Source organism: Aurantivibrio infirmus (assembly GCF_054767315.1).
This window is the reverse complement of sequence record NZ_BAAFSK010000005.1, coordinates 115,344-230,686: the sequence shown is the minus strand read 5'-3', so window position 1 is coordinate 230,686 and position 115,343 is coordinate 115,344. Positions and strand designations below refer to the sequence as shown.

Below are 115,343 nucleotides of genomic sequence, written 5' to 3'. Positions count from 1 at the left end.
TATCGAAGCTGTCAATCATCTTTTTGCGGAGCTAAATATCCCTCTATTCACTGATCTCAACAGAGACACTGCTTACGAAAAAATAATTGTACTGGAGCTTGATGGCGCTAAACGAACGCTCAGCCACATCAATACGGGGTATCGAAAGCTCTAGGCTTAGGGTTCGGTTCAGTACAAACACCAAGATTCAATCGCTATCCTGTTTTTACGTTCTCTATAACTCTCAATTAATAATCTGTCCGAGCAACGGATTCGTTTCTGACACTTATATCAAGTCGATTGTTATCGAGGGCGATTGAATTCCACTCTCCAGCCGTAGCCATGTCAGACTTTCTTGGATAATCCAATTGAGGTTTGTTCAGTCCACTCGATACCAATTTCAATTCAATATCACCATTTTTAATTGAAGGTGTTGCTCCTTTGAACCTTAACAAAGGAACGCTTCGATAATCCGCAAATCTATAATCAATCTCTAAGTCGGACGACATCAAACAATCGTGGATGGGTAACCCACTCCGCGCCAAGCTAAGCGTGCCGTACTCATCTCGTTCGAGACACAAATTGCCAAAATTAACATCAATTTCTACCGTCCCTGAAAAATTCGCTTCATCCAGAATTGCAACGAACTTACCAATCTTGTCGACTTGAGATTGATTCAGAGGGATTTCTTCATAGTCAAATCGTAAGTCGGTATCATTCGCCCAAGTCAGTGCGCTGGACATTGCAATTTCCAACTTGTCCTGCCGCGAACTCAGCGACGTCGACTCTACAGAAGTGGATGAGGCCTGCTGAGATGGTTCTTGCTTCGCAGCTCCCTCTAATGATGCGGAAGTATTTGGCGAATTTGTTTCCGCGGAGGCCGACCCTAAAGGTTTATCTTGATTAAGATTAGTTGTATCCGATACTAAAGCACTCTCTTCAGGCATCGCCATGCCAGCAACCAAGTCTGCTTTTAGCGATTGAAGATTTGCCAAGTACTCCTGATTAGAATTTTTCAACGACGTTTGCAGTTGATAAAATTGAAAACTAACTAGGCCTACGGCTAGCACGAAGACTATCGCTGCGGCAGATATTAATTTTGAGACTTTGTTTTCCAAACTCTTTATCGTTCTATGCGCTTCGTCAATTGCGTAATAGTTTTCTGTTGTTGAAGTAATATTTTCATTCACTTTCTGATTAATTAAGCGCTCAGTCAAAGTCGTCAATTGTAAAATTGTTTCTTCAGTACTTTCACTGAGCCTTCTTCGCATGGTTTCAGAATGAAACTCAAACAATCGGCTCATCTGATTTTTAACTTCCATTCTCTCGGCTTGAAACTCAAACGGAGGCTTCGATGGAAAATCTACTTGTGGAATTTTTTTCGTTTCTGCAACCTCACTCTCAAGGTCTACACCGGCAATCACATCCGCAATAATTGAATCATTGTCTTCGGCAGGGAAAATATCCACCTTCCCCAAAATAATCTCCAACTCTAGTGGATCCATTACTCCTTTGGTTAAAATATCTATCGCACCAAGCGCCCTAGCTTGCCTAATATATTCCGCACCACCTTCAGAGGTATACATAATTACCGGAATAGAACCGGTCTTTGGATTATCTTTAATAATTTTGAGCGCGACGAGTCCATCCATTCCCCGCATGTGGTGATCAAGAAAAATTAGAGATGGACTGTTATAACTTAAGAAGCTAATTGCTTCTTCAGCCGAAAAAGCCGTATCAATTACTAGAGGATATTTTTCTAACAATCTCTTTAATTTTAATTGTGCAGTCTTAGAGTCGTCGACAATAAGTACCTGTGCTGTAGTCATTGGTATAATCCTTTACAGATAAATCAGTTGTTATTTTCACGTTCATAATAAAAAATATTTAACTTCAGATCGTTGAATTTACACGCCCAGACTACAACTAAAGGCACTAGCACCGAGGACGAATGCTAACCTTCGCTTCCAATAGCACTAGAGGTTCAATTTTTTCAACTGGTTTGGTAGTCAATTGTCATTTAGCCATCAATAAAGGCTATGAATCACCACCACATACTGAATTAAGTATCTTCTGGCCTAAGTAGGCCTTAACTCCTATTACTACTGACATTGCGTCAAATGGGACTTAATTGAGGGCGAATTAAAATCTTTTATTTTGCGAGTACCGCTGGCAAAGTTTTGGTCACTCAAAGATTTTTTTTGCGGAGGGGATTATAGAGAAGTTGGCAAAATGGTACTCATGTCAAAATGTTAAATACGTCATGCTGTTTGTATTGAACATGTAAAGTATTGTCGACCTAGAGAAAAATGTACGAATTAAGTAGTAATTCAGTGCTACCTTCTCATTTAAAAAAAAATAAAAACAAAACTGAAATTGAAGAAGATCAAAATCCTGTTTAAGAAACCCTAGTGCCGAAACATAGTATCAGATGTTAATTTATCTAATTATTTTCAACTTGAGCTTATCAACTAAAAGCAAACCCGAACTAAAAAATGCTACGTGGTCGAACCCCAAAGACCCATTTAGCGGCGCAGTAAAAAGACCCCGAAGCTACTACCGCTTCGACTAAGTCCTACCACAGTGAAATCCAGAAGTTTTAGAAGAATAGAAAGAGGCTCAATTCAAAACCCTTACAAGATATCCAAGGGGTCATAGTGACTGCTTTATAGCGCCTCGCTGAACAAAGCATTCTCCTTTAAAATCATAAGGTTAACTAAGATAAAAACAACCTAGTAAATCCCATTTAAGCAAGTTTTCACATTTCCAAAGTATCGCTATAAACTATGGGGTTTGGCGAGCCATTAGACAGTAGGACTAATAGATGGGTATAAATCTTATTGAAGGCTCTCCCGCTTAATCACAACTTAAACACGCCAACTCTGGCCGTATTCGTTTCACCCAACAGGACGAAGTTAGTAATGTCGACATTGAAAGCAAATATTGAACGTATGCCGATGCTTGCGTCGAAAATTTCAGATAGCAGCTGCACAGTCACAGCAAACCAAATACTGGATGCCTTTGCTCGCCGAGCGAAAATCGCAGGAATCCGATCTATTTCGATGAGTGATCTTGCCAAAGAATTGCGCATTAGCACAAAAACACTTTATAAAAATTTCCGCACCAAGGAAGACTTGGTTCATGAAATGGTGGTTCGCTGGGAAAGCCGAATTCATAAACCAATATCTTATTATGGGACAGATCTTCTTGAGATCCTTCGCTACTGGGTGAGAGTGTGGGTGGAGAATGATGCGCAATTTTCTACGGCATTTTGGCTCGATCTAAAAAGTGACTATCCGCAGTTTTACAAGGTTTATGTCGATTCGCTTTACAATCGCATGAAAGCGATGAGAGAAAGAGTAACGCCATTTTTAAAAGAAGAGATTAATCATGATTTTGCCTGGCAAAGTTACTTTATTTTAATGACCGCTTCTTCTCAACAAAAAACCTATGAAAAAATAAATATGACACAGGAACAGTGTGTATTTTCTGCATTTGATTTTTGGATTTCGGCTGCTGTCGATATTGAAAAACTAAAAGCACATCAAGAAAAAGACTCTGCCAAATAAAAACTCTGCACCTGAATCTCAAATTCAAGTGCAGAATCGATTTTGAGTCTTTAAGCCACTAGGCCCGCAACTATCTTTTTGTTCTCTTCCATCGCCCCAGCAAAATTTGCCGTGACCAAGGCAGTAATATGTTCTGGTGCCAATTCTGGACGACCTGAATTGAAAGGTGGCTCAGGCGCATACTCCAAGCCTAGCTGAATGGCTTGAGCCATTTGATCGCCGACCAACTCCGCAATCACCGTCAAGGCCATGTCGATTCCAGCGGTTACCCCGCCACCCGTAAAAGTATTCCCGTCTCTAACAACTCGATTGTTTTCAACAGTGACCTGTGGGAATTCAGCTAGAAGCGATCGCCATGCCCAATGACAGGCAGCACGCTTACCGTTCAACAGCCCAGCAGCGGCAAGTATTATGGATCCTGAACATACCGAGGTGATGTAGGTTGCCGAATCAGCCAGTCGTGTTATTTCGCTCATAAACGAAGGGGTTTGTGCCGCAGCCAAAACACCGAAGCCTCCTGGCACGGATAAAATATCGCATTTCTGCACAGCACTTAGCGACTCCAAGCCAGAAAATACTAGGCCGTCCGCCTCTATATCCTTCCCCTCAACACTAGCAACAATCACTTCGGAATCGGGTACTCGACAAAAAAACTGGTGCGGCCCAGTAAAGTCCAGGTGAGTTACGCCCGGAAACAAAGCAATGACTATGGTGCGTTTTGTAGACATAGATTACTCCTTATAAATGTTGTACTACGATTTGACGGCAACATTGTACGGCGCTAAGCTCTGTCTTAAATGACTATTTTTCCACTTTTTATGCCATCAGCTATTACCGCCTAACCCAGCCACTAAATTCGCACTAAATTCGAAGGTCACCCACAATTATGATGCGTAAAATTGTCATCCTTATTTTTCCTGATTTTCAACTTCTGGACATTACTGGTCCCATCGGTGTTTTTGAGACAGCGGATTATTTTGCTGGGAAAAATTCTGGTTACAGTATTCAAGTCGTATCACTAGATGGTGGTTTGATAAAAAGTTCCATCGGACTCGCTATAGAAACTGAGCCGCTATCAAAAATAAAATCTGCCGATACATTACTGATAGCGGGCGGTTCCGGCGCTAGAAATCCAAATTTAGATAGTGGATATGTGGAATTCATCAAAAGGATTGATAAGCGTTGCGAACGAGTTACCAGTGTTTGTACCGGTTCATTTTTACTCGCGAAAAGTGGCCTGATCGACGGATTAAGCGCAACCACGCATTGGCGTCACACTGCCGAAATGCAACAAGAGTTTCCCGCCGTAAAAGTTCAAGCAGACGCAATTTGGACACGTAATGGCAAGTATTGGACTTCTGCGGGCGTTACCGCAGGAATTGATTTAGCTTTAGCACTGGTGTCAGATAATTTCGGAGAAAAAGTTGCGCAAAAATGTGCGAGGGAGATTGTCGTATATTACCGACGACCCGGCGGGCAATCACAATTTTCAAGTATCAATGACTTAAATATTCACAACGGACGATTTAATGAGTTGCTTGCGTGGATTCGGGAAAATATTGAAAAGCCCATACAGGTGGACGACCTAGCAGCGCACATGGCAATGAGCAATCGTAATTTTTCTCGAAAGTTTCGAACTATTATGGGAGAAACACCCGCAAAAACCATTGAACGCATTCGTATTGAAGTCGCCCATGACTTAGTCGAAAACTCAGATCTCACAATTGAAAAAATCGCTCTAAATACTGGGTTCAATAATTTAGAGCGAATGAGAAGATCATTTATAAGAAGTTTTGGGCAGTCGCCAAGGGCGATAAGACGATCCCATAAAAATTGAACTGCTTATAAAATACATGCACAAAACTTTTAATACTCTATCTTTTTTGGCGCCTAAATTGCCACTCAGCTAACTACGAATGTGTTTCTAGGAAAAATACACACTTTTATGTATAGTTCTCAAACTAAATAAAAATTAAGAAATAATTATAAAACAGCCAGGAGGGTACTTATGCAAACCATTCTTCGTTGGGGATCCGCGATCCTTTGTATTCTCATATCTCAAACAATATTTGCCATTCCAAGTGTGAACGATTTTGTTCGCTATGGTGATGTTGAAAATGTAGTAATTTCACCTTCGGGAAAATACATCGCAGTTTCAAAACGATTAGATGGCAACGAAGGCATTTCGGTTATCAATTTGGAAACAATGGAGGCGACCGCTGGCCGCCATTTTGGACGAAACGAAGACATCTCAAGATTTATGTGGGCTAATGATGAGCGACTTCTAATTGAACCGGCCCATAGGGCCCCGGCTTTTATGGCATATAACGCTCCCACCGGAGAAATCTGGGGGATGGATGCTGATGGTTCGAGTATTGGAGTGCTATTTGGGTTTAGGGCACGCGGAGTTGAAACCGGCACAATCATCAAAAGACGGGAACGAAGTGACGCTTACGCTGAAATCATCGATCTATATCTCAAAGATCCCGACTGGATAGTTGTTGGAGCTTGGCCAGCGTCTATGAGCTATGGCTACAGCGACGCCTATTTATTAAATATCAAAACCGGTCGAAAACGCGCTGCAGCGCAAGGAAAAATCCGCTTTAGTGAATTTGTTACAAATAGTGAAGGAGAAGTTACTCTTAACTACGGGTATGACGAAAATAACGAGCACGTTATTTATCACAGAGAAGGTGCTAACGAAAATTTCGAACTAGTAAAAAAAGAAAAATTCTTTGGCGGGAAAATTGTTCCGATAAATCACGCCAGTGGTGATCAAATTTATAATATATTTGATTCTAGCTCTTCCAAAACGATCGGAATTTCTCGGTGGGATCCAAGTCAACCTGACTCTACTCAAAGTATTTTTGAACACCCAAATGTAGATGCTGATGGGGTTTACACCATTAGAGAAACCAAAGAAGTATACGCGATAAAATATTTTGACCATTTCCCAAAATATTACTATCCCGATCCAAAACATCCCGTCGCTATTATTCATCAGGCTTTATCAAAAAAATTTCCCAACTCGGATGTAGCGTTTACAAGTACGACTGCCGACTTTAATACTACAGTTGTTAAAGTGAGCAGCGACAAAAGTCCGGCAGTTTTTTATCTGTTTAATAAAGAAAAAGGTGAACTTGCCAAGTTATTTGCATCGAGACCTTGGCTGTCAGAAAGTGACATGTCGGATATGCAGCCTATCGAACTTGATGCCAGAGACGGTGTAAAATTGCGAGGTTATGTAACACTTCCCAAAGGAGTCGAGCACAAAAACTTACCTGCAGTAGTCCTGGTACACGGCGGGCCCTACGGCGTGCAGGACAAATGGAGGTTTAATTTTGAAGCTCAGTTGTTGGCGTCAAGAGGTTACGCAGTATTACAAGTGAACTATCGCGGTTCCGGCGGAATGGGGCCTGACTTCCTAAATGCTGGTATTAAACAATGGGGAACAGGAATACAGGATGACATCACCGACGCGACCAAATGGATTATCGGTACTGGTATCGTGGACCCCAAAAGAGTGTGTATTTATGGTGGCAGTTTCGGAGGTTATGCATCACTAAACGGTGTAGTCAGAGAACCTGATTTGTATCAGTGCGCAATTGGCTACGCGGGAATATATGACCTCCCTTTATTGTTTAAATCCGGTTCTATCCAAAATTACAAATCAGGAGAGATTTATCTAAAAGCTGCTTTGGGTGAAAATACCGACGAGTTAGAAAATAGATCTCCTGTTTATAATGCCGAGAAAATCAAAGCCAAGATCATGCTGGCGCATGGTAAAAATGATAATCGCGCACCGGTAGAGCACGCTGAAAAGATGAGAAATGCATTGATAAAAGCCGGAAACGAGCCTGAATACCTTGTCGAAACTTTGGAAGGTCACGGTTTTTTTGGAGTGGAAACTCGAGAGAACTTTTATACCAAAATACTAGAGTTTCTTGATAGAAATATTGGCGGGCAATAATAAATTTTGTTTTTCATAGTCAAATTTAGCATCTGACTAAAATCGAGAAGATAAGCCAGAAATTTCTGGCTTACTTTAAAATTACTGAATCTTTCATTATTCATTATTCATTATTCAAACAAAACGATATTATTAAGAAAATTACTAAGAATTCCCGAACAACCAGGGTGATTGTTCTTTATGGTTTTTCTCAAATGCTTTTATTTCAGTTTCGTTCTGCAAGGTTAAACCAATCTCATCTAAGCCATTTAACAAACAATGTTTTCTAAACTCATCAACCTCGAATGTAAAGGTAGCGCCCTTGGCAGAGGTGACTGTTTGACTTTGCAAATCAATAGTTAATCGATAACCCTCTTCCGCATACATTTCGTTAAACAACAGATCTACTTCATCTTCGCTTAAAACAATGGGCAAAAAACCATTTTTAAAACAGTTGTTATAAAAAATATCGGCATAGCTCGGCGCTATCACACAACGAAAGCCGTAGTCATCTAATGCCCAAGGGGCGTGTTCTCGACTTGAGCCACAACCAAAGTTCTTACGCGCCAATAAAATTTCAGCGCCCTTATATCGCGGAAAATTGAGTGGAAATTCTGGATTCAATGGCCGTTGACTATTGTCTTGGTCAGGCTGGCCCTCATCCAAGTACCTCAATCCGTCAAATAAGTTTGGCCCGAAACCAGAACGCTTGATGGACTTTAAAAATTGTTTCGGAATAATTAAATCAGTATCCACATTTGCCCTATCCATTGGTGCAACAATACCGTTTAACTGAGTAAATTTTTTCATCTTGTTTTCCTTTCGCTTGCCCTGCTTAAACAAGAGCACGTAAGTCAGTAATAAATTTTCAGGAATTTAATTCTCTAATATCAACAAAGCGACCGGTAACGGCAGCAGCAGCGGCCATTGCGGGGCTCACCAAGTGTGTTCTACCACCATAGCCTTGGCGACTTTCAAAATTTCGATTAGATGTCGATGCGCAATGTTCCCCGGGCGCAAGTTTGTCGGCATTCATTGCCAAACACATTGAACAACCGGGTTCTCGCCATTCGATATTAGCGTCTTTAAATATTTTATCTAAACCCTCTGACTCTGCTTGCGCTTTCACAGCGCCCGATCCAGGAACAACCATTGCCCTTTTGATCGAAGATGCTTTTTGTTTTCCTTTAACCACTTTTGCCGCCTCTCGAATATCTTCAATTCGTGAATTGGTACACGAACCGATAAACACAACGTCAATAGGGATGTCCGTTATCAACTGACCCGCCTTTAAATCCATATATTTTAAGGCGCTTTCGACGCTGGCCTTTTTCTCTGGATTCATTTCTTGTTCTGGGTCGGGAATTTTTCCATTGATGGGTAAAACCATTTCTGGTGATGTTCCCCAGCTCACTTGCGGCTCGATTTCTTCACCGCGCATTTCAACGACTGTATCGAAGGTCGCACCGTCATCACTGTGTAAATCTTGCCATTGCGCAACGGCCCGCTCCCAATATTCGTTGTTGGGTGAGAATAATCGCCCCTTCACATAATCAATTGTTTTATCATCAACTGCGACCATACCGGCGCGAGCACCTGCTTCAATCGCCATATTACAAACCGTCATCCGCCCTTCCATAGACAAATCTCGAAAAACTTCACCAGCAAATTCAATTGCATGACCATTGCCACCGGCAGTACCAATTTTTCCGATGATGGCAAGCACAACGTCTTTAGCCGTCACGCCTTCGGCAAGCTTGCCGTCGACTTTTACCAACATATTTTTCATTTTTTTACTGACTAAACATTGCGTTGCTAACACATGTTCAACTTCAGAGGTTCCAATTCCGTGTGCCAAAGCTCCAAGCGCCCCGTTGGTAGCGGTATGAGAATCACCACAAACAATTGTCATACCCGGTAAACATGCGCCAGTTTCCGGGCCAATGACATGAACGATGCCTTGTCTAACATCATTGATTTTAAATTCTTGAATTCCAAATTCATCGCAGTTGTCATCCAAGGTTTGGACTTGTATTTTCGATACCGGGTCAGCGATTCCTGCAACACCGGACTGACGCTCGATGGTGGTCGTTGGAACGTTATGGTCGGGCGTCGCAACAATGGAATCTATTCGCCAAGGTCGCCTATTCGCAAGCCTCAAACCTTCAAATGCTTGAGGTGAAGTAACCTCGTGAATAATATGCCGATCGATATAGATCAACGCTGATCCGTCGTCCCGCTGAGAGACTAAGTGTGCATCCCAAAGTTTGTCGTAAAGAGTTCTGGCAGCCATGGTTTTTCCTTGGTAGAAAGCCTGTAAGCAATCATTTGATCTGAATTGAGGCGAATCTTAAACATTCCTACCAAATAAGACAAATTCATATTTTTTATAATTTGCATTCCTGTTTGGAATACAATATAAAGCCATCTTATGGATACTCAACAGCTCCGAGCTTTTGTGGAAGTCGCTTCCACTGGATCATTTTCAATATCTGCGGAAAATTTACATCTAACCCAGCCGGCAATTAGCAAGCGAATTTCTGGACTGGAAGAGCAGCTAAACCAACGTTTATTTGACCGAATTGGAAGAGCGGTCAATTTGACCGAGGCCGGCCGAGTCTTATTACCAAGAGCGCAAGAAATATTACAGACCGTCAACCTCGCTCAGCAGCAACTGGCCGACCTTTCGGGAAATGTGTCTGGGCGATTTAAATTGGCAACCAGTCATCACATTGGGCTTCACCGTTTACCTCCTATTTTGCAGGCTTTTTCCGAACGCTACCCCGCCGTCGAACTCGATATTGCGTTTTTAGATTCAGAAAAAGCCCACACGCAAGTCGTCAATGGCGAAATTGAACTAGCAGTAATCACCCTCTCGTCGGACGCCGATGCAACAGTAACAACTAAGCAGATTTGGCACGACGAGCTCTATTTCACCGTTGGCGCACATCACCCATTAACACGCAAAAAATCACCGATTTCATTGTCTGAATTGGCCCAGTATCCGGCCATCCTCCCAGAAATTAACACCTATACCACAAAGATCGTTAAGCAATTATTTGATCAACGCGGCATCGCTTTACACACTAAGTTAGCCACAAATTATTTGGAAACGATCAAAATGATGGTGGCAATTAACCTAGGTTGGAGCGTATTGCCCAAAACGATGATCGATGCAGAGACACCGGGCTTAAATATCCCAGGGGTGAGCTTTTCCCGAGAACTTGGCTACATTCATCATCACAACCGAAGTTTAAGCAATGCCGCTAGCGCTTTTATCCAGCTTCTAGAGCGACAATAGGTCACAAAAATGCCATTCAAACCTTAGAAACTAGTCACAATTCAATTTTCTTTGCTATAACTAAGCAAATGGCTTTTGAGGATTATCAACACAAGACTTCGATGTAAGTAAATCTGATCTTCTTGAAATAGATCGGATTATTTAGCCTTCAGTCCATATTGAAGTGGCCTTGAATATCCGCATATGTTTTTATGCTCACCAAAAGAAATCAGCATTACTAAACCAATAACGGACAAGATTTTATTTATCGTCAATCACCAAAGAGAAAACAATATGACTAAATTACTCAAACTCATTTCAATCCTCGCTTTTGCAGTGGCTACGATGCACGCAAGAGCAGATACAGTTTTAGGTATTTATGTCGGCGCGGGCGTTTGGCAGTCTGAATTCAGCGGTGACATTTCAGAAACCGGGCAATTGTCTGTCAATTTAAAAAACGATTTAGGCATCAGTGACGAAGACACCAATTTTGCCTATGTTGCCTTAGAGCATCCGATTCCCGTTCTACCAAATATCCGTCTACAACAAACTGATTTATCCATACAAGATACCGGCACACTTACCCGCACCATAACCTATGACGGCACGACGTTTAACGTCAATACGGATGTCGATTCAACCTTGGATTTTTCACATATCGACGCGACTTTGTATTATGAAGTGTTGGACAACTGGTTGAATTTAGATCTCGGTGTAACCTTCCGAATATTTGATGGCGAAGCAAGCTTAGAAACGGTTTCAACGCCCGTACAAGCTGCCCGTCAAGAACTGGAAGGTGCAATTCCAATGCTATATCTCAAAGGTCAAATTGATTTACCTTTTACTGGTTTTTATATTTCAGCGAGCGCAAACGCAATTGGCTACGATGGCAACAATCTTACCGATTACATTGCTGCCGTTGGATATCAATCAGACGGTTTTGTTTTGGATTTTGGTGTCGAACTCGGCGTAAGAACATTTACTTTTGAATTGGACGATCTCGATGAAATCGATGGAGATATTGAAATGTCAGGAGCTTATGCTGCACTCACTATCCATTTTTAAAATATAAAGTGAAAAATTAAAAAGGCCGCGATTGCGGCCTTTTTTTTGTAGATTTTAAATCACCGTTTAACATCCGCGTTTTGTCCACGATCACGTAAAAAATGATCCATTAAAACAATGGCAAGCATTGCTTCAGCAATGGGTGTTGCGCGAATACCTACGCAAGGATCGTGTCGCCCCTTGGTAACAACTTCAACGGCCTCGCCATTTACATCAATGCTTTTTCCCGGTACCCGTAAACTTGATGTAGGTTTCAGTGCAATACTTGCCACCAAATCTTGACCAGAAGAAATTCCCCCCAAGATTCCACCGGCATTGTTACTTTGAAAACCCTCCGGTGTAATTTCATCACGGTGTTCTGTGCCTTTTTGTGTGACGCAATCAAACCCTGCGCCTATTTCCACTCCTTTCACCGCATTGATACTCATCAATGCGTGTGCAATATCTGCGTCTAAACGATCAAAAATAGGTTCACCTAAACCAACGATCATATTGCTAGCAACGACAGTAATTTTAGCGCCGATTGAATTTCCCTCTTTAGACAAAGCGGCCATATAGTCTTCGAGTTCTTTCACTTTACTTTTGTCGGGACAGAAAAATGCATTATTTTCAATTTCGTTCCAATCAATTGTTTCGGGAATAATTGGACCTAACTGAGAAAGATATCCCTTTACCTCTATTCCACAGCGCTGATACAGATACTTTTTAGCAATGGCTCCAGCTGCGACTCGCATAGCTGTTTCTCTCGCCGATGAGCGGCCGCCGCCGCGATAATCACGAGCACCGTATTTATGATGATAAGTAAAGTCAGCGTGGGCTGGGCGAAATGAATCCTTAATATTGCTGTAGTCTTTCGATCGCTGGTCAGTATTTTCAATCAGCAAACCAATCGGTGTTCCCGTTGTTTTACCTTCAAATACACCGGAGAGAATTTTCACTTTATCATCTTCACGACGCTGTGTTGTATAACGCGATTGTCCCGGCTTACGGCGATTCAAATCGCCTTGAATATCCTCTTCGGAAAGCTCCAAACCCGGCGGGCAACCATCAACAATACAGCCAAGTGCCAAACCATGACTTTCCCCAAATGAAGTGACGGTAAAAAGTTTACCGATAGTATTTCCAGACATAATCTTTCCTAAAACCTGACTGTTTAGTAATGCCTCAACAAATTTAATTTGCTGCTAGCAATATTCAGTTCCGACTTATATCGCAAATAGAGCCGGGTAATTAACGTCACACAACAATTACCGCGCGACCAAAAAAATTAGCGCAAGTATAACATTGTTATGCCCCTTCGCCGTTTTCCGCAGGCTTATTCACTCGAGAAGAAACGCAGCGACATTTTATTGTTCTACTTGAGAAATAATCCTCGATGGGCCGCCAAGTCTTCAGCGCTCAAAACAAACACACCATGACCTCCGCGTTCAAACTCCAACCAAACAAAAGGAACTTGTTGGAATTGCTCATCCAAGGTTTGCCAGGTGTTGCCTAGCTCCACGATCAAGCAGCCGTCCTCCGTTAAATGATCACTCGCTTCGGCTAATAAGCGCTTACAAAAATCTAAGCCATCTGCTCCTGAAGCAAGACCTAACACAGGTTCAGCATGAAACTCCGCCGGCATCGCGGCTAAATCTTCTGCGTTCACATAAGGTGGATTACAAACAATGAGGTCGTAACGGCGACCTTGCATGGCCGAAAACAAATCACTTTCTATTGCATTAACACGACTCTCTAGACCATGCTTTTTAATGTTCTGCTCTGCCACTTTGATCGCGGCCTTGGATAAATCACTGATATCAACTTCAGCATCGGGGAACACATGGGCAGTCGCTATCCCAATGCAGCCGCTCCCTGTACACAAATCTAATATTTTTCTGGGATCTTTCCTTAACCATGGACTATATGCATTTTCAATTAATTCGGAAATGGGGGAACGAGGAACTAAAACGTCCGCATTCACAATAAACTCAAATCCGGAGAAATATGCTAGGCCTGTTAGGTAAGCCACGGGGACTCGCTCATTAATCCGGCGCTTGAATAAGCGAATTAAGTCATCAAGTTCTGTTTGTGTAAGCTGCCTCTCTAAAACTGATGCATCGGTATCAAGTTTAAGGCCTAGTACATGAATAGCGATCTGTACGGCTTCATCCCAAGGATTGTCGGTACCATGACCAAAATATAATTCAGATAATTCGAAATTCTTGCTTGCCTGCTCAAGCACTTGCCCTAGGCTCACAGGAAGCGCTAACCATTGATATTCTGTGTTTATCGAATTCACTTCTGCTACTTTTCCAAACCGGCTTAAAAAAGACATTCACAGATGCATGAGTTAACCTACACCCTACAAAAAACCAAATAAATCGACGTTATGCATTCGGAACGCTAGGGAACCAATGGATAAGCGTATAAAATACCCGGCGAATATTCGAGCGAGAGAATAGCATAATATGAAAGAGCATTTTCACAAGATTATCGAAGCGATTGGTGAAGATCCTTCGCGCCCAGGTTTAAAAGATACACCTAATCGTGCCGCTGAGGCGATGAAATTCCTCACTCGTGGCTACCAGCAAACCGTTGAACAGGTGGTGAATGGCGCCCTCTTTCCTTCTGAATCCAACGAAATGGTACTGGTAAAAGATATTGAATTATATTCTCTATGCGAACACCACCTGCTGCCATTTATTGGCAAAGCGCATGTTGCTTATATCCCAACGGGAAAGGTACTAGGCCTATCGAAAATCGCACGCATCGTAGACATGTATGCAAGACGCTTGCAAATACAAGAACAGTTGACGATGGAAATAGCAAAGACAATATCTGAAATTACGGGAGCGGCAGGCGTTGGTGTAATTATTGAAGCCAAGCATATGTGCATGATGATGCGTGGCGTTGAAAAACAAAATTCATTAATGACTACGTCATCTATGTTAGGCGTTTTTAGAAAGAATTCAGCGACACGCGCCGAATTGCTCTCGCTGTTAAAATAATTGCCGTACGCTTTAGGCTTTAATCTTCAGCTTTAATTATCTCTAGTCTAAATTGGTTCGCGGAATCTTCGTCTACATCTCGTCGGCCAGCTCCTTTTGCCGGAGCCAAACTGCCCACTCCGTGAGCTTCGATCCGATCATCTTTGATCCCCGCAGCGATTAATTTTTCTCGCAACTGTTTAGCAATGTGAAGAGATCGTTGAGTTTGTGCAGATAAATTATTCGCTGAGTAATCATGCCCAACTATTCTTAGTTTCAAGCGCCTATCTTTTCGCAAAGCGGAAACAAGTGACGCAAGATAGTCGTCGTGAATTTCGATACTTGGCTCAAGTGGGCTATTTGCTTCCGAAAGGTTTAGCCCGCTTACTATAAAATAACCTTGGGAATTTATTTGCTCGATAATAACCTCAGCATCAGGAGCAATACCATCATCAAGACTAACTCTTGTTTTAAGCCATTCGATTTGTGTATATATTCTTTTATTCCCTCGGGCAACAGCATACATAACCAAATAATGGAGATGCCCTTCCGTATCGGGAACCTCGAATACCCCATATAGCTGGTCGTTGTCTAATCCATACAACTGCTTGATGCCAAAAATATTATTAGCCCAACTATTACTACTTCCACAATTTCTATTCTCGCAATAAAAAATTGTTTGCGCGTCATGCGCTTCAAAACGTTTTCGATAAAAAGTAAAAGCATCCGATGCAGTGTACCCATCCGGTATCTGTAAAGTGATTCTGGTTAACTCACCGGATAAACGTTTTTCTTTTTCCGGCATCCATACACCTCGATTTTTTTCAACACGACCAAGGGCCAGCTGGTAATTGGAAGGTGATAGTTGTTCAGTAGCGACTAGTTCAGCACGAGGAAAAATACTCAACATATCTTCTATTTCAGATAGGCTAGGGTTAGCCCGCAGAGTCGAAGAAAACACGAACATGCCAACAACAATCAACACTCGCGCTCTTAATCTATTTGTATTGCTAAGCATTTAAATCTACCCAGTTAATTTTTGGTTCAAATAAAAAATTTATTTAACACCTCGGCTACACCAGTCACATTGTCTTCTACATGTAGATGATGACTTCCAGGCAATATCTCAATATCGAAATGTGGATACATAGCAGCAATTTTCTCGTGATGCTGCTTCATTCGTGGCAACCCATCTTTCGCCAAGATAAGCTTAGTCCGAGCGGTCGCCCGGTCGATGAACGAATGCCAATGCTCATCACTTAATTTGAATCCCGATGCACTCTTGAGCTGAGGGTCTGCACACCACGTATAGCCACCTTCTACTTCACGCAATCCTCGCGAATTTAAAATTTTAGCAGCCTCATAGCTCAGAGGTATTTCGCTAAATTGTCGCGCCGCAATAGCCGAATCAAGGTCTTGATAAAAAGAACTGCCTCGTTGCGCGTTTCTTTTGCAGTCAATAATTGACTGCGCCAATTGTTGAGGAGATTTTTCCGCACTGACACCAGGAGGTCTTACACCATCAATTAGGGCAGTATGAGTTATTCTTTCAGGGAAGGTGCCAGCTATCAGAGTACTAATAATTGCACCGCGTGAATGACCCAATAAAGCAAATTGTTGCCAACCCATCTGGTCCGCAATCGCATAAACTTCACCAACGTCTTGCCAAATTAAATAAGCGCTGTCTTTCGCACGGTGACTGCTACGACCATGACCTGCCATGTCGATTGCAACTAAGTGGGTATTCTTCAGTAAGGGCGCCAAGAGATCGAAGCTCGCACTATTATCTAGCCAGCCGTGAAGTGCGATAATCGGAAAATCTCCGGGATCACCCCACTCTTGCGCAGCAATCGTCAGGTCGCCAACTTGAAAACTAATCTCTCGTGACTTTTTTTTGTTAGATGATTCGCTCTCTTTAGATGATTCGCCCTTGCCTGATTCTAACTCTGGCATACCTACCTCTACTAATCTTGTAAACTTTTTTCAATACGTTTTCTTAAATCGATTTTTTATATTTAGACAAATGATTTATTTGAAGCAAATGCATTTAACCTAAGTTGGCACCTTAAGCCAAAGCAAATTACCACAACCAAAGGCAGGAACATCTAAATCAATACAGGCTAAATTTCCGGTTCCCATCGCGTGGTATCCGCTCGGAGAGGAACAAAGCCGATTGACTAACTCGCCCACAAGGGGTTGATGACTGACAAATAAAATTGACTCGGCCGACTCTGATTCAAGTAAAGTCATTACTTTTATTAACGACGATTCTGGAACTAGACCACTCGTAGTATTGATCTCTGGCGCATTGGAATTTCTTGCTTTCAATAAATCAGACACTAAGATTGCTGTTTCTTGTGCCCGCACATAAGGACTTGCATAAATTTTTTCAATAGATGACATTTCATCACTCACCATTGAAAATACTTGCTCAATTTGTTTTTTTCCGTGGTCCGTAAGCCTGCGATCAAAATCGCTCGTAATGGGTGCTTCGGCTTCACCATGTCGCAAAATATAAATTTTCAAAGACCAGCTCCGAACTAAAATTTATTAGTTAAAATGGGAATCTTATTCCTCAAGATTAAATTCTACATCTTTATTTTGTTCGCCCAGCATCAATCCACGCATTACATCACCCAAGGCACGCCCTTCAAATAAAATTCCATAGAGACCAAAAACTAAGGGCATGTAAACAGAAAGCTCTTCAGCTTTCTGTTTAACGATTTTTACTGTATTAACACCTTCAACTGCCTGTCCAATTTTTGCAGTTGCCGCCGCAACCGTTTCACCGCTCCCCACTGCGTAACCTAGGCGGTAGTTTCTACTCAAGTCAGAAGTACAGGTCAATATTAAATCACCAACGCCAGCAAGCCCCAAAAATGTCATGGGATTTGCACCGAGCTTAGTGGCGAATCGACTCATTTCGGCAAGACTGCGGGTTAACAACATCGCCGTACTGTTATAACCTACACCGGCTGCTGCTGCCATACCCGCCATGATGGCGTACATATTTTTCAATGCCCCGCCCAACTCAACCCCAAAGGGATCCGTGTTCGTGTATACCCGAAACGTTTTCGACGATAGGATATCCGGTACGATGTCTAGAATTTTCTGATCGTCGCTAGCGATTACTGTTCCCGTCATTTGTTTTTGAATAATTTCTTTCGCAAAATTGGGTCCGCTCAATACACCAATGGCCGTTTTTGGTAATTCTTGTTCAAGTATCTGACTCATCAACAGAAAAGAATTTAACTCGATACCTTTGGTGGTGCTCACCACCATCGCATCCGCTTTAACTAATGGAGCAATTTGTTTGGCGACGGAACGAAAAGAGTCACTTGGAACACAAATGAAAATTAAATCACTCTCAGGAATAATTTTTCCTAGATCTGCCGTTGCAATTAAAGCATCATCAAATTTATAGCCAGGAAGATAATGTTTATTTTCTCTCTCGCGCTGACAGAGTTCGGCACGTTCAGTATCACGTAACCAGAGATATGCGGAATGTCCATTGCTGGCAATGATGTTCGCAATAGCAGTTCCAAAACTACCGCCACCTAAAACTGATATCGTATATTGCTTTGTCATATGCGTTCCCGGTTTAGGTGCGAATTGCGCCCACTCCTATCAGATATTTATTATTGTTATCGATCTAAGTTAGGGTTCAATGTCTAAGACAATAGATAGTGCCTTTAACGATAATCGACAGCATAAACTGCCAAAGAACCTCTGAACAAGCCTAAAACGGCTTCTAAATGAGAAAGTAGACTTTCTCTAAGGATCAAACACAAAACCCCACCTGCTCTTAGTCTCCTAGTTTCAAAGGGAGACGCGCTACAAGTGGGGTTAAACGAAACGATCAAGTTTGCCGCAGATCTTTAGTTACTCAGCTCTAGAAGTAACTTATTCAAACGCTGAACATAGGACCCTGGGTCTTCCAACTGGCCGCCCTCGGCTAATTGAGCTTGGTCAAACAAAATGTTAGTCAAATCTGCGAATCGATCTTCATCCGGTTCTTGGTCAAGCTTTTTAACTAAAGGGTGTTCAGGGTTCAATTCAAGTGTCGGCTTGCTTGCTGGCATCGCTTGTCCAGCGGCTTCCATAATGCGCTGCATCTGTGCTCCCATATCGAACTCACCAACTACTAAACAAGCTGGAGAATCGGTAAGGCGATGGGTAATGCGAACATCTTGTACTCGCTCTTCCAATATCTTTTTTGTACGCTCCAACAAACCTTCTAGAGCCTTTGAGGACTCCTCTTTTTCTTTCTTTTCATCTTCCGTATCAAGTGCGCCAAGATCTAAATCACCTTTCGCAACATCCTGAAGGCGCTTCCCATCGTATTCTTGAAGACTACTTACCATCCAATCATCAACACGATCGTGCATCAAGATTACCTCAATGCCTTTTTTGCGAAATACTTCTAGATGCGGGCTGTTTTTTGCTGTTTTGTAATTTTCCGCAACTACGTAATATATTTTGTCTTGACCTTCTTTCATTCGTGCAATGTAATCGTCAAGTGATTGATTCTGATCAGCACTATCACTATGGGTTGTCGAGAAACGCAGCAACTTTGCAATTTTTTCTTTATTGGCGAAATCTTCTGCAGGACCTTCTTTTAAGACTTGACCAAACTCTTTCCAGAATTTCCCGTAATTTTCGGCGTCTTTCTTAGCCATTTTTTCTAGCATATCTAAAACGCGCTTAGTTAAGGCCGAGCGCATCGAATCAATATTTGGGTCCTTCTGAAGAATTTCTCTCGAGACGTTCAACGACAGGTCATTTGAATCAATAACCCCTTTAACGAAACGCAAATACATTGGCAAAAATTGTTCTGCATCATCCATGATAAAAGTACGCTGAACGTATAATTTTAGGCCTCGCGCACCATCACGGTTATATAAATCGAAGGGAGCGCGCTCAGGAAGATAAAGCAGGCTGGTGTAATCGAGCTTGCCTTCTACTCGATTGTGACTCCAGGTCAGAGGGTCGCTAAAATCGTGGGAAATGTGTTTATAAAACTCTTTGTATTCATCGTCTTTTACGTCTGATCGCGAACGCGTCCAGAGCGCGGTAGCGGTATTTACCGATTCAAACTCGGGAGCATCTTCAGTTTTTTTGTCGCCATCTTTATCGTCTTCGCTAGGCGTTTTTTCTTTTACCATTTCGATAGGCAAGGAAATATGGTCGGAGTACTTTTTAATTATCGACCGTAATCGAAAACCATCGGCGAATTCAACTTCTGGGTCTTTCAAGTGCAATATTATTGTAGTACCGCGATCGGCTTTTTCGATTGATTCAACCGTGTATTCTGCATCGCCTTGGCTTTCCCAATGAACACCTTGATCTTTATCCAAGCCCGCCCGACGCGTAAGCACTTCGACTTTATCAGCAACAATAAATGCAGAATAAAAACCCACACCAAATTGACCAATCAGATGGGAATCCTTTTTCTGATCACCGGTAAGTTTTTGCAAAAACTCTGAAGTACCGGACTTGGCAATGGTACCAAGATGAGAAATAACGTCTTCTCGGGACATACCAATACCGTTGTCGCTAATGGTGATGGTTTTCGCTTCTTTGTCGAAGCTGACACGAATTTTTAGATCCGGATCATCTTCATAGAGCTCACCATTCGACAGCGCCTCAAAACGTAATTTATCAGCAGCATCGGAAGCATTCGATACTAGCTCTCGCAAGAAAATTTCTTTATTTGAATAAAGCGAGTGAATCATTAAATGTAAGAGTTGCTTGGCTTCGGTTTCAAAACCTCGAGTTTCTTTTAAAGATTCTGCTGACATGAATAGCTCCTAAAATATCTGTTTTTTGCCGAGACTACCCGCTACAGACGTGGGCCTCGGAACGTTAAAAATTTGTGAAATGCCGATTTCCACGCTTTGGCCTCTGCATCGCGTGAGTTATCGCATCGAATTCTTCGTCATAAGAAAAAATCTGACTGTTAAGGTGGGGGCACAAGGGAGGATTTCAAGCAGAATGAGAGATATAAGGCGATTTCTCGGCCAAATCAGCCAAGTACGTAATGAGCGCGAGCGGTGGCAGTTAAGTTATCAGGTGTAGACTGCCAAACCCGAATGGCCACGTTAGCCATTCTCCGCCCTTGCCGCACGACTTCGCAGCTGGCAAAGGTATCTTCAAACCGACAGGCGCGTAGGTAGTCGATCGAAAAATCTACAACTTTCGGTATTCTAGGCTCCGTACCGGCTATCTTCTCTTGATCAAGCTCCATCAATAGATGCACGACAGCGGCAACCTCCATGAAGCCACCAATTGCGCCACCGTGAAGCGCAGGAAGATTAGGGTTGCCGATATTGGATTTCAATGGAGGTAAGTAGAATGAGAGCGCTCCTTCGACGTACTGCGCTTTCATCCCGAGAAATTGGGCGTAGGGCAAGGAATCGATAAGGATTTGTGCATTGTTATTTTCGCGTGCATTTCGATACAGCTTTGGAAAATCAAATTCCTTCATGACTGGGCTTCCATCCCCGCTTGCGAATCCATCACTTTGTGTGCGACTGGAGTGAAATTCACTAAGCAATGAGCAATTGGGCGAGCTCTATCTTCCTGAAACACCTTCCCGCGAGTAAAAATAACGTTGCGTGTGGTCCGATAAACTTCTGCCTCAGCGTGAACGGTTTTACCTGCTTCCGCCACCCCCATGTGATCGATTCTTAAATCTAAGGTGGGCGAAAAGCCAAAATTCTCGGCGCGCGTTGCCGATGCAATTGCACAACAAGTATCGACCAAGGCAGTGATCACGCCGCCAGCTAATATACCCGAAGCAGGATTAGTAACGAAACGCTCGTCGTAAGGCAAATCCAAACCCGCGCGGCCATCTTCTATAAACGTACACACCAGGCCTAAACTTCCAAAATGTCCATGCATGCCCGAATTCATTCGGCTCATAAAAAATTCTCTGAATTTTTCTAGATCCATTTCCATTACGTTTTAACTCTCTACACTTTTTCCGCATTAATCGCAGTATTTGGAATTGCTGAGTGATCTTTCACGCCATCAGGCTCACGCATATTCAAAAACGGTTTTTCAATATAAACATGTACCAAGGCTGCGAAGCCCATCGTGAAAAACACGGTAAGAAAAAATAACGAATAGATCTGCCACTCATGTACGACCTCGATCGATTCACGATCAATGGTCCCAAAAGTTATGATAGCCGCAGGTAACAAAAACGCCATATGGAATAGATAAATTGGGAAAATTAATTGCGCAACGGGATGCCAAATAGGCCAAGACAACACCCACTCGACCCATTTACTTAAACCTACTGGACACAGTGCTAACAAAAGCAGCATTGATAAACCAAAAGTATAGATATATTTATTTAACACCAAATACCATAAGTTGAAAGTTGGATCGAAATTAACATACATCTCTGCATTTTTATTGATTATCGGAAAGTAAAAAGACCCTACAATCATTGCCACGGCGGCTAATACCAACACGGTATTTATCAACAAATGTTTTGTTAAATAAGCTTTGATTTTATCGGCATGATAATAATGTAAATAGGCAGTCAGCATACCCATAAAAAAAGCGCCGATTCGAACGTCTAAATCATAATAAAGTACGTTGGCGAGATGGGAGCCGAATTCGCGGTCAGATACGATTTCATAAAAAGGTCGTTCAAAAATTTCCGGATCACTGGTAACTGCAAAGTACCGCCATACAACACTACCGATACACAAGACCGACAAATAGGTTATTCGCCAAGGAATTGCGTACATAATAAAAATCAGAAAAGGTAGCAAGAAATAAAAATGCATTTGCACATCTAGAGACCAACCGACAGGAATAACATGCCGTTGCCCTGGGATGTAGTTGCTCATGAAAATTATGTTGGACCAAAGGTTTTCAAAATTATCTTTATCAGCCGGGACAAAAACGATCAAAGCCAATATAAATACCGGAAAGATTCTCATCAAGCGTCGAATATAAAACCGCTTAATCTGGATGGTGGAGGTTTTGTCATATTCTCGAAACAATGTGTAGCTCACCAACAAACCACACAACATAAACAATGGATCAGATCCTTGTGACTGCCAAAACCAATCAATATAGCGCGGCATGCTGGCGATAAAAGTATCTACACGATCTATATTTTCATCAAATAGGACGACGATACCAAACATGACATGAAACAGAACCATCAGTAACACGGTGATTGCCCGCGCGCCATCGAGGGTTGCATAGCGTTGATGGCGACGGAAAAATGCATCACGAAGATCGGTTTTAACGTTGATGGCTTCTTTGTAACGAGCCCAGACGGAATCAGACATAATTTACTACGAATTTAGATCAATAAAATTGAGGCGCATATTATCAGACTATGAGGTGCTTGGCTTCGAGAAACCCTGAGCTAGCGCGTGAACTGATCAAAAAGACTATATCGCCACTGCCGCACCGCTAATACAAGGGTGTTTCCAAAGCGCTTATCCAAAGGTAAGGCCATATCGTCCTGGGCCATCTCGTTAAATTCTTGCGCCAAGCGTTTCATCTTCTCGTGTAGCAGGGCATTTTTGGTTTTCGACAAGAGACCATTAAAAACTAACAGCTGCTCTGACTCACGATCGAAATGGGAATGAAAAAAATCGCTGGCTACTTTATCGAGAAAGAACTTTTGAATCGGGCCACTACGCAGCCAGGAAAAGTTTCTCGACACTAGCAGCTTTATGCGGTTATTGGGGAGTAATTCGATGATTTTCAAACGATCAAGCTTTGCCAACTTTTGGATTAAGTCCGTTTCTTTCAACTTATACTGTTCGATAATTTCCGCGAAGGTATAACCGTTGATGACACACACCGCGACTAAGACTTGAACGATATCGGAAGCGATCTCCTGTTCTTGCTCTAGAGTCAATTCAGTCATCTGTTTTTGCTGCAAATCCATCTGCTGAACCAACTCTGCGAAATCCATTCCCAACAATCGGCACAAGGTATCGAGACGCTCTAAGGTGAAATTGTGTTCTGAAAACAGTCTTTTTACTGAGGCCTCTGAGAGATCCAAGGCCACCGCAACGTCCGCATAGGTTTTACCCTGGGCTTTTAGTTGGCGCTTTAGGGTATTCACAAGAGCAATCGTTTGGCTCATAAAGTAGACTCCTGAGATCAAATTCGGGCAATAGTATCAAATAATGCTACTTTGTATCAAAGAGACCGAGACCCCCAACAATATCGTTGCTCATCATCAAACCGCCTCGTATTCTTGCCTTCGATTCAGAAGCAGCAAGCCGGGAACAGCGAATTGAGATTCCTGAAGTACCAGCATCGCAGCCAACTAGGAAGGTTAAACCAACAAAGCGGGATTAATAATGCAAAAGCTACATAAAATTCAGGGCGCGATCCCATTTTTCGTCGCGGTATTCCTTAATGCCTTTGTCGACTTGGGACACAAAATTGTCATCCAGAATACCGTGTTTAAAACCTATGATGGCAGCTCTCAGGTGGTGCTGACCGCCATCATTAACAGTTTGATTTTATTACCTTTTATCTTACTTTTTAGCCCTGTTGGTTTCACTTCTGACAAATACCCCAAAAACCGGGTGATGCGCATGACATCCTGGGCTGCAGTAGGCCTGACTTGTTTGATTACTCTGTGCTACTACATGGGATGGTTCTGGCAAGCATTTGGGATGACTTTTCTGCTCGCCATACAATCGGCGTTTTATTCTCCCGCCAAGCTCGGCTACATCAAATCGCTATTTGGCAAAGATCGCCTCGCAGAGGCCAACGGGGTTGCGCAAGCCACATCCATCATTGCGATCATTCTCGGTGCGTTTTTATTCTCAACCCTGTTCGAACTTTGGTACTCCCCGGATCTCAGCTCTAAAGGCGCCATTGTTAAAGCCATAGCGCCCCTAGGTTGGCTCTTAATCGCCAACGCCCTGATTGAGCTGGTCATGGTGTACCGTCTTCCCAACCTTGAAGTAACGGATGAAAGTGCCAAGTTTAATTTCAACGCTTACTTCACTGGCAAGCTCGCCAGGAACAATATGCGGCCCCTCAAGAATCGGGAAGTGATTCGTTTATCCATTGTTGGCTTAGCAACTTTTTGGTCCGTTGGCCAAGTCATGATGGCCGTATTCCCCGCCTTTGCGAAAGAATCCTTGAGCATCGAAAACACCGTGGTAATCCAAGGCATTATCGCCGCTAGCGGGCTCGGTATCGCCTTCGGCTCTTTTCTCGCTGGCCGCGCTTCTAAAGATCATATTGAAACGGGTTTGATTCCCATCGGCGCTGGCGGCATCGCTTTGGGCCTATGGTTAGTGCCGGGCTTGGAAAGTGTCGTCGCTCATGGACTGAATTATTTTTTCATTGGCGTCATGGGTGGATTATTTATTGTTCCCCTCAACGCGCTCATTCAATTTCATGCCGGTGAGCGGGAATTGGGCACCGTATTAGCCGCAAATAATTTATTTCAAAATATTGCCATGTTGACCTTCTTGGTAATCACCGCGGCGGTCGCCTTGCTCGGCTTCAAGAGTGCTTACATGCTCACCTTGATAGCAGTAGTCGCTGCGATTGGCGGCATCTATACAGTTTTCAAAATTCCTCAGAGTCTGGTTCGAATTGTCTTGAGCTACGCCATGAGCAGCCACTATCGAGTACAGGTTCAAGGCTTAAAAAATATCCCCTCTGAAGGCGGCGTCTTGTTACTGGGTAATCACATCAGTTGGATTGATTGGGCCATCGTACAAATTGCCAGCCCTCGTCCGCTCCGATTTGTCATGCTTGCATCAATCTATAACCGCTGGTACTTGAAATGGCTCTTCGATCTCGCTGGCTGTATTCCGATCGCACAAGGAAAGAGTAGCGCCGATACGCTTGATCAAGTTGCAGAGCTGCTGAACAAAGGGCAAGTTGTCTGTTTGTTTCCTGAAGGTGCTATTAGTCGTACGGGGCATTTAGGAACGTTTAGATCTGGTTATCAGCGCGCTTGCGAAAAAGCCAACGATGACGTTGTCATTCTGCCGTTTTTTCTCCGCGGTTTATGGGGAAGTCAATTTTCTCGCTCCTCAATGTGGCTCAAGAAAACCCGATCTTCCGGGCTACAACGAGATTTAATTGTTGCGTTCGGTAACCCGCTTTCTAAAGACACTAATGCCGACGTACTAAAACGAAGAGTATTTGATTTATCTATTCAGTCTTGGCAAACCTACTTGGATGATTTACCAACCTTAGCGGATGCGTGGATAGATAGCATCAAAGCAAACCGCCAAGAATTTGCTCTTGCTCAAGGTGAAGATGCACCACTTTCCCCTCGACGATTACTAACCGCAACACTGCCCTTCGCAAAAAGAATTCGTAACACCTGTCTTGAAAAAAATATTGGCATCTTGCTACCTACGAGTAGTGCAGCAGTAATCACAAATATGGCGACGCTGCTGAGCGGAAAAACCATCGTCAATCTAAATTACTCCGCGAGCAAAGCGGCGATGAATTCCGCTATTGAACAAGCCGAAATCAAGCATATTTACACTTCAAAATTATTTCTCGAAAAATTAAAAAAACGTGGCATTGATTATTCGGATTGTTTTGGCCAGGTCAAGATTATTTACCTTGAAGATCTGCGCAAAACGATAAGCAAAACCGAACTGGCAATGTATTTTTGCAGCACGTTCATGCCCGGTACAATTTTAAAAAGCGTGTTTTGCCACTCTCGGAATGCAGACAGAACCGCAGCGATTTTATTTTCCAGTGGCAGCGAGGGATTACCTAAAGGCATCATGCTGAGCCATAAAAATATTATGGCAAACCTAAAACAAATTTCCGATGTTCTCAATATGGAACAAGACGACGTAGTAATGGCGTCCCTACCCTTATTCCATGCCTTTGGTTTAACGGTAACGCAGTTTCTGCCATTGATTGAAGGCTTGCCAATGATTTGCCATCCCGACCCGACCGACGCCTTAGGTATATCAAAATCGGTGGCTCGTTACCGCGCAACAATTATGTTCGGAACGTCGACCTTTCTTCGCTTATTTATTCGCAATTCAAAAGTGCATCCGCTGATGTTAAGTAGCTTGCGCTTTGTTGTCGCCGGTGCAGAAAAATTGCGCGACGACGTTCACGAACAATTCAAACTAAAATTTCAAAAAGATATTCTCGAAGGTTATGGCGCAACTGAAACGACACCCGTCGCCAGTGTTAATTTGCCGGATGCGCTCGACATGAATTTTTGGCAAGTACAAAAAGGTGGTAAAGCCGGAACTGTTGGCATGGCACTCCCGGGAACTAGTTTCAAAATTGTCGATCCGGAATCTTGGCAAGAATTGCCAACGGGCGAGGAAGGCATGATTTTAATCGGCGGCGCACAAGTGATGAAAGGTTATCTAAATAATCCCGCTAAAACGGACGAGGTAATACGAGAAGACGACGGCATTCGTTGGTATGTCACAGGAGACAAAGGCAAACTCGATGCAGACGGATATTTAACGATCGTCGATCGCTATTCACGCTTTGCAAAAATCGCTGGAGAAATGGTGAGTCTTTCACTCGTCGAAAATCTCGTGCGAGATAACTACACCGCCGACACCAACGAACTCAGCGAGAATGAAACCCTTGACGTCATTGCGGTGAGTGTTCCCGACAGTAAAAAAGGCGAAAGAATAATTGTCATGTCAGACAGTTTCTTAAACGAACACGAAATTAAGCAGAGTATGCTCGCATCGAATTGTAATCCACTGGCGATACCCGATAGTTATTATCAGGTCGAAGAACTACCCAAATTGGGTTCCGGAAAAACTGACTTTAGCTTGGCAAAAAAATTAGCCTTAGAGCTAGATGCATAATCAGCGGCCGTATCTGGTATAACCCTGAAGTTATCCTAATCCAGGTATTGGCTGAGTTTAGCAATACCTCCGATGACCACTATTAAGTTTCTAGATAGTCGCCATTGCTTTATGTTATTTGCTTCAAATGAGGTTATTTTTTACTATAGCGAACTAACTTTAAGGCCGAATATAGCCTAAGTTACTGATTTAAAAGAAGTTTAGGGTGTGCGCAAACATGGGGCAGTTGGTTTTGCGTGCAGTTATTAACAAGACCTGAGCTCTTTTAAAGCTTTTGGGGGCCTAATCTGCCTAAATCGAACGATTACTTTTTATTCGTTTGTTTCGTTTACAACTTGGAGACCGACGGCGCATACCGATTTACGCAGCGACGCGTGATGACAATAAAACCGAAGGTTGACTGAATACCAGTCCAACACTTTTCCACATTTACGGCTTAATTCGTTTTTCATTATTGTGTAATCAACAATAACAAGAACGTAAGGTCTTTATACCCCGTAAAATATGTCAAGGACTAACAACATGTGTGACTTATTATGACTGTAATAGCGATACCAAAAGAACTACACGATGGCGAAAAGCGTGCCGCAATGTCTCCGACGACGGTTAAGAAATTATCCAGAGCCGGCGCATCGATGGAAATTGAAAGCGGAGCTGGCCTAGCGTGTGGACATAGTGATCAAGACTATGTCGATGCCGGCGGGAAAATTATTAATGACCGTAACGCCTTGTTACAAAACGCGGATATTGTCGTCCGTGTACAAAAACCCAGCATAGAAGAAGTTGGCAAGTTAAAAACAGGATCCGTTCACATTAGCTTTTTAGATCCTTTCAATGAACAAAATTTAATTAACGAATTTAAAGCTAAAAATATTACTGCCTTAAGTATGGAAATGATTCCACGCATTACGCGCTCACAAAAAATGGATGCATTGAGCTCACAGGCAAATTTGGCGGGCTACGTCATGGTTATGATGGCTGCCAACACCTTAAATAGAATCCTTCCGATGATGATGACACCTGCGGGCACGATTAAACCTGCAAAAGTATTTATCATCGGCGCCGGTGTCGCAGGTTTACAAGCGATTGCAACGGCAAAACGCTTAGGCGCAAAAGTTACTGCTTTTGATACCCGTGCTGTTGTTGCTGAACAAGTCGAATCCTTGGGCGGGAAATTTTTAAAAATAGACTTGGGCGAAACAGGGCAAACCAAAGATGGTTATGCCAATGCCTTAACACCCGAACAAATGGAACTACAAAAAGCCGGCCAAAAAGCAGAAATTGCAGAGTCTGACGTTGTAATAACTACTGCGCAACTTTTTGGGCGCAAACCTCCCGTACTTGTTACCAAAGATATGGTTGCTGGCATGAAAGCCGGTAGCGTTATTGTTGATATGGCTTCCGAATCTGGTGGCAACGTCGAAGGCACAGTGGCGGGTCAAACTGTCGACGTAAATGGCGTGAAAATTATTGGTGACGGCAATTGGCCGAGCCAAGTTGCGAAAGACGCCACTGAAATGTATTCAAATAATTTGTTCAATTTGTTAGATGATTTCTGGGATGAAGAAAGCAAAGCCCTTAAATTAAACTTTGAAGATGAAGTTTTAAAAGGTGCTGTGATTACTCGCGATGGTGAAATCGTTAACGACGTCATTAAAAATCACTACAACCAGGGAGAGAAATAATGGAAATTATTTATCAAGCCTTTGTTCTTATTCTCTCAATCTTTTTAGGTTTTGAATTAATTCGCCGCGTTCCTGCAACCCTACATACACCCTTGATGTCAGGGGCCAATGCAATTTCTGGGATTACCTTAGTTGGTGCCTTAGTTGCTGCTGGCTCCTCAGTAGACCCTACTATCGTTAAATATTTAGGTACTGCCGCTGTAGCTCTCGCAACTATCAACGTTGTTGGTGGCTACATGGTAACTGACCGTATGTTAGCAATGTTTAAAAAGAAAGAAGGTGGTAAGTAATGGACATGGTTATCAATCTTTCTTACGTCGTTGCAACTGTATTTTTTATTTTCGGTTTAAAACTATTGGGCCATCCTGGTACAGCGAGAAAAGGAAACCTACTATCTTCTCTCGGTATGTTACTCGCTGTTGTTGCCACGCTTGTTCATAAAGACATAGTTGATTACCAATGGATCATTGGTGGTTTAATTGTCGGTGCATTAATCGGTGCTGTTATTGCTCGCACCGTTGCCATGACGTCGATGCCGGAGATGGTTGCTATCTTTAATGGCTTCGGCGGCTTGGCTAGTTTATTGGTGGGCTGGGCGGCTTTTTCTGTCGACGCAACCGTTTTCGTTTTAATCACCGTTTTTCTTTCAATTTTAATTGGCGGTTTAACTTTTACTGGTTCCTTGCTTGCCTACGGTAAATTGAGCGAGAAAATCACCGGTCGCCCAGTTCAGTTCGCGGGCCAACGTTTTGTCAATGCACTGGTGCTAATCGCGATTGTTGGTTGCGGTGTTATGTTTACTATCGAACCCAGCAACACCAATTGGTTATATATCGCCATTGGCCTTTCCGCGTTATTGGGAATTTTGGCGGTGTTACCCATCGGCGGCGCTGACATGCCAGTGGTTATTTCATTGTTAAATAGTTATTCCGGTATAGCTGCCTGCGCTGCTGGTTTTGCCATTAACAATAATATTCTTATTGTTGCCGGTTCTCTGGTCGGTGCGAGCGGAATCATACTGACTAACATTATGTGTAAGGCAATGAATCGCTCCTTAGCCAACGTATTGTTTTCCGGTTTCGGCAAAGTTGCCAAAGCCGCTGAAAAAATTGAAGGCGAAATCAAACCACTTTCTGCTGATGATGCCTACTATGTACTTGAAGCGGCAACTAACGTACTTGTTGTTCCCGGCTACGGCATGGCAGTTGCGCAAGCTCAACATGCGGTAAAGGAATTACAAGAATTACTCGAAGAAAATGGCGCTGAAGTGAGTTACGGAATTCATCCTGTTGCCGGTCGTATGCCCGGTCACATGAACGTATTACTTGCCGAAGCCGACGTCCCCTATGATCTGTTATTAGAAATGGACGAAGTTAATCCACGCATGGAAAACTACGATGTCGCCATCGTTATTGGTGCAAACGATGTTGTAAACCCAGCGGCTCGTGAAATGGAAGGCAGCCCGATTTATGGCATGCCTGTAATCAATGTAGATAAAGCGCGAACAGTGTTTGTGTTGAAGCGTTCAATGGCATCCGGTTTTGCTGGTATCGACAATCCTCTGTTCTTTAAAGAGAATACGCGAATGATATTCGGAGACGCAAAAGAAACCATGAACAATTTGGTTCGAGCGTTTGGCGAGTAAGCATATCTTGAGCATAAAAAAACCCAGGCTTGCCTGGGTTTTTTTATGCTTATTGCTTTTCGAATTTAGGTTTTTCTCGATGCGCTCAAACTACATCATTTCCTCTTTGCCAATATCGTCAAGATCAAATGGCGTCTGTTGATAAACATAATAATTCAGCCAGTTACAAAACAGTAAGGTGCCATGACTTTTCCACGTGACGATGGGTTGTTGCGTAGGGTCATCATTCGGAAAATAATTTTCCGGAATGTCGACGTTCTGACCCGCAGCGACATCTCGCTCATACTCATCTTTCAAACACAGTGGTTCATATTCAGAATGCCCAATCACAAACAATTGCCGCCCATCCTTCCTTGAAACAATAAAGGGGCCCACTTGTTCCGAGGAAGCCACAATTTCTAATTGTGAATGCTGATTAATTGCCTCTTCATCGATTTCAGCAAACCTTGAATGCGGTGCATCGAATGTATCATCGAAACCTCTGACTATCGGCGACAAAACATTATCAAGGTGATGCCGATAAACGCCGGATACTTTTTTATCTAATACCCGTTTATTAATTCCATACTGATGAAACATGATCGCTTGAACCGCCCAGCATAGAAACAATGTGGACGTGACATGAGTTTTGCTCCAATCCAATACAACTTTGAGTTCGTCCCAAAAAACAACGTCCTCAAATGGAATTTTTCCCAGCGGCGCACCAGTAATAATCATGCCGTCATACTTTTGATTTTTAACGTTCTCAAAATCCTTGTAGAAGGCGTGCATATGTTCAATTGAGGTATTTTTTGAAGGCTTGTCATGAATACGCATTAATTCCAAATCCACTTGTAATGGCGTATTCGACAACATCCGTAGAATATGAATTTCTGTCTCAATTTTTTTCGGCATTAAATTGAGCAACAATATTTTCAGCGGTCGGATATCTTGATGCTCCGCCTGCTGATCAGAAATAACAAATACATTCTCACGCTGTAGAACCCGCGTAGCCGGTAGGTTCCCTGGGATGCGAATAGGCATGACACTTTCCTTCTTCTTGCCCTTAAATAAGATAAGGGCAATTTAAATCGTTTAAATGACAATTGAGGGGCTACGAGGTAAAACGGAGGGGATAAAAAAACCCACTTTGTCGCAGCCAATTAACACATGCCGCTAAAGTAGGTTAGATCGAATACTTTCCTCTCTTTAGCGGTATTTATAACGCGCCCGCAAGCTGATTCAAATCGGCGCAATGGGGAGGATAATAAACAAGCTTCCTTGGCTCGTCAACAACCCAAATAATGTTAACAACAGGGTCCCTTATAAATTTCAGGGATTTTCAGCTGCGGATGTGAAATCTCAGTCAATAGATTCAAGCAACTATTAACGGCCTTTCCGGTCCTTCTTTTTCTTCTCGGCCTTCTTCACATGTTGAACTAGGCGGCGTTTTTTAGTTTTTTGTCGATCCGTCAGTTTATTCTTCTTGCCCGAAAATGGGTTGTCCGCGGTTTTAAATTGAATTTTCAAGGGTGTCCCATGTAGCTTTAATGCCCGTCTGAAAACCTTCTCCAAATAGCGAACATAGTGCGAAGGTACTTCATCGGTCTGATTGCCATGGATAACAATAATAGGAGGATTATGGCCACCGGTGTGAGCGTAACGTAATTTGATACGCCGCCCTCTCACCAAAGGCGGTGGGTGGTCAGAAACAGCATCTTCCAATATTCGCGTCAGTTGATTTGTAGTGAACCTTGTAATCGCCGACTGAAAAGACGATTCAACAGACTTGTATAAGTTACCAACACCCGTGCCATGCAAGGCAGAAATAAAATGCAGATCGGCAAATTCAATAAACTTTAAACGACGATCCAATTCTCGTTTAATATGATTTTTCTTGTCTTCATCTAAGCCATCCCATTTATTCACGGCGACGACTAATGCTCGGCCGGCTTCAACAATATTTCCCATTAAATGTAGATCTTGATCAACAAGACCTTCACTGGCATCAACAACTAAAATAACAACATTAGCATCTTCTATCGCTTGCAGCGTTTTCACGATTGAAAATTTTTCCACCGCAAGTTTAATATTTTTACGTTTGCGAATTCCGGCGGTATCAATCAGGGTATAAGGTTTGCCGTGGCGCTCATAATCGATATACACACTGTCTCGTGTTGTCCCCGGCATATCAAAAACAACAACACGATCTTCCCCCAGCAAACGATTAACTAAGGTCGATTTTCCAACATTGGGTCGGCCAACAATGCCTATTTTAATTCCACGATTTTTGGAACTGTCTGGAATAATTTTTTCAGCGCTCGCTTCGGATGTTACTTCCGATTTTTCGTCAGGCCCTAATTCAGCAATATCAACTGCGACTTCTTGCTCAGGATCTACTTTAGGAATTGTGGCTAGTACAGATTCCATTAAATGTCTTACGCCGCGACCGTGAGTAGCGGTAATAGGAAAAACCTCTCCCAACCCTAACTCAAAAAATGGCGCGACAGCTAAGTCATGGTTTAAACCGTCTATTTTGTTTGCGACGATAAATACTTTTTTATTATCGACTCTCAAGCGTTTGCCGATATCTAAATCATCAGCGTGCAAGCCATCTCGGCTGTCCAAAATAAACAAAACGATATCGGCCTCACGAATAGCCTGCCAAGACTGTTCGACCATAAGCGTTTCTACGCCCTCTTCATCGCCAGAAAGACCGCCAGTGTCAATCAAGATAAATCGTTGGCCATCGATCTCGCCATCGCCATATTTTCGATCACGAGTTAAACCCGCAAAGTTTGCCACCAAGGCATCGCGAGTTTTTGTTAATCGATTAAATAATGTAGATTTGCCAACGTTGGGCCGACCAACTAAAGCAATAACAGGAAGCATGTGTAAACCTAGGGTTTCTCATTCTCGTTAGAATTCACGAAAAAGAAGGGTCAGTAAAAAACAAAAAAGTTGGAGCCTTATATAAACTAGCTCCAACGTAACTTTTCAAAATAACACTAAAAGTTTGGACAACTATTTGTGGCTTATTCGTCGCTAGCAATTGCCTCGATTTTAAGCGCTGTTAGCTTTCCATCGTTACTATAGACATAAAGGACACCGTCCGCGCTAACCATTGGCGAACGTACACCGCTGCCATCAATTTTCTTTCGCGCCATGAACTCGCCGCTTGTTTGACTTAAAACATGTAAATAGCCGCCTTCTTCATCAGCAACGACCACATAATTCCCTATGGTATGTGGCGCGGAAGTTTTTCTTCTCAACAACTGCTCATTTTCCCAAGACAGTTGTCCGCTACCGCTTCTAAATGCTTTAACACCGCCATTACTATCGGTGAGGTAAATATTATCCTGACCACTTGCGAGACTTAAATAGGTTGATGCTGCCTTACTCCACAGTGGTCTACCAGTTGCACGGCTTAAGGCCATTAACTGACCCTGATAACTCGCGATAAAAATAATTTCTCCCACACGCAGAGGAGAACCATCAATATCTACCATTCGCTCTAGTTCGCTACGTCCCTGAGGAATCGCTACTCGCTGTTCCCAAACGAGCAAGCCGTCATTTACGCCAACGGCTAAAACCTTTCCGGTGGCAAATCCAGAATACACATTTGCACCCACAATAAGCGGTGAACTATTTCCACGTAAGGTTAGCGTTGGTGGATCCGTTTCCACCTTCCACAAAGCCTTACCGGTATCATGATCTAAGCCGACCAAACTACCATCAAAAACTTGAGCTACAACCACGCTACCGTTTGTTTGAGGATTACTTAATACTTCACTGGAAACCGTTGCTCGCCATTTTTCGCTGCCGTCGGTGATATTCAAAGCAATAATTTGTGCTTCATAGGTACCGAGAAATAACGTGCCATTTCCATAGCCTAAACCACCAGACACTTCTTCTTTTAATTTAACTCGCCAAATTTGTTTACCGGTATTTTTATCGAGAGCCGAAACTGTTCCTTTATGATCAACGGTATAAATATTTTCCCCAACAATGACTGGCGCCAGCAGCGTATAGCGAATATCTAGACCGGAGCCAACATTGGCAGACCACTGTTTGCTAATCGTCGCCTTCGGTTCAAAATCAACTAATTCCATCGGTTGCAGACCTTTCGATGCGCACCCGCCTAGTAATAAAATAAGTAAACCCGTAATAAAAACTGATAAAATTCGCATCATTAAATCGCCGCCTCGGTTTCATCACTCGGGCTAGCGCTATCGCTTTCATCCGCTTCCGATTCAGTTTCTATTGCTGCAGGCTCAGATCTTGGTGCAGCAACACTGTCAGTGGAAGCAATTTGAATATCATCTAATTTCATTTGGATAATGCCGTTACGGCTGGCTTGAGGCTCAAGAAGTTGTTCCATTGCCAACTCATAAGCCGATATAGCTTCTGGAATTTTTTGTTGCGCGACATAAATATCACCTTCAAGCTCAGCATAAACTGCAGCGAAAGCACCTGGTTCTACTTCTTTCAACACCGATAATGCATCATCATATTTTTCTTGCCCATAAAGTACTTGAGCAAGTCGCTGCCTAGCTAATAGAGTAATCGGCCTATTAATCTCGGTTTCAATAACCCAACGCAACTCCGATTCCGCCAAGGCAAAATCTTTTTGCTCAACTGAAACTTTGGCCAAAACCAATGCCGCTTCAGCAGCGTACAGAGTGTTGCCATATGTTTCTTTTAAGGTGCTTGCAAAACCTTTAATTTTAAAAGCCTGATCTTCTGTTATTTGCTGCCCCGGCGCCACGTTCCCCGCCTCCAAAAGATCGGTATACAGTATGCTGGCCGCTTCACGTGCTTGTTGTTGCTGAGCTTGCCAACCCTGCCAACCAAAATAACCTGCTACAGCTAACACGACGCCAATAACTAGGGACCGACCGTTTTCGTTCCACCAACGCTTAAGCGCTTCAATTTGTTCTTCTTCTGTTATATGTTCTGACACGTTTCGACTCCCAAAAAATAAATCTAATTTTTAATAAATAATTTCTTTAACCATCAATTTGACAATAAAATTCAATTATTAATTTTTAAATCTTTAGCTTTTCGCAATCAGTTGATCCAACTCATGCTGTTTAATGCGCGCTTTTTCTCGCACCGCTGCTTCAAATTGTTCCAACACTTCTGTACTCGCAATTCTTTTTTTCGTTTCTCCATCAACAAAAATCATACTATTTGGACTGCCACCCGTTAAACCGATATCTGCTACCTTTGCTTCGCCGGGTCCATTCACTATGCAACCAATGACGGCGACATCCATGGGCGTTGTAATATCTTCTAATCTGCTCTCCAATTCATTCATTGTTTTGATGACATCAAAATTCTGACGAGAACAACTAGGACAAGCGATAAAGTTAATCCCTTTCGAGCGTAGCTTTAAACTCTTTAGCATATCCCAAGCAACTTTAACCTCTTCTACGGGGTCAGCCGCCAAAGAAACTCTTACAGTGTCACCAATGCCGTCCAATAATAAAGCGCCTAGACCAATCGCAGACTTCACGGTTCCAGAGCGCAAACCTCCAGCTTCCGTTATTCCCAGGTGCAGGGGCTGCTCGATCTGTGTTGCCAACTGCCGGTATGCCGCAACAGCCATAAAAATATCCGAGGCTTTAACACTCACTTTAAAATCTGGAAAATTCAAGCGATCCAAAATATCAACATGACGCATCGCAGATTCTACAAGCGCTTCCGGTGTGGGTTCGCCGTATTTTCGTTGTAAATCTTTTTCAAGCGATCCGGCATTCACGCCAATACGCAAAGGAATATTGTTATCACGGGCCTTATCAATAACTGCACGAATCTTACTTTCATTACCGATGTTACCGGGATTAATTCGCAAACAATCAACACCCAAGTCCGCAACGCGCAGTGCTACTTTGTGATCAAAATGAATATCGGCAACCAGGGGAATATCGACTTGCTTTTTTATTTCACCAAAAGCGATCGCGGCGTCCATAGTTGGTACAGAGACCCGAACGATGTCGGCTCCGGCATTTTGAATCGCTTTAATTTGCGCTACTGTTGCCTGGACATCAGTCGTCTCAGTATTCGTCATGCTCTGCACACTAATGGGTGCACCGCCGCCAACAGCGACATCGCCAATCATTATTTTTCTCGATTGACGACGAACAATAGGACAATGATTATGCATCTAAAATTCCAACCTCAATGACATTGAATGTGTCACTGAATAACTTAACTGTTTGTAGACTCTATTTACCAACAATAAGACGCGCAGTGTCACGACCAGGACGCGTATTTATCAGTACAGATTCACCATTAATACTTAACTCAACGGCTCGTGCGTTTCCCAACATAACCGAAAAGGGGCCTTCCCCATCCAAGCTCACGGTTTGCCCCGCGTTTGCTAGGTTCGAATATATCTTCGAGCCATTTGAATCCGAAACCTCAATCCAGCAGTCTTCTGAGATTCTAAAAAAGAGCTCGTCGAGCATCTCGTCGGAAGCAAATGCGACCGAACTTGAAACACCTTGACCAACATCTGCATCGACACCTGCAGAGGTATTCGTTTGCTGGTTATTTGTCGGCGCTTCTGCAGGTTGATTTTCTGGCTCTTGAATGCCTGAGGCGTTTAACTCCCTCGCTAAAGCAAGCTCAGCAGAGGCGATCGGATCATCGTTTTGATCTCTAATTGAATCTAACTCACTCGCCATCTCATCAAGTACATTACTGTCCAATTCAGAAACTGGTGATTCAGGTAACTGTTCAGCCTCATTTACTTCAGCAACAAAATCCGGTCGCTGTTGTTGAGTAAAACTCATAACGATAACCAGAACTGAAACGCTTGCAGCAAATAAACCCGCCGGAACCAGCCATTTTAAGCTTAGAAATGAGTATTTTTTTCGCTTCTCAACGCCAATATTCACTTGCATGCTGGCGGGATTGATTTCGCGTTGAGTCTTTAAATATTGGTCGTAACTCGCCAACAACGCATCTTCATCTTCTTTAACGATAGCGCTGTATTTCTTGATATAGCCATGAACAAATACGGCCGACGGTAACGCACCATAATCATCTCGTTCTAGCGCTTCAAGCTTACGAACTGACATATATAATTCTGTTGCCACTTCAGACAAACTTAAACCACTTTTTTGCCGCGCTTTTTTAAGCAGACTTCCTGGCAATTCAACGGGTAAGTTCTCACCGCCAGAATCTAGCTGCTCGCTCGATTCATCAACGACTGAATTATCAGGGCATTCCAGATCATCAATTTCGTTTGAAGAATTATTCACATCAATCACGCTATTCTTTATTAAAATTATTGCGGAGATTCTGTAAGCGACTGTTTATAGTCCAAGTATTCTTGCGAATACGGGTGTAAATTCCTTAACGCTAATCCGTAGCTGGCCTCGTTATCTTTATTTCCGAAAATTCGTTCCAAACGAATACCCAGCCAAAGTGTACGAGCTGAATGCTTGGTGATTTTTCCATACTGATCAATATATGACTTGGCTAGAGCATATTCACCTTTATTGAATTTTAATTCGGCCAACTCTTCTAAAGCGGATACTAATTTGGGATCTAAACCAAGCGCGTGGTCGAACAATGCCTCTGCACGTTCGACATTTCCGAGTTTTAAAGCAGTACGCCCTAAATTAACCAGCGCCACGGAACGTCGCTCATAATTTAAATCATTGCCCGCGACTTCAAATTGCTTATACGCTTCTTCATAGCGCTCATGCTGAAACAAGAAGTTCCCATAATTGTTTCGAACCCTTGCAAATGTCCCATCATAACGAATCGCTGCTTTGAAAAAATCTTCTGCGAGCTTTGCTTCACCATTCAATTGATGCAACAGAGCCATTCCTTCATTTGCTTCGACTGATTTTCTATCGATGCCCAAGGCTTTATTAAAATTAATCCTCGCTTGCTCTCGATTTTGAGCCTGTAAATATCCAAAACCCAATTGTATATATGATCCAAGCGCTCTTTCTGGCGTGGCATTTTTGTTGCCCCCACCTTCCACTGTTGTCACGCAAGCGGTTATTCCACTGACAAATAAAATAATGCAAACACATTTTGTGAAAAACTGAAGCATTGATTTCTCCGCTATTTTAAACATCAGAATTATTGCCCCGAAGAGCGCACAAAAATATTTTTATTGGCATTTTGTTCGTCGGCTAACTTTTGTCGTGCACTCGCATAGCGTGCACTTCGTCGAGTTTTGTCATTCACATCACCGGCTAGCTGACCACACGCGGCGGCAATATCATCACCCCGTGTTGTTCTGACCGTTACGATGTAACCACTTTCGACTAAAATATTTTGAAATTCCCTCATCGCACGATTGCTAACCCGACGATAATCAGATTGAGAAAAAGGATTAAAAGGAATTAAATTTATTTTTACCGGTGTATCTTTTAACAAAACTGCCAATTCTCGTGCGTGCTCAGGCCTGTCGTTAACATGGTCAATCAAAGTATATTCAATGGTAATTTTGCGGCGCTTATCCGGCAGTCCATCCATATACGCTTTTGCAGAAGCCAGCAATTTTGCAATTGGGTATTTTTTATTAATTGGGACTAGTTGATTTCTCAAAGCATCATTAGGCGCATGCAAAGAAATTGCTAAACAAGCATCTGTGTACTCGCCCAGAGTATCCAAGGCAGGTACCACTCCAGAAGTACTCAAAGTGACTCGACGCTTGGAAATTCCGTAACAATGGTCTTCCATCATGATGTCCATTGCCGTCATCACATTGTCAAAATTCAATAGGGGTTCGCCCATCCCCATAAAAACAACATTAGTAATTCGCCGAGTTAAGTCCCCTTCGAATTGCCCTAGAGATTTTGCAGCCATCCAAACCTGCGCGATAATTTCGGATGAATTTAAGTCCCGCTGAAAACCCTGCTTACCCGTCGCACAAAAACTGCAATCCAAAGAACAACCAATTTGTGAGGAAACGCATAACGTTCCGCGGCCACCTTCAGGAATAAAAACCGCTTCAATTGCACTGCCACCTTCTACCCGAATTAAAAACTTCTTGGTTCCATCACTTGAGTCCAACTGCTGTTGAATTTCAGGAAAGGTAATTTGTGCGGTTTCCGAAAGCTGTTTACGTAAGTCTTTACTCAAATTGCTCATTTCATCGAAATTAACAACACCGAGTTGATGAATCCATTTGAGAATTTGTGCAGCGCGAAATTTCTTCTCGCCGATATTTTCAAAAAAAGTTTCTAATTGTTTCTTCGACATACCCAGCAAATTTGGCTTAACTAAATCTGAGCCAGCAAGTGCTGAGCCAGTGTCGTCAGTTGAACTGCTAAGCTCACCAATCAAAGGAGAAACAGCAGCGTTGGCTGATGTTTCGGGACTTGCATTAAATTGATCGGTTAAAGACATATCAGTCAACTATTCAAACAAATTTATTTTCGGAATTAACGCGAGCAAAGCTCATTGGCTTCGAAGAAGTAAGCCACTTCTCGTTCCGCAGAAGCTGGGCTATCAGAACCATGCACTGCATTCGCATCAATTGATGAAGCAAAATCTGCACGGATAGTTCCTTCAGCTGCTTCCTGGGGGTTAGTCGCGCCCATCAAATCACGATTCAGAGCGATGGCATTTTCACCTTCTAAAGCCTGAACCACTACTGGACCTGAAGTCATAAAAGCAACTAAATCGTTAAAAAAAGGACGCTCTTTGTGTTCAGCGTAAAAGCCTTCCGCCTGCTCTTTACTAAGTTGCTGCATCTTCGCAGCAACGATTTTTAGACCCGCATCTTCAAATCGGCTGTAAATTTTGCCGATCACATTCTTTGCGACCGCATCGGGTTTGATGATGGAAAGCGTTCGTTCAACCGCCATTGACTATCTCCAATACTTTTCTGTAATTGTGACTAAAGATTTGCCCGGCGCCATAATGACGCTAAGCATTTGATTTTAAACATTTTAATTTGACAACATCACTCAACAAACAAGGCAAAAGCCCCTGGCCATGTTGCTCACATAAAACCCAACAATTTTATAGAGTTGGTCACCTAACAGCAAATTTAGTTGCGTATCTCTGGCACTAAAAACCGATAATTTACAGTAGCTTGGAAGGCAGATTCTGGAAAAGCGAATCGGGGAAAGGTTGTACTGGGCTTACTTTAGATTAAGAAGCAAAGGACTCTGCAGAAGCTAATATTCGTGCCACCATGGCACGCAATCCATTACCCCGGGTTGGGCTTAGGTGGCGTTCAAGATCAAGTTTGCTGAAATATTCGTCAATATCGAAGCTGAGTATTTCACTCGCGGTCTTGTTTTGATAAGCCGCCATCACCAGGGCCAACAAACCTCGAACGATGATTGCATCGCTATCGACAGCGAATTGTAAGCGCCCATCGCGAACCTGCACATCGATCCAAACATTACTCTGACAACCTTTTACCAATCGCTCTGGTGTAAATAGGCTTTCGTCCATTTTAGGAAGGTCTCTCCCTAAATCAATAATGTATTTATAGCGATCTTCCCAATCATCAAAAAAATCTAAATCCTCGATAATTTCATTCGTTGTTGGTAGCGACATAATAATTTACACAATCTTTTTTAAATTTTTTGATGTTCGACTAAAAAAACAAACCCGCTTCAAGTTGCGCTTCTTCACTCATCATTTCTTTAGACCAGGGCGGGTCAAAAACGAGTTCTACGTGAACGCTTTTCACGTTTGGCACTTTTGCAACTCGATACTTTACATCACTGACAAGAACTGGTCCCATTCCGCAGGTTGGCGCCGTCAAGGTCATGTTAACGGTTACCTTACCCAACGCTTGATCAACTTGAACATCGTAGACCAAGCCCAAAGACACGATGCTAATGGGAATTTCGGGATCATAAATTGTATCAAGGGCCTGCCAAACCTGATCAGAATTTATTTCGGCGCTACCATCATTTTCGAAACTTAGTTTTTCGGGTTCGTAACCAATAGCATCTGCATCGGTGCCATCAATTCTCATCATACTGCCCTGCCACGTCACAGTGTAATTACCACCCAACGCTTGATTAACAGTAAGAAACTGTCCTTCTGGTATTTGCGTTAACTCCCCAGAGGGTACTTTACGCGCGGGACAAATCCGCTTGGTGACGACCATGCCTTGCTGCATTGATAAACCTAAAGATAAAAATTATAGAACGAACTGACTAGACGTGTTTTCGCTAGGTCGATTTTAGCTGACAGTAAAACTTTCGCCACAACCACATTCGGCAACGACGTTGGGGTTATGAAATTTTACGACTCGATTCACGCCTTCAACGACCAAATCGATTTCAGTTCCGCGTAATATCGAAACTGCTTTTTCATCGATCGCCAGCGTCACAACATCATTTGATTGAATAAGTTCATCACCTGATTCCGGTGCATCAACCATATCCAAGACATAGGCGTAACCGGAACAACCGCTAGCAGCTGTGCTTAACCGGAGCATTTTTTTCTGTGTGCCCTTCGCTTGCTCTTGTGCGAGTTTTTTTTCAAAGTGACGCAAAGCAGCTTCTGTAATTGAGACCGCTGGCGTTGTTGAATCAATAGGTGCACTTGGATCAAAAGTAGAAACAGTCATAATTACTCCGCAATGACATGTATGTGCCTAGCATCTCTACGCTAAGCAACTTAATTTAATAATTCGCTAACCTTCTTTAATGCCGCAAACAAAAATTTGATTTCTTCTTCGGTGTTATAAATCGAAAATGATGCGCGCGCTGTACCGGGAATATGTAATCGACTCATAAGCGGTTCTGCACAATGGTGTCCTGTGCGAATCGCAATACCTTGTTGATCGAGAAGAAAACCAATATCTGCCGGATGGCCCGTATCTAAAACAAAACTCAGCACACCAACTTTTTCTTTCGCATTGCCAATTATTCGCAAGCCAGAAAATGACTCCGCTAGCTCAGTCGCTAGCGACATTAATCTAGCTTCATGGGTCTGAACAGCAGAAAAATCAAGTGCTGAAAACCAACGAATCGCCTCCGCCATAGCAATGGCGCCAGCAATATTCGGCGTTCCGGCTTCGAAACGATACGGTAATACATTCCATTTCGCCGTTTGATAGCTGACTTCTGAAATCATTTCGCCGCCGGTTTGCCACACTGGCCAATCGGCAAGAACTGTTTGCCGCCCCCATAAAACGCCAACACCCGTAGGGCCAAAAAGTTTATGGGCGGAAAATACATAAAAATCGCAATCGATTTTTTTAACGTCTACTTTAAAATGAGCAATCCCTTGAGCGCCGTCGACTAAGGTGTAGGCGCCGACACTTTTTGCTAAACGACACAACTCTTCAATCGGGTTTACCGTTCCTAATGCATTCGACACATGAGGGAAGGCGACAAATTTGGTTTTTTCGCTTAAGAAAGCTTTAAATGATTCGAGTAACAACTCGCCATCGTCATTAATCGGAGCAATCTTTAAGCTCGCACCTGATCGTTTACACGCTTGCTGCCATGTAACGAGATTCGCATGATGCTCCATTTCCGTTACTAGCACTTCATCATCAGGTGACAACAAATCCGCTAAGCCATGAGCAACAATATTGATCGACTCTGTCGTTCCACTGGTCCAAATAACTTCTTCACGTGTTTCGGCGGCGATAAATTTGGCGACGATATCTCGCGCGTTCTCAAAAAGTTGCGTCGCTTCATCAGCTAAACGATGAGCACCACGATGAACGTTGGAATTACAGGTACGGTAAAAATTCGAGATTGAATCTATAACACACTGCGGCTTTTGCGTAGTCGCGGCATTATCAAGGTACAACAAAGGCTTACCATTAACTTCTCGCGACAGTATTGGAAATTGTTTACGAATTGCTTGCACATCAAATTCCGCGTTCGACCCTTCGGCTACCGTTTGATGACGCTCTGAACTTCCTGAAGTTCGATTCATTCTCTTTGTACTCTCTATCAACCTGCATGCTCAGGCGTCATTGCTGAAAAACGCTTGCGCAATTGAGGTCGCAACCAATCAGCAACATGCTGACTGGGAATGTTATCTAGCAATTCATTGATAAAACCGAAATTCAACATCTCTAAAGCTTTGTTTTTATCGATACCGCGGCTCAGCAAATAATAAAGCGCCTTCTGATCTATCTCAGCGATGGTTGCGCCATGGGCACACTTAACATCGTCTGCATAAATTTCTAATTCAGGTTTGGTATCGACCTCTGCCTTACTAGATAAGAGTAAGTTTCGATTATTCAACTCTGCTAAGGTTTTTTGCGCATAGCGATGAATGTGAATGCGGCCATTAAAAACAGCGCGCGCACGATCCGCGACAATTCCACGCACATTTTCTTCCGTCGTACAGTTCGCAACTTCATGTTCAATTGTGCTATGTAGGTCAAAGAGTTCTTTGCCATCGAGTAAATAAATAGCATTTATCTCTGCATTCGCGAATTCGCCACAATGCCTAACATCGACATCCACTCTTGATAGATTACTGCCAAAACCCACTAAGGTGCTGTTTAACTGTGAGCGCTCATGCAGTTTAAAATGACTACCACCGATACTCAGGGCATCACCTGTTTGCAAGGCCAACCTGTAATGTTCTAATTGCCCGTTCTTACATAATTCATATTCAGCGAACCCGGTATTAAAACTTAATTCGCTGCCAAGGAACTGCTCAATTACTTTCAGCCCCGCAGCTTCGCCCACTTGGACCAATATTCTAGTATGAGCTTTGACTCCCTTGCTCAGAATATGGATGATGCGAATTACTTTCTCAATGACGACCCCATCACGAACTCGAATCAATGCGCCTTCTTTCGCAAGTACGTCATTAAGCAATCCAAAAAAATGTTTTTCCGGTTTAATATTGGAAAAATTTTCTGTCACCCATTGTTTGCTTTCGCTATCGATATTATTTAATGAATTGACGATTAATCCAGCTGGCAAATCACTGGTAGACAAACTGATATCAAATTTTCCATCGACAAAGACTAGATCAATACTTTCGAGATTCGGAATAGTCGCCAGATATTCGCTATCAATCTTAAGCGAATTGTTTGCCGCCTCACTCGCCGAACCAATTGCATCCAAGCCATTAATCGAAGTATATTTCCAAGCTTCATTTTTTCGGCCAGGTTTCTTCGCTTGCCTTAATAATTCAAGCGAACGTTGGCGTTTAGGCAGTAAATCATCTTTCACCACTTCCGCTTGCAACAATGTCGAATCCAACCACTGGCTCATGCGGTCCGCCCTTGTACAGATTTCTTCTCTATTTCATCGAGCTCTTGCTTTCTATCTGTTAACCATGAATAGCCTTGCGCTTCTAGTTCGTGGGCGAGAGAAGCGTCCCCGCTTTTCACAATTTTGCCGTCAGACAAAACGTGTACGTAATCTGGTTTAATAAAATCAAGCAGTCTTTGGTAGTGGGTCACGACAATAAAACTACGCTCAGGTGAACGTTGACTATTGACCCCTTCAGCAACTATTTTTAACGCGTCAATATCCAAACCCGAATCGGTTTCGTCGAGAATGCACAGCTTTGGCTTCAACAAAAGCATTTGCATAATCTCGTTACGTTTTTTTTCGCCACCGGAAAAACCTTCGTTAACGCCACGCTTCAAAAAATCGACAGGCAAGTTCACTAACTTACAGGCTTCTCTTGCTTGCTTGAGAAACTGTGCGGAACTTATTGGTTCCTCCCCACGAGAAGTTCGCTGAGCATCCACAGATGCCTTTAGGAATTCCAAATTACTCACCCCAGGAATTTCTACCGGATATTGAAAAGCTAAAAACAAACCAGCACGCGCGCGCTCTTCAGCTTCTTTTTCAAAAAGATCTTCACCGTCAAGCGTCGCGCTACCCTCTTCAACGGTATAACCCTCACGTCCGGAAAGTACATAACCCATGGTACTTTTACCAGAACCATTCGGGCCCATAATGGCGTGAACCTCCCCCGCTTTAACTTCAAGACTTAAGCCTTTAAGAATGGTTTTTTCTTCAACACTGGCAACGAGATTTTTAATCGATAACATTTAGCATTTCCTAATTCATTCGCAATATTTCAAGTCATGCGAATATCAAACAAACAATATGAGAATACGTTTCCTTACGGGTGACTTAGCCGACAGAACCTTCTAAGCTAATTTCCAACAACTTCCCCGCTTCCACCGCGAATTCCATTGGCAATTCTTTAAAAACTTCTTTGCAAAAACCGTTAACGATCATTGACACCGCTTTTTCAGGATCAATTCCTCGCTGCTGGCACAAAAACATTTGGTCGTCGCTAACTTTAGAGGTCGTTGCCTCATGCTCGACGATCGCGGAACGGTTTCGACTTTCTACATACGGAAAGGTATGGGCACCACATTGATCCCCAATAAGTAAAGAATCGCATTGCGTATAGTTACGAGCGCCATCGGCACTTGGACTCATTCTTACTAAACCGCGATAACTATTGTTACTGCGACCAGCGGAAATACCTTTGGAAATAATTGTCGAGCGCGTATTTTTTCCCAAATGAATCATCTTAGTGCCGGTATCCGCTTGCTGTGCGCCTCGGGTTAGCGCGACGGAATAAAACTCGCCAATACTGTTATCACCACGCAAAATACAACTGGGGTATTTCCAAGTCACTGCAGAGCCTGTTTCGACTTGGGTCCAGGAAATTTTCGCGTTCTTATGGCACTCACCTCGCTTGGTAACAAAATTAAATATTCCGCCGCGACCTTGCTCGTCACCGGGATACCAATTTTGTACGGTAGAGTATTTAATTTCGGCATCATCTAGAGCAACTAACTCAACAACCGCGGCATGCAACTGGTTTTCATCTCGCTGTGGTGCTGTACAACCTTCCAGATAACTCACGTGACTGCCTTCTTCGGCAATAATCAATGTTCTCTCAAACTGCCCGGTGTTCTGCTCATTAATTCTAAAATAAGTCGACAACTCCATGGGGCAGCGGGTGCCTTTTGGAATGTAGACAAATGAACCGTCGGTAAAAACGGCGCAATTTAACGCCGCGTAATAGTTATCGCGTTGTGGAACAACACTACCAAGGTACTTCTGAACCAGTTCGGGATGATTTTGAATGGCTTCGGAAATCGGGCAAAATATTACACCAGCTTCGGCTAATTTTTCTCTAAAGGTGGTAACTACCGACACCGAATCAAAAACCGCATCAACGGCAACTCCCGCTAACATTTGTTGCTCAAGTAGCGGAATACCGAGTTTCTCGTAAGTGCGCAATAATTCGGGATCAACTTCGTCAAGAGACTTTGGTTTGTCCTTCATACTCTTCGGAGCAGAATGATAGGAAATCGATTGGAAGTCGATCTTAGGATAGTTAACGTGAGCCCATTCTGGCTCTTCCATCTCCAACCAAAGACGATAGGCTTTTAATCGCCACTCCAACATCCACTCGGGTTCATTTTTAATTGCCGAAATTTTACGAATGACGCCTTCATCTAGACCGGGTGGAAATGTTTCCGATTCAATATCAGAAACAAAACCCGCTTCATATTCTCTTTTGAGCGCTGTATTAATTTGCTCACTCATAGTGTTTGTTTCAACCTTAAATAATTTTCTTTAATCTTAATTTTTCACAACGTGCCAACAAGATAAACGTTCAACTATTCACAATTAACGAGCGGCACTTTTCTCACTAGCTTGTAAACGTTGAATGGTGTCGCAAATATGTCGAATTGCTCGATCAATATCATCACGAGTGGTGAAACGCCCTAAAGAAATTCTCAATGAACTTAAGGCATCTTGGTCGTTTAATCCCATAGCCTTAAGCACATATGAGGGAGAAGTACTTGCCGAGGTACATGCAGAGCCAGAAGAAATTGCTAACTCTCGCAGAGATAACAATAAATTTTCACCTTCTAAACCAGAAAAACATACATTTAAATGCCCTGGACTAAGGTGATCAGGATGACCATTTCGACGTAAACCTGGCAAGGTACTAATTCCCCGCCACAATAAATCCCGAAGCTCAATGGTTTTGGCAATTTCTTCATCGAGCGATTCCGCTAATAGTTTTACAGCCTTACCCATGCCAACGATCTGATGGGTCGGCAAGGTACCCGAACGCAATCCGCGCTCATGTCCGCCACCATGAATTTGAGCTTTAACTTGATGATGCGCAGAGCGGCGAACAAATAACGCGCCGACTCCTTTCGGACCATAAAATTTATGAGCCGAAAAACTCATTAAATCAACAGGGATTTTTTCGAGCGAAAAAGAAATTCTACCGAGCGCTTGTGCTGCATCGACATGAAAAAGCACTTCGGCTTGACGACAAATCCGCGCAATCTCTTCGATAGGGTTTATTACACCCGTTTCATTATTAACGAACATTAAACTAACGAGACGAGTATCTTCTTTTATTGCGGTCTCAACGTCTGCGGCGAGGATTAGACCATCAGCATTCGGGCGCAACCAAGTTACTTCTACGCCTCTCGTTTCCAAATATTTCGCGGTATCAATAATCGCTTTGTGCTCAATTTCCGAAGTAATTAAATGCCCAGAAAATTCTTGGGCTTCAAACACACCTTTTAAAGCAAGATTGTCAGATTCTGTTGCACCGCTAGTCCAAATAACTTCGCGGGGATCACAATTCAGAAAGTCTGCAAGATCACAGCGAGCCTCTTCAACCTTTTCTTCCGCTTGCCAACCATAAATATGTGAGCGCGACGCAGCATTGGCGAACACACCCTCTAAGGTCAGACACTCAGACATGGCTTCCGCGACGCGAGGGTCAACCGGGGTGGTTGCGGCGTAATCAAGATAAATAGGCTTATTCATAGTGGGGGGATTATACAAACTCTAGGCTCTGCTCACCATTTTGTCGGTCGGCAACGTCTCGCACTTCTTGACGCTCAACCAGGCTCGCTAAACTGATCCCGCTGAGGAATTGGTGGATTTGATCACTCAAATCACACCAAAGGTGATGAGTCAGACAAACTTGCCCTTGTTGGCAGTTTCCCGCACCACGACAGTTTGTTGCGTCGATTGACTCATTGACCGCATCAACTATCTGAGCAACAAAGATTTCTGCGGCATCACGGCTAAGGCGATATCCGCCTCCCGGGCCACGAACACTGCTCACCAGGGTATTCTGGCGGAGCTTCGAGAAGAGCTGCTCAAGATAAGACAAAGATATTTCTTGGCGTTTGGAAATATCGGCCAAACTTATCGGCCCTTTATCCGCATGCAGGGCCAGATCTAACATCGCAGTAACAGCATAACGGCCTTTGGTTGTCAGTCTCATAATCGGTACCTTTCCTGTAGTCCTCGCTGATGCGCCGCTACAATACAGTTAGCCATTTGTCTAAGCGCAATTGTCGGCAATTATCCAATAACCTAGTATGGTGATCAAGTATTTATCAGACTAATTTACTTGGTTATTGCCATAAAGGCTTGCTGTAAGCATCTTGGCAAGCAAATGGATGACGCCAAGGGCAATATAAGTCAAATTTTTGTTAAATTATGTTAGTCCGACAACGGCAATGGTGATGCTCTAGTACAATCACCCTTAAGAAATAGGTTTGCTAGATTCTGGTGGAAGCCTGCTAATTGGATTAGCCGCAATCTAAGCAACCAAAAATACAAGAAAACTTATAACCTACACGTTGATCTTGAGTGAATGATAGTTAAGGAATGAGTCCCAATGGTAAGTACAAATTTTGCAAAGCAATTTACTAAGCAAGGTACATTTAATTCAAAACCATTTTGGTTTTGTTTTACTCTGCTATCCTCATTTATCTCTATTGGATTCAACTCTGCGAACGCAGGTGAATTTAATCATGTTATAAATATTGGCGACCCACTTCCTGCTTTCTCAAACCTTCCCTCTGTAAAAGACAAAACCTTTTCTTCAAACGATTTCAAAGAAGACATTTTAGTTCTAGTGTCACTTTCAAATAATTGCCCTTTTTCTCGTGGTGCTGAAAAAGATATTGTCGACCTGGTTAACACGTTTAAGGACGAGTCGGTTAGAGTTGTCGGGGTAAGCTACAATTTGCATGAAAATGATTTGATGCCTGCGATGAAAGATCGCGCAAAAGCAAAAGGATTTAACTTCACCTATTTACGCGATGATAGCCAAGCACTAGGGCGAGCTTTGGGCACTTCCGTCACTCCCGAATTTTATATTTTCGATAAAGAAAGAAGACTGATCTACATGGGCGTCATGTTTGACTCCCCTGCGATGGCACAAAGTGAGGATAAAACCGTATATATGCGTGGCGAAATTACCGAGCGCTATGTTGACTCAGCGATTCTGCGTACCTTAGCCGGAAAGGATGTCAGTACTACCGAGACGAAACCTTATGGTTGCTCCGTGGAATATCGCCGTGAAGATTAAAGCTTCGACTCAGCGTTTTTACGCCGTTTTTTTTGCTCTCTTATTCGTACTAGGTCTCTCTTCCTGCGATAGCAACACGATCAATTCTCCCAATGAAAATCAAGGCCCACGTCTAGAAGCAATCAGTTTCAAACAATGGGAACAACAACTCAGCGACTACCAATCAAAAATCGTTGTCGTTGATTTATGGGCCATGTGGTGTACTTCGTGTATTGAACGCTTTCCACAGATGGTCGAGATGCATGATGCTTACAAGCAACAAAATGTTCAGTTTGTTTCGCTTAATCTCGACGACAGAGATGACACCGAATCGGTAAACCGTGCTGGAGAATTTTTAGTTAAAGTAAATGCAGAGTTTGATAATTTTCATATGAATGAAAATCTCATTGATGCTTTTGATCGATTTAAATTAATCGGCATTCCTGCCGTGCTTATTTACGATGGCAAAGGCGTAGAGCGCTACCGGCTTACCAATGACAACCCTAGCAAACAGTTTGGCGAAGAAGATATTGAATCCGCTATTAAGACTTTATTAGCAGAAGCCTAGCTCAAGACTCCGTCAAAAAATTCTTCTTTAGCTTAATAAGATACAAAACAACTTCCTTACAAATACTCAAGTAAACTAACTATTCTTTCGGTTTATTATTGGCCGTCGTAGCCTTCTGAGATTCCACCGAGTCACTTTCTGTTAAATCTTCGATCTTATTATTAGTGTGATAAATAAAATTTTTCGTCGCAGTTAGAATCCCGCGCAAAATACTCAACTCCATTTGATCCAAGCGAACTCGGTTGAATAAGCGGCGCAAGCGCGTCATGGTTTGTCGAGGGTTATCGAGATCTAAAAAGCCAAGGGTGTGCAAAGTATCCTGCAAATGCTCATAGTAATGCTCAAGGTCTTTTTGTTTTGCAGGTGGCATATCCCAATCATCAAAATGAGGCAGCTGGCCAGTTTCCGCGGTCAAATGTGCCATCCGAACTTCATAACAAATTACCTGAACGGCAGCGCTAATGTTTAAAGCGCTGTATTCAGGGTTCGCGGGAATATGGACATGATAGTTGCATTGCTGAAGCTCTTCATTTGTTAAGCCCCTATCTTCACGGCCAAAGATAATCGCGATTTCATGCTCTGCGGATTCCACCCAGGCTCGTTCACCGCACTCTCTGGGTGTTAACAATGGCCAGGGGATACGACGCTCTCGAGCGCTGGTGCCCACCACCAAGCCGCAATCCTCAATGGCTTCAGCCAAAGTATCAACGACAACAACATCATCGAGTAACTCGCTCGCATTTGCCGCCCGCCATACAGCCTTCGGCGATGGAAACTCTTGAGGATCAACCAAATAGAGCTGAGTCAGCCCCATGTTTTTCATCGCTCGAGCCGCAGCGCCAATATTGCCGGGATGGGATGTGTTCACTAGGACAATCCGAATATTGTCAAACGTGGGTTTATTCATCGAATTGTCACCGCATGATTTTAAAGGGCGCAAAGTTTAGCAAATCAGCACCTAACTGGTATACTGCTGCGCCTTCCGAATAGGGATAAATGTGGCTCATAGCGGCGTTGTGATCAGCATCGGTGGCCAATACGACTGCCGCAATGACTGAAAGCCATGCCCTCAACAAGCTTTCTGAAAGACTGAGCAACTAATGCCGCTTCGGCTGATTGATTTGATTTACCTGAATTGAATCACCGACTATTAGAATTCTGATTAATTCCGTCCCTCACACTGATATTAGGTAGTAGATATTTATGGAACCCATGTTAACGGTCGCGTTAAATGCCGCACGAAAAGCAGCGCAAATTATTGAGCAGGCAATCGACCGCTTAGACAAAGTCACTGTTGAGACTAAAACACGAAATGATTTCGTTACCCAAGTTGACATCAAAGCCGAAAAAGAAATCATTTATCATCTGCGCAAAGCCTACCCAGAACACAAAATAGTTGCGGAAGAAACCGGCGAACATGAAGTGGGAGAAAGCGACTATAAATGGATTATTGATCCTTTAGACGGCACAACAAATTTTATTCACGGCATACCACATTTTGCTGTCTCGATTGCTTGCGTTTACAAGGGAAAAATTGAACACGCCGTTATTATTGATCCTATAAAGCGTGAAGAATTTACCGCGAGTCGAGGTAAAGGGGCGCAACTTAACGGTAGACGAATCAGAGTTACCGACCTCACGGGTTTGGAGGGTGCACTAATTGGCACCGGCCTCCCCTTCAATGGCTACGCTTTCGAACATATTGACCCGTACCTCAATTGCTTAAAAGAAATTGCCGGACAAACCGCAGGCATCCGCCGTCCCGGATCTGCTGCATTAGATCTTGCCTACGTAGCGGCTGGACGCTTTGATGGCTTTTGGGAAATTGGCCTAAAACCTTGGGATATGGCGGCGGGAATTTTATTAATAAAAGAAGCAGGCGGAATGCTTGCAGATTTTAAAGGTGGTGAGGACTATTTAAACTCTGGCAACATTGTCGCCGGTGCGCCGAAAGTGTTTAAAAACTTATTACAGATTACGCAAAAACACTTGGGCAATATTTAAAGCAGCTCTGTATTCAAGGCGACGCAATTTAAAAGCAGTAATTATTAGGCAATCCAAAAAAACTGAAGTAAAGCGGTATCGGAATGCCTAATTTATCTCGGTTTTATCCTTCGGTTTTTTCCGGTGCTAATAATTCGTTCAAGGTTGAAATCAATTCTGCAAAAATAACCGGCTTCGTTAAATACGCATCAAAACCAGCCGCCAACCCTCTCTCGATATCATGAGACATCGCATTCGCAGACAGGGCGATTACTGGCAAACTCGAAGACACTGGGTCTTGCTTCAACACTTTTAAAGCTTCGAAGCCATCCATTCCCGGTAAATTAATATCCAAAATAATGAGATCAGGTTTTTCGGTTCTCGCCTTATACAACCCTCTAAACGCCTCGTTAGCTGTATTCAATTCAATTTGCGGGAAACGCTGTAACAACTGTTCCATTAATCGCAAATTAGAAGCGTTATCCTCGATATATAAAATGCTTTTGTTGTCTTTGACGTTCAATGTCACTTGAATTTGATTTTCGACATTTTTGTTTACTTGAATTGATTTTTCTGCCGTCCACTCTTCAGAACGCTGTAGCGTCACAATAAAACTAGAGCCGACTCCGACGTTGGAATGGAAATCCATTTCGCCGCCCATCATCTCAGTGAGCTGGCGCGTAATCACTAAACCAACACCCGAGCCTTCAGTGCCACTGTCTTCAGCGCCTAAACGGTTAAAAGGCTCAAATACAGCTTCATGTAAAGAATCGGGAATACCATAACCGGTATCGTGAACTTTAATCGAAATTTTATCCGCGCCTTTGACCACTAGCTCCACTTCAACTTCACCGCCTTCGCGATTATATTTAATTGCATTGCTTAATAAATTTAACAAAATTTGTTTCAAGCGCATTGCGTCAGCGTGTAAATAAATTGTTTCCAATGCGTTGGTTTTTACCTTCATTACTATTTTTTTAGCAGCCGCTTGAGACTGAAGATATCGCACACACTCTTCGATTACACGGATCGGAAGAACCGGCTCTAAAGATAAGGTTATTTTCCCCGACTCAATTTTCGCCAAATCCAATACATCATCAATAAGCTGCAATAAATGCTCGCCGGCTTTACGGATTTCTCGAATGTTTTCGCGCTGCCCCAACTCTAAGTTCGCTTCGTAATCGAATAATTGTGAAAAGCCTAAAATAGCATTCATCGGCGTGCGTAACTCATGACTCATACTTGATAAAAATTGAGATTTTGCCTGATTTGCTTTTTCGGCTTGTTCCTTCGCCTGCAGCACGCGCTCCTCTGCTTTTTTCAAGGCGGTAATATCCATATTAGTACCAGACAAACTTTCCAACTCACCGTTTTCGTCAAAAATCCCCTGCCCGCGAGAGCGAATCCAATACTGTCTGCCATGCTCACCGACGACGCGATATTCAATATCAAAAGGCGCTTGATTTCGTAAATGTTTCACTACATTGCGGTCGTAACGAGCACGATCTTCAGGCACAACTCGTTCACGGAAATTCTTAAAATGATGGAGCCCGGTATCCTGCTCGTGATCAGAAACTTCGAGGCCTATTTGCTCCCAACAACGCTTAGAAAAAAAGAAGGTATTTTTCTTTGGCGACCATTCCCAAATACCATCATTCGACGCATTGATAATGCGCATTTGCCGCGCTTCACTTCGCTTTGTTGCATCTTCCGCTTCCTTTAGTGCAGTGATATCGAAATTAATACCCGACAAGTAAATTACTCGCCCGCTGTCATCACGCACTGAATCCGCTAAACATTGTGACCAAATATAATCGCCTTCTTTAGAAATGACACGAAAAGTCACATCAACGGGCGTCCCAGTTCTCAAGTGATGGGCTACTGCGGCTCTAGTTGGCACCCAATCTTCGGGATGAATTAATTCCCATAAGCGTCTTGAATCACTAATCGCTTCTGCATCCTCCTCCCCATAACCCATTCGCTGCCAAAATTCACCACTCCAATCGAAACGATTAGTACTCAGCTCCCAGTCCCAAAACCCGTAGCCGCTACTACTATCGAATATCCGCTGATGCCGCGAAACCAACTCCCTCAGCTCATTTGCGCTTAATGAGGCCAATTCATCGTCGCTTAACCAAACTCGTTTTGCCATTGCCGTATCACTCAGAAATAGATAGAGATAATTTGGCAGCTAGTTTATTGGAAATACAGCAGAGAACCAAGAAGTGCTATCTCATTAAGATGTGAGCATCGACACAATCGCAAACCCTCCTTCATAGGCAGACAAGTCTTAGAAGTTTGTATTAGGTTTGACTAAGATGCAGTGGGCGAGAGGAATTTCAGCAATAAAATTTAAAAACATTATTGCACTTACGTATCGATAAAGCATAGACTCGGGAACAGCCAAAATTAGCAACAGAAAAAAATAATAGTGCTAGAAAAGACTCTGCAGAAAAATGCGGTAAAAGCAACGAAATTAGAAAGAAGAATTTTGAGCATTTTGAACCTGCATAATGTATTCCACGATCAGCATACAAACTCAATACAAGCAAAATAAAATGACAAATAAACCAGAAACAATACCCGCCGTAAAAGATGATCTATTTATATACAACGGTAGAAAAATAAATGATTTGACTGTCAATCTCGTTATTGATTTCAAAGGTTTACTCGATGAAGAGGTGCTCAGAAAAGCAATCATACTTTCAATTCAATCAGAACTTATTCTTAATTATAAATTTGACGCTAAAGGAATCGGTCGCCCTAAATGGAGACTCGACAAAAATATTGATTACGATTCTCTCTTTACGATAATTAATGTTGAATCCGATGAGCAACGCTTAGAACAAACCGAATTTTTTTTTAGCAAACCGCTAGATCCAGCATCTGACAATGTGCTTAAGATTTGTCTAATTCGCGATCAAAACGATTCATTAATTTTTAAATTAAGTCATGTTGTTGCTGATGGTGGCGGCATGGTTGAATATATTGCTCGACTCGCGAACACCTACACAACATTACTAAGCGACCCCGCTTACATACCCCCGCCAATAGAAGGCGACCGAAGTTTAAAACAAATCTATAAGAATTTTAGCTTTATTGAAAAACTAAAAGTCATACCCTATAGCTTTCGTGTTATAGCTAGTCGTTTCCGTCCGAGAGGCAATTGGAGCCTACCTTTAAAACCAGGGGGAAAAGATCAGCCGCGCTTTCTTCGTTACAAACTTGATGAACTCAGTTGTAACTATCTGAATAAGTTTTGCAAAACCAATAAATTTACCATTCACGAAGTGCTAACAGCGCTTTATTTTCGTGCACTGCACAAAACTATTAAGCCTAAGCCAAACACCCCAATGAGATTGCTGAGCACAACGAACCTCCGGCGTTACACGAAAAAAGGGGTTGGTGAAGCTCCCTGTAATCTATCGTCAGTTTTAATAATTAATATTGGCAAAGACTTAGGAATCAACTTAGCTGACACAACTCAGAAGGTACACGACGCCGTTGAATGGCAAAAAGACTCTTATATGGGACTAAACTCTCATCGGACTAGCCCCTTGAATATAAAGTTCTTGCCGTACTTTTTAGTCTCTGGAATCAATATGATTGCTAGTGTTTTTTCGTTCTTGGTGATTGATTCTGCAACCCTCCCCCCGTTATTTACAAACATAGGGAGGGTTACCAAAAATGTTTTGCGTTTTGGTACGCAGGAGATCATTGACTTCTACGGTTTCGCCCCGATTCCCACCTACCCCATGTCTTATACGGGAGCCATTGGTTTTGGTGACGAAATAAGCCTAACTGTCGCTTTTTATAACGAGGTGATTGACGAAGAGGTAATGCAAACCCTATTTAGTGATATGGAAAAAGATTTAAAAAACGATGGCTCAATTGCCATTTAATATTCTCAGATAATCAAGATAGCAGCGGAAAATATGAAAAGTAAAAATGTACTTATTACTGGGGGGAACTCCGGTATTGGCTACGCTACGGCAGTGCTGTTTTCCCAACGCGGATATAATGTAACTATAAGTGGTAGAGATGAAAATAAATTAAAGCTCGCAGCAACGGAACTCGGCGCTGACTTTTTCGTTGCCGATCTAGCCGATCTAAACCAACTTGAATCGCTCAGCGAAACCTTTCCGGATGGCCTTGATGTTTTAGTCAACAATGGTGCGATGGCGCAATTCATGCCGATTGAAGCGCACACAAAGGAAATTTTTGATCTCAATATAAGTACCAACGTCCACGGCCCGCTTTATTTAATTCAAAAACTTTTACCTTCACTGGAAAAAAAATCAGGTGCAATCGTAAATGTGTCGTCACTCATTGTCGACAACGGAAAACCCAATGCCAGCCTCTATGCAGCAACCAAAGGTGCAATCGAAGCCCTCACAAGAAGTCTCGCATTAGAATTTGCTCCTCGGGGTATTCGGGTCAACGCAGTTTCACCCGGCGCGATTGATACGCCCATCTTACATAAACTTGGAATTCCCGAAGATGAAATCCCAGCATTACTGGCACATCAAGCAGCCGCGATTCCTTTAAAACGACTCGGTAAACCGGAAGAAGTGGCTGACGTGATACTCGCTCAGGCAGAAGCGACTTATGTAACGGGCGCAATTTGGAAGGTTGACGGTGGTATTGACGCAGAATAAATTTGGTTTTTTTGTTTATTCGCAAACGGAATCGGGCACTTCTCTAGCTTCGGGTCCCTGATAATCTATATCGTCGCAACGTAATGGTAAAAAAGTTTCCGCAGGTTTACTCTCCGTATCTACGTAACAGGCAGTAACGCCGCTTGCAACGAGCATTGTAAAAATTCTGTAGATCTCTTCAATTGTAAAACCTTGATCAGATAAAAATGCAGATACATACCCGTTCACGTTTATCGACTCATCAAATTCTATATTTAGGTGGCTATCTATTTGTTGAGCCAGACTTAAATGCTCACCAATTGATAGTCCTTGTTGAATTCGAACCCGCTCTAACGCCGGTACCCTTTCATCTCCTTTAGCGATAGGCCTGGCATATCCCATCATACTCGGCTTCCCGCCGTGCTTTTTACATTCGACTTTAACGAGTTCTTCCACACTCAGGTTATTTTTATAGTCGAGTAATGCCCTTTGAATAAACTCTACTCCTTCTAATAACGGCTTAACTCCATAAGACCTTGCGTCGGTCGCCAACACACCCGCTGTGGTCGCAGCAATAATCGAAGCCCGAGCCGTGCCGCCCAACGCACCGATGTTGTTACACCAAATTCTTGGATCTGGCCAGCTCAAACAGATATAAACAGCCTCGATCCAATTTGCTAGAGGTTTGCCGGGTAGCTTCCCGGTTGAATTTAATACCTGCACTTGGACATAAGAAAGTTTTCCAACAAAATCCTCCATCATGTCCATGCCATGGCAAACTACGCCTTGACCTATTACCCAGCCGCCTTTAGTGCTTTTGATTACCCCTCGATTATTATCGTATCGCTTTAAATCGGGAGAAGCTCTGTTCTTTATCATCTTAGTTTTCGTCACACTCAAGTTCGTTCTTTGGCTCAAAACTTTGCATTTGATTAAACTTTTTAGGTTGCTCGGTTTCAATAAAATACTTTTCATCGTCGGGAAAGGGCATCGCGTTAATCGATTTATTTGCCAATTCAATACCGTGCGCAAATAATCCTGGCGCTGAAATCAATTGAAATATCCCGGGCCCCATTCTCGGTAAGAAGCCCAAATCGCATAAGACCGCAGCAACGACTCCGGTGGAATACCAACCGCAATTCAACTCGTGTAATTTTTCCGCAAATTTATTTCCCCAGACCAGCGCGCTTCCTGAATTCGGTAGATGCAAGATCGAATCAACTATTCTTTGGGGAATTATATCTACGCCTTCAAAACGAGAACCAAACCCAGGGACTACTTGCCCGCTATCATTCTTCAACCCTTGCTCTGAATCAACTAGCTGATTAACAACCTCACCCGGATCCTTTTTAAGGTTTTTTCGTAGCCATCGCATTGATAACTCGACCTCTTCTGCACCAAGGTAGGATCCACCCATAATCGATAGACCAATGGGTAAAATGTGAGAAGGATCCGTTTTACCTACTCCTGCATTCATAGCAGCTCTAACTCCAGGGTGGCGAGGCCCTGGACTAACGAAGGCAATCATTAATTTTTCAAGAATTCGCGCATCGTCTTTCGAAGGTAACTCACCTCTAAAAAGCAAATAAAACACCTCAATATAACTGCGTTTTTGCAATAACTGTTCTAGGTTATAACCGTAACAACTCGACTCTTCCGCGATGTAGGGATTTTCATCCGAGGGTTTTTCATACCATATTTTAGTACTCACCTTATCAACAAATTTATCGTCCCTTCGAATGACATTATTTTCTTTCATAGGTTCAGGATCTGAGCTAGACATTACTTTTTCTCAAAGTTACAGGAAGTATCGACGCAGTTTATACGAAAGAATATATAAAAACGACAGCAATCTACGATGAACGTATTACTTGAAAATTTTTATTTTAATTATTTTAAAAAATTAAACATTGATTGGAGCGATTAGTCACCCCAAAAATAGAATTTAGTTTCCAACAACAAACTACGTCCGGAAAGAGGCTGATCATTAGGAACGCCAGAATTAACGTCCGTTGGCTCATATAAATCTTCATCAAATAAATTGCGAACCGAAACTGACACATCTAGAACACCAAATATTTTTGCGCTGGTCAAAGTTAAATTCACAACGGAGTCATTATCAAGGTCATCGCGTATATCACCCATCGATCTAGTTCGATCCATAACGCGGTGGAACTCTGCGTTTAAATGCCATTGATTAGACACCTGCCAATCCAAGCCCAAAAACAATTGCTTACTCGGCGCATCGGCGACTGTGCTACCCGTACTTTTGTTTTCCGAATCCTGATACGCGTAGTTGCTTATTAGTGATACCGTATTGCTTAAATCCCAATTTAGCTCCACTTCGAAACCTTGACCTTCTTGGTCAAAAACATTTTGCGCAGTGCTTGTTCCCCCTAAAATTCCGTCGTCATCAACGAAATCAATTAACCCATCAATGTCATAACTAAATAAGTTTAATCGAATATTTAAATCGTAAGTTGGCCGATAATCAAACGACAACTCAACTGTATCAATTTCCTCGGGATCAACTTCCGGATTACCATTAACTACTGGATTATTAATGGCAAATTGCTCACTGAATGTTGGTGCTCTAAATGCACGTCCATACAAAAATTTGGAGGTCAAGTTGTAATTAGTTTGCCATACTAATGCAAGACGAGGGTTAACAGTGTTGCCAAAATCTGAATAGTCATCAAAACGAACCCCAGCAGTAAGCTCCCAGTCTGGCAGAAATGCCCAAGCATCTTGCACGGAGATATGCTTAATTTCTCTATCTCTATCTCGCAGAAATATCAATGGTGTTCCGGTTACATCCGTTAGCGTCCCATCAACAACCGGAATGGTCCCGTCGATTATCCCCGGGCCAAAGTTCTTTTTTTCACGAGCTTCGTTTGACTGCTTTTTAATTCCTGTCGCAATACGGATTTGATGATTTTGAAAGCGCTCATAATAACCAACATATTCCAATGATAAGTTCTCGTCTGTTCCACCAGGCGTACCTATCAGTCCATCGGTAAACAAAACTGCGCCAACTGCGGTAAATGGGTTTGGGTCTATATTTCCATCCATCCCTATTGGAGCAACCGCTCCAGGGGGCAACAATCTAAAAAAGGTATCTTGTTTTAAATAAAAATAATTTAAATGTACTTCGTAACTCCAATCTTTATTGTCGGAATCAGATGTATAACTAAGATCAAGAAGGTGCTGATCGACCTGTTGAGTACCGCTAGGATCTAAAGCATAGGCCGCTCCAATCCCAATTCCCCCGTCATCTTGAATCCAAGAATTTAATCTGAATTGCCACCCACCCTTACTTAATTCCAGTTGAGAATTTAAAATATCGTATTCAGTATCAACCGAACCCGGCGCTAAAGATGCCGTATTGCCTGTCACCAAGAAAGTCAGTGGATCTAGTAAAGTCGTTTGGCTATCAGCATCAATAATTCGATCATCATCACCCTTACTTTGCGTCAGCTCTACACTTAAACCAAAATTCCACTCCCCAACATCGGTTCCATAATTAAACCACGCCGAGTAGGTATCGAATGATCCCGCTTGCAAACCTACTTCCACTCCATCTGTGTCGGTTGAACTTTTGGTAATAACGTTGATTACGCCTGAAAACGCATCAGCGCCAAACACCGCTGAACCAGGACCACGAATAACCTCAACTCTTTCAATGTTGTGGACTGGTAAGCGAAAAGTGGGCGCTCGTGCTCCCGTAAATAATTCCGTGATCGGGTAGCCGTTAATTAGCATTAAGACTTGAGGATTAGAAGCGGTATGAATCCCACGAATTGAAATCAAGGAACTATAACGAGTTGACAAAGATACGTGAACACCAGGAATTGTTTCTAATATATCGTCGAGATCCCGCGCGCCCATTTTGCGAATATCATCAGAGGTAATAACACTGGCTACAGAAGGAGCTAAACGTAGGGGCTTGCTTGAACCCGTCGCAATGCTAACGGTTTCTTCGTCACCGTATAAAAGAAGCAGGTCTTCTTCTTCAGAAAAATCTTGTGCGAAGGTAGTACTAGAAAAAAAACCACCTAACAAAAACACGTAAAAGTATGCTTTGAAAACATTTTTAAAATTCATAAAATTTTTCCATGCCCAACATCAAGCAACTGACAAGTAAACCCCAGGTATTAGTTATAAACAATAGCTCATTATTAGTATGTGGCCATCAAAAAAGCGAATTTGACGAAAAAAAGAGATAAATCGCGCCACTTATTGGATTTATTTCCAATAGAACGCTCGATTTTTTTTTTGGCCGTAACATGGCCATCCACTAAGCACAGAACGATATTAAAAAAGTGAAATAAAAAGTTGTTAATTATTCTAAATGAACTAAATAGAAGATAAGAATTTACGTTACCATTTCTAAAAAATTAAACAGCACTTTTATTTTTAAAATCGAAATAACGAAAAGAGTACTAAATAGCAGATGTGAATAAAGCGAAACACGAATTCGTACTAGAAGATTTTGTCCGTGAGACAAAAACAAGAAAATAACCGGTATGGCTCGTTTTTTATTCCTCTCTGCATGATTCTTGAGTTGCCATGGAGATATTGAGTGGATCAAATTGCAGTAAAAAATCCGTCTAAGAAAAAGATTACATCGCTTCCCGACCCGTTTATCCCAACTATTACCGTCGCTGATCTATTACTTCGCTACTTAGAGCAACTATCCGTTGATTATGTTTTTGGTGTGCCTGGTGGCGCAATAGAACCTCTTTTTGACGCTTTAGCTCGCTGCCAGGACCAAGACAACAGCCCAAAAGCTATAATCGCACGTCACGAAACTGGCGCTGCTTTTATGGCAGATGGTTATCATCACATTACTGGGAAACTGGGCGTGTGCATGGCAACCACTGGGCCTGGCGTCACCAACATGATTACCGGTATCGCTACTGCGCAGGCAAATAAAGTTCCGATGTTAATTATTTCTGCCCAAACTGCCTTACCAACCTTTGGGCGAAATGCAGTTCAGGAATCGTCCTGTACTGGCGTTGATACCGTCGCGATACTGAATCATTGTTGTCGTTTTAGTTCACTGGTATCTCACCCAGAACAATTTGAATATAAACTTGTTACGGCAATTATGCGTGCGTTTGGGCCGACACCTGGCGCGGTACATCTGAGTATTCCGATGGATGTTATGCGAGCCGCAGTGGAGTTTAAGACTCCGCGTTATCAAATTGACAATTTAATTAAAAGACACATAAATCCAGATTTAGATACGATTGAAAACCTGTTTAATTTATTAACAAGTAAAGACAAAACCGTTTTTATTATTGGTGATGGTTGTAGCTCTGGAATAGCTGGTATTTTAACGGTTGCCTGCTCACTCAATATTCAAATAGTTTGCACGCCTCATGGTAAAGGTCTGGTGAATGCACAACATCCTATGTTTCGCGGCGTCTTGGGTTTTGCTGGACACGATGATGCTCTCTCCGCAGTGACCAACCCAGAAGTTAACAACATTCTTTGCCTTGGAACCTTAATGGGAGAGTGGGCAAGCAATGGCTGGGACCCTCAAATTTTGGTCAACGAGAAATGCATTCATATTGATGAAGTCGAAGAGAATTTTTCAAGTACGCCTAATGCACGACAACACATTCATGCAAATTTGGCGACAACGTTTCACCTGCTGACAGAGCGCATCGCGACGGAAAGCATTAAAGATCCAAAGTCGGATAAAAATATAGATCTCATCAACCAACATGAATTATTTACCTTAAAACGCCAGTTTGCTTTGGATGATGAAAAAGGATACATCTCTGACAGTTCGCCAATTAAACCCCAGCGCTTGATGAACGAGTTGCCGAAAATATTTCCCTCAAACACTCACTATTTAGCGGATTGTGGGAACAGCTTTGCCTGGGCGATTCATTATTTACAGCCATCTGATCGCCGAATTTTCGGCGTGCGTGAAGACCGTGCCAGCTTATTTCGCGCGTGTTTGGAATTCGCCCCCATGGGTTGGGCAATCGGCTGCGCAGTCGGTTCTGCACTTGCAAAGCGTGATCAACAAGTCGTTTGTATCACTGGCGATGGCAGCTGGTTAATGAGCGGACAGGAGATTTCTGTTGCGGTTCAGGAACATTTATCCATAGTTTTTATTATTCTGAACGACGCCGCATTGGGTATGGTAAAGCATGGCCAAAGACTCACCGGGGGTGAGGCGATTGGTTTTGAAATGCCGCCCACTGACTTTGTGATGCTAGCGAAATCTATGGGTGCGAAAGCTTTTAGAATCGACTCCCCGCAAGATCTTAAAGATTTATCTAAGGAGCTGAATAGTAAAGACGGTCCCATCTTACTCGATGTGTATATTGACCCCGAAGAGGTTCCGCCGATTGCGAAACGCATCGCAATGCTGACCAACAGCGCGGGCTAATCTGTATTGAGTTCGCTAATCCTCAGTGGAATTCTAGATACCTTGGCTCGCCTCCCAACAAAGCGCGAATCACCCTATATAACTATCAGAACCCCCTATTCCCAGCTTAGATGTGGCAAATCGAGCTGGGGGTATCAGCTGTTGGCGCTTAAATCTCTTTATTTGCGTCGTGGGCTGAATAGTTTTCGCATTCCGGCATCATTGTTATGGCAAGTTCGATCACGCAGTCTAGACTAATAAGTTAGTTAAGCGGGAATTGATATATGCGTCAGGCATAAAAGGAATGAAACGATTGTTGTTAGTTGCTATTCGTCATTAGGCGGCCAATAGCCCTACAAGAGCGTTTCTAACAGCGGAAAGTAAGCTACTGAATTACTCGCTGAAACAAGGTAGCAGACTGTAACTATTATTTTGAGGATTTGTGGCCAACACTTGCAACCCACAACACAATAAATCTCTTTTCAACCGTTTCGGGCTGTTCATGTTGCTGTTCCTCGGTAACGGAATCCTCCTGCCTGCCAGTCACGCGGACGAAATTGCGATTATTTTTCCGGAAGTTCGTGAACCCTACCTCACCATGTTTTCTTCAGTTGCCGATGGCGTATCCCAAGAGTTTGGCCAAAATATTAACAAGCTTATATTACCTGGCAGCTCACAAGCCGAAGATACTAGTCAATGGCTGATAGATAATTCTATTTCCGACGTCGTTGTTTTGGGCAACAAAGCTATAAGCCATCAAAAAAACTCGACACTCAACACGGTAGCGGGTGCGTACATTCTACCGCCAGGTACTTTAGAATTTTCTGGTATCACGCTGAACCCTGATTCTCGATTTTTATTCACAGAATTAAAAAGACTAAAGCCCGAAATAACTTCCATACACGCCGTTTACGAAGAAAACAAAAATCAATGGGTCATTGACGCCGCCACTGAGTCGGCAAAATCCCTTGGTATCACATTACATGCCTATCCTGTCTCAAGCATGAGTGAAGCCGCATCACAATATCAAAAAGTACAGCGCCGTTTAAACAACAAAACCGAAGCCTTGTGGTTACCTCTTAATGGCCCTTCCCGCGACAAATCTATTTTACAAAGAATTCTTGATACAGCTTGGTCCCGAGATCAAATCGTTATTTCTAGCAATTTAAGTGATAGCGCTCGTGGTGCTTTGTTATCTGTGCAGATTGATTTTACCGGCTTAGGACGAGAACTAGGCAAGCTATTGAAGCAACACAAAGATAAACCTGAAACAAAACCTCAAACACTGTTTGCTAACACCTTACTTAAATCGATCAACGTCAGGGCCGCCGCCCACGTCGGCATACAATTAAAACGAGAGGAGCTCGATGAGTTTGAATTTATTTATCCGCCACAATAGTTTGTTGCTTTTGTGGAATGATTAACGAGAAATGTAATGTCGAAGTTTTTTAAGCAGTTTTTTTCTCGCTTAAGCTTTCGTCAGCAGTTAATGCTAACGTTTTCGCTGGGTATTGTTTGCCTGGCGGTGGTTTCTTCGATCGTAATTTCTACTATTACAGAACAACGCCTAACCAAACAAATATTTGATCAAGGTAGTAATGTTACCAATACTATCGCCGATCAAAGTACTTACGCATTATTAGTGCAGAGTATCGATAACGCGCGCGATGTCGCTGATCCAGCCCTCTCTTTCCCCGACGTTACTGGCGTAACCATCCTCAGCCCCGATAATAGCGTGCTCTATCACACTGGCGCAGAGACGACCCCATCGAAGGGTGAGCGCTTGCCTGTACTTGGCGTCGAGCACCCTTATCAAGAAAACAATGATGCTTGGTATTTTTCACTTCCCGTGTATGCCGGCGGTGAAGCGTCAGATTTTGAAGATCCGCTGTTTGGCGGTACCGAATCTAAACGAGAACTCATCGGGTTTGTTCAAGTTGCCGTCAGTAAAAGCAACTTACAAACGATCAGTCGCGATATTTTTCGCAGTAACTTAAGCGTTTCGTTTATTGCTGCCGCAATACTCTTGCTCGTCTTGCTCGCTGTCACGAATTTAGTGACGAAACCTATTCAAGAATTATCAGGCATTATGCGCCGTGCCCATGCCGGAGAAGAAAATGTTAGAGCCGATTTAACGGGCTCCAAAGACGTGTTGGAAATGGAAAATGCGTTCAACACCATGATTTCTGAACTCGAACGACGTGAAGATGCCTTAAAACGCGCCCGCGATACCGCACTTGCATCGGCGCGAATTAAAGGTCAGTTCGCGACGACAGTTTCTCACGAATTACGTACGCCAATGAACGGCGTTATGGGTATGTTAGAACTACTTCATTCAATGGATCTGAATGAGGATCAAATCGAATACGTCAACATCGCTCGCTCTTCAGGTGAAGAACTCTTACTACTTATTGATGACATTCTAGATTTTTCAAAAATCGAATCTGGAAAAATGAAGTTACAATCTTCGAATTTTGATCCACGCGAAATGATGAAGGGGATTGTCGAGCTACTAACCTCACAAGCACAACAAAAACATTTAGAACTCAACGGCGAAGTTGAAGAGCAGGTACCTGCACATTTATTTGGTGACTCAAGCCGCATTCGCCAAATACTGATCAACCTTGTCGGCAATGCGCTCAAATTTACCCAACATGGTAGCGTTATTGCTCGTGTCGCTTTTATCGAAAAAGAAGATGAAGATAGCCTGTTGCACGTCTCCGTCGAAGATACGGGAATCGGTATTCCAGAAAATGCCCAACAACTTATTTTTGAAGCGTTCTCACAGGCAGACGGTTCTACGACTCGACAATTTGGCGGCACCGGTTTAGGCCTCGCGATTTGTGCGCAGCTTGTGCAGTTAATGGGAGGAAAAATCGGCGTTAAGAGCCAGCTGGGTAAAGGCAGTATATTCTGGTTCACCCTACCGATCACTGTAGCGAACGCTCCTGATCTCGATACTAAAGAAGTCAGCGAAGTGGCAGGCCAGCGCGTGCTGATAGTTAGTCGAACCACAGATAGCTGTCATTCTTTAATTCGAAAGTTTATCGCTTGGGAATGTTTTCAACGAAATACCACGACTGCGAGCGACGCAATCACGCTGATGAAAAACGCCGCGACGCAAGGTAAACCCTATGATTTTTTAATTATTGATACCCCCATCAGTGACAGTAGTGAAACCGAATTAATTAAAGTCATAAAAAATCAGTCCTTACTGTCAACTGCAAACATCATCATCTTGACTCATAACCCACTGAATGATTTACCGCCAAACACTAAGTGTATTGCTAAGTCGCCTAGTTCAAAATTACTCGAAGCGACGATGATAGAACTTATTGGCCGTGATAAAACTATCGTTAGCCAAGATGAAAAAACCAAAGTTAAAGAAAAAACTAAGACTAAGAGAACGTTAAGCCCTGCGCAAACCGCTTCTACTCATGTCCTGTTGGTTGAAGACAATAAAACCAACCAAATTGTAGCCACGGGAATGCTCACCCGACTCGGTTTTTCCTGTGATATTGCCGACAACGGTAGCGCTGCAATAAATGCATTAAACAGCAAATATTTTGATTTGGTATTAATGGATTGTCAGATGCCAATGATGAATGGTTATACCGCGACTCAATTGATTCGAGGTAAAACCAGCGACTATCAGAAAATTCCAATTATCGCGCTTACCGCCAACACTGGATCTGCAGATATAAAGCGCTGCTTTACTGCTGGCATGGATGACTACTTAGCTAAGCCACTAACCATGGATACCTTAGAACTAAAGCTTGGTAAATGGCTGAGCCGCGAAAGACCGACATTAGCAACATTAACGTCGAGCTCAGACGAAAAAGAAAAGCAGGCATCAGAACTTATACTCGATAAATTATCCAAAATCGATGAAAAAGTACTGGATGATTCAGTTATTGCTAAATTACAGACACAACTCGGTGATTCATTTGAATCGTTTATTAACACTTATATTGAAGATACGCCAAATACCATTCAAAAATTAATTGCAGCACTTAAGGCATCGAACCAAGAAAGCTTTAGCCACTGTATTAAATTATTAAAAAGCAGTTCTAACAACCTAGGAGCGAAAAAATTATCTAAGCATTTTTCTGTCATCGAAAAACATGCTACCGCTTTTACCGAAAATGACATCCAGAAAATCGAGAAGATAATTGCGGACGAACTAAATAACACGAAGGATGAACTGAATAAGATAAAACTAAGCATCGAAAAACCAATAGAAAATGACGATGTGAAATTATTACAACCGCATGTTCTTATTGTTGACGATGATGCGAGTACGCGAATAGTTATTCGCGGCATTATCAATAAAGATGGTTACGATATCCACGAAGCAGAGAACGGACAACAGGCGCTAGAATACTGCCAGAAAAAAATGCCGGACCTCATCCTGATGGATGCATTGATGCCAGAACTCGACGGCTTTGCTGCATCGAAAGCCATCATCGCAATTGAAAGTGCGATAAAACCCACAATACTTATGGTGACCTCATTACAAGACGAAGACACTCTCGATAAAGCTTTTGCTGCCGGTGCCACTGATTTTATTTTAAAACCTGTAAACGCTACCGTATTACGGCGACGTGTCTCAAGGGTGTTGCATTCCGGACATATCGACAAGCACATTCATCAATTGTCTTACTACGATAAATTAACCTCATTACCAAATCGCGCTTTCTTTATTGAACGTTGCAAAAATTTATTGCGAAGCGCAAAAGAGCATAACAGCACCATCGCTGTACTTTTCATGGATCTAGATCGCTTTAAAATGGTAAACGATCTTCAAGGCCATGAGATTGGAGATTCTTTACTAAAAGCATTTTCAGAACGTCTCGAAAGTTGCGTTCGCTCGGCGGATATAGTTGCGCGCTTAGGAGGCGATGAGTTTACCGTTGTGTTGAACAACGTTGGCAACATGGATGCAGTGGCAAGAATTGCAGAAAAAATCGCGAAGGCGATGGTGAGTCCTTTTACTTTTAACGATCAAAAAGTTTATATGACAACCAGTATCGGGATTGCACTCTACCCGAAGAATGGTGAGACCATTAACGAGCTCATGCGTTTCGCAGATACCGCGATGTTTAGAGCCAAAGCCAACGGTGGTGGCTGCTACGAGTTTTATGAAAATGGTATGGAAACCGAAATCACGCGGCAAATAGAATTGGAAGCGGAAATTCGCCGAGCCTTGGAGAACGACGAATTCGTTTTACACTACCAACCTCAGGTCGACATCCACAGCAATGAATTAACTGGACTGGAAGCGCTGATACGCTGGCACCACCCTGTTCGCGGTATGGTTCCTCCAGGCTTGTTTATTCCTGTTGCTGAAAAATCAGGTCTCATTTCGTCCATCGGCACCTGGGTACTGAATCAAGCGTGTCAACAATTAAGAAGCTGGCTCGACCTTGGTTACGATCCTGTGACAATTGCCGTCAATGTTTCTGGTGGCGAACTGACGAATTCGGTTTTACTAGAAAAAGTCGCGAAAGCACTCGACGAGACTAAAATTCCAGCTAACTTATTAAAACTTGAGATAACCGAAGACACCTTAGCGGGCTGTAATGAACAAACATCGCAGTACTTGCAAGAGTTGAGAAACTTAGGTGTGACTCTTGCCATTGATGATTTTGGAACCGGATACTCTTCGTTAAATTATTTAAAACTCTTCCCTGTTGATACTTTAAAAATTGATCGAAGTTTCGTAAAAGATCTACCAGACGACGCCAATAGTGCCGCAATAGTCTCGGGCATTATCGCCATGGGCCATAGTTTAAAATTACAAATTATTGCGGAAGGGATTGAGACAGCAGATCAAAAATTATTTCTGCAAAAAGAAGGTTGCGACATCATGCAAGGCTTCTATCTAAGCAAACCTTTACCGGTTGACGCTCTTGAAGCGTGGATCATAGAGCATCAACCTATTTTAAATTTCCAAGGAAAAGATAAGAGCGCATCAGATCATGCCACCTTATCAACGGAAAGCAATACAGCCTCTAAGGAAGTTCATCCAATTCGGCGCCTTCCTTAACCGGCACCATCAAGTCTTCCTTATCAACTTTCATTACCAGCATTACATTTGCCGCCACGTAAATTGACGAATAGGTACCGGCGGTAACACCAATGAGCAACGCCAACGCGAACCCATGAATTACTTCACCACCAAAGAAGAACAAGGCAAACAATACAATTAAAGTGGTTAACGATGTCATCAATGTTCGGCCAAGGGTTTGGTTCAGCGAAGCATTAATAATCTCAACTGAACTACCTTTGCGCATCTTTCGAAAATTCTCACGAATCCTATCCGATACAACGATGGTGTCATTCAAAGAATAACCGATGACTGCTAGTACGGCGGCAAAAACCGTTAAATCGAAATCCAAATTAAACAACGCAAAGAAACCGAGTACGACGATCACATCGTGTGCCAACGCCGCCACAGCGCCGACAGAAAATTTGAATTGGAATCTTAACGCAACATAAAGCATGACAATGCCGAGAGCGACCAACAGACCAATAACAGCATTCTCGAACATCTCCGACCCTACTTGAGAATCAACGAAGTCACTACCCTTCCATTCAACAGTCGACCCAGCGGCAGCCGACAACTCAGCATTAACCGACTCTGACACCCATAAATCCAAAGCATTTTCTAACATGAAAACGGTATCGCCATTGCGTTCTTTTCGAACGGTTGTATCAACAAAAAAATCGGCTGGGAAAATATCGGTGATTTTCGAACTGAGATCTTCGTTACTACTCACAGTAACTGTCGCCGCGTGCTCGTTACCGCCCTGCGTTACTGATAGGATTTCTGCTTCGGGGTCAATGGCTGCTAAGCGCTCAGTAATGCGCTCAACGGCAACGGATTCTAATGAGCCTTGAAAGCGAATTAATATTTCTGTCTCCGCACCAAAGTACACAACTACCGCATCGCGCAATGCCTGCTCTTCTAATACATCTCGAATCTGTTGAATATCGGCAGTGGTCTCATAGCCCAGTTTAATTTGCGTTCCGCCGGTAAAATCCATTCCTAGGTTGAGTCCGTTGATCGCTAATTCGATTAGCGAAATGACCACAAAGGCAATTGATAAAGCACCAACTATTTTGCGGCGCCCCATAAAATTGATGTTTAGATCTGACAGTGACATAGTTTTTCCAACTAAAAATAATGTTTAAATTCAATAACAAAAGTTCATGCGAAATTTGCGATGATGCTTTTGCTCAGCTTTAAATCCAGATTTTCTTAATCTTTCTACCGCCATAAATAACATTGACGATTGCACGCGTACCAATAATTGCGGTAAACATCGAGGAAATAATCCCTAGTGATAAAGTAATCGCAAAACCTTTCACCGCACCAGAACCAATGCCGTATAAAATAAAGGCGACAATCAAGGTGGTTATGTTCGCATCGAGAATTGTCGTCATTGCACGATCAAAACCCGCGCTAATTGCTTGCTGCGGCGAACTCCCGCTTTTGAGCTCTTCTCTAATTCGCGAGAAAATCAACACATTCGCATCAACGGCCATACCCACTGTCAAGACAATTCCTGCTATGCCTGGCAAGGTCAAGGTGGCGCCCAGTATCGACATGCAAGCCACCAATAAAACAATGTTTAACGATAGGGCTATATTCGCTGCAAAACCAAAAACGCGATAGCTGATTAACATGAAGCACAAAACTAAGATTAGGCCCAACACCATAGAATTAAGTCCGACCGAAATATTTTCTGCACCGAGGGAGGCGGAAATTGTGCTTTCCTCAACGAAGGTCATTGGTGCCGCCAGTGCACCTGAGCGCAATAGCAAAGCTAATTCAGAGGTTTCTTGTGGGCTTCCGATACCGGAAATTTGAAAGGTGTTGCCTAAGGCAGAGCGCACTGTCGCTAAATTGATAAGTTTTTCTTCAGGTTCGTTCTCTATAACAACAACATCTTCGCCTTTGCTATTTTTTTGATTGGTGCGCTTGGTTTTAAATTCGATGAGCACCGCGCCCATCCGTCGCCCCACATCGTTTTTCGTAGCGTCATTCATTCGCCGACCACCAATAGTATCCAGCGAAATCGTGACGATAGGCTCACTGGTCTGCGAATCAAAGGCCGATTGCGCGTTAACGACTGAATCGCCGGTAACGATTATGTCTTTTTCTAAAAAAACACTACCGTATTCCGCAGTAACATATTGTTCTTTTGAAGAACTTAATGCACCGGCTTTCGCTTCCATTCGAAATTCTAGATTCGCCGTTTTACCGATAATACGTTTAGCTTCTGTTGGATCCTGCACTCCGGCCAATTCAATCACAATTCGATTTCGACCTTGGCGCTGCACAATAGGCTCTGACACACCGATCGCATCAACACGTTTACGCAAAGTCGTTAAATTCTGTTGGATCGCGTAGTCTTCAATTTCCTTAATAGCGGCTTCTGGCATTTCTGCGCGCAAATAAAATAATCCGCCGCTCTCATCTTCTGTACGAAGCATGTTGGGAAATTCTTTGCGTATGACACTGTTTGCTTCGGTTCTTTCTTCATCGCTTTCATAACTAGAAACAAAAATATTATTATTTTGCAACTCTGCGGACTGATAGCGTATTCGTTCGCGACGTAGCTCTCTTCTTATTTCCGAGGCATTAGTTTCCATCCGAGTTTTTACCGCAGAATCAATATCAACTTCCAATAAGAAATGAACACCGCCAGCCAAATCGAGGCCAAGATTCATTGGCTTACCACCTAAATTCGCCAACCACTCTGGTGTCGTCGGAACTCGGCTAAGAGCAACAACTTGATCGTAATCTAGCGCACGTTCGATGACATCCTTAGCGGCAAGTTGTTGATCGCCATCGAGTAATCGAATAATCGCAAGGCCTTCTAAAATTTCAGAACGACTATAGCTAATATTATTTTGATCGAGAGCAGCTAAGGCAGTTTCAAGCGTATTTTGTGCAATCACTTCACCATTAGATTGCTCAGAAATTTGTATTGCTGGGTCTTTGGGATAAATGTTGGGCAAAGCGTAAAGAACGCCAATGGTCACGACAAAAACAACAAGAAGGTTTTTCCACAAAGGGTATTTATTCAACATAAAACAATCCGTTAATTCGCTTCAGAGCGACATCTATTTTTTTGACTGGAAACTTACTTTCGTAATTCTGGTTTGGTTCGATTTATTTTTTCTTATCGTTAAACATTAACTGCAAACATTGGCTGCGCCGTTAGTGACAAATCGTAGATCGTTTAACGGCCACCTTCATCCTTGTCTTGCTTCTTCTGTCCGGCTAAACCCCGCTGCCTTATGACACGATGGCAAAGCGCGCGATTATACTACCCAGAGCCCAGCGAACCCAGTGATCTGGGCCAATGATTCTAAATGGCGACTCGCCTGCTCAAATTCAAGGCTTTCTATTTAGATTCGCGGTAATAAATCTCAAACGTCACCATCAACCCCAGTGTGTTTAGGGTCGTTCTTCGCTTGTCTGTCATAGAATTCATCAACATAAGCCCCTAAGGTCCCACTCGCGATTGCACCCCGCAATTCAGCCATAAGCGACTGATAACTATGCAAATTATGGATAGTGTTCAGCTGAGCACCGAGGATTTCACCACATTTATCCAAATGATGTAGGTAAGAGCGACTGAAATTTGTGCAGCTATAACAAGAACAGCTGGAATCTAAAGGCCGAGTATCATCGCGATACTGGGCATTGCGGATTTTTATCACGCCATCCCTAACAAAGAGATGGCCATTCCTCGCATTCCTTGTCGGCATCACGCAATCAAACATATCAATACCTTGGAGGACGGATTCCACCAGGTCAGCTGGCTTGCCGACGCCCATTAAATAACGTGGCTTGTCCTTCGGTAATTGCGGGGCAGTATGCTTAAGGATTCGTAACATATCCGGCTTTGGTTCACCGACTGACAAGCCACCAATAGCATAGCCATCAAAGTCGATATCGGTTAAACCTTTTAGCGATTGGTCGCGAAGATTTTCATACATTCCGCCCTGCACTATGCCAAATAGTGCTGCTGGATTATCACCATGTGCCTGCTTACTTCGCTGCGCCCACCGCAAAGATAATTCCATGGACTCCTTAGCTTCTTTTTCCGTTGCGGGATAAGGAGTGCATTCGTCAAAAATCATTACAATATCTGCACCGAGGTCTCTTTGCACTTGCATTGATTTTTCAGGATCCAAAAATACTTCGCTACCATCAATGGGCGATCTAAATTTCACTCCCGCTTCTGTCACTTTGCGCAATTTGCCTAAACTAAAAACTTGAAACCCACCGGAGTCCGTCAAAATAGGTCCAGGCCATTGCATAAAATCATGCAAGTCACCGTGCTTCTTAATAATTTCCGTACCGGGACGCAACATTAAATGGAAAGTATTTCCCAATACAATTTCAGCACCTGTAGCAGCGATATCTTTCGGCAACATCCCCTTAACGGTGCCGTATGTTCCCACCGGCATAAACGCAGGCGTTTGCACCTTACCACGAGGAAAGACCAACTCTCCCCTTCTTGCTTGGCCGTCCGTCGTGCTAACACTAAATGTGAATTTTTTATTCAAAAGATAATTCCAAATGTAAACTTTTTAAGAAAAATTATTATTGCTTATTGCTTGGTAATAAACATCGCATCGCCGTAGCTAAAAAAACGATATTTCTCCTCAACTGCCTGTTTATAGGCATTCATCGTGTTGTCATAACCGGCAAAAGCTGACACCAACATGATTAAGGTTGATTCAGGTAAATGAAAATTTGTTACTAAAGCATCAACAACTTTGAATTCATAAGAAGGGAAAATAAAAATATTGGTATCACCTTGATAGGGCTCTATTTGATCAGCGCTAGCCGCTGTTTCTAAACAGCGAACGCTCGTGGTACCCACTGCAATGACTCTTTTTCCCGCCCGCTTAGTGGCTTTAACTTTTTCGCACACCGATTCAGATAATTCCATGACTTCGCTATGCATTACATGCTCGCGAATATTGTCCGAACGTACTGGCTTAAATGTTCCAGCACCGACGTGCAAGGTAACAAATGCAAACTCTACGCCTTTTTTCTGCAAGGCTTCTAGAAAAGTTTTATCAAAATGTAAACCAGCAGTTGGTGCTGCAACCGCGCCTTTTTTTTCACCATAAACAGTTTGATAACGATCTAAATCTTCTTCGCCGGGATCACGCACAATATAAGGCGGCAGTGGAATTTGCCCAATGGATTCAAGTATGTCCAAGGCTTTGCAATGAGAGGGGAATTCAAGAATAAAAAACTCGTCGTCGCGACCGGTCACAGTCAACGCAGTGCCATCAGCGAGAATAATCTCTGACGAAATTTTTGGCGACTTACTAGCCCGCACCTGAGCCAAAACCTTATGGCTATCAAGCACTCGCTCAATCAAAATTTCGACCTTGCCGCCACTGGCTTTATGCGCTTTTAAACGAGCCGGAATTACGCGAGTATCGTTGAACACCATCAGATCACCCGCTTCGACCAAGTCGATCAAATCAGGAAATTGTCGATGTTCTAGCGCTCCGCTAGCCCCTTCCAAAACCAGCAAGCGACTACCCGAACGCTCCGCCGCTGGCGCACTCGCAATCAAATCCTCGGGTAATTCATAAAAGAAATCTTCGCGCTTCACCGGCACTACCTACAATCAATTATTTGGCCCCAAAGCCGTCCAAATCTTGGGGGCGACAGGGTAGCGAATATTGACGAAATTGGCCATTGTTTCGCCTCTAGAATCACTGTATTCAATTAAAAGCGGTTTAAGTTGACGCCCCCTAAAGCGCTGATATAATCTCGCCCCTCGTTTCTTAGCCCCTTTGCCTGTAAGGCGTTTGCGGATTATTGAAATGCCAGAATTAACAATTTTTTAAAGCCAGAGTGGTGAAATTGGTAGACACAGGGGATTCAAAATCCCCCGCCCTTAAAAGCGTGCCGGTTCGAGTCCGGCCTCTGGTACCAAAACGAAGAAGGCCCGCAATAGCGGGCTTTTTTCGTTTTGGTACCAGAGGCCGGCGACAAATCTGCAGGAACGGTTTCGAGCGTCGATGAACAATTACGACAATTTCAAATTTCTAAAATACAGCCCAATTTTTCTAGATTATCTTGCGCCACATTCAACCCCCAAACGTAACGGCCTTCTTGATCCCTGATAAGGAAGTCTTCCAGCTCTCCAGCTCGAATTGTCACTTCGCACTTTGCTAGCTGAAGACGAATTCCAGTTAACTGAGAGGAAAATTTAAAAACTCCTTTGTCAGTGTCATATTGAAACACATGACTAGAGTCTCCAGCGGCTATCTTCTCAACAGCGGTCCATTTTCCAGAGAGGAACAATTGGTAATTCAACTCAACATTAGTTTCATTGGATATTACTACCGCCGCTCTTTCGTATGGATTAAAGGGAAGGCATGCTGTTATAAAAACACCACCAACAACAATAAGAAGTAAATATTTATAGTGAAAACTTAAGATCTTCATACAGTAACACTCGTTGCACTCATCCAGATGAGACGCTTAACATCAACTTCATCCGCTATTGTTCGTCGGTAAATTTCAGGATAGGAAGCAGCATTTTTACTTGCATCGTAGTATTTCATCAAATCAATCTCCCCTGATGATGGATACCCGAGCGTTGTGGGTTTAACCGATTGAAAAATTTTATGTGTAGAGCCCTTGTGCGACCAAGACAGATCAGCACCACCAAAATATTCAAGTACCGAATGCCCAAACTCATGGGCTGAAACTAACATAAAATCCTTATCAGCATCGCTGTTCATTCCTCCGTACATTCCTTTATTGTAGATAAATGTGGCGTCTACAAGCCCACTATTGTGAGATCGCCCATATTCAACGCCCTCTTCTATTTTGAGGTCAACATCGATTGAATTTGTTTTTCGATCAAATGCTGCGACACTGGCTGTAAACACATCGCCATCCAAATTGACTGCGCGACTCCAATAACGGCGAATACCTGCTACAGCCAAACTCTTTAACTTAGAATAATTTGAGTTTGATAATGAATTCTGCTGAAAATCTAAGTAAACACTGATCGAAATCGACTTACGGGATAAATTAATTGTCGATGAAGCCCAATCCGAGGCATGGACCTTGGGAACCTGAATTCGCGTCCTCTGCCGTCCGCGCTGTCTAGTTACAAATTAAGTGAAGGGGAGCCAATGTTCTTATGAATTGCGTCGTGAAATTGCACTTCCGTGGCTATAGGCATATAAATCTCTTCCTTGTTGATTCTCGCATAATATTTTAATTATAACGCTTCAATGATAAAGGGGCCTGAACTAGTTAACAACTTTAACAACCAAGCTAAACCAGGAATTGATATCCCAACAACCCTTTTTAATTCGAGAATAGATCCATGCCAATCTGACTAGCCTTTCATAATAGATAAAGCTTCAAAAGTGCCAAATTAATTTTTTTAACTCGACAAACAACTTAGCTTGAATGGGCTTTAGTTAATTTAAGATCGGCCTTTCTGCACCGAAATCAGCGCCCCTTTCATATCAACTTAAAACCTCTGCTCAGACCTGGGTTATACAGTCGATACCTATAAAAATTTCCAATCCAATCACCCTTCTTATTGATTTAAAACAAAACCCTTCGTCTTCGAGGTCTATACCATTCTCAAAAAAATTATGTATCACACCAATCAATTCCTCTAATCAAATTAACGAGTCGGAGCATGGAATTCTTTTTCAAAAAAATGGCAGGCACTTCGGCGGTTTTTGTTTCCTCGGATTACGATAAAGCCTCACCGATCGAACGTGACGGCGTTATATGGAGCGCGAAAGATTTACATCTCGAAGATCTGCCCTTTCCCGAAAACAAAAAACCAAGCATGGCAAATGCACTAGCATTGGAAGGTTTGGAGGATTACGACAAACCGAGCAACGGCGATGTTCGGCATGTTGATTCCCTTGGTGTGGATTTCGTTTATTTCCAGCGCATCCGGGCTTGGATTCAAATTTTAGGACATTAATAATTTTTCTAAGAGATCGGTTTTTTTAAGCGATTGAAAACTGCTCCAAACTCGAAAACATCTTGTGTTCATCGCCATGACAATGAACGTGATGAACATCGTAGAGTTTACGCATCTGCTGAATCACCTGCTCCAAACGCCTTTCTTCTTTAAGTAACAACCAAATACGGCTATAACGTTTATCTGACATCGGCAAACAAACGATGGCCTCCATGTTATAAGCTCGGCGTGCTAACAAACCGCAGACATGAGACATAACACCGGGATGGTTGTTGACTTGTATTTCTAAAATAGCTTGGGATGAAATATATTTATCAATTGTGTTTTTCATTAGGAACTTACTCCGATCATATCTTTGTTAGCTGCACCCGGTGGCACCATAGGAAAAACTTTTACATCTTCTTCGATGGGCACGTTGATTAAATGGCATCCTGGTTGCTGTAACGCTTCTACAAGCAGTCGCTGAGGATCTTGGCTCATTCCAAGATCCAAACCTTTTACTCCCATCGCCTCCGCGAGTTTGGCAAAGTTTAATTGCCTTCGGTTTTGTGTTGCTGTTATACGACCGCCATAAAATAAATTTTGCTGTTGTCGAACCAAACCGAGATTTTCATTATTCATCACAATAATTTTTATATTGAGTCCATGTTCTGCAGCGGTATCCAACTCCTGAATATTCATCATTATGCTGCCGTCACCGGTAATACAAACGACTTGTCTTTCTGGTTGCACCATCGCTGCACCAATTGCCGCTGGCAAACCAAAACCCATCGTTCCCAAGCCCCCTGAGCTAATCCATTGGCGAGGCCGATTAAAAGGGAATACTTGCGCTGTCCACATTTGATGCTGGCCCACATCCGTAACAATCGTCGCATTTTCATCAATATTCTTAGATAAAAATTCGAGCAAACCATAAGGCGTAAATAAGTCTTCAACAGCGGAGCTGCTATCCGACTTTTTATCTAAAGGATAATCCTCTTTCAACGTTTTCACGCGCTCCAACCACGGCGTCCTTAGTTTGTTCGAATCAGTACAGTCAATTGGTGAGGAATATTTCTCCACCAAGGCGGAAATTGTTTCACCGATATCTGCGCGAATCGCGAGGCTCGCTTTTTTAATTTTTCCCAATTCACTTTCGTCTATATCAATATGAATTACCTTCGCATTGGGACAAAAGGCATCGACTCTTCCCGTTGCGCGGTCATCAAAACGAACTCCCGCACCGATCAGCAAATCACATTCTTCCAAAATTAGATTGGTATAGGGCGCGGCATGCATTCCCAACATTCCCAAGAACAATGGATGAGAATCTGGCACCACACCTAAGCCCATAAACGAGGCAACAATCGGTATGTTTTCCTTTTCTGCAAAACATAAAATTTGCCGACTACAAGAAGCGTGAATGACACCTCCACCAATCATCAACACCGGTTGTTTAGAATCTTTTATCATCGAATAAATGGCTTCAACTTGATGCGGCGGTGGTTTAATTTTTGATAGTTGGTTACGCGTTATTTCAGGTAATCGTTTAATCTCAATTACCTCCATTAAAACGTCTTTTGGAATATCAATTGAAACCGGACCAGGTCGGCCTTCACAAGCGAGACGAAAGGATTCCGGGATAACCTCTAGCAATTCAGCGGCACTACGAACTAAAAAGTTGTGTTTAGTAATTGGCAGCATCAAACCAAAAGTATCTGCCTCTTGAAATGCGTCAGTGCCAATTAATTCCTGCGGCACTTGGGCAGTAATAACCACAAGAGGAATCGAATCCATTTTTGCATCCGCCACCGCGGTGATTAAATTTGTCGCGCCCGGCCCTGAGCTCGCCATGCACACCGCAGCTTGGCCACTAACTCGCGCTATACCTTGAGCAATAAAACCAGCGCCCTGTTCATGGCGAGCGAGTACGTGTTCAATATGGCTATCTACTAAAGCATCGTAGAGCGGTAAAATTGCCCCGCCTGGAATACCGGGAATTTTGGTAATCCCCTCCCGCTCTAATAACTTAATTACAATTTGTGCTCCACTTATTTTCATTTTTTCCTAGTCTCAATGTGATTAATTCGCTTTCAATTAACTATTAAATTACTGATCGATAACCTCAAACAAAACCAAGGGGCATAAAAAAACCCCTTTGGCTTTCGCCAAAGGGGTTTTAAAAAATCTTTTTAAAATCAACCCACTATGGCGACAGCTCCACGCTAACCACGATCACGACCACCACGACAGAAACGACGCGGTGTAGCGAGTTAATCAGGACTTGTGTCAAAGAAGGTTTCATTTTTAAAACATACTCAATCAAAAGTAATGGGTATTTTTTGCAACAATGCTGAGGAGAATAGTTAAGCTCGTCTAAGGTGTCAAGCTTAAAACCCCCGCCCTTATCTAATAGTGCTCCCACTTATCAATAAACGCTTGGAACGCTTGTAGTGAATAAGACTCGCCTTGTTCTAATTCGGCAGTACCTTGGGCGGCAATTAACGCCCCCTCATTATCTAGGATTAAAAAATGCGGGTAGCCCGGAATTTCTGGAAAATCTTCAAGAAAAGCTTCATTGCCATTTTCTTCACTGACATTTACTTTTAACAAAACAAATACCTTAAGTAGGTCTTTTTTAATCTGAGGATTATCCACAAAAAAAGCATCCATGATATGGCACCAGCGACACCAGTCTCCGCCAAACTCTAGGAGTATCAGTTTCTGTTCTTTTTGAGCTTTGCCAACAGCAGATTTTAGATCCGCAAAGGCATCTCGCTTAGGATCAAATTGACTTGAGTAAGCGGGAAGCTCGGCAACACCACAACCCACGACGCTGAAAAGCAGCGTTAAAAGCAATACAGATAATGTTAATAACCTCATAGATGCTGCCTTCTCAATTTATCCCAGAATAATTCGCGACGATACCGGGCGCACCGCGCTCTAAAAGCGCTCTAATGTTGTCAGGTATCGGTAATTTTTGGTGATCACCCGCCGTTACCATGACACATATTTGTTCGGCACTGGCAATTTCTCTTCCTGTTTCAGGATCAGTAAAATCAAACTGCATCACGAAAGAAGTATTGCCAGTTTTTACGGTTTCCACGGTGATTGAAATGACATCATCAAACTTAGCCGGCGATTTCCATTCTGTGCTTAGTCGCACCACCTGATAATCAATACCTTGATCAATCAATTTTTCATAGCCGCCAAAAAGAGCGCGAAAATATTCTGTCGCCGCAACATCAACATAATCACCATAACGCGCATTAAAAACTATTTTTTGTGAATCACATTCAGCGAAACGAACGCGAAGTAGAAGCTGAAAGCTCTTCTCCTTTTTATTTGTGTTATGGCTATCATTTTTATTAAGCTTTTTACTGTCTGGCACTTCTCTTCCTCGTAATAACAACTAAATTGAATCGAATTTATTAACACCAAGAACTTGCATCGATGGGCTGATCAATTAGCTCTTTGATATTGGCCTTAATTATTTTATAACCCACGTTCCCAGTAAGCCGTTGGCGATCCTCGTTAAAAATAATGGTGGGGCTTGCTCGCACATTCAGATCTTTCGCAAGATTCATATCACGCGACAGGCGAGCGTATGCACTCGCATCAGTGATAAGCGATTGGATGTCTTTTAGCGGTAACGACAATTCTTCACACAAGATCTTCAACTCAGCCTCATCGCTGACGTTCTTGGCATCAACAAAAAATGCTCGCCTTAAAGATGCGGTAAACTCCTGGGTTTTTCCTGATGCGATATTTCCATGTTCTTCCAACTCTGCAATAGCCGACAAGTAAAGATGCGCGGGCAGCGAAGATTTAGGCGGTGCTTTAGTCCACACCTGCGGATGAAGGTGTAAATGTTCAAATTGCGCGGCGACGCTCTTCACATGTTCGCTGTAAGCGCTGAGCCCACCGCGACTTTCCCATTGTTTTTTTATCTTTCCGGGGACGTCGCCAAACACCGGAAAAAAATGAAAATCAATCTGTACTCGATCAGAAAACTCCGTCGCTAACTCTTGCATTCGGATTTGAGACACATAAGCCCAAATACAAAGAACATCTGAGAAGTGTGCAATGTTTAATTTTGGCTCTTCAGTGCTCACCATAAAGTACACTCATTCGTTACTGCTTACGTGAATTGGGTTCGAAGCTGTCATCATCGTATATCTATGAAATCGAATCAATGATCGTTAACTAAGGGATGATCAAAGTAAAGCGGGGTCTATTGCTCGTCAATTCATTCAGCGAGATCTACGTTTCACTAATCGCAGCGTTTATAACTCGGAATCAATAAAATGCAGTGGCTTTCGCTGCTTTGCTTTCATAGAATCCATCTAATAAAAACAACCAAGCCAATACGGAATAACCCTATGCCCCCTGCTCGAATTGACGGCGTTACATCTAAACCTTTGTCTTTCGCTTTCGCTATTACTGTTGCTAGCGTTTTCTGTATCAGCGCCTTTAGTACCGTAGCTTTCGCCGATCCAGCGCGTATTTTATTAACAAATGATGACGGTATTGAATCGAAGGAATTCGCGACACTAGCGGCACTGCTGAAGAATGAATTTGATCTGGTAATCTCTGCACCTCGTGAAAACCAAAGTGGCAGCTCCCAAGCGACTAACAGCCGCTCACCCCTCAGAGTAGAAAAAATTTATCAAGACGGGGATTTTTTTGGCTATGGTGTTCACGGTAAACCTGCAGATGCTGCGCAATTCGGCTTGATGGTTCTGGGCAAGGATAAACCTTTTGATTTAGTCGTCTCCGGAATAAATCGAGGCTCTAACGTCGGAAACATTTCTCACCTGTCTGGCACTGTTGGGGCTGCGATGCATGCTCAGCATCTAGGTTACCCGTCAATCGCCGCGTCACAAGACGGCCGAGCCAATACTCAGCTGACTGCACAAGTTACCCTCGACGTTATTAAAAAGTTTTTAGCCGAAGGTGCTCCGTTAGGCACTGTGATTTCGATTAATGTCCCTGCCGGCGAACCAAAGGGTGTGGTGGTCAAAACTATGGGTGGCTCATATTTTGGTTATCGGCCCTACGAAATTGTTTCAGGTGGTGGTGACGACATCACTTACCAATCCGGATTATTAATCGCCCCCGCCGAGACAAATGATAACGACACGCAAGCCTATCAAGAGGGATTTATCACCATCACGCCCTTGAAGTACGACTGGACTGATGAAGATAAAATAAAATCACTTCGCGAATGGCAGATCGCCTTACCGGAAAACCCAACAAACAGGGATTAGAAACATCGCTATATGAGCTCGCCTTAGAGAAACGAAGTCTGGAGCGGAAAGAAGTCTGGTGGATGTTTCTCTCACTGGACGTGCATTCGCGTTCCCCAATTCGCTTAATACAAGCAACTCCCTTCGACATCCGACGCCGTGCTGGAGACGCCAATGAGTCAAACCATAAGATTGATCTTCTGTCGCCCTTTCGCCGCCATGCAAAACTCTAGAACCGACGCGGTAAAATATTCTGATCTAGAAATATTCGAAAACGCTCTAACTCTCACACTTGCGAACAAAATCGACTGGTCATATTATTCCGCTCCATGAGCAAACGAGACCTCAAAAAAGATCACATATTGTCCGCCGGAATCGAGGTAATGAAAGCCAAGGGTTATAACGGCGCCAGCGTTAACGATATCGTTGAGGCGGCAAAAGTGCCGAAAGGATCTTTTTATAATTACTTTGAAAGCAAAGAGATATTTGCCGCGGACGCATTGGCGAAGGCCGCCGATCAAGGCTTGGAGGCCAGCTTAAAACAATTGGCCAATAAAGAGACGCCGCCTCTACTGAGACTCGAAAAATACTTTGCCAACGAGACCAATACCTGTAGCGAATCAGATTTCACGATTGGCTGTTTCCTTGGGAATATGTGCCAAGAGATGGCAGACAGCAGCGAATTGATTCGCGATAAGCTCAGGCAAGTCCTTGGAGAACACACTCAACTTATCGCCGATGTTCTGCACGAAGCACAAGCAAAAGGACAGTTGAGTGCTGAAGCCGATACGCAATGCATGGCCGAATTCTTATTCAATGCCTGGGAAGGGGCTTTGATGCGAATGAAGGCATCGAAGTGCCGGCAACCTTTAGATTCTTTCCTTCAGCAGCTTCCACAAATGTTTAAGCAGTAAAAAATTTCCACAAAAACTAAGTGACCGGTCACTTATTGGCCGGATGACGCAAAAATCAACTAAATAATAAGTCGACCGGTCACTTTAATGAGGTTTAAAGATAGATGAACACAGCAATCAGCAAAAATACCGCATTCCACTACGTCGCGAGCGTGATAATAATTCTTAGCTTCGCGAATTCTGGGCATACCCAACCGGAACATTATCCTTATACCTTCGCGGAAGCAGGACATGAATCTTCTATTTCTAGCCCAAAAACGCCGACAAATGCTTGGGCGATCGCATTTGAAAACGATGTTTTAGTAGGAGGAAATCGCGACAAAGATTACACCTATGGCTTAAGCCTATCTTTTCGCGGAAATAAGGCGGAGTCATTCTTAATTAACCCCTACCTCATGCAAAGAGCGTTTGAAAATATTTTTTGGCCACAAGATACTGAATCACAGGATCAAGGTTATGACTTTCTTGATGAAGAAATTCTAAGCCTCGAGTTTGGCATTTACAGCTTTACGCCAGACGACATTGAGATCGACCAAGTGATTAATGACGATCGCCCTTATGCGAGCCTGATTTATTTGGAAAGTAGTAAAGAGCGTATCAATCCCCTCGCAGACACAAGCTGGACCAGCAGTTTAAGCATCGGTTTATTAGGAACCAATTTAGCAGGATCAGCTCAGAACTCCGTTCATAAAATCACGGGCAGTAAAAAAGCGAATGGCTGGCGCAACCAAATTTCGGATGGCGGTGAATTAACAGCGAAATATACCTTGGCCCGGCAAAAAATAATTGGCCAACATTCAGCGAATGTCGAAATCAAAACAACGTCACAAATAGCAATCGGATACCTCACCGAGTTTAGCTATGGCGTGAGTTTTCGATTGGGCAAAATCCATTCTGCTTGGTGGAGTTTCGATCCGGATTTAGCAAGTTATGGCGAACGCTCTAACAATAGCGCCTTTTATAGTAAGGTCCGCGAGCATTATGCCTGGGGGGGATTTACCCTTAAGTACCGGGCCTACAATGCTTTCTTACAGGGTCAGTTTCGGGACAGCGATCATCAATTTTCGAGCAATAAGCTTAATCACAATTTAGTCGAGGCCTGGCTAGGTTATACCCTGAATTTTAACCACGGATACCGCATTAGTTATTATATTCGTGGGCACTCATCGGAAATAAAGAAAGGCAAAGGTAACCGCAATTTAGTGTGGGGCGGGCTAATTTTTTCAAAATCACTTTAAGCCACGGACGATACCTAAGCAAAACAAGCGGTAAAAACCGACTATAAAAGGTTTAGGCGGAGACTTTAGTTTCGAAATAATTATCACTACCGATTTGATGAATCTTCTCAAGACCAAAGTTTTCACAAATTTGTTGTGATGTTTCTTCGACCTCATAAAGAATTTCAATTTGCAAGATACAATGATTATTCGAAAGCAATTCGCGCATTCCTTTCAAAACGTTTAACTCATGGCCTTCAACATCAATCTTAAAAAATAAATTCTTATTATGTACATCCTTAGGGGAATTATCGGAACCTAAATCTTGTTCGGCAGCATATTGCTTGCTTATTATCGAGTCTAATGTATCGACAACAATAGAATCTTCTTCAAAGCGATGAAACTTTGTTGTACTGGGGGCCGTTTCTTGAATTCGCGATGTACCTGTACTGTTGCCCATATTCCTAAGAAAAGTCGTTTTATTTTTTCTATCACTAGCGCCAATATTAATCGGGTGAATTATTCGATCAAATTTATTGAGAAAAATGTTTCCACAGAGCTGATTATAATTTTCAACTTGCGCCTCGATCGCGAAAACTTTTTTAATCTGCTGGGAATTTTTAGCAACCAATAAAGAATACAAACCAATATTCGCACCAACATCGATAAACCAATCGACGCTTTTCAGTCTAATTTGCGTCAATACGAAATCAATTTGTTCGTTTTCATAGGGTTGCTTCGCTTTGAGACGGCGATCGACATGATTTTCAGGTGCGAGTAAGAGATGGAGGTCGCGATAGTCATCGATGACAACGCGGTTTTTGTAAACGGTCTTATAGTACTTTTTTGTTATTTTCTTTTTTAGCTTAGTAATCATGAGATTCCCCAGCTGAAAGTTAAAATGACACCGATAGTTCTCCCTACCACTTCCATTTCTACTTTAACTTTCTAATTATTATTGTTGCAAACAAACCGTCACACACTGTTATCTGGACAAAATTAAGCTAAGTTCACTCCGTCGAAATAAACGTCGAGTGCGGCCAGCAAAATTGGCGTTTACTGTAGCCTGTGATATTGATCAAAACAAGTTAAAAAACACTCTTCATTCAAGACAAGATAAGTCACCGTTATGCCTATATATTGCTCATCCATAGAGAAGGGTCGTTTTGAGGCGCAGGCAACGGGGGCCAACACGATATTTGCGGTGGAACCTTTGCAAGTAATCTAGATCTACTCTGCTAGTTTAATTTAGAATATCCGCCACTATTTGATCGCTTGCCCTTTAAGCGAACCCAGACACGCTTACACCTCGTTTGCCGCGCACAACAACATAGGAGCTTCAAATGTTCGGTCTTTTTCACACTTACCGCGTTTTCAGAGCGATCTCAATTTTATTTATTGGAATATTTTTTTCTCTGTCGGCTAATGCTCATACCGACCTCCACCATTCTATTCCCAAGGCAAATAGTGAGTTGAAATCCTCTCCCGAAAATTTAGAACTGGGATTTGCTAAAAAAGTGCGCTTGCTACAACTAGAGTTAAGTAACTCGCAAAACAAATCTGTTGATTTTAATTTTAAGGCGAGTTCTGAAGCTGGTGAAATTTTCACTTACGAATTACCAGCGCTTGAGAATGGCGTATATACCGTTGATTGGAGTATTTTAGGCGGCGACGGCCATCGGATATCAAAATCTTTTAACTTTACAGTAAACAAATAAATTAAATCAAAGCTTAGAGATTCATAACGTTAATATCGGGTCATTCACGAGAGAGTTTTGAACAATGCCTTTTTCAATTGGCTGTTCTAGAAGTGTTATTTTGCAGCGATAAAAAACGACCACGGAAATCGAGGAGTTCAATTTCCGTGGTCAATTCAAGACATAAACGAAAGAGAAGCATCCTTTGCGGCGCCCCCCATGCATCCATTGCACCCTAAATATTTAGCCCCCTTGGCACTGTCACCATCCTGGTGAAATTTCATGTCAATCCATTAAGTGGCATTTTAATCGTTCACATAACACCAGAACAGATACAAAAAATAGCCGTTGATACCGGTACAGATTGACGTCTGAACCCTTCTGTACTGTACTGAATCAGCACAACTGTACTGGTATGAGAACAGTCTCACACATGGACAATCAGTCACTTTAGTTGTAAGGGACGACCGAGATACAAACAACTATGAAACAATACGAAAAGGTCGCAAAGAAAATTCGCGAACAAATTGATTCTGGCATTTTAAAGGATGGTGAGCGCCTGCCAGGCGTTCGCAAACTCGCGAATAGTTATTCTGTCAGCGTTTCAACGATACAAGAAGCTCTGCATATCCTAGAGCGTGAAAAGTATCTCGACGTCATTAATCGATCTGGACACTACGTAAAACACATCGACAAAAATTCGTCTCGAAACAACAACACAGAAAATTTCAAACTCAAACCGATGCCAGTTGAATCGCGCGAACTTGCGATTCATTTGGTTACCACTTCGCTATCAAGCGACATTTATCAATTGGGAACAACCGTTCCTCACACTCAGTTTTTGCCCTCCAAAGCAGTAAATTTAGCGGTAAAAAAGATCAGCCGCGAACAACCTGACCACAGTGACCGCTATTCATTTGCGCCCGGATACAGGCCTCTGCGCGAACAAATTGCTTTGAGAATGCTGGAAGCAGGTTGCGATACTCACGCCGACGAAATCGTCATTACCAACGGTTGTCAAAGCGCAGTCAATATTGCACTAAGCGCCGTTTGTAAACCCGGTGATACCGTCGCTGTCGAATCTCCTACCTTTCACGGATTACTACAAATTCTAGAGTCAAAAGGCCTGCAAGTTATCGAGATTCCCACCAATGAAAAACTCGGTATAAATCTTGGCGCTCTCGAATTAGCCTTACAACAATGGCCAGTTAAGGCCTGCGTCGTGCTACCAAACTTTAGTAACCCTCTCGGTTATTGCATGCCTGACACACGCAAAAAAGCCCTTGCGAAATTAATGAAACAACACAACGTACCACTAATTGAAAATGACATTCATGGTGACCTGGGCTTTAATCAGCGCAGACCTAAAGCAATAAAATCCTTTGACGACGACAATGTAATTTACTGCTCATCATTTTCAAAAACTATTTCTCCTGGGTTTCGTGTCGGTTGGATACATGCCCCACACATGCACAATCAAATAATCTATTTCCAGATGATGCATAGCTTAGCCGCAGCTTCACTTCCACAAAAAGCATTGACTCATTATTTGAGTAAACAAGGTTATGGTCGACACTTGCGGCAAGTTCGCGCAAGGTATATCAAACAAGTTCGCTATGTATCTGAGATGATTACTGCACATTTTCCTGTCGAAACCAAAATCAACTTTCCTGAAGGTGGATTTGTCATTTGGGTAGAGCTCCCTAAGCAAGTATCGGCGTTGCGTTTGTACGATGCGGCGATCCAAAAAAACATAAGTATTGGCGCTGGGCCATTATTTTCAGCAAACAAAAAGTATGAAAATTGTATTCGTTTAAACTGTGCGCTCCCGATTGACGAAAAACTGCAAAATGCCTTAATAACATTGAGTCAATTGGTCAACGAACAAATGGAATCGTCGACTAGCTGACCATCACAAGCAATTTAACAAAAACTTCCAGCCCCGGTACTTACGGTATCTTCGCGAGGCCGGGAGCACTCGGCACAGACCATCAAGGCTTGGTAGTTTTTCGTACTATTGAAGGCGATCTACAAACCTGGGCAGACCTCAACCTAGATTAAAATTAAGCCTGAATTTTTTCTTGTAAGCCGCTGACTTTCTTATTCGCTTGGTTATACTGGGTCCGACTTTTTATTTAAGCATTAACAGACTAATTCGGGACACTGAAGCCAAAATGAAAAAGCGAACTTACGAGAAAAAACTGCGCAAGCTACAAGAAGACTTGGTTGCCCTGCAAGAGTGGGTAAAGAAACACGACAAGAGAATCATCATTGTCTTTGAAGGCCGAGATGCGGCGGGCAAAGGCGGCATTATCAAAGCGATCACTCAGCGCGTAAGCCACCGTATCTTTCGCGTTGTTGCGCTTCCCGCGCCGAGCGATCGCGAAAAAACTCAAATGTATATGCAACGCTATATCCAGCATTTTCCCAGTGGCGGTGAAATTGTCGTTTTTGATAGGAGCTGGTACAACCGAGCGGGAGTCGAACCGGTTATGGGGTTTTGTACACAAGATCAAACGGATCGATTCCTTGAAACAACGCCAAGACTAGAAAAAGAGTGGGTTAAAGACGGCACCTACATTTTTAAATATTGGCTGGAAGTCAGTGAAGAAGAACAAGAAAAACGTTTTGCATCGAGAATAGAAGACCCCGTCAAGCAATGGAAGCTAAGCCCGATGGATGTTGAAGCACGCCACCGCTGGTTTGATTATTCTCGCGCTCGCGACAAAATGTTAGCGGCAACTGATACGGAAGAATGTCCTTGGCACATTGTGCCCTCTGATGATCGTTATAAAGCTCGTCTCAATTGCATTTCCCATATACTCAGCCGCATTCCTTACGAACAGCCAGTGTTTTCGAAAATAGAATTACCTAATCGCAACGACGCTAACGCTTACGATGACAAAGCAACGATGCTTGAGAGAAGGTATATCGATACCCCTTTTTAAGACGCAGGGAAAAAAGAAACATTTAATACTAAGTGAACTGGGCGATTGAAAATTAATTCAAAACCTAAAAAAACCGCCATGTCAGTGGCGGTTTTTTTAGTGGTTATTTAGATAATTGCCAAACACTTAAAACATAAAATAAAGCGAGAGTTGTGTGTCGTAAGTATTTAATTCCACGGTATCGACTGTGAAAGAACCGAAATTATAGCGATCAAAATCTACTGTTGAATCATCAACACTTACTTCCAAGCCCCAAAAAAAGCCGGGGCCACGACTAAACTCAATACCGAATGCCGCAAACGCACCAACATTTGATTTATCTACATCGTCGCCAGAAACAATGTGGTAAGCCGCACCTAAACGAATATACGGGCTTACCGGAGAGTTTGGCGCGAAATCAAAACCAACAGTTCCTGTTACGGGCAACTCGGTATGGTCAACATCACCAAACAAAATCATTAGCGGACCTACACCGATATCAACTCGAAATCCGCTATCTGCTTGGTATTTACCACGGTAACCAATACCAATAGGGACACCTTCAACTTCATCTTCTATGTAATATCCGTTGGCAATTAAATTGTCTTCATATAAGTCGAGTACGTCAGAAGAGCCACTGACATAACTAAGCATAATTCCATTTTTCCATTCCCCGGCCTGTAAACCCGTCGATAACAGTAAGACACCCAAGCCAATCAGATAATTTCTAAGCTTCATTGTGTTGTTCTCCTTTTTTAAGTGGCTGGAGTATAAGGTCAGAAATAGACTAATCAGCCAGAATGGCGACGAATAAGCCATATAGCCGATAAACATGATCGCGGTAAGCTAAAACCACTAAAGAAAAAAAACCCGCACTCTTTGGGAGTACGGGTGTGTCACAGTAAAATGTTTATCGACTAAGTGTAGTGAGGGTGACACATGAAAAATTTAAAATTTATACTCTAAATTAACATGATAAGAACGCGGCTCAAAAACATGAAAATGAAAATCTTCTACGGGAGCCGCTTCACCAGGTAATTGGGATTCATAATAATATTGAATATCGCGATCTTCAGAATCGAATACATTTAATACATCTAATGTCGCGGACAAATTATCGGTGAAATTATAAGAAAAACGTAAGTTTGCGATCATGCTGGCATCTGCGGTTTGTCCACCATCCAAAGGATACTCATCGAAATAACGTAAGCGAAAGTTAGTGTAAAAATTTTCAGTTAATTTAGCGTTAACACCGGCACTTACAACATTCTCCAACGCTCCCGGAATTTCATCGGAGCCGTCGATTGATTTATTAAACGCAGCATCGGAATAAGCGTATTCGAAATCAAAAGTCCAAACATTGTTCAAGTAATAATATGCGGTTAATTCCACACCGCGCCGTTCACTACCAACACCGGTATCTTCTGTACTTCCGGTATCTCCAATAAATACCAATTCCGAATCAATCTCTAACGCCCATAAAGCAATAGATGCGTTAAGTGAACCGAAAAATGTGCGCAAACCAAATTCATAACCCAAGGTATCAACCAAGGGATCTACTTTCTCTAATGGATCACCGCTAACGGGGTCGAGCTGAATGGTTGTTCCTCTCGCATCGTTACTGTGAAAACCTTCACCGATACTGGCATAAGCTTCAATACCATCGTTAATGGTGTAAATAAAACTTGCTGATGCAGTGACAATATCATCGTTGGCATCGCCGCCATTGACTGCCAGTGAGGGAATAAATTCAGCTTCAATAGGATCAACGCTGAAATCGAAATAGTCATAGCGCAAACCAAATACGGTACGAAATTTATCGGTCCACTGTAATTCGTTTTCCAAATAAACGCCCATGCTCCACTCATCCACTGAATCAATACGGAACACGCCCTGCCGTTGCTTAGCTTGGGTTTTATAAATCCCAACTTTTTTAATGTTGTCATAACGCAATTGGTTACCAATAGTGTTACGCATTTCAACATCGCCCCAATCGTCTATCAGAGTCCAAGCAATATCCCATCCATATATTTGTCGATCATCGACTTGATGATGCTGATCCCCAGCGGGGTCAGTAAAGTAAGTAAAGTCCGCAAACAAATCTAATTCATAATCAATAATATAAGCTGACGCATTAATTTCACTACTGACGTTCTGACGATTCCAATTGCCGGACAAACTATAGCGACTTGAATTCCCGCCGGAGGTGGTATTGATCGAACCAAATTCACTAATAATGCCTTGATCAACTGCGCGCTGTGGAATTTGATCCGCCGAATTCCAAGAATTGTCATAAGCCATCAAGGTTAAACCGAAGCTATCGTTCCCGGATTGCCACTGCTCCTTTAACCAAAGATTTTTACGCTCGACAGCACTGTTAATATCATCCCAATGACCATCCGTGGTCTCGTACTCTAGTCCATACAGTAATTCGCTAGTGTTGCCTGTTTCCAGCTGCCCACTTGCGAAAACTCGTCGCCAGTTCTCATCGCCGAAATCACTACCTACTTTTATGGTGTGTTGATCAAGTCGATCAGTCACCGCCATTCGTGCAGTTCCAGTTCCCGAAAAATCACCAACTCCGGGATAGTAAGAACCTTTTTGATAAACAATTTCGCCGATTAATTCAGGAATAATGAAGTTGAGATCCGTGTAACCCTGACCATGACCATGGGTGCGCATATTGACGGGCATCGCGTCGATCAAGGTTGCAAAATCGTTGCCGTGATCAAGATTAAAGCCGCGTAGAAAATATTGGTTCGCCTTACCGGGTCCACTGTGTTGGGTGGCCACCATTCCCGGAACCGTTTCGAGTACCTCACCAGTTCTCAATAAGGGCCGAATAGCAATTTCCGCTTGCGAAACCACACCTTCAGATGCCGAAGATGCTTCACCAACCAGATTGAGTCGCCGACCGCGAACTTCCATCTCTTCAATGTCGGAGTCTACCGTCGCCTGATTTTGCTCTTGCGCATAAACCTCAACAGCAGTCATCGATAAACAAGCGACAGCGGCAATAAGTGGTCGCAGGCCAGCTCTCGGAAATAAAACCATGTTCTTAACTTCACACTTCACTTGCTTTCAACTCCTAAATATTGGTGGACAGCCACACCGTGTCGCGTTCTAATTCGCTACGCTTTATAAGCGCTGGATTATTCAGTAAAGTTGCGAGCATTACAGCTAAACGACTGTTTTATAACTGTTTGTTTAACGTTAAAGTTAACGTTAACGCGAAAATGTAGAGTCGTAGCATTGACTATTAACGAGTGCACATTTTGTAGTAGAAAGAGATTGGCCAGGAAAGACTAAAACATGAGTTCAGACCCCGACAAGCCGGAGACGGCGATTAACAATTCATCCGAAAATATACCGATAACTAATTCTGGTGAAACCACAACTTCGGGCGCGCAAGAAAACGCCCAACTTGTTAAGCAAATAAGTGTAAGCAACAGTGAATTAAGTGATCATGCAGAAATGATCATCGAGAGTGGTGAATTAGGTCGCTCTAAAGTCTATGCAGCCCTACTTCGCTATTTGGTGAAATGTGTCAACTCCTCATCCTCCCCTAAAGAAATTGAAATCGCTATTGAGGTACTAGGTAGAGACACTGATTTTGATGTCGGCAAAGATTCGGTGGTGAGAGTTTATATCCACCAATTAAGAAAAAAGCTCGATGCCTTTTATAAGAAACGAGCGAAGCACAGTCGCCATTTTTCTGAAGCACCTCTTCCCTTCCGAATCATTATTCCAAAAGGCCAATACACTATCATCGTTGCGCAAATTGATGCCTCAACATCACCCGATAATGACGGCGACCCAAACACCTCAAATGACAAGAACACACAAACGAAGAAATCACCAGACGACTCACAGTCAAAAGGGAAGGCAACAACACTCCACTACTGGCTCGCTGCGGCTTCCCTACTTTTAGCTGCTAACTTGGTATTTTTATTTGTTAAAAGTGAACAATCTATATCCTCGAATACCATCTCCGCAGCCCAACATCCGGTATGGCAGCAAATTTTAAACGACGACACGCCCATTTTATTGGTAACGGGGGATTACTATATTTTTGGAGAATTAAATGACGCAGGGAACGTCGTCAGAATGGTACGAGATTTTAATATCAATTCGAAGCAAGACTTGGAAAATCTATTTTCCCAGCAACCAGAGTTAGGTTGGCAGTATTACGATTTAAATTTAACCTACCTCCCAGAGGGCACAGCCTTCGCACTGAATTATATATCGCCCTTATTACAAAGCACCGGTAAAACTGTAAACATTAAAATGATGTCGGAACTTTCCACTCAAGATTTACAAAAAAATCACGTTGTCTATCTCGGTTACATCAGTGCCCTTGACCGCTTAAAAAATATCGTTTTTGCAGGTTCTGATTTCAGTATTGGTGAAAATTACGATCAGTTGGTCAATGAAAAAACAGGAAGAACATTTACTAGTGATGCCGGCCTACCCTCTTTTGGTGAGCCTTTTGTAGACTTCGGTTTATTTTCGACTTTCCCTTCCACTCAAGATACACAAATTTTTGTATTAGCGGGGATGCGAGATGCAGGTTTAATGCAAATCACTGAGGCATTAAGGTCAGAATCAAACTTAAAGGAAATTGACGATCTACTCTCTACATCAAAGAAACAATCATCGAAAGCATTTGAGGCAATATTTAAAGTCCAGGGTTTAGACCGAATGAACTTTAACGCACAGTTAGAACATGCCGATTATTTAAAAAGCGATTCGATTTGGAAGTAAATAGATATTTAAACTCTATCTTAGAACCAACCAATTAGTATTGTTCCAATTCTTTTTCCAACTTATGCTGCACCGCTTTAGGTGAACTCGTGCGCTTCGCCCACATTTGATAAGCAACGGGTACAACATACAAAGTAAAGATAGTGGCAACACTAACGCCAGAAATAACCACAAGACCAATCACAAAACGAGTCTCTGTACCCGCGCCAGAAGCAATAACTAAAGGGATCGCTCCGACAATGGTCGTCACCGCTGTCATTGCAATAGGTCGTAAGCGTTGGCTTGTTGCTTCCACAATTGCTTGGTGGAATTCAACGCCCTCATCACGAAGCTGATTGGCAAATTCAACTATCAAAATTCCATTTTTTGCCGCCAAACCGATCAGCATAATGATGCCAATTTGGCTGTAAATATTTAGCGACAAACCAAACATATACAGTCCAAGTAATGCGCCGGCAATTGCTAAAGGTACGGTTAACATGATGACGATTGGATGAACAAAACTTTCGAACTGTGCCGATAACACCAAGAAGACGACGAGTAAAGCGAGAACAAAAACAAAATAAACAGACTCGCCCGATTCTTTTAACAACAAGGATTCACCTTTGTAATCGAAGGATGCAGACGTGGGTAAATTTTCCCGTCCGGTTTCCTCCAAAAATGTGAGCGCATCACCCAAGGTGTAACCGTCAGCCAAACTACCGCTCAAAGTAATGGAACGGATGCGGTTGTAACGATTCAAGGATGTCGCATCTGCATATTCCTGAATACTGACTAAATTAGAAAGAGGAATGAGTGTTGCATTCCTCGAAGAACGAACATAAATATTTGTCATATCCAATTTGCTTGCGGTATCTGCGCGCTTCGCTTCGATAATTACGTCCCGCTCTTCTCCATCCATAGTAAAGGTCGTAACCAGTCTCGACCCCATCATGGTTTCAAGCGTGCGACCAATGTTCGTCACCGACACACCCAAGTCCGCCGCGCGATCACGATCGATTGAAATCCGCAGTTGCGGTTTTGTTTCTTGGTAATCGTGATCGATCCCGACAATACCGGGGTAGGCATTAATTTTTTCTATCATTAAATCACGCCACTCAACTAACTCCTCGTAAGTGCCGCCTTGCAAAACGAATTGCACGGGGTTACCACCACGCCCGCCAAAAGCTTGTGGCGTCATGGTAAATATCCTCGCCCCAGGAACGCTCGAAGTAACGCGACGAACGTCATTGGTAATATCCCAAATCGGTCTGCGCTGACCCCAATCTTCCAGTACGACAATCCCTCTCGCATCATTAAAACTCGATCCACCAGGGCCAAAACTTCCCGGCGTTCGCAATAACAATCGTTTAATATCACCGCCATCAACCAGGGGCATCATTTTTTCTTCAACTTCTAACACCGTCTTCATTGTGTCTTGGTAAGAACCACCTTGTGGTCCCTGCATCATCATCATAAACATGCCACGGTCTTCTCTTGGCGCAAACTCAGAAGGAACCTTCAGTATGAGAAAACCAATGAGAAACAGAATAAACATATAAGCAATGTTGACGGGTAAAGGATTTTTTAACACGTAACTTACTGAAGCGTTATAGCGCTTTTGAATTTTTGAAAACCAGTTATTGTTTGCAGATGCAATTTGTTCTTCGGTTTCAGGTTTTAATACCAAAGTACAAATGACAGGAGACAATGTGAGGGCTACTAAGCTGGAAAAAATAACCGCCGCTGCCATCGTGACCGAAAACTCGCTAAACAAGCGCCCGATCTCTCCTTCCAAAAAGGTAATAGGAATAAACACTGCGACGAGAACTAAAGTTGTCGCGATAACAGCAAAACCTACCTGACCCGCACCACGATAGGCCGCGACAATCGGCGACTCCCCTAAGCGCATTCGTCGATGAATATTTTCTAGTACAACGATTCCATCATCGACAACCAACCCTATTGCTAAAACTAATGCCAACAAGGTGAGAAGGTTCACGCTAAAACCAAGAAGTAGTAAAACAATAAAGGTGGCAATTAATGAGACGGGTAAGGTAACCGCAGGCACTAGCATTGCGCGATAGTCACCCAGGAATAAATAAATCACGAGAACAACCAAAATAGCCGCGATAAACAAGGTTTTATAAACTTCTTTAACAGCGTATTCCACGAAAACTGTGGAATCATTACTTAATTGAAACAGCATCCCTGGAGGCAGAGATTGCCTTAAACGTTCAGCTTCTGCTTTCACTCCGCGAGCCATCGACAACGTATTTGCCGTACTTTGTTGCACGATACCGACCCCGACCATATTCAGGCCGTTACCGCGAAACGAGGACCTGTCTTCGTCCGCCGCCAATTCCACTTGCGCAACATCCGCTAAACGAACCAAATAGCCATCGTTACCACGGGTGAGGACCAACTGTTTAAAATCATCAACGCTAGAATACCCGCGCTGCATGCGTACAGAAAAATCCCGCGACTCAGACTTTACTGCACCCGCAGGAAATTCAACATTTTCTGCGCGTAATGCATTTTCAATATCACTTACGGTCAAGCCGCGTGCCGCCAATTCTTTGCGATCAATCCAGATACGCATGGCGAAATTTTTTGCTCCTGAAACATTGACCCGAGCAACACCATCGATTACCGATAAGGCATCCACTAGATGGCGTTCGGCGTAATCCGTCAATTCCAAAGCGGTCATGCTGTCATCAGACAAATTGAACCACATCACCGGACGGCCATCTGATTCAGATTTTCTCACTTCCGGTGGGCTGGCCTCTTCGGGCAACTGCCTCAACACACTCGATACGCGATCGCGAATATCATTGGTCGCGGATTCCAGATCTCGACCTAATTTAAATTCAATATTAATTCGCGATATACCATCGGAACTGGAAGAAGAAACTGTTTTAATTCCTTCGATTCCCGAAATACGATCTTCAATGACTTGGGTTATTCGTGTTTCAACCACCGAAGCCGAAGCGCCGCGGTATGTTGTCGACACAGACACAATGGGTGCATTGGTATCAGGGTATTCTCGCAATGGCAGGCGCTCGAAGGCAACGAGCCCGAAAACGATCAAGACCAAACTAATGACGGATGCAAAAACTGGACGTCGTACAGAAAAATCAGAAAGGAACATTGTCCAAGCGCCTCTTAACGAAAAGTTTTACTCTGTGAAAGAACCTAGGGTTAGCCATCATCATTTGAATGTCGGATGATGTTCAAAGGGTTGTTTTCAGAAAGATTATTTGCCCCACGGGTGACAACAGTATCGCCAGCGCTAAGACCTGAAACAATTTCAACAATGCCCGGTTGACGAATTCCTATTTCAACTTCTTGAATCTTGGCTACCGGAGGAGTATCGCTGGAAACTAAATATACAAAATGCTTATCGCGTTGTGGTACTAAAGCGGTTTCGGGAATCACCAAGGCTTCTCTATCATCCAATAAAATCTCAATATGCATTAACATGCCCGGCTTTATCGTTCGATCAGTATTCGGTAATTCTGCACGCACTTTAATTGAGCGATCGATCTGATTAATTCTCGAATCTATGCTGACGATGTTTCCGGTAAAAAATCTGTCCGCTAAAGCCGGGCTTCGCGCCTTAACAGATATTCCGGTAGCAAGAGATGACAGATATATTGCAGGCACTGCAAAATCTAATTTCATGGTTTCCACATCGTCCAAGGTGGTAATGACCACCCCAGGGGAAACCAAAGAGCCTGGGCTTACATTTCGCAAACCCAATACTCCATTAAAAGGTGCGGTTATAAAGCGGTCTTTTAATCTGGCTTCAACTGCGGCCAAACGATATTCGGCCGTTTCCTTCGCCGTTAGTCGCTCATCCAATAAGCTTTGTGAAACCGACTGGCTTTTTCGTAAGTCTTGTAAGCGTTTCACTTCTCGCTCTTGTTCCGCCAAATTTGCTTGCGCGGATTTAAGCTCGGCATCTTCTTCACTGTGATTTAGAACAAGAAGAATGTCGCCAGCCTTAACGCTTTGCCCGTCTTGAAAATTTATTGATTGAATGGTGTCACTTACGTTCGGTGTAATCTCTACCGACTCGCGTGCGTAGGCAGTACCCAGAGCCTCGGTGCTCACAGATAGTGCTTGTGGTTCGACCTTATATACCTCGACCGCGGCTGCTCCCGGTCCTCGACGCATCCCACCCTGCCCCTGCTGGCTTCCGCTTTCTTTAATAATCAAAAGAACTGCCAGTAAGGCGGCGATGCAAAGCGTTATAACAATGGGTTTATTCATGAAGGGCTCTTAAATTCGGGTCTACTTAATATCGGGTCAACTTTCTATAAGATCAGCAAAGTAACTACTAGATCAGCAAAGTAACTACCGGCAAACGAAAACATCCAAAGGTGCGCTAAAGTTTAACTCAGAAATCGAAAAGCAAAGGTATTTTGTCGGTTAAGTATCGTTAGTGAGTAAAGGAAAGTAATCCAACTACCGCAGATAATTTGCCACGAATTTAAACCCTACTCTTCGTGCTCCTTTTGTTCTAAAACAAAATACTTTACGCCAAAGTTTTAAATATCCAGCATAACCAACAATGATATTACCGCGGGACAAATTACTCGATACCGAGGGATAATTGTGGGTCTCGATAAATGAGATAACATAGCGATAACCCTGCTTGATAAACATTGGATCCGTATAAAGTGAAATAATATGCTGAAGGTTTTGTTGTCGAAAGGCAGGATGGGTAAAGGCATTAAATCTATAACGATAAGGTTTCTCAAAGCATACCGTCACGAAATTTGTATGCGGTGTTGCTCGGGTCGCTTCCCAGGCGTACGCGATGATTTGATCACCCTGAAAAACCGCTGAACACTGCTCACCTCTTGCTACCGCCGCCGTAACAAAATCTCGATCCAAATCTAAAATAGGGTCTTGCGCCGCAGTTAATAATTCATCTATCGAGGCGAGTCTTACAACTCGCCCTTCAGACAAGGGCGGGAGCTTAGGATCCGACTCCAATTCACGGACAAATACGTAACTAAAGCGCAGCCAAGCGCCAACGCGCCAGAGTATTGCGGCATATAAAAAGCGCCGGAAACCCCAGCGCTGAACATCTTTAAAATGATCGCTCGAAAACCTCATTTAATACCTACGACTTGATTAAATAAAAGTTTTGCGTCCTATGCGACTCTATTGGCAGGCTAGAGCAAAATCCTCCAGCAAATCTTGTTCGTCTTCAATACCTATGGACAAACGAATAGTGCCTTCGGATATTCCCATTTCTTTACGACGCTCCGCACCCATTTCATAAAAAATTGTATGAGCGACGGGAATTGCTAAAGTTCGATTATCACCAAGATGGCTCGACAACACAGGTACTTTGAGTTTATTCATGAACTCAAAGCAGTTAACGCCTTCAGCTAAATCGATACTTAATAGAGAACCAAAATCAGCGAACAAAGATTTCGCGCGAGCGTGCTCTGGATGCTCTTCTAAGCCTGGGTAATATACTTTTTTGATTGCCGTTTGCTGCGACAAAAACCTTGCCAAGGCCATAGCATTGCTGCAAGTTTTAGGTGCACGCAACGATAATGTTTCTGCACCAACGGCAATGCGATGAGCGGATTCTGGTGACAGCGTCGCGCCAGTATCGCGCAAACCTTTTTTCCGAATTTGTAAAACGCCCCAATTTTCAGCATCACCTTTTTTATAATTCTCGTAAATATTTTCGAATTTTTCCCATGAAAATAATCCCGTCGCCGTTATCGCCCCACCTAATACATTGGCATGTCCCGCAATACATTTGGTCAGAGAATTAATAACCAGTCCGGCTTTGACCTTTTTTGGCTGAAACAAAAAAGGTGATGTCATCGTGTTATCAACCACATACAACAAGTCTTTCACATCGCACAACTGACCAATCGCTTCAAGGTCACTAATCTGCGTGCAAGGATTGGCGATAGTCTCAACAAACACTGCTTTTGTGTTGGGGCGCAACGCTGCTTCGACATTTTTTACATCCGTTGCATCAACAAAGGTAACCTCAATTCCCAACTGCGTTAAGGTGCCAAAAAGGCTAACCGTGTTGCCAAACAAAAACTTACTCGACACCAGGTGATCACCCGCTCTCAGCAACGAAACAAATGTCGCAGTAATCGCCGCCATACCCGTTGAAAAACAAACGGTACTAATTCCACCTTCCATTCGGGTAATTTTTTCTTCTAGCGCGGTGGTGGTTGGGTTGTTTTGCCGCCCATAAGAATAGCCTGGCTCACGCCCCTGAAAAACGGCAGCCAATTCCTCGGCGGTTTCATACCCATAGGCAACCGAGGTATGAATCGGTTTATGTACCGAACCATGTTTAACACCGGCCTTTCGATCACCGTGCAAAATCGTGGTGGTAAATCCTTTATTCTTCATAAGTTTTTCTTTTACTGGTATAGAAATTATTTAAGCACTTCTAATATTAGGAAAATTTAGAAAAATCCGGCTCGCGTTTTTCTGTAAACGCAGCGACGGCTTCGGCAAACTCACCCGACTTTAAAGCACTACCGAAAACATCTCGCTCCTGCCGCATTAATTCAGGTGCAATTTTTCTTATCTCTTGTTTCATTAATTTTTTCGTCGAACGCAATGCTGATGCCGGTCTAGACCGTAGTAACTTACATTTCTCCAAAGCGAAATTCATTAACTCAGCATCGTCAACAACCTCATTCACAATGCCAACACTCTGCGCCTTCTCTGCCGAAAAGGCATCGCCAAAATACAAAAGATCAGCAGCACGTTGATGCCCCATCAAGCTCGGTAAAATCAAACTCGAACCAAATTCTGGGCATAAACCTAGCTTCACAAATGGCACTTGCAGATATGCACTGCGAGCAGCGTAAACAAAATCACAATGCAAAAGTAAGGTTGTTCCTATTCCCACAGCTGGCCCCTCGACTGCCGCAATGACCGGCTTATCACAATTCAATAATGCCGCCATAAATTTTGGTGTAGGGTTTTCATCCTCTGATAAATTGCCTTTGTGCTTGGCGAAATCACCTAGATCATTCCCGCTGGTAAAACTTCCTCCCGCACCACTGAGCAACACCACTCTCACCGTAGAATCCTCATTGGCGGATAAGACCGAATCTGCTAGCTTTTGGTACATCGCCAGCGACAGGGCATTCTTGCGCTCGGGTCGATTCATCTGGATGTGCATAATGCCGTCGTCATTGGTCACTAGGACATTATCAGTATCAGCTTCAATCATTTTGTCTCCGTCATATCGGTAATTTGATGAATTAGAATTGCTCTACACTAGAGAAATTCTGAAATTTGTAGGCAGTTAAAACCTTTCGCTAGCCATCGGCAATACTCGCTTCAAATGACAACTAAATTGCGACTAATGCGTCTTGTGTTACTCGCTTGCCCGGCGAAAGCGAAGTATAATTGCTCGCTACCGAGTAGGAAAGGAAGTATCAGAATTCATTTCAGTCGATATAGCAAATAATCACTGCATAATAAGTTCAAAAACATTAAACCCACTACAAAATCCATCCATTAGATAAGTTAATTCTCAATTCATGAATATTAGTCGTTTCTTAGACCAACAAGCCCTTTTAGCCATGGCTGCTGCCGGCATTCCGCAGCATTGTTCTGCCAATGTCGCCTTAAGTAAAAATTCCAAATTTGGTGACTATCAAATAAATGGCGCCATGGCGGCGGCAAAGCTTGTCTCCAGCAACCCTCGCGATCTGGCTCAGAAAATTATTGACCAGCTGGATTTACAAGGCGCGGCAGAAAAGCTAGAAATCGCGGGTCCGGGTTTTATTAATATTCACCTCGACAAATCGTGGCTGGCCAAAAATCTTAATGACAACCTCAAGCGAGATAAGCTTGGTGTCGAATCGACGTCTCCACCGCAAACTATTGTTATCGATTATTCGTCTCCCAATCTCGCAAAAGAAATGCATGTTGGCCATTTGCGTTCAACAATAATTGGCGACACGCAAGCGCGAGTTATGGAATTTCTTGGTCATCAGGTTATTCGCCAAAACCATGTCGGCGATTGGGGCACACAATTCGGCATGTTAATCGCAGAACTTGAAGATCATCTTCAACACGGTGAACAAGCCGAACTTGCATTGCACGATTTGGAAAGTTTTTATCAGCAAGCAAAAATACATTTCGATGCCGATGAAGCGTTTGCCACACGAGCGCGTAATTACGTTGTTAAATTACAAGGCGGTGATGAAAAAGTTCTTGAACTCTGGGAAAGGTTCAGAGCGATCTCACTAAAACATAGCGAAGAAGTGTATAAAAAACTTGGCGTCTCTCTAAGCGAAAAAGATGTATGTGGTGAAAGTTTTTACAACAGTGAACTCGCCAAAGTTATTGGCGATCTGGAAAATTTAAAATTAGTCACCATCGATCAAGGCGCTAAAGTTGTTTATCTCGAAGAATTTCCAGACAAAGAGGGAAACCCGGGCGCTGTCATTGTGCAGAAGCAAGACGGTGGTTTTTTATATTCAACCTCAGACTTGGCGGCAGTACGTTATCGAACTGCAGAACTTGGTGCGCAACGCGTCATGATTTTCGTCGACTTCAGACAGTCACTCCATTTCAAGCAAGTATTTACAATTGCTAGAAAAGCAAAATTCGTTGCTGAAGAAGTAAAATTAGAACACCACCCTTTCGGTACCATGTTAGGCAAAGACGGGAAACCATTCAAAACCCGCGATGGTGGTACGGTAAAACTATCTCACCTACTCGATGAAGCCGTTGAACGCGCGGAAAAACTGATCGCCGAAAAAGATCCGGACCTAAACCCCGACGAACGTAAAATCGTCGCCAAAAAAGTCGGCATAGGTGCAGTCAAATACGCCGACTTATCAATTACGCGCACCAACGATTACGTCTTTAATTGGGACAGCATGTTAAGTTTCGAGGGGAATACTTCGCCTTATTTACAATATGCCTATGCTCGAATTCATAGTATTTTTCGTAAAGCAGAGATAGATCCGCAAAATTATTCCGCCAACATTACGATTAATCATGACAGTGAAAAACAATTAGCAATTAAATGCCTTCAGTTTTCAGAAGTATTAAACCAAGTGGCGGATGCCGCTTACCCCCACTTTCTATGTAATTACCTTTATGATCTCGCGAGTCAGTTTATGAAATTCTACGAGGCATGCCCCGTTCTTAAGGAAGGCGTTGCACCAGACCTTCGAGATTCGAGATTGCAATTGTGTCTAGCCTGCGCCAAAACAATAAAAACCGGCCTAAATATCTTAGGTATCGATGTTATGGAAAAAATGTAAGAAAACCCAAGATAAGTAATTAATAATAACGATTTTTGAATTAACACTAATTACAAACCTCAAAAGGACTACACCATGCCAATGACAATAAAAAAAATGTTACAACTTTCTTTCCTTCTACTCGCAGTTTCTGGCGTGAGTTTCGCTAATAGCGCGTATTCTAGTGAGCTGAAGTTGAGCTCAACAGTGATTTATGTTGAAGACAATGCCAAAGAAGTTCTCGATTTTTATGTCAAAGCTTTTGGCTTTGACATCCGCTATTACCAAGAAGCCTTGGATTTTGGTGAGCTAGAGACCGGTGGCGTGTCAATTATGATTGCTTCCTATCAAGCCGGCGCGTTTATGGTGGGCGAGAACTTTAAAACCTCGGCGAGCAAAAAACCGGAAGATGTTGAGATTGCATTTTTAACGGATAACGTAGAAGCAGCTTACGACAAAGCTATTTCCGCAGGTGCAAAATCGGCACGCGCCCCACAGACTTTCCCTTGGGGACAGACCGCTGCTTACGTCTATAGTATTGAAGGTACTCTAATAGGATTCTTAACCCCGATTCCTGCTGCCAATTAATCTATTTTTGTTGCTTGGCTCGTGCGGCACAACCAGACGCTTCGCTTTTAAAGACACTGCAGATAGAATCGATGATATTTAACAAAAGGTAAACATATGAATTTCACATCGTTTTCCGAATTGTTTTCTGATTACAGTACAAGATTTCTAGATATTTTTTCACAACCTGAAACCTATACCCAAATTGGCTTAGTTCTGCTTATCTATGTCGTGGCCTACATTCTCGCCAACAGAATTCGTGCCCACCTCCCTTTCTTTGACGCCAGCCAACAGGCCATCGAAAGTCACTTTATTCGAAAGTACGTCGACAAACTCAGCAATTTAATTTTTCCTTTATTAGCCATCTTAATGTTGCGCTTATCGGTGGAAGCCGTTCAAACACTGATTGATCAACGTTGGATTGTACAAACCGCTCTGACAATTGCCGTCTTGTTGTTGGCAAACTCGATAATTGATGACTTCGTTAAAAATAAAATTATTGTCAGGGTTTTCAAGCTCATTGGAATTCCGCTTATCTTTTTACATATGATTGGCGTGCTTGATGACCTTATTACAACGCTGGAATCAATTCAGTTTGCTGTCGGCAATATAAAAATTACCGCCTACGGTATTTTACGAGTCACTATTTTTGGCTCTTTGTTATTTTGGATGGGAAAAGTTTCCAACCTTACTGGCAAGGAAATTATCCGCCGCCAGGAACAATTGGATTACCGCACCAGAGAAGTTGCCGCAAAACTATTTGAATTCTCAATTGTTGTCGTTACTTGCTTACTGTTATTGCAGGTAATGGGTATCAATCTAACAGCCCTTGCGGTTTTTGGTGGCGCCCTCGGTGTTGGTCTTGGTTTTGGCTTACAAGCAATTGCGTCCAATTTCATATCCGGAATTATTATTCTCCTCGACCGTTCTGTCGCCATAGATGACTACGTTGAACTCGAAGATGGAAGAACGGGCGTGGTACGCGAACTGAATATGAGATCAACCACTTTAGAAACCTTCGACGGCAAAGATATTATGGTGCCGAACGAAAAATTTATTGTTGAATCATTTACCAACTGGACCCATAAAAACAAAAAACAACGTTATCGTGTCGACTTTTCCGTTGCCTATTCAAGTGATGTTCGCAAACTGGTCGACATTATTAAAGAGGTTGTGGGCAGCCACGAACAAGTTCTTAGCGGTGAAGAGTACCCAATTGAAGAACGGCCGGATTGCGAAATTGATAGCTTTGGCGATTCTGGGATTAATATGTTCGTTGAGTTTTGGATGATGGGTATCGATGACGGGAAAAATCGTGTCGGCGGAGATTTATTGTTGATGATTCTTGAGGCCATACAAGAACACGGCTTCGAGATCCCCTTCCCACAACGAGAAGTTCGAGTGTTAAATAATAAATTTGAAATCAACAAAGTCGGCGACGCGGAAGAGTTTTAATTGTTCTGCCTAAGTATTTGATCTGCACGCACCCATAAAAAAACCGGCTCCCTGACAAGGAACCGGTTTTTTTTAAATCTTAAATTTGTTTTCGATCTAGACTTTCTTATCCGAAAGCATCAAGCGATCAAAACCAATCGCAAAACCTATGCCCTGCTTATATTTTCCACCGCCGACAACTTGCTTTTGCGCACCGAGTTTAGGCACCGTAATTTCAAAGCCTTCATCAACGTAATAAGCTAAACCGCGCTTAACGCTTTCAAAAACTTCGTAGTCTGGCGTTTGCAAAGCCACCATTGAAGTCGCGAGATCAATCAACTCTCGGGTGATATCGGGCGAAGATGGATTAATAACCTCAACACCAAATTGGAAAAATTCTCTGTAGCGCCCCTCTTGAGGTCGCTCATAGCGCCAGCAACGTTCGAAATACCACAGCTTCACATCTTTGTTGCGGCGGTAATGCTTATCGGCAACTAACTGAACCGTAGCGGTACCTTCGGGACGAAGACACAGCTCTCGACCCTTCTTGTCTTCGAACACATACATTTGACCCAACACTTCTTCGCCGGCCTTATCTCGGTAGACCTGGGCAGGCTCAATACTCGGCAAGATGATTTCGTCATAGCCTTTGGCTTCCGCCAGCTCAATCATCTTATTCAAAAGCGCTCGCCGCTTCTTGCTCTCATCACCGCTGATGATGCGCACACCACGAGCCAAATTATCTATCTTAAGTTCCATAGCTTAACCATCATGTTTAACTGTCAAAATCTCGCTGTCGAAATCCTGCCATCGAAAGCCGCGGGATAATACCAGAATCGCTAAACATTCAAAACAGCTGCGAGCAGCTCTAGGTCCGTTTAGCTCCGATCGCAGGCGCTAATTACCAAAGCGATAGCGCAGCTTCACCACGAACTGTTCAGACACCGGCTCATCATAGACATCAGAAAACATATCAGAGAACTCTTCGAAGGTTTGCAATTGGCGCTGCAAACCATTTTTGGTATAGACAAGAAACAAATCCGACATGGGAGCAATCTCCCAGCGATAACGTACTTGGAAGTTCAATGTCGAGATACTGAAGTTGTCAGAGGGATCGCCAGGCGCCTTAGTACGATCAAGTAAAACGCCCGCCTTTGCGGGAATCGTGAAGAACTCATCTTCAAAGGCCTTAATCCCAACCCACTGTAAAGACGCACGAAATTGTTGGCGCGCGGTAAAGAAATAATCAATATTAAACTTCGCACTCCACTCTTCGGCATCAAAGGTGACCATATTGGTGCCACCGCGATGCAATAACCAGCCGTAACGTTGCTTATGACTGAGATCGAATTCTGCAGTCAGGCTACTCAAGGGCCGCCAGCTTAAACCAACAGCGAATTTATTATTATGCCCGCCTAGTTCTTCACCCTCATACCGGGCACTAAAATCTGCAGTTAAATTCCGAGAAGAATCTGTGCTGTAAGCCAATTCGAGCTGGGAGCGTTTCTCAATTTCATAGGTACCGTTACCAAAACTGTTTCGATCTTCATAACGATCCGGAAAATGATTTAAATCCCAATGAAATGCTGACAAATTATTAAAAGTTAAATCCCCTTCCCAAAAAACGCCGGTACGAATAACTTTCCAATCGGTATTCCATTCGTGGGGGATTAATACTTGCGTCGAAATATCACGGCCAAAACTTATGTCTGAACGATTTTCTTGAAAAATATAACGCGTACCGATTAAATCATTACGACGAAAAAAACCGAGGTCATTAATATTGATGGTCTTGTCGTAATATTCAAACGCGGCAATATGGTTTCGACCTTGCTTAGGGGTGTAACGCATATCAACAAAGCCGCCGCCACCTTCACCTTCGACATCAATATCGGAATAAATAAGCTGGCCGTCCCACTGCCACTTACCCGTGCCGGATAAATAGTGTCCATCAACCGCATGCACTGTCGCATCTCGATCTGGGTGCGTTGACGAAGTACTCATCCAACCCACACTTTGCGATGCACCCGCGCCAGATAATTCGTAAACTGCTCTAGCAATAAGGAAATCTCTACCGTCTTGATCGAGATCGACTCGATTACCCAAACCATCTTCACCGCGAAAACGCGTTTCATCTTCTTGTGCGGCTAAGACGCCGTAGCGCAAAGCACCGGATTCACCGGTTACCTTTAATGCGCCATTTAATTCTGCGGGCTGACCCAGTTCCGTTTGCGGAACCGTGACACCCAACGGTATATTCGGCCTAAATGCGCGACCACCAATTCTGCGCGTGTTCAACAAGGTTGTCGGCACTCCTGAGGTTGCGCGTGGTGCTGCAATAAAAGTTTCTTGCCCCTCTAAAAAGAACAAACGTTTTTCAGGAAAAAAAGTTTCAATCGCGGTGAGATTAACAATAACGTCATCGGCCTCAACGTTACCGAAGTCAGGATTTAATGTTGCTGACAACTGAAAGTCTGTCGACGGTCGCCAGAAAAAATCAGCACCAGCTTTGTAATTCACTTCGTCTGCAACGCGATCAAAGGTTGTCGATGCATAAGGGAAAATTCGGTATTGCTGTTTCGGCGCAACGTTGGTCACTTCAACTTGGTCAAGTACCGACATAAATTGTGGTTGCGTGCTCGGCAGTGCTGGCCAAGCCCAACGCTCATTTTTATAAGCGACTTTCCGTGAAGCATACACACCCATTGCCCGCGCGCCCTCTGTCTTCGGCATACTCATCATCGCCCAAGGCAAAAACATTTCCGCACTCCAGCCTTGTTCGGTAACCGCGGTTTCACCCCACCAAGGGCCATCCCAATTACTCGCATAACGTCGCTCTGGCAAAATCGTGCCATCCATTAAACTGCCACCCAAGGCAATACCAAACCAATAACCGTAACGCGCTTCCGAAGAACTATCGAAGGTAATAAAAACCGCGTCGCGAATTAATTGTCGCTGATCTCGCGAAGACAATTGACTCACCAAAGTATCTCGTGGCTGATGCATATCAAAGCCCACGTAGATACCTTTACTGTTGTAAAAAATATGCATGTTGGTCGGGTATTCACCGGGCACCAAGGTATCCGGTTCAACAACGCCGAAGTCGCCGATTTTAGCTGAAGTTTGCCAAATCGATTCATCTAAACGACCATCGATAGTAATGTCGATATCGTCACTAACCAATTGCAGTGTGATGGGATTAGGAACGCTAATATCGGCCTGTGACTGCACTTGGGTCGAAAGCAATATGCTGATGGAAAATAGCAAACCCCAATGAGATGATTTTGCAGATGCTATTCGTGACAAGATCCCCGGTAATACATTCTTCATTTTAAATTCCCAAAAGTAGCCATAAAGCTATTCTTATTTATTTCTCTTACGCTTTCATCTGCACACAGCATTATCTGCGATCGACGATCAATCGTTTGAGTTCTTGATTTGAAGTATAGAAAGATTTTATTGAAAGGCTCGGTTAATTCTTTAATCTTGATAAAAAATTTCACCATCACTTAACTAGACTACTTAGCTGGCTTGCGTAACTGGCTTGCTTAACTAGCATCGAGTAAGGTTTTCGCGCTGAAAATTTTGGCGGCTAGGATGGCCTGATTTGCAGAATATTTAAATAGAGAATTGCACCGTTATTTGTAAAGTTATTGCATATTATGTCAACAAAAACGTCGAATCGATTTCAATTTGCTGTAGCGTAAAATGACCCGGCAGTATTTAGGCTATTACCAGGCGATGCCCCGCCCTAATCTCTTCAATCCTACTTTCAGAAAGCCCCGCTCGTTCGCCATATTGTGGCCACCGTTTAACAACATTCATTATTTCTTCGAGAATTTTTTCGGGTCTCGACAAACTAATACTCTCGCCCACCGCGAGTAAATCCTGTTGAGTAAAATGATCGCGCTTGCCGTTGATTGTCATTTGGTGTTTGTTGGTCCATAAACCCGCCGGGTTGTGGGAATACACCACATCGTAGGCCGGAGACAAATGCCATGTGCCTTGTTTATCCATGAGAAAGCCAATGTTCTTCGTGTGGTCATCTTGATTACGCGCAATCACATTAAACAACATTCGGCGGTATTGTTGCTCCGCATCCGCCTTTGACAAGCGCAAACGCCGCATCACCATAAACGCTTGCTCATAACTATAAGCACCCGCCTGATTAAAATCGTAATGCGCGATACCGCAAAGAGATTGCATGTGAAGTTTTTCGCCATCGACACGATCAAATCGTTTTGTCATAAAATGGGCGCGACCATTTTCTTCCAACAGACGACTTTCATTCATCACAATGCCAGCATCTAAGGCCATCAAATAATAAGCGTACTCAATACGACCAAAACCTTTTGGCTCGCCCAATTCCAAATCCGTGACGCCATCAAATTTTAAAATCCAATAATCATAACCTGCTGGCGCCTGCGCCTGACCAGACACCACTTTGCCTGCTGCATTCATCGCGATAACCGCTTTCGGTCGAGCACCACCGGCAGAAGTCCCGACGCGCAAAATATCTAAAATTGCATCGGCTCTTTTTTTATCGCTCTCGGTGATTGACGATGCTAAGGATTCTCTCTGCTGCATAATTTGTTGCGATAAAGAAACGAGTTCAGCAACTTCGACCGGCTCGGACTTGTCGTACTTTTCAATCGTCGCGGGCAAAAACTCCAAAGCGCCCATCGCCCGCTTACCGGTGTAACACAAACGCTCCACCGGACTAAATTCCTCAGCACTTCTACCCTGCCTCGCCAACCATGCATCAATAATTCGGTTACCAAATTTATCCGGTAAGGCATCCGCCAACAAACCCGGCAGACCTAAATAAGTCGCGTTATTTAATTCAGGAAATGAAAATATTCTCTTACCTTTTGTTGCCAACTCCAAAGGCATTAGCACCGGTGAAATATCGAGACCCAATTTTAAAAACGCCGGCTCGAACTCAAACACGCCATAATCTTTGTCTGCCAACCAAGAAACAGCACCGACAGTCTGCCCCCATAATTCAACAATCGCCGTATCGACTTTTTTTACTCCCTGCTTTACCACGCGTCCTTGTCTCCCTCTGGTGTAGAGCGCTCTGCAATGCCTGTCGTTAATTCGCTCTGATTTACTTTGTTACGAATTCCCGTCGCCCGCTCCCGCATCTGCCCCTTCTGCTTCGCCAACTGCAAAGGGCTGATTTCCGGCTCAGCAATAAAATGGTTTAGTTGCTCCAACTGCCCCAACTCCCTCAGTACCGCAATCAAACTGGCAAGCTTTCCCTTTCCCGATTCCAGGGATTTTATGGTGTTCAACGACAAAGTCGTGGCATCCGCCAATTGTTGCTGGGTGATGTTCTGCCGCAAACGCTGTTGTTTTAGGCGTTCGCCCAATTGCTTGCGGATGGCTTTATCGGACATTGAGTACAAATCCATAACAGTCTACTTTTTGGCTATTAATGGGGTATTTATTTGTTAATGGGTAAAATAGCAGCTATTGGGTGGATTTGCTAGGGGTTTGGTGGTTATGGATGGTTTTTGGTCTTTTATTTGTTTAATTTGGCCATTATGGACTTATTTTAGGCTATTAACTAATAAAATTGTTGAAGTTTTAGAAGCAAGATCGCAGGGGGTAGCCCTGCAGCTAGGCACTTTTCTTTGTTCGGCCAAAGAAAAGTACCCAAAAGAAAGGCCGCCCGCCATCGCTATACCCTCTCTCCAAGTCATTTTTAAGAGCCGGTCTGATTCGACTTCCTGTCTCTCCATCCCTAAATCGCACTTCCTGTGCGATTTGCTCTTAAAAATAACTTTCCGTTCGGCGCTCAGGAAGGGGGATTGAGAACCAAAGAAAAAGAAGTCTTGCGCGCCAATAACCAATTGCCATTTGGCGTTTAAACTCTTACTCGTACATAATGCGGAAACCGCGTTTTAAGAAATCGATTTCAAAGTTGTTTATAGGGATTCCTTTCTTGTTGGTGATTTGTCTTACAAATAACAAAGACAAAAAAGATTTAATAATTGGGGTCAGACTGAACCTCCCCAAATAAACGGACACTTTTAATCAGAGACTTTAGTCTCAATAAGGAATATCCGTTATTTGGGGAGGTTCAACTCAAAGTAAATTTTATTAAAAGCAAGGAAAAATCATGCCTAATTTACAATTTTTCCTGGAACCTCCTGGACCGAAAGCTAACGCCGATCGGCCTCCCCCACTCGTTATACAAGCCGACTCGCTTTCTCTAGATGTTATTAAAGCTATTCCGCTTTTTTTGATAGAAAACGTAGATGCTGTTCATAACATTGAGGGCTTAGATACGCACTTGGAAGCCAGGCCAATCCAAATTGAAATTTCTGGAGAAACAAGGATAAGTGAAAAGGTAATCTGGTCTATCGTTATTCAGAACTTACCAGACGCTGCAGAACTTATTGTTCGCTATGTGAATGCACACCTAGATAGAATTCCAGACAATGGCGAACTCGGTTGGTGTTCCTTTCTTGATATCGTAGGTCAAGAAGCTTTGTATGCATTTCTCGACTTGGATTTATCAGAAATAGATGACAAAGGTAGTGTGTTAAAAATAATAGATTGTTTTATTTTATTTATTAAGCGTTGCGATTTAGATCACTATTATTTACCAGAAAGTTATATCGAAAATATTTTGAATTACAGGATCGATGAAGATCAGTATATTGATCTTCTAACTTATAGACTTTTTAATGGACAAGAAGTCTTAGATGGGAATTATGAGTGGGCTAATCGCTATTTATCAAAAAACGGAGTGCTTAAATTAGTTGTTGATAAAGCAATAGAATCTGACAAATACGGCTCACTAGACACCCTTGATATTCTAAAATATTGCGCTCCTGTCTACGGAAACAAGCATGAACTTACAAACGATGTTCTAAATTATTGTTGTAAGTTGGTTCCCAATTTTAACCGCACCAAAACGTTAAAAAATTTCCAACCTAGTCTCATGTGTCAAAGATCAAAATGCGACGCGGATTGGGAACGACGCAATGTTGGCAGTAAGTATGCGTCAATGAACACAGGGTTTCATTATTATGATGGGGAAAAAAATACATGGGAAATCTTAATTCCTGAATAAATAAACAAGACACCAAAATCAAGGGGTCAGATACTGCCTTAGAAATCAAGCGCCTTTATCGTGGGTGTCCCGCCTTTATCGTGGGTGTCCTATTAAGCTATTAAAATCAAAGGTAACTCTTAATGAAAATTCCGGCTTTTTTGGTTTTACTCCTAATTTCATGCGCTGTCATTGCAGCTGAAAGAGACTACGAAAACATGACAATTGGAGAATTGGAGGACGCATTGAGCGAAGAGGAGCTCCTAAATCTGTCAGCTGAATTCGTATTGAATAAAATGTTTTCCGAGCGTAACGTAGCAGCAGATTACGAACTCTTTATTGCCGCTCCTTTATCAAAACTAATGTATTTTTACGACAAAAACGAAACTGTGGATTCAAGAACCGCGATTAAAAAATTTCAACGCGACTTAGAGCACAAGCAAACAGGAGATCTAACGTTTGGTGAATTTGGAGAACTGACCGAAAGAGCCGAAAATTTCTCAATGCAAAAAATAACATTAGGAACTTTTGGGGATAATATTAAAGTTCATTTTACTGATGATTTTGCATTTTCTGAGGGAACATGGATCATTGAGAACGATAAAATCGCCAATCCAATAAACCATGCAAAAATAACTTGCTATAAGGGCAGTAAAGAGTGTGTTATCTATGACGCATCTATTTACAACATAAACAGTCATGTCCTAAGTCTAAATGACGACTACTATGAAGTATTGAGCTGGAATGAAAATGAAATAATTGCACAATCTACCGGCAATGACTCTTGCAGAAAAGTTACTATGACCTTAAACGCGATTAATAATGAGGTTTATCAAATAACAAGGAACAATAACACTAACAGTGAAACGTGCTCATCTCTCGAACCGCTTGCCTCTCCTCGTGTTTCAAAATTGGTTCCTGGATGGCAAATCTCTTATGACTATTGGAATAACCTAGAAGAAAAAAATAAGAGGAATTATTACAATAGTGATTACATGAAGGAAATGGAAATCGTTAAACAACTAATGGAAAAGGCAGGCCTTTGAGTTTTTTAAATAGATCAGACACCCAAGTTGAAAAGGGGTCAAGTCTTGACTTAACACATTAAGCTTCTTAGTCCTCGTAGATAGATAAAACAAGGCAACTAAATCAATAGGGTCAGAGTAATTGATATATAACTTTTCTTTGAGGTTCTTTAAATCAATTACTCTGATCTTATGATTCTTATAATTTTACATTCAATAAATAATAAAAAGGAAATAATCCGTTAACGAAAAAACTCTCCCAGTGCTTTCTATACTGCATGAAGCATTGCTGTTGCCAATTAAATACTTTAACCCTCTTGTCAGAGTTGGTTTGCCATTGATTTTCTGTGGCGTGTTCTGGATTGTATGGAGCAATTATTTTTCAGAAAATGGGATTGGAGTCTTTTCGATAATCATTGGCGTATGTTTCCTAATAGTTTTCCTTATATCTTTGGTTGCGGCGATTGTAGGTTGCCATAGAATTTTTATAATGGGCCCGAATGCGATTAAAGAAGATACGCTTCTAAATTGGTCAGGTAATGAAATTCGGTACGTAGGGTGGTGGGTGTTAATTGCGATATGCGCAATTATAATTTCAATACCGATTAATCTATTAGTAACACCGTTGTTATATACATTTTTTCAAAATACTTTAGAAAATTATGTACTTGCTCTGGTTTTTGTGGGGCTTGCAAATATCCCTATTTACTATGTAGTTAGCAGGATAGCTCTAGTTTTACCTTCATCAGCGATAGGAAATAGAGGGGAAGGCCTTGATAGGTCTTGGAGCCTTTCGGTGAACAATGGGTGGAGGTTAACTTTTTTGATTGGCCTGTTACCGTTTTTACTAGATCTACTATATAACTTGCTACCCACACAAGACTCTGTCTTGTATTCATTATTTATCTGGGCATTATGGTTGGTCGTCGGCGCGATAGAAGTAGGATTGTTGTCCTTAAGCTATAGATATCTAGATAATCAAGAAGTTTAATAAAGGGGACGGAGGGATTTAAATTCAACCAATTACAGATTGATCAAATTTAAATCCCTCCGGCCCTTTTATTGGCCCTTTTATTGAAGTTAGTTTGTAAAATTTAGAATCAAAGGGTCGAATCAATTTAAGAATTTTCGGCGAGCTCGATCCACACCAATAATTAGAATTTTATTTGACCTCAATTTTCTCATTGAAAGAATATAATTTCGTCCTTGGAGAAACGTGTTTTTTGCATTTTTTGGTAGGTATCGTCAGGGCTTCGATACCCTAGAGCAACCAACGCGGTTGAACTGTATTCGCCTTTGGTGATTCCTAGGTGTTTGTCCAACGCTTCGTTAACGAACCCTTCCATCGGGCAAGCATCAATTCGAAGGATGGCGGCCGTTTCTATCAGTATCCCCAAAGCGATATATGTT

95 protein-coding genes and 1 tRNA gene (2 of these 96 cut by a window edge) are annotated in these 115,343 nt (G+C 42.8%); 34 read left to right on the top strand and 62 right to left on the bottom strand.

Annotated features, from left to right (window positions below; all coding sequences use genetic code 11):
* Nucleotides 1-154 carry the end of a hypothetical protein gene (locus tag ACYUCY_RS12690; protein ID WP_460226876.1) on the top strand. The gene continues 272 nt to the left of window position 1, outside the view, so only the last 154 of its 426 coding nucleotides appear in the window; its start codon lies beyond the left edge, outside the window; it ends in the stop codon at nt 152-154.
* Nucleotides 155-227: 73 nt separating this feature from the next.
* Here the strand turns inward: ACYUCY_RS12690 and ACYUCY_RS12685 are convergent, their stop codons facing one another.
* Nucleotides 228-1,808 (bottom strand): response regulator, encoded by a 1,581-nt coding sequence (locus ACYUCY_RS12685; protein ID WP_460226875.1) that lies wholly within the window; start codon nt 1,806-1,808, stop codon nt 228-230.
* Between the two features lie 1,092 nt (nt 1,809-2,900).
* On the opposite strand from ACYUCY_RS12685, the gene ACYUCY_RS12680 reads away from it, so the two are divergent.
* Nucleotides 2,901-3,548, top strand: a complete 648-nt coding sequence (locus ACYUCY_RS12680; protein ID WP_460226874.1) for a TetR/AcrR family transcriptional regulator — start codon at nt 2,901-2,903, stop codon at nt 3,546-3,548.
* Nucleotides 3,549-3,598: 50 nt separating this feature from the next.
* Here the strand turns inward: ACYUCY_RS12680 and ACYUCY_RS12675 are convergent, their stop codons facing one another.
* Nucleotides 3,599-4,276 (bottom strand): DJ-1/PfpI family protein, encoded by a 678-nt coding sequence (locus ACYUCY_RS12675; protein WP_460226873.1) that lies wholly within the window; start codon nt 4,274-4,276, stop codon nt 3,599-3,601.
* Between the two features lie 158 nt (nt 4,277-4,434).
* Between ACYUCY_RS12675 and ACYUCY_RS12670 the strand changes: the two genes are divergently transcribed.
* Nucleotides 4,435-5,385, top strand: a complete 951-nt coding sequence (locus ACYUCY_RS12670) for a GlxA family transcriptional regulator (RefSeq protein ID WP_460226872.1) — start codon at nt 4,435-4,437, stop codon at nt 5,383-5,385.
* Between the two features lie 171 nt (nt 5,386-5,556).
* Nucleotides 5,557-7,518, top strand: a complete 1,962-nt coding sequence (locus tag ACYUCY_RS12665; protein ID WP_460226871.1) for a S9 family peptidase — start codon at nt 5,557-5,559, stop codon at nt 7,516-7,518.
* A 144-nt stretch (nt 7,519-7,662) separates the two neighbouring features.
* On the opposite strand, the gene leuD is transcribed toward ACYUCY_RS12665, so the two are convergent.
* Nucleotides 7,663-8,307 (bottom strand): 3-isopropylmalate dehydratase small subunit, encoded by a 645-nt coding sequence (gene leuD / locus ACYUCY_RS12660; RefSeq protein ID WP_460226870.1) that lies wholly within the window; start codon nt 8,305-8,307, stop codon nt 7,663-7,665.
* Nucleotides 8,308-8,365: 58 nt separating this feature from the next.
* A complete protein-coding gene (gene leuC, locus ACYUCY_RS12655) occupies nt 8,366-9,790 on the bottom strand; it encodes a 3-isopropylmalate dehydratase large subunit (RefSeq protein WP_460226869.1) in 1,425 nt (474 codons plus the stop codon).
* 138 nt (nt 9,791-9,928) lie between these two features.
* Here leuC and ACYUCY_RS12650 point away from each other — a divergent pair, with 138 nt between their 5' ends.
* Together ACYUCY_RS12650 and ACYUCY_RS12645 are read left to right on the top strand one after the other, a co-directional pair.
* Entirely contained in the window at nt 9,929-10,798 is an 870-nt protein-coding gene (locus ACYUCY_RS12650; protein ID WP_460226868.1) for a LysR family transcriptional regulator, read from the top strand.
* A 273-nt stretch (nt 10,799-11,071) separates the two neighbouring features.
* Complete coding sequence (locus tag ACYUCY_RS12645) at nt 11,072-11,842, top strand: TIGR04219 family outer membrane beta-barrel protein (protein WP_460226867.1); 771 nt, start codon at nt 11,072-11,074, stop codon at nt 11,840-11,842.
* A gap of 59 nt (nt 11,843-11,901) precedes the next feature.
* Here ACYUCY_RS12645 and aroC read toward each other — a convergent pair whose 3' ends face one another.
* Together aroC and prmB are read right to left on the bottom strand one after the other, a co-directional pair.
* Nucleotides 11,902-12,972 (bottom strand): chorismate synthase, encoded by a 1,071-nt coding sequence (aroC, locus tag ACYUCY_RS12640; RefSeq protein ID WP_460226866.1) that lies wholly within the window; start codon nt 12,970-12,972, stop codon nt 11,902-11,904.
* Between the two features lie 224 nt (nt 12,973-13,196).
* Nucleotides 13,197-14,159 (bottom strand): 50S ribosomal protein L3 N(5)-glutamine methyltransferase, encoded by a 963-nt coding sequence (gene prmB / locus ACYUCY_RS12635; RefSeq protein ID WP_460226865.1) that lies wholly within the window; start codon nt 14,157-14,159, stop codon nt 13,197-13,199.
* A gap of 133 nt (nt 14,160-14,292) precedes the next feature.
* On the opposite strand from prmB, the gene folE reads away from it, so the two are divergent.
* Nucleotides 14,293-14,832 (top strand): GTP cyclohydrolase I FolE, encoded by a 540-nt coding sequence (folE, locus tag ACYUCY_RS12630; RefSeq protein WP_460226864.1) that lies wholly within the window; start codon nt 14,293-14,295, stop codon nt 14,830-14,832.
* Nucleotides 14,833-14,851: 19 nt separating this feature from the next.
* Here the strand turns inward: folE and ACYUCY_RS12625 are convergent, their stop codons facing one another.
* From ACYUCY_RS12625 to ACYUCY_RS12585, 9 genes are all read right to left on the bottom strand, one after another.
* Entirely contained in the window at nt 14,852-15,829 is a 978-nt protein-coding gene (locus tag ACYUCY_RS12625) for a DUF4892 domain-containing protein (protein ID WP_460226863.1), read from the bottom strand.
* 26 nt (nt 15,830-15,855) lie between these two features.
* On the bottom strand, nt 15,856-16,764 hold the full coding sequence (locus ACYUCY_RS12620; RefSeq protein WP_460226862.1) for an alpha/beta hydrolase: 909 nt from the start codon (nt 16,762-16,764) through the stop codon (nt 15,856-15,858).
* Between the two features lie 99 nt (nt 16,765-16,863).
* Nucleotides 16,864-17,337 (bottom strand): phosphohistidine phosphatase SixA, encoded by a 474-nt coding sequence (sixA, locus tag ACYUCY_RS12615; RefSeq protein ID WP_460226861.1) that lies wholly within the window; start codon nt 17,335-17,337, stop codon nt 16,864-16,866.
* Between the two features lie 42 nt (nt 17,338-17,379).
* Nucleotides 17,380-18,399 (bottom strand): NAD(P)H-dependent glycerol-3-phosphate dehydrogenase, encoded by a 1,020-nt coding sequence (locus ACYUCY_RS12610; RefSeq protein WP_460226860.1) that lies wholly within the window; start codon nt 18,397-18,399, stop codon nt 17,380-17,382.
* A 290-nt stretch (nt 18,400-18,689) separates the two neighbouring features.
* Nucleotides 18,690-20,612, bottom strand: a complete 1,923-nt coding sequence (gene htpG, locus ACYUCY_RS12605; RefSeq protein WP_460226859.1) for a molecular chaperone HtpG — start codon at nt 20,610-20,612, stop codon at nt 18,690-18,692.
* Nucleotides 20,613-20,836: 224 nt separating this feature from the next.
* Nucleotides 20,837-21,298: a PaaI family thioesterase gene (locus ACYUCY_RS12600; protein WP_460226858.1), complete on the bottom strand. Its 462-nt coding sequence runs from the start codon at nt 21,296-21,298 to the stop codon at nt 20,837-20,839.
* A complete protein-coding gene (locus tag ACYUCY_RS12595) occupies nt 21,295-21,771 on the bottom strand; it encodes a PaaI family thioesterase (protein ID WP_460226857.1) in 477 nt (158 codons plus the stop codon). The genes ACYUCY_RS12600 and ACYUCY_RS12595 overlap by 4 nt, the downstream gene beginning before the upstream one ends.
* Nucleotides 21,772-21,785: 14 nt before the next feature.
* Nucleotides 21,786-23,126, bottom strand: a complete 1,341-nt coding sequence (locus tag ACYUCY_RS12590; RefSeq protein ID WP_460226856.1) for an acyltransferase family protein — start codon at nt 23,124-23,126, stop codon at nt 21,786-21,788.
* Nucleotides 23,127-23,206: 80 nt separating this feature from the next.
* On the bottom strand, nt 23,207-23,938 hold the full coding sequence (locus tag ACYUCY_RS12585) for a helix-turn-helix domain-containing protein (protein ID WP_460226855.1): 732 nt from the start codon (nt 23,936-23,938) through the stop codon (nt 23,207-23,209).
* A gap of 220 nt (nt 23,939-24,158) precedes the next feature.
* Between ACYUCY_RS12585 and ACYUCY_RS12580 the strand changes: the two genes are divergently transcribed.
* The 4 genes from ACYUCY_RS12580 (at nt 24,159) to ACYUCY_RS12565 (ending at nt 30,968) form a co-directional block, all read left to right on the top strand.
* Nucleotides 24,159-27,638, top strand: coding sequence for an acyl-[ACP]--phospholipid O-acyltransferase (locus ACYUCY_RS12580; protein ID WP_460226854.1), 3,480 nt, complete (start codon nt 24,159-24,161; stop codon nt 27,636-27,638).
* Between the two features lie 536 nt (nt 27,639-28,174).
* Entirely contained in the window at nt 28,175-29,323 is a 1,149-nt protein-coding gene (locus ACYUCY_RS12575; RefSeq protein WP_460226853.1) for a Re/Si-specific NAD(P)(+) transhydrogenase subunit alpha, read from the top strand.
* Entirely contained in the window at nt 29,323-29,613 is a 291-nt protein-coding gene (locus ACYUCY_RS12570; protein ID WP_460226852.1) for an NAD(P) transhydrogenase subunit alpha part 2, read from the top strand. The genes ACYUCY_RS12575 and ACYUCY_RS12570 overlap by 1 nt, the downstream gene beginning before the upstream one ends.
* Nucleotides 29,613-30,968 (top strand): NAD(P)(+) transhydrogenase (Re/Si-specific) subunit beta, encoded by a 1,356-nt coding sequence (locus ACYUCY_RS12565; protein ID WP_460226851.1) that lies wholly within the window; start codon nt 29,613-29,615, stop codon nt 30,966-30,968. The genes ACYUCY_RS12570 and ACYUCY_RS12565 overlap by 1 nt, the downstream gene beginning before the upstream one ends.
* Before the next feature lie 90 nt (nt 30,969-31,058).
* Here ACYUCY_RS12565 and ACYUCY_RS12560 read toward each other — a convergent pair whose 3' ends face one another.
* The 18 genes from ACYUCY_RS12560 to iscR all read right to left on the bottom strand — a co-directional run bounded on the left by ACYUCY_RS12560 (nt 31,059) and on the right by iscR (nt 49,175).
* Nucleotides 31,059-31,991: a homoserine O-succinyltransferase gene (locus tag ACYUCY_RS12560; RefSeq protein ID WP_460226850.1), complete on the bottom strand. Its 933-nt coding sequence runs from the start codon at nt 31,989-31,991 to the stop codon at nt 31,059-31,061.
* A 342-nt stretch (nt 31,992-32,333) separates the two neighbouring features.
* On the bottom strand, nt 32,334-33,839 hold the full coding sequence (gene der / locus ACYUCY_RS12555) for a ribosome biogenesis GTPase Der (RefSeq protein WP_460226849.1): 1,506 nt from the start codon (nt 33,837-33,839) through the stop codon (nt 32,334-32,336).
* A 143-nt stretch (nt 33,840-33,982) separates the two neighbouring features.
* Nucleotides 33,983-35,140, bottom strand: coding sequence for an outer membrane protein assembly factor BamB (gene bamB / locus ACYUCY_RS12550; protein ID WP_460226848.1), 1,158 nt, complete (start codon nt 35,138-35,140; stop codon nt 33,983-33,985).
* Nucleotides 35,140-35,910, bottom strand: coding sequence for a YfgM family protein (locus ACYUCY_RS12545; protein WP_460226847.1), 771 nt, complete (start codon nt 35,908-35,910; stop codon nt 35,140-35,142). The genes bamB and ACYUCY_RS12545 overlap by 1 nt, the downstream gene beginning before the upstream one ends.
* A 93-nt stretch (nt 35,911-36,003) precedes the next feature.
* Nucleotides 36,004-37,116 (bottom strand): flavodoxin-dependent (E)-4-hydroxy-3-methylbut-2-enyl-diphosphate synthase, encoded by a 1,113-nt coding sequence (gene ispG, locus ACYUCY_RS12540; RefSeq protein ID WP_460226846.1) that lies wholly within the window; start codon nt 37,114-37,116, stop codon nt 36,004-36,006.
* A gap of 61 nt (nt 37,117-37,177) precedes the next feature.
* Nucleotides 37,178-38,218 carry a RodZ domain-containing protein gene (locus tag ACYUCY_RS12535; RefSeq protein ID WP_460226845.1) on the bottom strand — a complete coding sequence of 347 codons (1,041 nt, stop codon included), beginning with the start codon at nt 38,216-38,218 and terminating at the stop codon, nt 37,178-37,180.
* A gap of 26 nt (nt 38,219-38,244) precedes the next feature.
* Nucleotides 38,245-39,024: a type IV pilus biogenesis/stability protein PilW gene (pilW, locus tag ACYUCY_RS12530; RefSeq protein WP_460226844.1), complete on the bottom strand. Its 780-nt coding sequence runs from the start codon at nt 39,022-39,024 to the stop codon at nt 38,245-38,247.
* A gap of 29 nt (nt 39,025-39,053) precedes the next feature.
* Complete coding sequence (gene rlmN, locus ACYUCY_RS12525) at nt 39,054-40,328, bottom strand: dual-specificity RNA methyltransferase RlmN (protein WP_460226843.1); 1,275 nt, start codon at nt 40,326-40,328, stop codon at nt 39,054-39,056.
* 35 nt (nt 40,329-40,363) lie between these two features.
* Nucleotides 40,364-40,789: a nucleoside-diphosphate kinase gene (ndk, locus tag ACYUCY_RS12520; protein WP_460226842.1), complete on the bottom strand. Its 426-nt coding sequence runs from the start codon at nt 40,787-40,789 to the stop codon at nt 40,364-40,366.
* A 289-nt stretch (nt 40,790-41,078) separates the two neighbouring features.
* The gene (locus ACYUCY_RS12515; RefSeq protein WP_460226841.1) at nt 41,079-41,492 is read right to left on the bottom strand and encodes a SufE family protein; all 414 of its coding nucleotides are present in this window, start codon (nt 41,490-41,492) and stop codon (nt 41,079-41,081) included.
* Nucleotides 41,493-41,532: 40 nt separating this feature from the next.
* A complete protein-coding gene (gene sufT / locus ACYUCY_RS12510; protein ID WP_460226840.1) occupies nt 41,533-42,066 on the bottom strand; it encodes a putative Fe-S cluster assembly protein SufT in 534 nt (177 codons plus the stop codon).
* A 63-nt stretch (nt 42,067-42,129) separates the two neighbouring features.
* Nucleotides 42,130-42,519, bottom strand: a complete 390-nt coding sequence (locus ACYUCY_RS12505) for a HesB/IscA family protein (protein WP_460226839.1) — start codon at nt 42,517-42,519, stop codon at nt 42,130-42,132.
* Nucleotides 42,520-42,569: 50 nt separating this feature from the next.
* Nucleotides 42,570-43,844 (bottom strand): aminotransferase class V-fold PLP-dependent enzyme, encoded by a 1,275-nt coding sequence (locus ACYUCY_RS12500; protein WP_460226838.1) that lies wholly within the window; start codon nt 43,842-43,844, stop codon nt 42,570-42,572.
* Nucleotides 43,845-43,861: 17 nt separating this feature from the next.
* The gene (gene sufD, locus ACYUCY_RS12495; RefSeq protein ID WP_460226837.1) at nt 43,862-45,145 is read right to left on the bottom strand and encodes a Fe-S cluster assembly protein SufD; all 1,284 of its coding nucleotides are present in this window, start codon (nt 45,143-45,145) and stop codon (nt 43,862-43,864) included.
* Nucleotides 45,142-45,936, bottom strand: a complete 795-nt coding sequence (sufC, locus tag ACYUCY_RS12490; protein ID WP_460226836.1) for a Fe-S cluster assembly ATPase SufC — start codon at nt 45,934-45,936, stop codon at nt 45,142-45,144. Before sufC ends, sufD begins: the two co-directional genes overlap by 4 nt.
* 85 nt (nt 45,937-46,021) lie before the next feature.
* Complete coding sequence (gene sufB / locus ACYUCY_RS12485; RefSeq protein ID WP_460226835.1) at nt 46,022-47,458, bottom strand: Fe-S cluster assembly protein SufB; 1,437 nt, start codon at nt 47,456-47,458, stop codon at nt 46,022-46,024.
* Between the two features lie 84 nt (nt 47,459-47,542).
* A complete protein-coding gene (locus ACYUCY_RS12480) occupies nt 47,543-48,709 on the bottom strand; it encodes a cysteine desulfurase family protein (RefSeq protein ID WP_460226834.1) in 1,167 nt (388 codons plus the stop codon).
* Nucleotides 48,710-48,719: 10 nt separating this feature from the next.
* Nucleotides 48,720-49,175 carry a Fe-S cluster assembly transcriptional regulator IscR gene (gene iscR / locus ACYUCY_RS12475; protein ID WP_460226833.1) on the bottom strand — a complete coding sequence of 152 codons (456 nt, stop codon included), beginning with the start codon at nt 49,173-49,175 and terminating at the stop codon, nt 48,720-48,722.
* Nucleotides 49,176-49,574: 399 nt separating this feature from the next.
* On the opposite strand from iscR, the gene ACYUCY_RS12470 reads away from it, so the two are divergent.
* Both ACYUCY_RS12470 and ACYUCY_RS12465 read left to right on the top strand, forming a co-directional pair.
* Entirely contained in the window at nt 49,575-50,270 is a 696-nt protein-coding gene (locus ACYUCY_RS12470) for a redoxin domain-containing protein (protein WP_460226832.1), read from the top strand.
* Nucleotides 50,260-50,817 carry a TlpA family protein disulfide reductase gene (locus ACYUCY_RS12465; RefSeq protein ID WP_460226831.1) on the top strand — a complete coding sequence of 186 codons (558 nt, stop codon included), beginning with the start codon at nt 50,260-50,262 and terminating at the stop codon, nt 50,815-50,817. Before ACYUCY_RS12470 ends, ACYUCY_RS12465 begins: the two co-directional genes overlap by 11 nt.
* A gap of 79 nt (nt 50,818-50,896) precedes the next feature.
* On the opposite strand, the gene trmJ is transcribed toward ACYUCY_RS12465, so the two are convergent.
* Complete coding sequence (gene trmJ, locus ACYUCY_RS12460; RefSeq protein ID WP_460226830.1) at nt 50,897-51,724, bottom strand: tRNA (cytosine(32)/uridine(32)-2'-O)-methyltransferase TrmJ; 828 nt, start codon at nt 51,722-51,724, stop codon at nt 50,897-50,899.
* A 296-nt stretch (nt 51,725-52,020) separates the two neighbouring features.
* Here trmJ and ACYUCY_RS12455 point away from each other — a divergent pair, with 296 nt between their 5' ends.
* On the top strand, nt 52,021-52,821 hold the full coding sequence (locus ACYUCY_RS12455) for an inositol monophosphatase family protein (RefSeq protein ID WP_460226829.1): 801 nt from the start codon (nt 52,021-52,023) through the stop codon (nt 52,819-52,821).
* A 103-nt stretch (nt 52,822-52,924) separates the two neighbouring features.
* Here the strand turns inward: ACYUCY_RS12455 and ACYUCY_RS12450 are convergent, their stop codons facing one another.
* Nucleotides 52,925-54,952: a hybrid sensor histidine kinase/response regulator gene (locus ACYUCY_RS12450; protein ID WP_460226828.1), complete on the bottom strand. Its 2,028-nt coding sequence runs from the start codon at nt 54,950-54,952 to the stop codon at nt 52,925-52,927.
* Nucleotides 54,953-55,358: 406 nt separating this feature from the next.
* On the opposite strand from ACYUCY_RS12450, the gene ACYUCY_RS12445 reads away from it, so the two are divergent.
* Complete coding sequence (locus ACYUCY_RS12445; protein WP_460226827.1) at nt 55,359-56,702, top strand: hypothetical protein; 1,344 nt, start codon at nt 55,359-55,361, stop codon at nt 56,700-56,702.
* Nucleotides 56,703-56,735: 33 nt separating this feature from the next.
* Nucleotides 56,736-57,458: an SDR family NAD(P)-dependent oxidoreductase gene (locus tag ACYUCY_RS12440; protein WP_460226826.1), complete on the top strand. Its 723-nt coding sequence runs from the start codon at nt 56,736-56,738 to the stop codon at nt 57,456-57,458.
* A 15-nt stretch (nt 57,459-57,473) separates the two neighbouring features.
* Here the strand turns inward: ACYUCY_RS12440 and ACYUCY_RS12435 are convergent, their stop codons facing one another.
* The 3 genes from ACYUCY_RS12435 to ACYUCY_RS12425 all read right to left on the bottom strand — a co-directional run bounded on the left by ACYUCY_RS12435 (nt 57,474) and on the right by ACYUCY_RS12425 (nt 61,541).
* Nucleotides 57,474-58,316: a hypothetical protein gene (locus tag ACYUCY_RS12435; protein ID WP_460226825.1), complete on the bottom strand. Its 843-nt coding sequence runs from the start codon at nt 58,314-58,316 to the stop codon at nt 57,474-57,476.
* Nucleotide 58,317: 1 nt separating this feature from the next.
* Nucleotides 58,318-59,220: a citrate synthase family protein gene (locus ACYUCY_RS12430; protein WP_460226824.1), complete on the bottom strand. Its 903-nt coding sequence runs from the start codon at nt 59,218-59,220 to the stop codon at nt 58,318-58,320.
* A gap of 140 nt (nt 59,221-59,360) precedes the next feature.
* Nucleotides 59,361-61,541 (bottom strand): TonB-dependent receptor plug domain-containing protein, encoded by a 2,181-nt coding sequence (locus tag ACYUCY_RS12425; RefSeq protein WP_460226823.1) that lies wholly within the window; start codon nt 61,539-61,541, stop codon nt 59,361-59,363.
* A gap of 478 nt (nt 61,542-62,019) precedes the next feature.
* Here ACYUCY_RS12425 and ACYUCY_RS12420 point away from each other — a divergent pair, with 478 nt between their 5' ends.
* From ACYUCY_RS12420 to ACYUCY_RS12410, 3 genes are all read left to right on the top strand, one after another.
* Nucleotides 62,020-63,846, top strand: a complete 1,827-nt coding sequence (locus ACYUCY_RS12420) for a thiamine pyrophosphate-binding protein (RefSeq protein ID WP_460226822.1) — start codon at nt 62,020-62,022, stop codon at nt 63,844-63,846.
* 481 nt (nt 63,847-64,327) lie between these two features.
* On the top strand, nt 64,328-65,224 hold the full coding sequence (locus ACYUCY_RS12415; RefSeq protein WP_460226821.1) for a hypothetical protein: 897 nt from the start codon (nt 64,328-64,330) through the stop codon (nt 65,222-65,224).
* A 36-nt stretch (nt 65,225-65,260) separates the two neighbouring features.
* Entirely contained in the window at nt 65,261-69,874 is a 4,614-nt protein-coding gene (locus ACYUCY_RS12410) for an EAL domain-containing protein (RefSeq protein ID WP_460226820.1), read from the top strand.
* On the opposite strand, the gene secF is transcribed toward ACYUCY_RS12410, so the two are convergent.
* From secF to queA, 4 genes are all read right to left on the bottom strand, one after another.
* On the bottom strand, nt 69,840-70,994 hold the full coding sequence (gene secF / locus ACYUCY_RS12405) for a protein translocase subunit SecF (RefSeq protein ID WP_460226819.1): 1,155 nt from the start codon (nt 70,992-70,994) through the stop codon (nt 69,840-69,842). The genes ACYUCY_RS12410 and secF overlap by 35 nt on opposite strands.
* A gap of 79 nt (nt 70,995-71,073) precedes the next feature.
* On the bottom strand, nt 71,074-72,927 hold the full coding sequence (gene secD / locus ACYUCY_RS12400) for a protein translocase subunit SecD (RefSeq protein WP_460226818.1): 1,854 nt from the start codon (nt 72,925-72,927) through the stop codon (nt 71,074-71,076).
* 342 nt (nt 72,928-73,269) lie between these two features.
* Nucleotides 73,270-74,415, bottom strand: coding sequence for a tRNA guanosine(34) transglycosylase Tgt (gene tgt / locus ACYUCY_RS12395; protein ID WP_460226817.1), 1,146 nt, complete (start codon nt 74,413-74,415; stop codon nt 73,270-73,272).
* A gap of 44 nt (nt 74,416-74,459) precedes the next feature.
* On the bottom strand, nt 74,460-75,485 hold the full coding sequence (gene queA, locus ACYUCY_RS12390) for a tRNA preQ1(34) S-adenosylmethionine ribosyltransferase-isomerase QueA (RefSeq protein WP_460226816.1): 1,026 nt from the start codon (nt 75,483-75,485) through the stop codon (nt 74,460-74,462).
* 239 nt (nt 75,486-75,724) lie between these two features.
* On the opposite strand from queA, the gene ACYUCY_RS12385 reads away from it, so the two are divergent.
* A tRNA-Leu gene (locus ACYUCY_RS12385) sits at nt 75,725-75,811 on the top strand.
* Nucleotides 75,812-75,916: 105 nt separating this feature from the next.
* Here the strand turns inward: ACYUCY_RS12385 and ACYUCY_RS12380 are convergent.
* Both ACYUCY_RS12380 and ACYUCY_RS12375 read right to left on the bottom strand, forming a co-directional pair.
* The gene (locus ACYUCY_RS12380) at nt 75,917-76,327 is read right to left on the bottom strand and encodes a hypothetical protein (protein ID WP_460226815.1); all 411 of its coding nucleotides are present in this window, start codon (nt 76,325-76,327) and stop codon (nt 75,917-75,919) included.
* Entirely contained in the window at nt 76,324-76,833 is a 510-nt protein-coding gene (locus ACYUCY_RS12375) for a hypothetical protein (protein ID WP_460226814.1), read from the bottom strand. The genes ACYUCY_RS12380 and ACYUCY_RS12375 overlap by 4 nt, the downstream gene beginning before the upstream one ends.
* Nucleotides 76,834-77,546: 713 nt before the next feature.
* Here ACYUCY_RS12375 and ACYUCY_RS12370 point away from each other — a divergent pair.
* Complete coding sequence (locus tag ACYUCY_RS12370) at nt 77,547-77,843, top strand: hypothetical protein (RefSeq protein WP_460226813.1); 297 nt, start codon at nt 77,547-77,549, stop codon at nt 77,841-77,843.
* 25 nt (nt 77,844-77,868) lie between these two features.
* Here the strand turns inward: ACYUCY_RS12370 and ilvN are convergent, their stop codons facing one another.
* The 5 genes from ilvN to ACYUCY_RS12345 all read right to left on the bottom strand — a co-directional run bounded on the left by ilvN (nt 77,869) and on the right by ACYUCY_RS12345 (nt 81,940).
* A complete protein-coding gene (ilvN, locus tag ACYUCY_RS12365) occupies nt 77,869-78,174 on the bottom strand; it encodes an acetolactate synthase small subunit (protein WP_460226812.1) in 306 nt (101 codons plus the stop codon).
* The gene (gene ilvB, locus ACYUCY_RS12360) at nt 78,174-79,883 is read right to left on the bottom strand and encodes a biosynthetic-type acetolactate synthase large subunit (protein ID WP_460226811.1); all 1,710 of its coding nucleotides are present in this window, start codon (nt 79,881-79,883) and stop codon (nt 78,174-78,176) included. The genes ilvN and ilvB overlap by 1 nt, the downstream gene beginning before the upstream one ends.
* A gap of 348 nt (nt 79,884-80,231) precedes the next feature.
* Nucleotides 80,232-80,705: a thioredoxin family protein gene (locus ACYUCY_RS12355; protein ID WP_460226810.1), complete on the bottom strand. Its 474-nt coding sequence runs from the start codon at nt 80,703-80,705 to the stop codon at nt 80,232-80,234.
* A gap of 13 nt (nt 80,706-80,718) precedes the next feature.
* Nucleotides 80,719-81,213 carry an acyl-CoA thioesterase gene (locus tag ACYUCY_RS12350; protein WP_460226809.1) on the bottom strand — a complete coding sequence of 165 codons (495 nt, stop codon included), beginning with the start codon at nt 81,211-81,213 and terminating at the stop codon, nt 80,719-80,721.
* Between the two features lie 40 nt (nt 81,214-81,253).
* On the bottom strand, nt 81,254-81,940 hold the full coding sequence (locus ACYUCY_RS12345) for a DsbA family oxidoreductase (protein ID WP_460226808.1): 687 nt from the start codon (nt 81,938-81,940) through the stop codon (nt 81,254-81,256).
* 264 nt (nt 81,941-82,204) lie between these two features.
* On the opposite strand from ACYUCY_RS12345, the gene surE reads away from it, so the two are divergent.
* The 3 genes from surE (at nt 82,205) to ACYUCY_RS12330 (ending at nt 85,223) form a co-directional block, all read left to right on the top strand.
* Nucleotides 82,205-83,092, top strand: a complete 888-nt coding sequence (surE, locus tag ACYUCY_RS12340; protein WP_460226807.1) for a 5'/3'-nucleotidase SurE — start codon at nt 82,205-82,207, stop codon at nt 83,090-83,092.
* A gap of 308 nt (nt 83,093-83,400) precedes the next feature.
* Nucleotides 83,401-83,985 (top strand): TetR/AcrR family transcriptional regulator, encoded by a 585-nt coding sequence (locus tag ACYUCY_RS12335; RefSeq protein WP_460226806.1) that lies wholly within the window; start codon nt 83,401-83,403, stop codon nt 83,983-83,985.
* Between the two features lie 104 nt (nt 83,986-84,089).
* The gene (locus ACYUCY_RS12330; protein ID WP_460226805.1) at nt 84,090-85,223 is read left to right on the top strand and encodes a lipid A deacylase LpxR family protein; all 1,134 of its coding nucleotides are present in this window, start codon (nt 84,090-84,092) and stop codon (nt 85,221-85,223) included.
* Between the two features lie 52 nt (nt 85,224-85,275).
* Here the strand turns inward: ACYUCY_RS12330 and ACYUCY_RS12325 are convergent, their stop codons facing one another.
* On the bottom strand, nt 85,276-86,079 hold the full coding sequence (locus tag ACYUCY_RS12325; RefSeq protein ID WP_460226804.1) for an FkbM family methyltransferase: 804 nt from the start codon (nt 86,077-86,079) through the stop codon (nt 85,276-85,278).
* A gap of 466 nt (nt 86,080-86,545) precedes the next feature.
* Between ACYUCY_RS12325 and ACYUCY_RS12320 the strand changes: the two genes are divergently transcribed.
* From ACYUCY_RS12320 to ppk2, 3 genes are all read left to right on the top strand, one after another.
* Nucleotides 86,546-86,920 (top strand): copper resistance CopC family protein, encoded by a 375-nt coding sequence (locus tag ACYUCY_RS12320; protein ID WP_460226803.1) that lies wholly within the window; start codon nt 86,546-86,548, stop codon nt 86,918-86,920.
* Nucleotides 86,921-87,383: 463 nt separating this feature from the next.
* Nucleotides 87,384-88,808 carry an aminotransferase-like domain-containing protein gene (locus ACYUCY_RS12315; protein ID WP_460226802.1) on the top strand — a complete coding sequence of 475 codons (1,425 nt, stop codon included), beginning with the start codon at nt 87,384-87,386 and terminating at the stop codon, nt 88,806-88,808.
* Between the two features lie 265 nt (nt 88,809-89,073).
* Nucleotides 89,074-89,847, top strand: a complete 774-nt coding sequence (gene ppk2, locus ACYUCY_RS12310) for a polyphosphate kinase 2 (protein ID WP_460226801.1) — start codon at nt 89,074-89,076, stop codon at nt 89,845-89,847.
* A 126-nt stretch (nt 89,848-89,973) separates the two neighbouring features.
* On the opposite strand, the gene ACYUCY_RS12305 is transcribed toward ppk2, so the two are convergent.
* Together ACYUCY_RS12305 and ACYUCY_RS12300 are read right to left on the bottom strand one after the other, a co-directional pair.
* Nucleotides 89,974-90,564 (bottom strand): hypothetical protein, encoded by a 591-nt coding sequence (locus ACYUCY_RS12305; RefSeq protein ID WP_460226800.1) that lies wholly within the window; start codon nt 90,562-90,564, stop codon nt 89,974-89,976.
* Nucleotides 90,565-90,774: 210 nt separating this feature from the next.
* On the bottom strand, nt 90,775-92,901 hold the full coding sequence (locus tag ACYUCY_RS12300) for a TonB-dependent receptor (RefSeq protein ID WP_460226799.1): 2,127 nt from the start codon (nt 92,899-92,901) through the stop codon (nt 90,775-90,777).
* Between the two features lie 237 nt (nt 92,902-93,138).
* Between ACYUCY_RS12300 and ACYUCY_RS12295 the strand changes: the two genes are divergently transcribed.
* Complete coding sequence (locus ACYUCY_RS12295; RefSeq protein ID WP_460226798.1) at nt 93,139-94,590, top strand: hypothetical protein; 1,452 nt, start codon at nt 93,139-93,141, stop codon at nt 94,588-94,590.
* 34 nt (nt 94,591-94,624) lie between these two features.
* Here the strand turns inward: ACYUCY_RS12295 and ACYUCY_RS12290 are convergent, their stop codons facing one another.
* From ACYUCY_RS12290 to ACYUCY_RS12270, 5 genes are all read right to left on the bottom strand, one after another.
* Complete coding sequence (locus tag ACYUCY_RS12290; RefSeq protein ID WP_460226797.1) at nt 94,625-97,720, bottom strand: efflux RND transporter permease subunit; 3,096 nt, start codon at nt 97,718-97,720, stop codon at nt 94,625-94,627.
* Between the two features lie 50 nt (nt 97,721-97,770).
* A complete protein-coding gene (locus ACYUCY_RS12285; RefSeq protein WP_460226796.1) occupies nt 97,771-98,844 on the bottom strand; it encodes an efflux RND transporter periplasmic adaptor subunit in 1,074 nt (357 codons plus the stop codon).
* 195 nt (nt 98,845-99,039) lie between these two features.
* The gene (locus ACYUCY_RS12280; RefSeq protein ID WP_460226795.1) at nt 99,040-99,696 is read right to left on the bottom strand and encodes a hypothetical protein; all 657 of its coding nucleotides are present in this window, start codon (nt 99,694-99,696) and stop codon (nt 99,040-99,042) included.
* A 48-nt stretch (nt 99,697-99,744) separates the two neighbouring features.
* Nucleotides 99,745-100,974: a cystathionine gamma-synthase family protein gene (locus ACYUCY_RS12275; protein ID WP_460226794.1), complete on the bottom strand. Its 1,230-nt coding sequence runs from the start codon at nt 100,972-100,974 to the stop codon at nt 99,745-99,747.
* Between the two features lie 46 nt (nt 100,975-101,020).
* Entirely contained in the window at nt 101,021-101,809 is a 789-nt protein-coding gene (locus ACYUCY_RS12270; RefSeq protein ID WP_460226793.1) for an enoyl-CoA hydratase, read from the bottom strand.
* Nucleotides 101,810-102,122: 313 nt separating this feature from the next.
* On the opposite strand from ACYUCY_RS12270, the gene argS reads away from it, so the two are divergent.
* The 3 genes from argS (at nt 102,123) to ACYUCY_RS12255 (ending at nt 105,863) form a co-directional block, all read left to right on the top strand.
* Nucleotides 102,123-103,862: an arginine--tRNA ligase gene (gene argS, locus ACYUCY_RS12265; protein WP_460226792.1), complete on the top strand. Its 1,740-nt coding sequence runs from the start codon at nt 102,123-102,125 to the stop codon at nt 103,860-103,862.
* Between the two features lie 75 nt (nt 103,863-103,937).
* Nucleotides 103,938-104,429, top strand: coding sequence for a VOC family protein (locus tag ACYUCY_RS12260; protein ID WP_460226791.1), 492 nt, complete (start codon nt 103,938-103,940; stop codon nt 104,427-104,429).
* Between the two features lie 96 nt (nt 104,430-104,525).
* On the top strand, nt 104,526-105,863 hold the full coding sequence (locus ACYUCY_RS12255) for a mechanosensitive ion channel family protein (protein ID WP_460226790.1): 1,338 nt from the start codon (nt 104,526-104,528) through the stop codon (nt 105,861-105,863).
* Nucleotides 105,864-105,959: 96 nt separating this feature from the next.
* Here the strand turns inward: ACYUCY_RS12255 and ACYUCY_RS12250 are convergent, their stop codons facing one another.
* The 4 genes from ACYUCY_RS12250 to ACYUCY_RS12235 form a co-directional block, all read right to left on the bottom strand.
* Nucleotides 105,960-106,601, bottom strand: a complete 642-nt coding sequence (locus ACYUCY_RS12250) for an ATP phosphoribosyltransferase regulatory subunit (protein ID WP_460226789.1) — start codon at nt 106,599-106,601, stop codon at nt 105,960-105,962.
* Between the two features lie 138 nt (nt 106,602-106,739).
* The gene (locus ACYUCY_RS12245; RefSeq protein WP_460226788.1) at nt 106,740-109,172 is read right to left on the bottom strand and encodes a DUF5916 domain-containing protein; all 2,433 of its coding nucleotides are present in this window, start codon (nt 109,170-109,172) and stop codon (nt 106,740-106,742) included.
* A 393-nt stretch (nt 109,173-109,565) separates the two neighbouring features.
* On the bottom strand, nt 109,566-110,891 hold the full coding sequence (locus tag ACYUCY_RS12240) for a type II toxin-antitoxin system HipA family toxin (protein WP_460226787.1): 1,326 nt from the start codon (nt 110,889-110,891) through the stop codon (nt 109,566-109,568).
* Nucleotides 110,885-111,244 (bottom strand): helix-turn-helix domain-containing protein, encoded by a 360-nt coding sequence (locus ACYUCY_RS12235; RefSeq protein ID WP_460226786.1) that lies wholly within the window; start codon nt 111,242-111,244, stop codon nt 110,885-110,887. The genes ACYUCY_RS12240 and ACYUCY_RS12235 overlap by 7 nt, the downstream gene beginning before the upstream one ends.
* A gap of 725 nt (nt 111,245-111,969) precedes the next feature.
* Here ACYUCY_RS12235 and ACYUCY_RS12230 point away from each other — a divergent pair.
* The 3 genes from ACYUCY_RS12230 (at nt 111,970) to ACYUCY_RS12220 (ending at nt 114,924) form a co-directional block, all read left to right on the top strand.
* Nucleotides 111,970-112,929: a hypothetical protein gene (locus tag ACYUCY_RS12230; RefSeq protein WP_460226785.1), complete on the top strand. Its 960-nt coding sequence runs from the start codon at nt 111,970-111,972 to the stop codon at nt 112,927-112,929.
* Nucleotides 112,930-113,051: 122 nt separating this feature from the next.
* The gene (locus tag ACYUCY_RS12225) at nt 113,052-113,954 is read left to right on the top strand and encodes a hypothetical protein (protein ID WP_460226784.1); all 903 of its coding nucleotides are present in this window, start codon (nt 113,052-113,054) and stop codon (nt 113,952-113,954) included.
* Nucleotides 113,955-114,195: 241 nt separating this feature from the next.
* A complete protein-coding gene (locus tag ACYUCY_RS12220) occupies nt 114,196-114,924 on the top strand; it encodes a hypothetical protein (protein WP_460226783.1) in 729 nt (242 codons plus the stop codon).
* A 190-nt stretch (nt 114,925-115,114) separates the two neighbouring features.
* Here ACYUCY_RS12220 and ACYUCY_RS12215 read toward each other — a convergent pair whose 3' ends face one another.
* Nucleotides 115,115-115,343, bottom strand: partial view of an NAD(P)H-dependent oxidoreductase gene (locus ACYUCY_RS12215; protein WP_460226782.1) — the end only. It continues 410 nt past the right edge of the window; the window shows 229 of its 639 coding nt (coding positions 411-639); its start codon lies beyond the right edge, outside the window; its stop codon occupies nt 115,115-115,117.

Bases quoted from the DNA above. Each gene is read 5' to 3' on its own strand.
- ACYUCY_RS12455 (WP_460226829.1), top strand. From the start codon at position 52,021: ATGGAACCCATGTTAACGGTCGCGTTAAATGCCGCACGAAAAGCAGCG.
- ACYUCY_RS12505 (WP_460226839.1), bottom strand. From the start codon at position 42,519: ATGACTGTTTCTACTTTTGATCCAAGTGCACCTATTGATTCAACAACG.
- sufD (WP_460226837.1), bottom strand. From the start codon at position 45,145: ATGAGCCAGTGGTTGGATTCGACATTGTTGCAAGCGGAAGTGGTGAAA.
- ACYUCY_RS12470 (WP_460226832.1), top strand. From the start codon at position 49,575: ATGGTAAGTACAAATTTTGCAAAGCAATTTACTAAGCAAGGTACATTT.
- ACYUCY_RS12610 (WP_460226860.1), bottom strand. From the start codon at position 18,399: ATGACAAAGCAATATACGATATCAGTTTTAGGTGGCGGTAGTTTTGGA.
- leuD (WP_460226870.1), bottom strand. From the start codon at position 8,307: ATGAAAAAATTTACTCAGTTAAACGGTATTGTTGCACCAATGGATAGG.
- ACYUCY_RS12370 (WP_460226813.1), top strand. From the start codon at position 77,547: ATGGAATTCTTTTTCAAAAAAATGGCAGGCACTTCGGCGGTTTTTGTT.
- ACYUCY_RS12230 (WP_460226785.1), top strand. From the start codon at position 111,970: ATGCCTAATTTACAATTTTTCCTGGAACCTCCTGGACCGAAAGCTAAC.
- htpG (WP_460226859.1), bottom strand. From the start codon at position 20,612: ATGTCAGCAGAATCTTTAAAAGAAACTCGAGGTTTTGAAACCGAAGCC.
- secD (WP_460226818.1), bottom strand. From the start codon at position 72,927: ATGTTGAATAAATACCCTTTGTGGAAAAACCTTCTTGTTGTTTTTGTC.
- ACYUCY_RS12410 (WP_460226820.1), top strand. From the start codon at position 65,261: ATGTCGAAGTTTTTTAAGCAGTTTTTTTCTCGCTTAAGCTTTCGTCAG.
- ACYUCY_RS12270 (WP_460226793.1), bottom strand. From the start codon at position 101,809: ATGATTGAAGCTGATACTGATAATGTCCTAGTGACCAATGACGACGGC.
- ACYUCY_RS12625 (WP_460226863.1), bottom strand. From the start codon at position 15,829: ATGCTTAGCAATACAAATAGATTAAGAGCGCGAGTGTTGATTGTTGTT.
- ACYUCY_RS12380 (WP_460226815.1), bottom strand. From the start codon at position 76,327: ATGAAGATCTTAAGTTTTCACTATAAATATTTACTTCTTATTGTTGTT.
- ACYUCY_RS12425 (WP_460226823.1), bottom strand. From the start codon at position 61,541: ATGAATTTTAAAAATGTTTTCAAAGCATACTTTTACGTGTTTTTGTTA.
- ilvN (WP_460226812.1), bottom strand. From the start codon at position 78,174: ATGAAAAACACAATTGATAAATATATTTCATCCCAAGCTATTTTAGAA.
- ACYUCY_RS12445 (WP_460226827.1), top strand. From the start codon at position 55,359: ATGACAAATAAACCAGAAACAATACCCGCCGTAAAAGATGATCTATTT.
- ACYUCY_RS12570 (WP_460226852.1), top strand. From the start codon at position 29,323: ATGGAAATTATTTATCAAGCCTTTGTTCTTATTCTCTCAATCTTTTTA.
- ppk2 (WP_460226801.1), top strand. From the start codon at position 89,074: ATGAAAAAGCGAACTTACGAGAAAAAACTGCGCAAGCTACAAGAAGAC.
- ACYUCY_RS12675 (WP_460226873.1), bottom strand. From the start codon at position 4,276: ATGTCTACAAAACGCACCATAGTCATTGCTTTGTTTCCGGGCGTAACT.
- ACYUCY_RS12320 (WP_460226803.1), top strand. From the start codon at position 86,546: ATGTTCGGTCTTTTTCACACTTACCGCGTTTTCAGAGCGATCTCAATT.
- leuC (WP_460226869.1), bottom strand. From the start codon at position 9,790: ATGGCTGCCAGAACTCTTTACGACAAACTTTGGGATGCACACTTAGTC.
- ACYUCY_RS12435 (WP_460226825.1), bottom strand. From the start codon at position 58,316: ATGATAAAGAACAGAGCTTCTCCCGATTTAAAGCGATACGATAATAAT.
- ACYUCY_RS12670 (WP_460226872.1), top strand. From the start codon at position 4,435: ATGATGCGTAAAATTGTCATCCTTATTTTTCCTGATTTTCAACTTCTG.
- folE (WP_460226864.1), top strand. From the start codon at position 14,293: ATGAAAGAGCATTTTCACAAGATTATCGAAGCGATTGGTGAAGATCCT.
- der (WP_460226849.1), bottom strand. From the start codon at position 33,839: ATGCTTCCTGTTATTGCTTTAGTTGGTCGGCCCAACGTTGGCAAATCT.
- ACYUCY_RS12565 (WP_460226851.1), top strand. From the start codon at position 29,613: ATGGACATGGTTATCAATCTTTCTTACGTCGTTGCAACTGTATTTTTT.
- ACYUCY_RS12225 (WP_460226784.1), top strand. From the start codon at position 113,052: ATGAAAATTCCGGCTTTTTTGGTTTTACTCCTAATTTCATGCGCTGTC.
- ACYUCY_RS12260 (WP_460226791.1), top strand. From the start codon at position 103,938: ATGCCAATGACAATAAAAAAAATGTTACAACTTTCTTTCCTTCTACTC.
- ACYUCY_RS12480 (WP_460226834.1), bottom strand. From the start codon at position 48,709: ATGAATAAGCCTATTTATCTTGATTACGCCGCAACCACCCCGGTTGAC.
- ACYUCY_RS12580 (WP_460226854.1), top strand. From the start codon at position 24,159: ATGCAAAAGCTACATAAAATTCAGGGCGCGATCCCATTTTTCGTCGCG.
- ACYUCY_RS12290 (WP_460226797.1), bottom strand. From the start codon at position 97,720: ATGTTCCTTTCTGATTTTTCTGTACGACGTCCAGTTTTTGCATCCGTC.
- ACYUCY_RS12450 (WP_460226828.1), bottom strand. From the start codon at position 54,952: ATGGCAAAACGAGTTTGGTTAAGCGACGATGAATTGGCCTCATTAAGC.
- ACYUCY_RS12595 (WP_460226857.1), bottom strand. From the start codon at position 21,771: ATGGAAATGGATCTAGAAAAATTCAGAGAATTTTTTATGAGCCGAATG.
- ACYUCY_RS12620 (WP_460226862.1), bottom strand. From the start codon at position 16,764: ATGCCAGAGTTAGAATCAGGCAAGGGCGAATCATCTAAAGAGAGCGAA.
- ilvB (WP_460226811.1), bottom strand. From the start codon at position 79,883: ATGAAAATAAGTGGAGCACAAATTGTAATTAAGTTATTAGAGCGGGAG.
- ACYUCY_RS12665 (WP_460226871.1), top strand. From the start codon at position 5,557: ATGCAAACCATTCTTCGTTGGGGATCCGCGATCCTTTGTATTCTCATA.
- ACYUCY_RS12280 (WP_460226795.1), bottom strand. From the start codon at position 99,696: ATGAGGTTTTCGAGCGATCATTTTAAAGATGTTCAGCGCTGGGGTTTC.
- ACYUCY_RS12355 (WP_460226810.1), bottom strand. From the start codon at position 80,705: ATGAGGTTATTAACATTATCTGTATTGCTTTTAACGCTGCTTTTCAGC.
- ACYUCY_RS12685 (WP_460226875.1), bottom strand. From the start codon at position 1,808: ATGACTACAGCACAGGTACTTATTGTCGACGACTCTAAGACTGCACAA.
- ACYUCY_RS12645 (WP_460226867.1), top strand. From the start codon at position 11,072: ATGACTAAATTACTCAAACTCATTTCAATCCTCGCTTTTGCAGTGGCT.
- ACYUCY_RS12515 (WP_460226841.1), bottom strand. From the start codon at position 41,492: ATGTCGCTACCAACAACGAATGAAATTATCGAGGATTTAGATTTTTTT.
- ACYUCY_RS12255 (WP_460226790.1), top strand. From the start codon at position 104,526: ATGAATTTCACATCGTTTTCCGAATTGTTTTCTGATTACAGTACAAGA.
- ACYUCY_RS12305 (WP_460226800.1), bottom strand. From the start codon at position 90,564: ATGAAGCTTAGAAATTATCTGATTGGCTTGGGTGTCTTACTGTTATCG.
- surE (WP_460226807.1), top strand. From the start codon at position 82,205: ATGCCCCCTGCTCGAATTGACGGCGTTACATCTAAACCTTTGTCTTTC.
- ACYUCY_RS12590 (WP_460226856.1), bottom strand. From the start codon at position 23,126: ATGTCTGATTCCGTCTGGGCTCGTTACAAAGAAGCCATCAACGTTAAA.
- bamB (WP_460226848.1), bottom strand. From the start codon at position 35,140: ATGATGCGAATTTTATCAGTTTTTATTACGGGTTTACTTATTTTATTA.
- ACYUCY_RS12600 (WP_460226858.1), bottom strand. From the start codon at position 21,298: ATGAAGGAATTTGATTTTCCAAAGCTGTATCGAAATGCACGCGAAAAT.
- ndk (WP_460226842.1), bottom strand. From the start codon at position 40,789: ATGGCGGTTGAACGAACGCTTTCCATCATCAAACCCGATGCGGTCGCA.
- ACYUCY_RS12575 (WP_460226853.1), top strand. From the start codon at position 28,175: ATGACTGTAATAGCGATACCAAAAGAACTACACGATGGCGAAAAGCGT.
- ACYUCY_RS12235 (WP_460226786.1), bottom strand. From the start codon at position 111,244: ATGTCCGATAAAGCCATCCGCAAGCAATTGGGCGAACGCCTAAAACAA.
- ACYUCY_RS12415 (WP_460226821.1), top strand. From the start codon at position 64,328: ATGTTGCTGTTCCTCGGTAACGGAATCCTCCTGCCTGCCAGTCACGCG.
- ispG (WP_460226846.1), bottom strand. From the start codon at position 37,116: ATGCATAATCATTGTCCTATTGTTCGTCGTCAATCGAGAAAAATAATG.
- ACYUCY_RS12325 (WP_460226804.1), bottom strand. From the start codon at position 86,079: ATGATTACTAAGCTAAAAAAGAAAATAACAAAAAAGTACTATAAGACC.
- secF (WP_460226819.1), bottom strand. From the start codon at position 70,994: ATGTCACTGTCAGATCTAAACATCAATTTTATGGGGCGCCGCAAAATA.
- argS (WP_460226792.1), top strand. From the start codon at position 102,123: ATGAATATTAGTCGTTTCTTAGACCAACAAGCCCTTTTAGCCATGGCT.
- aroC (WP_460226866.1), bottom strand. From the start codon at position 12,972: ATGTCTGGAAATACTATCGGTAAACTTTTTACCGTCACTTCATTTGGG.
- pilW (WP_460226844.1), bottom strand. From the start codon at position 39,024: ATGCTTCAGTTTTTCACAAAATGTGTTTGCATTATTTTATTTGTCAGT.
- ACYUCY_RS12560 (WP_460226850.1), bottom strand. From the start codon at position 31,991: ATGCCTATTCGCATCCCAGGGAACCTACCGGCTACGCGGGTTCTACAG.
- ACYUCY_RS12585 (WP_460226855.1), bottom strand. From the start codon at position 23,938: ATGAGCCAAACGATTGCTCTTGTGAATACCCTAAAGCGCCAACTAAAA.
- ACYUCY_RS12285 (WP_460226796.1), bottom strand. From the start codon at position 98,844: ATGAATAAACCCATTGTTATAACGCTTTGCATCGCCGCCTTACTGGCA.
- ACYUCY_RS12330 (WP_460226805.1), top strand. From the start codon at position 84,090: ATGAACACAGCAATCAGCAAAAATACCGCATTCCACTACGTCGCGAGC.
- ACYUCY_RS12345 (WP_460226808.1), bottom strand. From the start codon at position 81,940: ATGGTGAGCACTGAAGAGCCAAAATTAAACATTGCACACTTCTCAGAT.
- sufC (WP_460226836.1), bottom strand. From the start codon at position 45,936: ATGTTATCGATTAAAAATCTCGTTGCCAGTGTTGAAGAAAAAACCATT.
- ACYUCY_RS12430 (WP_460226824.1), bottom strand. From the start codon at position 59,220: ATGTCTAGCTCAGATCCTGAACCTATGAAAGAAAATAATGTCATTCGA.
- sufB (WP_460226835.1), bottom strand. From the start codon at position 47,458: ATGAGTGAGCAAATTAATACAGCGCTCAAAAGAGAATATGAAGCGGGT.
- ACYUCY_RS12245 (WP_460226788.1), bottom strand. From the start codon at position 109,172: ATGAAGAATGTATTACCGGGGATCTTGTCACGAATAGCATCTGCAAAA.
- ACYUCY_RS12335 (WP_460226806.1), top strand. From the start codon at position 83,401: ATGAGCAAACGAGACCTCAAAAAAGATCACATATTGTCCGCCGGAATC.
- ACYUCY_RS12250 (WP_460226789.1), bottom strand. From the start codon at position 106,601: ATGGAACTTAAGATAGATAATTTGGCTCGTGGTGTGCGCATCATCAGC.
- trmJ (WP_460226830.1), bottom strand. From the start codon at position 51,724: ATGAATAAACCCACGTTTGACAATATTCGGATTGTCCTAGTGAACACA.
- prmB (WP_460226865.1), bottom strand. From the start codon at position 14,159: ATGTCTTTTTTAAGCCGGTTTGGAAAAGTAGCAGAAGTGAATTCGATA.
- rlmN (WP_460226843.1), bottom strand. From the start codon at position 40,328: ATGTCTTTAACCGATCAATTTAATGCAAGTCCCGAAACATCAGCCAAC.
- ACYUCY_RS12440 (WP_460226826.1), top strand. From the start codon at position 56,736: ATGAAAAGTAAAAATGTACTTATTACTGGGGGGAACTCCGGTATTGGC.
- sufT (WP_460226840.1), bottom strand. From the start codon at position 42,066: ATGCAGCAAGGCATGGTCGTCACCAAGCGGATTTGTCCCGCGCGTAAA.
- iscR (WP_460226833.1), bottom strand. From the start codon at position 49,175: ATGAGACTGACAACCAAAGGCCGTTATGCTGTTACTGCGATGTTAGAT.
- ACYUCY_RS12680 (WP_460226874.1), top strand. From the start codon at position 2,901: ATGTCGACATTGAAAGCAAATATTGAACGTATGCCGATGCTTGCGTCG.
- ACYUCY_RS12500 (WP_460226838.1), bottom strand. From the start codon at position 43,844: ATGAATCGAACTTCAGGAAGTTCAGAGCGTCATCAAACGGTAGCCGAA.
- ACYUCY_RS12295 (WP_460226798.1), top strand. From the start codon at position 93,139: ATGAGTTCAGACCCCGACAAGCCGGAGACGGCGATTAACAATTCATCC.
- ACYUCY_RS12275 (WP_460226794.1), bottom strand. From the start codon at position 100,974: ATGAAGAATAAAGGATTTACCACCACGATTTTGCACGGTGATCGAAAG.
- ACYUCY_RS12650 (WP_460226868.1), top strand. From the start codon at position 9,929: ATGGATACTCAACAGCTCCGAGCTTTTGTGGAAGTCGCTTCCACTGGA.
- ACYUCY_RS12315 (WP_460226802.1), top strand. From the start codon at position 87,384: ATGAAACAATACGAAAAGGTCGCAAAGAAAATTCGCGAACAAATTGAT.